Source organism: Photobacterium sp. SKA34 (genome assembly GCF_000153325.1).
Classification (GTDB): Bacteria; Pseudomonadota; Gammaproteobacteria; order Enterobacterales; family Vibrionaceae; genus Photobacterium.
In genome coordinates, this window is the sequence record NZ_CH724141.1 from 1,270,179 (window position 1) to 1,360,066 (window position 89,888).

Sequence of the window (89,888 nt, forward strand, 5' to 3'; positions counted from 1 at the left end):
CATCAGAATCTGTTGATCCAAGTGATATGAATAATATCATTGATGAATTAACGGGAATATTAATCACGAATATGAAAGACAATAAGGTGATCAGATAGATATTTTAAAATATAACTAAGCCCTGCAATATGCGGGGCTTTTTATTGCTTGCGAATAGATAAAAATAAAGAGTATGAATAAATATCATACAGGTAAAAGCAAAGATACCTCATTAAAAAGTAAGCCAAACATTTGTTTGTTATACAAATTGACACGAGTCAATTACTGATATCCGAAAGTTTATTACTATCACCTCAAGATTTTGATGATAAACGTTTATAAATTAATGACTGCGTATTCATGCCTCAACATGCGCAATAATTAGTACCTTATCTCAATATAAATATTATTCACTTCAATTAGGTCGTAGTAATGGTCTCACAGCCTCATAATGTAGAAAAATATCAAGCCGTTATCGGTTTGGCTGGTCATGTTGATCACGGTAAAACCGCTTTAATTGAAGCACTCACAGGTATCGTCACTGCGCGTCCACATGAACAACAATTAGGTATGACACAAGATTTGGGGTTTGCCTATTTTAAAGACGATAACAATAATACCATTGGTGTTGTGGATGTCCCGGGACACGAGCGTTATCTCCGTAATATGGTGTCAGGTGTATGGCACCTTAACGTGCTATTGCTGGTTATAGCGGCAGATGAAGGGTGGATGCCGATGACCACCTCACATTTACAAGTTGCACATGCGATGGGAATAGAAGACATCGTCGTGTGCATTAACAAGCGCGATAAAGTCACGGTAGATCAACTCAGTGTGGTAGAAGATCAAGCGCTAGATAATGTGATGGAGATGACAGGCTTATTACCTGAGATTATCAGCGTATCAGCGTTAAAACATGACAACATTCCTGCGTTACGTGACCTATTGATTGAGGCTGTTAAAGCAAATATTGATCGTAAAGTATTGTCGGATGTTGCAGATGATCAGGTCGTAGCCCCAATAATGTATATCGATCGCTCTTTTGTCGTCAATGGCATGGGCACCGTACTCACAGGGACATTGGCACAGGGGACGCTGAGTCTTGGTGATAAAGTTCGCTGCTTTCCAAGTAACATCATAGGGACTGTTCGTTCTCTGCAAGCTTATCATCAACAATATCAACACTTGTCTGCGACCTGTCGTGTTGCTGTGAATGTTAAAGGGTTCAGCCGTAAAGAGGTAGGGCGAGGGCACTTATTAACATCTTCGACAATAACCCCACCATTACATAGTCAGTGCATCGTTCGTATCAATAAGACGGCAGACAAACTCAAGCAACGTAAACAACGCCATGTTGAAGTCGCAATGGGGACTTGGCATGGCTCGGCATTGCTCAGTTATATCCCTAATACCCAATTAGCACGACTAACCTTTGAAAAGTCCATCCCAATGATTTTTGGGCAACGATTAGCAATGATCCAAAAAGGTGGCTGTGGGCTACAACACGGTGCAGAAATTGTGTGGTCAACACCGGTCATGGGTTATCCAAAACGCCGTTTATACCAAGCATTAGATAATTTACCTGCACTTTTAAAGCCTGAATCACAACGTGAGATGTTACTCGCTCTTCAGGGTTACTTTGAAACGACCGAAGTAGATTTTGAATCGGCACAAGGTCAAACTTATTTAGCGCCTTATTGTTTTGATGATAGCTGGTTAGCTGACAGTTTTATGCAAATACAGACTTTACTGTCTGCAGGGATCTCAATGGCATCTGCCGAAATAGCATCACGTCTACGTATAAATGAAGCTGTGATTGAGATCTTAATGCAGCAATTAAAGCTGCAAGAAAAAGTGCATGTTAGTTATGGTAAATGGTGCTTAGGACAAGGTGAAAACGAAGACGAATTACCTCCAGCGGCACAAGAGATCCTGCAACAAATACGCGGGTTTGGTAAAGCAGGGCTAGAACTGAATAAAGTGACGGTTGCGGGGGGGAAAAGTGGCTTAGACAACTCAGCCATCAAAAATATATTACCGCTTTGGATGATACCATTTATTTCGACATGGGCTTATATCTTGATTTAGTTAAAGCCGTGATTGCAGAGCATCAGCCCCAAGATCGTATATCGATGGGGGATATTAAAGATCGCACAGAATTAAGTCGAAAATACTCAATCCCATTAGCGAATAGAATGGAAAAAGATGGCTGGGTACGTCGTGATGGTGATGAGCGTATTATCTTAAAAGTATGGTCTTAGTGAATATAATTGCCATTTATATGGTTGATTGAAATATAAATAACGCTATATGGAATAGTAATTACTTTAAAAGTATTTATTTGATCCGGTGCAAATTTTTGTAATCTATATTTTCCCTACAGTACTTTGCTAACTAAGCTCTCAATCGCGTGAATGACTGAAATCGTTCACGCGGTTTTTTCGTTTATATATTTGGGAGTTTGTTTAGTCATGGATTTAACAAAGAAATTTGCGTTCACTGCATTAGCTTTATTGGTATCAGGACAAGTTGTTGCTGCCGATTACAGTAAAGTAAGTGAAATACCGTTTAAAGATGATAATTTTAAGCAATGTGTATTGGCACAAAAAATTGAAGATCCTGCAGCGATCACCAAACTAGTCTGTCGACAATTAGCTATAAATAATATTGATGAGTTAGCAAGTTTCCCTGCATTAAAAGAGATATGGATATCAGGTCCTGAATTAAAGCATGTTGACTTAACCCATAACCCAGCCTTAGAAAGTGTATTTATCACTAAATCAAAGATAGACAATATTGATGTTAGCCAGAATCCACAATTAAAAGAGTTGGAGGTTAGCTTTAATCAATTATCACAGATTGATTTGACTCATAACCCTAAGCTTACAGATTTAGCGGTTGTGGCAAATAAATTGACCACATTAGATCTATCTAAAAACCCCCAGCTCAAATACCTATGGGCAGATCGAAACCAATTCACGACCGTTGATTTTAGCCATAATCCGAATTTAGCGCAGGCGGGATTGGCTGAAAACCAACTGACAACCGTTAACGTAAGCAAGAGTGGTAAATTAAAAAGCTTATCATTAATGTATAACAAAGTGGTTGCGTTAGATGTTACTCATAACGTGCAGTTAGAAAAACTAAGACTGACGGATAATAAATTAACGTCAGTTGATGTAAGTAAAAACCCTAAATTACGCTCGCTATGGTTAACGGATAATCCATTAACGAAACTTGATATTAGGGCTAATCCAAAGCTGGACGATTATGAAGCCGATGACAGCGTAACAGTTATTAAATAAGCTGTATCACTTACGAAAACCGCAATTTATAAAGAGATTGCGGTTTATTAAACTCGTATTAGCTAGCCATAACTATTAACATAATGCGCATTATTGTTAATTGATTAAAGAAGTTGTGATTATGTCTTTACCACCGTGTCCAAACTGTCAATCTGAATATGTGTATCAAGATCAAGCGAACCTAGTGTGTCCTGAGTGTGCCTATGAATGGAACCCTGCAGAAGTTGCAGAGGAAGAAACCATTATAATGAAAGATGTTAATGGCACATTATTGCAAGAGGGCGATAAGGTCACGCTAATTAAAGATCTGAAAGTCAAAGGCAGTTCAATGGTGCTAAAAATTGGAACGAAAGCGGTTATTAAACGTATTGTTGAAGGCAAAGATCACCAACTAGACTGTAAACTTGATGGCGCTGGTGACATGATGGTAACTGCAAAATTTGTCAAAAAAGCGTAATACATCATTACGCAATTTTCTGTAATAGTTTGATTGTTCTCCGTCTTGGCGCTTATTTTTCATAGAGCGCCATATACCGTTCAACACCCAATGCTGCCGCTTCTGTCGCCCCCGCTAAATAACCCGGAAACTCCGTAGCCCATTCACTGCCAATACCTGTTAAGTGTTGCGCCCAAGTGCTATTAATTGGTGAGCGAGGCGGTGTTAAGCTATGGCTTAATTCTTGGCTATCCAGCGTTGTGGCAGTAAATGTATCTTGCGCCCAATCTTTTATCATATGAGCTTTAGGCTGCGCTGCTTGCTCGCCAAATAAACGTACCAGTTGTTGTTGGCAATAAGCCTTAATCTGCTCTTCCCCGATATCTTTACGTTGCTTAGCTTGAATACCAACAAACCCGAATAAAGCGGCATGTTTTGGCTCTGTGCTTAGCGACGCATCATGAATTTCAACCATAGGACCAACCATACTGCGTACACTACCTGATAGCTGTTGCTCTCGCCAAAATGGACGTTCATAAACAGCAATATATTTCGCGTGAGGTGCCATCCAAGTCGGTGTATGTTGCCATTGCTGTATAAGTGTTTCTGGTAACGAAGGCGAGAATTCAATGAGCTTAATCGCTAACCGTGGTGGCAGCGCGAGTAAGACATGATCACTTGTTGCCATTTGCTGAGTGTTATTTTGACTATCGTGGTAGTGGATAATAACCTTGTTTTCCTGCCGCTCAAGTTTCGTCACCTGTTTCGAACAATGAATATCAGTGTTAGTGAGTTTTTTGCTTATCGTTTTAATTAAGCCGCCCATACCTTGAGTGAGACGCATAGAAGTAGGCTCTGTGACAAAGCCTGAAATTTCATTGGGTGTTTCAGATAACGAACGCTCGATAAGCATGTTACCTGTATCGTATTGAGCAAAACTGCCTAATTGAAAATTATTAATAAGCTGAGCAAACTCAGGTTGAATATCAGGCCAAAACCATGCTGGCCCCAGATCAAAACTGGCTTCAGTGTTGTGTGGTGTGAAAGATTGGATCCTACCCCCAAAACTATCACGGGCTTCTAATAACAGATAATCTGTGATCCCTTGTTGCTCAAGTAAATACGCGGCATAAAGGCCACTTAAACCGCCTCCAATAATGGCTATTTTTTTATCCATCATAATGTAGCCTCATTTTCTACATTGGCAAATTCACCTTGTTTGATAAACACCTTAGCACCTTGTTTTTCCGCAGTAACAGTCGCTGCTGAATCTTTAGGTAAGCGTAGCCAACTTCCTTGTGGGTAAGTGATCCCGTCATGTTTTACAGATCCTGTGACCACTAAAATCTCCGTGGCATCGAGCGACAAATCACACACAACATTGAGCGCAGGGACTTTCTGTAAACTGACCGATTCATATGGGTTGCAAAATAACGGGCATGTTTCACGACCCTCAATCACTTTCCAATTAGCGGGATCGTTGGTATCTACACGTAGTGTTTCTTTTTCGGTTTCGTGCATTTGCCATAATTTGACAAAAATCGTGGTGCCTTGGTGGCTAAAAGGCGCGTGTGAAGAGGCGGGAGGATTACGTAAATACCAGCCAGTAGGATAATCGCCCGTACTGTCTGAAAACGTTCCCGATAGCACTAAAATTTCTTCCCCTCCAGGATGAGCATGATTAGGAAATGAAGAATGAGGAGCATAACGAACAACAGTGGTCGCACGTGCTTTTTCATCGCCAATACGATCCAGCATCATACGTTCAACGCCCGTTTGTGTTGATGGCACCCAATAATAACGATCACCACGAATAGTGACAGGGCGAGTAAAGTCAGTATTAATTTGCATGATGACCTCTTAGATTTAAACAAAGGGCGACAGTAAGATAGTTAAATAATGAATAGCTATCGCCCTAAAAAGTGAGCTTCAAAAAGAAGGAGATTAATTACGTCCCGCCATCACACCGCCATCGATATCCCAAATAGCGCCTGTTACCCACTCGGCTTTATTAGACAGTAAGAAAGTAATGGTATTGGCAATATCTTCCGGCGTACCTACACGGCCAATAGGATGGAAATCATTAAAGCCTTGCAGTGCATCATGCACTTCAGCCTTAGGAATAAAGCCTTCATAAATCGGTGTTTGTACAACCGCGGGTGACACCGCATTAACACGAATATTGCTTGCGGCTAACTCCATCGCTAAATGTTGAGTGAGTGCATGTAATCCTGCTTTTGCCATTGAATAAGCCGATGATGGTGTTGCAGCAATGGCTTGTTTACCCCACATTGAGCCGATATTGACAATCGCGCCTTTTAAGCCATTCGCAATCATATTGGCTGCCACTTTTTGGGTAATAAAGAAAAAGGCACGATTAAGCTGCATATACTTATCGTAGTCGTTACTGTCATGCTCAAGAAACGGTTTTGGAAAAAACACACCTGCGGCATTGACCAGTAGATCGATGTCTTGGTGCTTTTCAGTAATCGTGTCGATAAGCGTATTAACGCCAGCTTCACTGGTGAGATCAGCCGTTAGTGCTTCAACAGCGCCTAACGTGGCTAATGCTTGCTGCGCGTTTTCAGCTTTATCAGCACGATGGCCCACAATCACAGCACTTCCGCCTTGCTCTAACACCTGACGAGCGGTTTCATAACCCATGCCGCTTGTACCGCCGATCACTAATAGTTTTTTACCTGCAAATAGATCACTCATGGCTTTACTCTCTCTGTTTGGTGTTTTTTAACTATGACTATCAACAAAAGAAAAACTTTCATGCTAGGCTTGGGTTGATAGCTAATGTTGATATTTTTGTTGTTATTAGCTGTTTCGACAAATGAGATAATCTGTTAACCCGATAAAGAAAAACTTTACCGATATGAAATTACCGATACATTTGAATGCGTTAAAAGCCTTTGAAGCCAGTGCTCGTCACCAAAGTTTTTCTGCAGCAGCAGAAGAGCTCAACGTTACGCCGGCGGCGGTGGGGCAATTAGTTAGAACATTGGAAGAATGGTTAGAAACGCCGTTATTTCACCGCGCTAACAGTGGCAAAATTCGACTACTGCCAACTGAAATCGCCGAACGTGCCTTGCCAGAAATTCGTGCTGGGTTTGATAAACTCTCCCAAGGGTTAGAGCTACTTCAGCAAAGCCCTACGTGCGGCATATTAACTGTGACCGTTAGCCCAGCGTTTGCTGCTAAATGGTTATTACCAAGGCTTGATCGCTTTCAAGCGCTATGTCCAGAAACCGATGTGCGGTTAGACACCAATTTAAAACCGATAGATTTTGTTATTCAGCGTGTCGATATTGGTGTGCGTTATGGCACAGGAAATTGGCAAGGGCTGGTGGCAGAGAAATTAATGGAAGAAGAAGTGTTTCCCGTTTGTTCGCCACAGTTATTAGCACAAGCAGATAGCTTAATAAAACCAGAACAATTATTAGCACAAACACTCATTCATGATCTGTCTATGGATGAGCACTCAGGCTTTCCAACGTGGTCGGCATGGTTAGATAAAGCAGGCATTAATCAGCACCAATCATCACATAATATTCAAATCAATAATGCTGCGGCAGTATTACAAACAGCCATTGATGGTGGTGGTATTGCATTAGCGCGAAGTGTAATGGTGAAAGATGATTTATCAGCAGGGCGATTAGTGCGATTATTTCCAGAGATCCAATTTGATTCCCCACTCGCTTATTTTGTGGTGTATAAGCCAGATTCAATTGATATAGCTAAAGTACAAGTGTTTCGTGATTGGTTGCATCAAGAAGTGAAAGATGAATTTCACAAGAAATAACATCGAATAAAGGGTTTCAAACGTACTAGAACTGTGTTTATTAAATAAGAACAAGTGATGCACCAAAAATCTAATTTACCCGCTAAGGTGTGTGTGGTTTGCCAACGGCCATTTACTTGGCGCAAGAAGTGGCAACAATGTTGGGATGAAGTGAAGTATTGCTCTGAACGTTGTAGGCGCTCACGCCGACACATGGACTCATCAAGAAAGAAAGTAGGCTGACGCATAACAAAAAATGCGTCAGCCATTGTCGTTTTTGCGGTGTTATTTAGGCTTTAAAAATCTTCAGCGACTTCAAACACCATACGCTCGTTAGTTGTTGGATGGTTGAATGCCAAGTATTGAGCATGTAGGCATAAACGATCGCCTTTTTGCCCATATAAATCATCACCGACAATGGGCATGTTCATCCCTTTAACATGGGCGGAATGGACACGAAGCTGGTGTGTACGACCTGTTTTAGGGTAGTAATAGACCTTGGTTCTGCCATTTTTACGTTCAAGCACTTCCCATGTGGTTTGTGCAGGCTTGCCGTATTGGTAACACACGATTTGACGAGGGCGATCGTCTAAATCCACCCGGATTGGAAAATCAATTAGCCCGCTATCACTTTCACTGTTACCTTCTAATAGAGCAACGTAACGTTTTTCGACTGTGCGCTCAATAAACTGTTTTTGCAGTGCTTTGTGAGCATCTTTGGTTAAGGCAATTACCATTAAGCCTGATGTAGACATATCTAAACGATGGACAATCAACGGACTATCGCTATCTGGGAACATGGTTTGCATTCGGCTATATACTGAATCGGTAATGGCTTTACCGGGCACAGATAAGAACTCCGCAGGTTTATTAATAATCACCATCGCATCGTCTTGATAAACAATACTTAGCTCTTTGCCTTCGGCTGGGTTTTGCTCTAGCGGATTCTCGTCTATCTCAATACCAGACAACATATGGGCTAAAATAGGCTCACATTTATTTTTTGATGCTTCATAAAAATAAGCATGTTTTAGCATTTGTGGCGCGGGGGACTTACCCCACCAGAAATTTGCCATTGCTAACGATTTTAATTGGTGGTTAAACGCATACTGAAGCAGTTTGACGATAGTGCAGTCTCCCGCACCTCGTAATGACTCATCAAACAACTGATTGAGATCTTTATATTCCCCAAATTGGTTCACAAAGCGGTATTGGCTATGAATACTTTGTTCTAACTGTGCTGCTAATTTAGTTTGCTTGGCTTTCAGCTCTGAAAGCGCAGTGGTATCAGCTTCAAGCTGTTCGCTCAGTGATTGCAGCGTTTGTTGCCACTGTTGGCGCAAGGCTTTTTGCTGATGTTTATCGTAAGCGCTTTCACGGGCTAGGCGATGAAACACTTCAGTTTTAACGTTTTCATCATCACTTTGCTCGGCAGCTTTGCGTTGTAATTTACGATGCTTGCGCTGCTCAATCATCTGTAAACGAAAGGCTTCAGATTCGTGTTCTGCTTGCGTTTTCGCTTGGGTATATTGCTGTTGCAGCGCAATGAACTGAGGCGAAGACACAATAGATTCAATGTCAGATTCTAGTGATTTAAGCGCGTGTTCATTCGCCTGGATCTCAGGATTGGTGTTAAGCGCATCAAATACAGGTGGCACAAAATGGGGTAAGTGTATTTGCCCTGCGATAGTGCCTGAAAATGCTGATAGATAACCGATGTCACCTTGATCGTTTTGTACCACTAACACACCGAACATGTTACCAATGGCGTGGTTATCACTGTCTTCATTTAAGCCATCTAAACCAAAATCGTGTTGCCATTCGGTTTGTGTTTCTAGGTGTTGTTGCAACTCTTGTGCAGCTAACACGCTCAGTGGATGTGGCTTATAACAAAAAGGATAAGTAAAACGTTCAGGTAAGGCGATAGCCTCAATCGATGAGCGAAATGGAGTAAAAAGGGAATCGTACATGGCTTAATCTATCGCAAAATGGGGCGAGGATTTTACCACTCTATGGGATAGAGTACGAGTAATTGGATTTTATAGGTTTAACAGGCATATTTACCGTTCATATCCGCGCTTTTGATGATCATGAGATAACGCTTTTAGTAAAACTATAACCTCGCTCAGCAATATTAGCCTCTTTGGTTTCTTTCAGTAACGATAAGGAATTTAACGCATGGCTTTCGCTATCATTTAGGTACTGCGCCACTTCTTATTCCTGTACGTAATAAAATAGTTATTGGAATGTTGCCTTTAATACAAACTGCAACAACCTAGTAATGTTGGGTTCTTATTTTCCATTATTTATTTATAGTTTTAACTTGATGTTAACATCTGCATTTGCTGACGAGTTATTATCAATGACAGAATGGTGCGAATATTTATGACTTCATGGCTTAGGGTACGAGTAATTGCATTTAGCCACAGAGTTATCAGGCATAGTAGATAGTATTTATTATTAAGATGTATTTATGAATGATAGAAGATTAGCGTTAAAAAAATTATCAGCATTGGTTGCGATGTCTGTGTTATCAGGCAATAGCGTTGCTCGTAGTTTAGGCGGCAATGACGAGTTAAATAGTGATACAGGTTACACTATTAACTACCCTGACTTTTCAAGTTCAGATGTGATTGAAATCTTTAAAAATTCCCTTGGCTTTGCATTGAATTTTATTCCCGAGGTTGGCGGTGTTGTGTCATTTGTCGTACGTTTATTGTGGCCGTCACCGAAACAAGATGTTTGGGGGCAAATAAAAGACAAAGTAGAAGAGTTAATTGATAAAAAATTAGACGATGAGGCTTTTGCGAGAGTAAGTACAATCGTATCAGGCATGAATCTCTCTCTAAAAAAATATTTAACTCTTGTCGACGGTGCTTCTCCGATGAGATAACTGCCCTTATTATTACGATTAATGATGATTTCATAAGAGAAGGCCCTGAGTTTCAACAAAAAGGCCATGAATATATTTTATTTCCATTATTTAGTGTTTTCGCTTCATTACATATGACTTTTTTAAGGGATGTTTTACTGAATCACAAAGACAATTTATCTACACATATGTATGACTCGTTAAAATCAGAAATGAAAGAATATAAAAAGCAATATTCTGATTACTTAACACAGACGGTTAAAAACCAAAGAGAGATATTGGAAAAAAATAGTCCTCCTGTGGGGCAACATCGTACTGATACTTACAATCACTTTTTTGCGTCTAACGCCATCGCTGTAAAATATTGCGATGACTTTATTGAAATGTTTAAGCAAATAGATGTTGATGTAAATCCAAGTCCATTTGTATTGGACTCAAGTAAATTTAATGATATTTACTCTCCAGCTTACGGCACTGCGGATGATTGGGATCAAGAGTGTAAAAATGTTGCCCATGGTGGAATAGGGGTGATAGGAGGAGTATATAGACAGCCAACGCTATCTTTCACTTCACTGTATCTTGATTACTTCGATGGGCGTCCAGTAAACTTAAATGTTTATTATCCTGATGGTAAGGGACCTATTAATAATGATGGTCAGAGATTAAATGAAACAGATGTTATTGCTTATCCAGCATCAGGGGTCGAAACAAAAAATGTCACGATAGAGAGTATTGAAGGTGAAGAATTTCCAATATCCTATGCAAAGATAAAGTCTCAGAGTCTACCGTCACATTTAACGCTGTATGATATTAATGATAAAGATTATGAGTTATGGGATAGTTATGAGGCTCAATTCCAACATGAACATAAAGTCGCATTTTTTCCTCGTCGACTTTCAACGATGACAGCTTGGACTCATAGTAGATATTTTCATAAGGCTATAGGTTGTTTGATTTTGGGCTTTACTTGGGTACCACCTAAAAATAAGAATGAAGAGTTTCTTCAGCAACATTACATATCATCCATTGAAGAGCCAGATCTTGACGTGTTAAGTGAAATTCATCAATTAGATGCTTACTCGGTAAACGCCCCATGAACCCACGGGGCGATATTTGTTAGTGTTTGAGGTTCCAAGGTAGGAGTGCATCGATATCGGGCTCAGCTTTCGCGAGCTCTTTCATGCACTTGACCATGTAGTCGTAGAGGATAAGGCCGTTGGCTTTCGCAGTCTCGACGATGCTGTAAAGCATCGCACTCGCATCAGCACCATTTGGCGTGTTCGAGAACAACCAGTTCTTTCTGCCAATGACCAGCGGTTTAATTGCGCGTTCAGCGCGGTTATTGTCTATCGATAAGTGACCGTCATCGATATAGCGGATCACCTTCGGCCATTGGCCGAGCGTGTATTTTATCGCTTTACCCAGCGGGCTAGACGCTATCACTTGTTGAGATGTCATCCACTCGTACAACTCGTCCAGTATCGGTTTGCTATGCAGTTGACGTTCTGCTTTTCGTGTTTCGACAGTCGCACCTTTTAAGCGCGATTCTATCCCATAGAGCTTCTGGATTTTGGCCAGCGCTTTATCTGCTTTGCCTGACTTACCTTTACCTTGAAGCTTCTTAGCCTCCATGAACTTTCGCCGTGCATGTGCCATGCAGCCAACATTGGTGACGTGATAAAGACCATCATAGGCACCATAGCCATCGGTTTGTAGATAACCACTGTAATCCCCCAAGAAGGCAACAGGGCATGCCCTCGCGCGACTGTTTTGATAGTCGTACAAGGCAATATTCTTCACATTGGGGAGTGCGGCTTCTGGCGAGTCTGCGCCCGAGCAGTAGAGCCACATGTAACACTGTTTTTCTTCCTTGAGAACATTGAGTGGCGTTTCATCCGCCTGGACCACCACTTGTTGAAGTAGGTGCTCTTTTAGAGCGGCATAGAGTGGTTTGAACTTCTCACTAACTTGGATAACCCATCTGGCCATAGTGGTTCGTGATAGCTCGATTCCCGACTGGGTAAACAGCGACTCTTGGCGGTAAAGTGGCATCGCGTACTGGTATTTGCCAAGAATGATGTTGGCAAGCAAGCTTTCTGTGGCAAAGCTCTTCGGGATAATGCTTTGCGGTGCTGGCTTTTGAACGATGTGATTGCTGTCTTCAGTTTGCTCGCACTGGCGGCAAGCATATTTAGGGCGAACATATTCCAGCACTTTGAGTACGGCTGGCGAAAACTCCAGCTTTTCACTGCTGTCTTCACCGATTTTATGCAGGTCATGATTGCAGCATGCACACTGCTTTTCATGGTCGTCTAAATCAAGTTCGATAACTTCACGAGGTAAGGTCTTTGGAAGAGGCTTACGCTTACCGCGTTTCTTCGTTGTGGTTGTGGTGGTCGTCGTAACCTCAACCTCTTCTTCCTTAGCGGCTTCACATTCCGCTTCGTTGAAGAGGTCACCTTGAGATTCATCGTAGGGCTTTAACGCCTCCGAGCGTTTTGCGAACTGGCGGTCGAAAGCCAGTTTGAGTTGCTCAAGCAGAGATTGACGCTCTTGTTTCCACTGAGATTCGCTGTGTTTTTGCAACGCCAACAACTCTTTCACCATCGCTTGTAGCTCGGCAACATCTTGGCTTTCTGGGTTGATATTTGGCGTCTTTTTCATGGCATTTATTATACTAAAGTCATGCCGTTAACGCTTGGTGGATATAGCTTTATTATCGATTAAGTCATTGTAAAATCGTTTATTTGAACGGGTTTATGGCTGATAATCGTGAAGCCAGAAAGCAGTCTATCAAGCTCGCATTGAGTCAGGGTAAACACGTCATTTTTCTCTTTTGACGGCCATTTATACTTGGCTTTTTCAAGGCGTTTATACCAAAGTGCAAAGCCTGTTTTATCCCAGTACAACACTTTGATTTTGTCGCGCTGTTTATTGGTAAACAGGAATAGTGCGCCGCTTCCCAAGGGTAAATCGGTGTCACTTTCGATAATCGCCGCGAGGCCATTGATGGACTTTCTAAAATCGACACTCTCACGATACAGATAAATATCTGGTGCACTTAGCATATGTTTCATGACAAGGCTCCAATGAGTTCTGCCAGGTAGGCAGCGGGCGTGCCTTGAGGAATACTCAGCTCAACGTCGTTGACAAAAAGTGTCATATTCGCGGTAGGTATTTGCGTCATATGGTAACGTGTTGTCTGCTCTACAACGTTTGCTTTGACGAAGCCGTTAGTCTGTGGTGTTTGAAGGTGTGTTAACTGTTGGCGTTTGGCATGAAACGTGGAAAGACTTAATCCGTGATGTTCACAAAAAGCACGTTGAGTGAGTTGGCTGGATTCATAGCACTCAAACAAAGTCTGCCATTCTTGATTGGTACGTCGTGTTGCCATTTTAAATCTCCTTTGGATTGGAGATTTGATCTTATTCTTCGAGTAAAGTGATTAGAATGCGGTGTTTATGGCACGCTTACCTTACTCGTGTATAACATCTCAACATGAGGCTACTCGTGATGAATTTTGGGCCTATGCCACAGATGGGAACGATGATGATAGAGGTGATAGGAGCGGTGGCTCTATTGATGCATTGCCGTTAGTTGGGCTTGCAGGAGCAGCGCTTTTAAAAGAAGCGATGAAGAAATAATGTTGTGTTTTAATTAGTTTTTAGTGTTGTTTTCTTCACTAAATAATTACCTGCAAAGCATTTTATTTGGAGAGTCATCCTTATGACTCTCTTAATATTACTAATGAAAAGAATACAAATACTGCTATCTATAAATGAATAAAGTAAAAAGGAGCCTGGCAGTATTTACGCTTTAAGGTTCTCTAATCTTGCGTTTTAATCTGCTGTTCTTCTTTTTCTTTATTTTTTAACTTTCTGTCTTGGTCGAAGTGCCACTTGATCGCAAAATATCCAGCAACCCCTAACGCAATGACTTTAATCGCCATAGCGACATAAGGGAAAAAGTCTGTCCAGTGATTCATCGTAAATCTCCATTCCAATCGATATCAAATTAATAACAAGCAATTTGTTATCAGTCATACTCATGCTATCTACCATCGATAAATTAACATCAAAAAATCGCATGCAAAGTATCAAAATATGTCCAGTAGCACATAGGATATAGCGCACAGATATAAAAAAGGAATGCATTTGATTGATATAAAAATCCCCTCTAGTCACATATTTGGAATGAGGGGCTTTCATATGTCGTACTCTGGATTAACTCGAAAGACACTGTCCCATAATGATAAATGAACAGCTGATTGCAATAGTCCAAGAAATGGAACGCAAAATACCGTGATTTGTGAGATACAGGATGTGGTAGATAACTCTAAAGCCAATATGGAGAAGAGCTAAGAACTGAATATTTTCATTTGTGGTGCTTGTTGCTATCGCTAACAGAACAGCCATGGCAAAAATGATAAGTGATTCAAAAGCATTTTGATGTGCTGCTAAGGCTCGTGCACCGAAGCCATCTAATTTCGCCTGTTGTTCTCGGGGATGGTTATTATCGTAGCCTCCAGCTTTATGCATTGCCACGGCTAGAGGTATTTTAGCTATATAAGGAAGTAATGCTGCGGCAATTAAACTATAAATTAAAATATCCAATGAATCGTCCCTATCTTTATCAACTCGCCATTTAATCTTATATTAGTAAATGTAATTGTTATTTACCGTGATCATCAGTCAATTAGGTATATGAGGCAGAATCTATTGCTAAATTAAGACTTTTCTTAGACGAGCTGAAATAAGTTTTTAGCTGTTTTTCAATCACAAATACTGTTCATCCATGACGATTTATTGATAGGGTATATGTCGAATTGGGATTTAAGAAAGCGAAGGAGTTAATGATGGCACAACAAAAAGCGATACTTGCTGGCGGTTGTTTCTGGGGGATGCAAGATCTTATTCGTCGTCAAGAAGGGGTTATCTCTACCCGTGTGGGCTATACGGGCGGTGATGTGGCAAATGCAACTTATCCTAATCATGGTTCTCATGCTGAAACGATTGAAATAACCTTTGATGATGACCAAACCAGTTTTGAAAATATTTTGGCGTATTTCTTTCAAATTCACGATCCAACAACAACTAATCGCCAAGGTAATGATATCGGTACTTCTTATCGCTCTGCGATTTTCTATACTTCAGAGGCGCAAAAAAACACGGCCCAAGATTTGATTAAGCGTATCAATGCTTCTGGAGTTTGGCCGGGCACAGTGGTAACAGAAGTTGTGCCAGCGAGTGATTTTTGGCAAGCAGAGTCAGAACACCAAGATTATTTACTTCATCGACCTAATGGTTATACCTGTCATTTTCCACGTCCTGATTGGGTATTACCTGAAGAGTGAACGTGAAGCTAAGTGATTTTTTGAGTATTAATATTACTTTTTTAGAATGAGACTTTTTTTATTTTTAGGCTTACATTCAGTGCCAGATATTTAAGAGAATTACTGAGGTGTATCATGAGCTTAAAAATCAAATGCGAACATATGGAACTAACTGATTCAATCAAAGCATTAGTATCTGACTATATTGAAAAGATGATGGTTATCGATCCTGAATTTAAACATCTTCATGTTGATATCATCAAAGAAGATACTGGCTATACTGTTGATTTAAAAATGGATACGGAAGTGTTCCATAAAGTTAGTGCTAAAGCGCATAACGTAAATTTAGAAGAATGTATTAAAGAAGCATTCTTCCATTTTGAAAAAGTGATTGAGAAGAAAGCAGCGCATCAATAATTTCATGCAATTGCATTTCTTGTCATCAAAATTAAAGGCTCGTAATGAGCCTTTTTTATTGTCTGCGTAATACGGCTATTGCTTTTGAAAGAATGCAATATCCAATCACATAATGATGAAATTAATATTATGTTCATCGTTAAAGCCCTTATACTGACTGAATAGTAAAGATTAAAATCATCTATCGCGTTAAATATTCAGATTCAAGTCATTGTTTAGCGAATAAGATAAGATTGTTATCTTTTTAGTAACGTATATTTTTGGAGTTATATGATGAAATCACTATTATTGATTACGCTATCTATTCTCGCTTTTCAGGCACATGCACAAGATAGGTATGTGTGTAAAAGTGATCATTCTGAGCATGTCATCGAAGTTGTTTATACTAATCCAAATAGTAAAGTACCGTGTGAAGTTCGCTATACTAAGCCTGATGGTACTGCTGTATTGTGGGATGCGAAACATGAGGTAGGTTACTGTGAAGCGAAAGCAAAAACCTTTGCTGAAAAACTAACCAGCTTAGGGATGTCATGCTCTGGCGTCGATGAAGCATCAAGCACTGCTGTTGCAACGGAACAGCCTTCAGAGGTACAAGCCCAACAAGATGCAGCGCCAGCACCTTTAGTTGATACTCCAACATCTTCAACACTAGAATCGACTAATACAGCGCCAGTTGTAGAATCACAAACTCATTCTGATTCACCAACAGCAACACAAATTCAGCAAGATGCGGCAGCACCCTTGGTTGATACTCCAGCCTCTTCAACACCTGCGTCTGCAACAGAAGCATCTACAACAGAAGCAGCAACGCCATCTCAAGCGGAATAGTTCGGTTACTAATGGTTGATGTAAATTAAATTGAGTGGGTACGAACTTTCTCGCTCATTTTATTTCAATGCGATAACGGATAACATTGTTAAACTATTTTAGAAATATATAACACTGTTTGATATTTATGAATTTTGAAGAAAAACCCTATCTACGAGAAATCGAATTAAAGCGTGAAAAAATTGATAGTTACAATCAATTTCCGTTTTGTATTCCAGCCATCAAAGAATTAGATGTCATTGAGTTTCACCCTGATGTTACCTTTTTTGTCGGTGAAAATGGTGCAGGAAAATCCACGTTAATTGAAGCGATTGCAGTAGCGATGGGGCTTAATGCTGAAGGGGGAAATAAGAATACCGGTTTTGCTACCGAGCAAACGCATTCTGAGTTAGATCGCTACATTAAAACCGTGAAAAGTTTTAAACGTCCTAAAGATTACTATTTTTTAAGGGCTGAGAGTTTTTATAATGTCGCATCTTATTTAGATCAGCTCATGCCGCCACCGCTGCAAGGTTATGGTGGGCAATCACTACACCATCAATCTCATGGTGAATCCTTTATGGCGACGATCTCTAATAAGTTACGCGGTAATGGTTTATATATTATGGATGAGCCAGAAGCCGCTCTTTCACCGGCTAGGCAAATGGCTGTGCTTTCAGAAATCCACCGCTTAGTTGAAGCGGGTTCGCAATTTGTTATTGCTACTCATTCGCCGATTTTATTGGCTTACCCAAGAGCTAAAATCTATCAGTTAAGTGATAGTGGCATTGATGAAACGGCTTATGAGGATACCGAGCATTATGAGATCACTCGAAATTTCCTTAATCGCCATCAGCAGATAATGAAAATATTAATGGAAGAAGAGTAATGGGGCTTACTATTGCTCAATGAACCGTTTTAGTAAGGTTATAAATAGTTAGTTAAATTGCTAGTATGCTTGTATTCAGATGCGTTTATTATAAGGGAGAAAATGAAAAAAGCATTGAGAGTTGTTTTATATATAGTTGTTATAACTGCATTGTTGTTTTCAATACTTATATTGTCTTTTTTTAATCATGTCTCTGCTGTTGTTAGTGATCATTATTTAACATACAACAGTGCAAAGGAAGATAATTTCTTCGAAAGAGGCTGGCTTCCTGATATCTTACCTGAGTCTACATTAATGATTATAGTAAACAATGACGTGAGTTCGAATACATCACATGGTGTTTTTTATATAAATAACAAAGATATGAATGAGTTTATCAATAGACTACAAATAACAGAGGACAAAAACAAGTATAAATATATCAGTGAATATAACAGTGTTTGGTATTTCAATATTAATGACAACGGAAAGGTAATATATTCATTGAATTAAATAGCTGACATATACCTTGTTATTATCTAACGAGTAAGGCCAGCTTTATATATTCTACGCTATTTAAACTTGCTTATTATTCAAGTTTATTTTGAATAAAGTTAATAAAACAGCGAGCCTTGGCGGATAGTAACCGTGTTTCGGTTATGGCATAAATCGGCATTGGAGAACTTTGCCAGTCCGGTAATATGCGTTGTAATGCTCCTTGTGCTAACTCATCAGTGATCATTTCTTGTGGAAGCAATCCCAATCCCTTATTGAGCTCTGTTAATTGCTTGATCATGCCAATACTATTTACGAACAGCTTATTGTTTACCTTAATATATGCCGATTTATCTTTGCTATTTTTATTTCAACGCTATTTTAGATAAGCATAAACAAACTGTTGGCTCTATTGATTTTCTGGTTAAAAATGGGTTTATTGATAAAGTTTTTGGTGTTGCATTAGGTGTATTATATCCGAATAACGCCGCGTATAGAGGTGACTCATGGGCAGGATGGGAGTCTTATATTACAGGTAATTGGAATAAGTCAGAGGTTGCACATACTTTATTTTCACCGGTATATAATTATCTATTTCCTGTCATTATTATATTACAGTGTTTACCTGCTATTTTGATGATAGTTGCTTTTCTAAGAGGTGAGCTTTTAACTGGAGTTAAGACGGTATTCACTAAACGCGCAGCGACTGCTTCATTATTTGTCACTATTGTATTGCTATTTAGTCAAACTATCTATGGCGCACCAGATGGTCAGTACCTATGGCAACTTTTAGGATTGGGTATGATAGTGATGATGTATATTCACTATCAAGCAACGAAAGCTAATCAGTTTATTAACATTCCTCATTAATTATATGGTTCTATTTATTATAAAAGCCAGCTCCATGTGTGAGCTGGCTTTTTCACAAACTGTAAAATTTAAAGGGTTCTGAAACCTTTTGTGTTAACTGATTTAATAAAACTGTTAATAATTGGTTTATTTATTTAAATGTTAATGGGTTTATGTGCTTTATGCATAGACTGGATGCGGATGTATCATTTTACTACAAATTACCACTGTAGTAATTTTATTCAATGTTAGTTAATTGCCTTAGTTCTTATTTTAAAAGTTACTTAAATTTAGCTGCTTATTTAGTGATTTTTAATATAAGTATTAATTATTATTGGAATATGAATCAGTGAATAAATTAACAGATGAAATTCAATTAGGCTTATCACCAGTAACATTCAAAAACCGCATTGTTATGGCACCGATGACCATTCAATCTGCTTTTTTTGATGGTGGTGTTACACAAGAAATGATCGACTATTATGCCGCTCGCTCTGGCGATGCTGGCGCAGTCATTGTTGAAAGTGCGTTTGTTGAAAATTATGGTAGAGCATTTCCTGGTGCATTGGGCATCAATACCGATAGTAAGATTGCTGGGCTTAAGAAGTTAGCATCAGCAATCAAAGAAAAAGGCTCAAAGGCTATTCTTCAGATCTATCATGCTGGCCGTATGGCAAATGGCGAATACAATGGTGGCCATCAACCTATTTCGGCAAGTCCTGTTGCTGCGCTGCGTGATAATGCAGAAACACCACTTGAGATGACGAAAGAGCAAATTGGCTTCATGATTGAAGCTTTTGCTAAAGCGGTGAATCGTGCAATTATTGCGGGCTTTGATGGTGTTGAGATCCATGGCGCGAATACATACATCCTTCAACAGTTTTTCTCTCCGCACTCGAACCGTCGAAATGATAAGTGGGGCGGTGATATTGAAAAGCGTACGACATTCCCTCTTGCGGTTTTAAATGAAGCGAAAAGAGTTGTCGCTGATCATCAACGCGATGATTTCATTATTGGTTACCGTTTCTCTCCTGAAGAAATTGAAGAGCCTGGTATTCGTTTCGAAGATACCATGTACTTGCTTGATAAACTGGCTGATAGTGGTCTTGATTATTTCCACTTTTCGATGGGCAACTATACTCGAAATTCGATCGTAAACCCTGAAGATAAAGAACTACTTATTCGTAAATACCATGCGCTTAAGTCTGAAAATGTTGCCAAAATCCCTGTAATAGGTGTTGGTGGTATCGCTCAGCGTGCTGATGCTGATCAAGCGTTAGCGCAAGGCTACGACATGGTGAGTGTGGGTAAAGGTTTTCTTGTTGAGCCAACATGGGCGACAAAAGCGATCAATAGTGATGAATGTGCTGAATTTGCTGATATTGAGCAACAGCATCAACTAAAGATCCCAACACCACTTTGGGAAATCATGGACTACATGATTGTTGATAGTAAGGCTGAGGCATTAAAGCACCAACGTATTAAAGAATTACAAAACGTTGAGATCACCTTTGAACCTGGTGAGTATACCGCTTATGGCTATGGTCATAATGGTAAACTACCTGTAACGGTGACGTTCTCTGACGACAAGATCCTCGATATTATCGTTGATTCTTCAAAAGAGTCAGACGGTATTGCTAACCCTGCGTTTGAGCGTATTCCACAACAGATTATGGAAGGCCAAACGCTAAATATTGATGTGATTTCTGGTGCGACAGTGAGTAGCCAAGCGGTTATTGACGGTGTATCTGATGCTGTTGATTTAGCGGGTGGTAACTCTGAAGCGCTTCGTTGTAAAGCACGTGAAGCGGTTGAATGGTCAACAGAAGTTATCGAAAAAACTGTCGATGTTGTTGTTGTCGGTGGCGGCGGTGCAGGTTTAAGTGCAGCGCTTACCGCTTTAGATAATGGTAAGTCTATTATTTTGCTAGAAAAATTCCCTGCTGTTGGTGGTAACACTGTACGTACTGGCGGTTGGGTGAATGCAGCAGAGCCTAAGTGGGTCAAAGATTTCACTGCGATTGCAGGTGAAGTGGATTACCTTAAAGCGATTGCCGAAACACCTGAGTCAGACATTGCAGAAGAGTATCTTGCCGATTTCCGCACACTGAAGGATCAATTAGCTAACTATTTCCTTGATACTGAAAGTGGGAAAAATTACCTGTTTGATTCAGTTGAACTGCACCTAATTCAGACATACCTAGGTGGTAAACGTACTAACCTTGATGGCGAACCAATCCAAGGTCAATACGATTTAGTACAGACGTTAACAAGTCGTGCAATGGAATCGATTGATTGGTTGACGGAAAAAGGTATCGACTTTAACCGTGGTATGGTAGATATCGCAGTTGGTGCGCTATGGCGTCGAGCGCACAAACCTAATCGTCCTAAAGGTGTTGAGTTTGTCGAAAAACTGCAAAAGCAAGTAATTGCCCAAGGTGGTCATATCATTACGGATGCGCGAGCTGAAGAATTGATTGTTGATGATGGGAAAGTGGTTGGCATTAAAGCAACGCATTCAGACGGTACAAAATATGTGTTGACCACTAATTGTGGTGTTGTACTGGCGTCTGGTGGCTTTGGCGCTAACACTAAAATGCTACAAAAATACAACAACTACTGGAACGAGATTGCCGACGATATTAAAACAACCAACTCACCTGCACTTATTGGTGATGGTATTGAAATCGGTGAAAAAGCCGGTGCTGATTTAGTGGGCATGGAGTATGTTCAGTTAATGCCGATTGGTGATCCTAAATCTGGTGCGTTATTAACGGGTCTTATTGTCCCACCTGAAAACTTTGTCTTTGTTAACAACCAAGGCAAGCGTTTTGTCGATGAATGTGAGAGTCGAGATGTGCTTTCTCGTTCTTTCTTCGACAATGGTGGTGTGGTTTACATGATTGCTGATGAAGCTATCCGTAAAACGGCGGCTAACACCACAGATGAAACCATTGAGCGTGAGATCGAAGAAGGTATTATTATTAAAGCGGATTCAATTGAAGAATTAGCCCAGAAAATTAATGTGTCGACTGAAGCGTTAACAGAAACGATAAGCCGTTATAACAGTTACGTTGATGAAGGGCGTGATCCTGAATTCCAAAAAGGTGCACTTGGCCTAAAAGTAGAAAAAGCACCGTTCTATGCAACACCACGTAAGCCATCGGTTCACCATACGATGGGTGGTTTGAAGATCAATACTAAAGCGTGTGTATTGGATAAAACGGGGACACCAATCTCTGGGCTATATGCAGCCGGTGAGGTGACAGGTGGTATTCATGCTGGTAACCGTTTAGGTGGTAATGCGTTGATAGATATTTTCACTTATGGCCGTATTGCGGGTGATAGCGTATCTAATCGCGTTTAATGAGATAAAAGGGAAGCCTAAAGCTTCCCTTTTTACTATTTAACAAGAGCAGACTTAATGGCAAGTTATAAAACGCGTTTCTCTATGATGGGAACCTTTATTGATCTTGTGGTTCATCATGAACGTGGTGAAGCGTTGATTAAAGAATGTTATCTGCAACTTCAAGAATTTACTCAACGTTTTACGGTTAATCAGGCGCAATCTGAACTGATGCGCGTCAATAATTACGCAGGCATTCGAGCTGTCCGTGTAAAGCCAGATCTTTATGCGCTGATTAAGAAATCAAAAGCGGTCAGTATTGATCCTCAAAATCCGTTTAATGTGGCGATTGGGCCACTAGTTAAAACATGGCATATCGGCTTTAAAGATGCCAAGTTACCCACCGATGCGGAGCTTGCGGAAAAATTACAGCTTGTCGAACCATCCAACATTATCTTAGATGATGACTATCAGTCGGTATACCTTTCTAAAACTGGTATGCAGATAGATTTAGGTGCTATCGCCAAGGGGTATTTTGCTGATCGGATCAAAGGTTTTCTTACCGCTAACGGGGTCGAGCACGGTTTCATAAATCTGGGTGGTAATGTTCTGACAATTGGTTATTCGCCTGAGAATGCTTCACAAACATGGAATGTCGGTATTCAAAACCCGCTGGTAGCTTCGCGTGGCGATATCTGTCGAGTTGTGCCTTTAAGAGATCATTCAATGGTAACGTCTGGCATTAATGAACGCTATTTTGAATACCATGGTCAGCGATACCATCACCTTCTTGATGGAAAAACGGGTAAGCCTATCTCAACCAATATCGCGAGTGTGACGATTATTTCAAAGCTCTCTGTAGACGGTGAAATATGGAGCACTGCTGGCTTTTTATCATCCATTGATGATGCGCTTGCTTATCTTAATCGTCAGGCAGGTATTGAGGCGGTATTGATCTCAAATCAAGGTGACGTTTTTGTCACTAATGGCCTAATTGACAACGGTACAGTTATTCAGATGCGCTAAATAGCAAGATTTGATTAGTAAAGAGAAATACAGCTCTATATTTTCCTGTTTTCACCACTTAAAACGACAAAAAATGTGTAAGTTACATTTCCTACATTGCTCCATGATGATAAGTTTCTCATACAGATAGATGACTGGCTGGTATTTGAGTTTGTCAGTGTTTGTACAAATGAAACGATATTATTCAATTGCCAATTATTCGGTATGGAGAAATGAACATGGCGTGCTCAACGATCAAAACAGCGGTTATTGGTTATGGCTTTTCTGCTCAAACCTTTCATATTCCATTTATTACAAGCCTAAAAGAGTTTGAGCTAACGGCGATAAGCACAAGTAAGCAAAAACAACTTCAAGAAGATTGGCCATTAATTCAACATTTTGATAGTGCAGAAGCACTGATAACTTCTTCCGATGCTGAATTAGTGATCATTACCGCGCCAAATGATGTTCATTTTCAGTTAGCTAAAGCAGCTCTTGAGAATGGTAAACATGTCATTATTGAAAAGCCATTTGTTACCAAGGTTGAAGATGGGGAAGTACTGATCGCATTAGCCAAAGAAAAGGGGCTAATGCTGAGTATTTACCACAATCGACGTTGGGATGGTGATTTTCTTACCGTGAAAAAAATGATTGATGAAAAACGGTTTGGAGAGTTAAAACATTTTGAATCTCACTTTGATCGCTTTCGCCCTGTGGTTCGCGAACGTTGGAAAGAGCAAGCGGCAGATGGTGGCGGTATATTGTTTGATTTAGGCTCACACCTACTGGATCAATCGATCACCTTGTTTGGATTACCAGACGCGATCACTGCAGATTGTAGAGTCACGCGTAAAGGCTCTAATAATGTTGATTACTTCCACTTGCTTTTACATTACTCAACTCACCTTGTTGTGCTTCATGGCGACATGATAAGTGCTGGCGAAAATAAGCGTTTTACCATTAAAGGTACTGGTGGCTGTTATGAAAAACTGGGTATTGATCCGCAAGAGCAATACTTAGTTTCTGGTGTTATGCCAGTGAATGAAGATTGGTCAGCAGAATCCCCCTCTCAGTATGGTAACTTTTATAATGAGCAAAGCTGTACGCCTATGCCAACAGTGAAGGGCTGTTATCAGGAATATTATCACCAAGTAGCTAAAGCCATTCGCCAAGGTGCGACATGTCCTGTTAAAGCAGAAGATGCGCTTTTAAATATTAAGTTAATAGAGTTGGCATTGGAAAGCAGCCGTTTAGGTAAGAAGTTATATATTAACAAATGAAAAATAACATCTAACTATCAATAAGATCGGGCGAACTAAAAATAGGTTTCTTTTTAGTTCGCTAATTTATAATTATTCTTATTCAAAATAAGGTTAATTTGGAGCAAGGTTTTATTTCATAAAATAAAATAGTCACTTTAATTTTCATTAAATATATCTGTCATTTAAAAGGATTAAAAGTTCTCTTGTTTTTAATTAAGAGAGCATAAAATGAGATACAAATTATTACTTCTTTCGATGAGCTGTATTATATCAAATAGTGCTAATGCTTTTGATATTTCCTTATTAAACAATACTACCCGTGCAGATCTTACTCCTTATATTGCAGGGGGACCTGATTCTTCAAATGGTTTTTTAAATGTAAATGAGACACGTCATTTTACAAACGAAACACTATTTATTCGAGATCGAGTCAAAGAAGGTGACAAGGTTTCTTTTAGTTTGTGGGATCCAGAAAACCAACAACAAATAAGATGTGGTAAAGTTCGTTTTAAAGGCCTCAAACAGTTTAGAGTCATTGATAACAATGGAACACTTATTTGTCAGCAAGCACAAAATACTGCATTTAAGGCTTTGTCTTGGAATTTATGGACTGGCCCTGGCGAGGGGACTCCAGAACTAAAAGATCATATTAAACGAGTTGTTGAAGATATTGCCGCTATTAATCCTGATGTTTTTCTATCAATAGAGACTTATGGTAAAGGTGCCGCTATTCAAGAAGCAATGGCAAAAGCAAATCATGTTCCAGTTGAAGATATTCATTACTATACAATTACTTGTAACAACCCCGCGGATCAATCATCTTGTCAAAGAGGTAAGGGAATAGACAATTTAGCCGTATTTTCTAAGTATGAAATTATCGATAGTTTTATTTATAACGGTAAAACGGTTGGAAATTTTAATGTTGGCGGCGTTAAAATTAATGTTGAAAATAAAAAAACGGGAATTAAACAACCTGTTTGGGTTATTGATACTTGGTTACATTACAAAGACGATATTGAAAAACCATTAGACGATTATTATCTCGCTAAACGCGACGGTACACCGCTACCAGAGTCTCCTGTAAAAACAGATGAAAATTACCGTTTACCTCAAGCTAAAGAAATTATTGAGGTTATTGAACCATTATTAAGTAATGCTGATGACACACCAATCATTTTAGGTGGTGATCATAATACGGTTTCTCATTTGGATTTTGCTAAAAAATGGAAAAAAGCGCATTACGGTGTGGTACTTCCTTTTAAGGTATCAAAAGTGTTTACAGATGCTGGATTTAAGGACTCATATCGAGAAATTCACCCTAATCCAATACTTTATCCTGGTTCATCTTGGTCTCCAATGAATCGTACTTCTGACGCTCCACAACGAATTGATTATATCTACTATAAAGGTGCTAAATTACAGGCAACTGATTCTGTAATGGTAGATAGTCCAAGAGCTGGATTTAGTCATTTAACTTCAGATCACGGTGCAATGCTGACTTCTTTCAATTTAAGTGCATTTCCAAAAAAGGATATCTAAGCCATGACAAAGCAAAATATTAAGCATGTCATCACTGCTGCTTTGTTTTCGGTTAGCACTTTTTCAATTCAAGCGCAAGAACTATCAGTTATGTCTTGGAATAGTTGGGTTGGCCCAACTCAAGATGGTTTCTCTAAAAAACATGCTAAACGTGTAGCGCATGATGTAGCGGCGATTAAACCAGATGTATATGTTTCCATTGAAACTTATGGTAAAGGTCATTTGTTACGTAAAGCCTTTGCTAAGGCGCATCATGTAAATACTGATGATATCTATTATTACACAATAAGTTGTCGCGATAATGATGGAAAACCAACCTTTCAAGGTATGTGTAAAGAAGGTATCCACGGTGATAATTTAGCGATTATGTCTATTTATCCTATAGTTGACGTAAAAGTTGTAAGAGATGCGATAGAATATCCTCATGTTAACGATTGGAACTTTGGTGCGGTTAAATTAGATGTGAATGGACAATTTGTGTGGGTTGTTGACACATGGCTTGATTCTGCAAACTCAAGTGAGTCGATATTAGATGATTTATATGAGGCAGCTCGTCATGATGGTTCTATTGATAATGAAAAAATAGTTCAGATTATTCAGCGTGATAAAGTACGTCTAAATCAAGCACGTGAGATTGTTGAGCAATGGATTCCTGAACTTATTGCAAATGCAGATCAAGAACCAGTTATTTTGGCGGGCGATCATAATACCAGCCCAAGGCTTGACTGGAGCCCTAAAAATAAAGATATGCACTTTGGAATAACAATACCTTATCAAGTTTCAAAGATCTTTACTAAAGCTGGTTTCAAAGATGCATTCAGAGAAATGCATCCGAATGTTTTAACTCATACTGGTAAATCTTGGTCACCACAAGGAGGGGATATCGCTCCTAATCGTATTGACTATATTTATTATAAAGGGAGTAAATTACAAGCTCTAGAGTCAGTTACTATTGATTCTATTGCAGCTGGAACTACAAATGATACAACATCTGATCACAGTGCAGTATTTGCTCGCTTTAAATTTGTTTAAAATAAATAGTTAAATAAAATAAAAGCCAAACTTAACTTTTTAAGTTTGGCTTAATTTGGGGGTTAATTAAATTAGATTGGTTTAATTACACCATTGTCATCTGTATTCCAGTCGAACATTGTATTATTTTTACCAACCATTCTACTTGAGCTTTCGAAAAAATGACTTTCGTCTGTATTGGTATTGTGGCTATAAATTAGTCCACGGTATTCATGTTCAAAAGCGTCAACGGTTTTAATTCCATCATCATTTGTGAAGGTGAAGGTGCCACATAAAAAAACAGAATTAGATTCAGTTTCTGAATCAGCCATTTCTTGAGTATTTGTTTCTGGTATTGTAATAAAATTGGTTTCTTCTTTTTTGTTAGCAATATTATTTTGATTGAGTTTAAAATTATTTGTGTTTTGATTAATTAAAGGTGCATGAAATTGTATGTCTTTAACAGTGCTTATCTGAATCTTATCACTTTGCTTTTGAACAGATAGAGTTCCCGATATATCTTCAATACTCAACCCTTCATTATGATTGCCACTGTCGATAACTGCACAAGTATTATCGGTTTCGCCAACTTTAAGATCCTTTGCACAATTAAGGGCACTCTCAGTAATAACTAAAAAAGTATCGTAGTTAACTTGTGCGTATTGTTTTTTAACATCAGATGTTAAATTACCAAGATCAAGTGGAGTAGCTTTGGTGTTACTACCGCCACCGCTATCACCACCTCCACCGCCACAACCCACTAATATTGTGGAAATGAGTACGAATAGGCATAACTTTTTCATATAAAGACCTTTTTAAAATGTGGGCAAATGTCATGTAAATAGGTATATTTGATGACCTCAGAAGATTATCAGCAAATAAATATTAATCGATTACTGATAATTGATTTATTTAATTTAATTATCATTGTTTTAGGTTGGGTGTATTTTATTGTTATATATTGTCATGATATATAAACAAGAATTTATATAACCCATAACAAAATATTATGTTTTATATTTCTAATTATTCTTGATAAGAAATAAATTAGTGGTTTTTTAAATGAGGTCGTGAAAATCCTTAATAAACTTAAAAAAATAAAGGTTATTGGTGATGGTTTTGTATCAAATTTATTTTTACGGAAGAATTAAATAATAAAGGCTTTTATTTTGGTGGATTATATACATAAATAGCCGACATTACGTCGACTTTTAGATACACTTTTCTCTTGTTGTTATATCTGGAAAGTAATTATAAAAAGCGAACAAAATGCTATATCCAGTAAGCTCGACTAGTTGTGACTCTGTCATCGAGATGCAGAGTCACATGTTTACTAGATCAGAAAATACGTTTTAGGACGGGAGGCTTGCAGATAAGGTAGCCAATTGCAAAGGAGCCGATCACTGAGGGGATCGCAATGACCACAAAGTTGATTAAGGGTGTTTGGGTCATAAAAGACTTATAAAAGTCTGCGGTTAAGTACATTGGGATATTCTGCACCACATAGGCAGAAAAAGCGGTATGGGTCAAGATAGAACTCCATTGTCCCTTAATATTGAATAGCATTTTGAAGTTATAGAGTAGAAACATCGACATCCCTATCACGGTAAATCCTCGGGTAAACATTTCATCATTAAAACCATAGCCGGAAGCTATCGGTCCGATGAATGCTTTAGCTACAATCCACATCAGGATCCCAGAAAAAGCGTGTTTAAGTTCTAATTTATCGAGCCACTGATACCTATAAGCTAAGATACCAAAGTAAAACATGCTGATATACATCGGGAAATATTTAAGAAGGTGAAAGCCCAAGAAATCATTACCTAGAGTTTCCATCAGGTATAAGCCAACGAAATTGACCGGAATTATCATAACGGCAAACAGCAAGATCTTCCAAAGCGCCGGAAAAGGTTTATCAGCGTCAACCTTCTGATTTCCAGTACTGACAACTTGGAACAATGCAAATACCGCGCTAAATACAATCAAGGTCCAGCAAAACCAGGTGACGCCTAAGTTAATATTTCCGGTAAGGAAAAAGCCTTTAATGTTTGATACAAAAGACTCAATCGATCCACTTGGCAAGATCAAAAATAAGGTGATTAGTGTTGGGATCCCGAGCCGCTTGAGCTTATCCAACATAAACGTCCTAGTTCCTTTACGCTCAAAAGAAGGGATCACGAAGTAGGCTGATATAAAGAAAAACAGCGACATAAAAAATGACTGGTTGATGCCCAGAAATGTGCTTAAAATCCCATATTGATATTGCATTGATTCTTTGACATGGGGCAAATTGTAACCAATAGGATCTAGGCCAGCCGTGGATGCACAATGGTGCAAAATCACTAATATCGTCAAAACCCACTTGATATTATCCAGATAGTCGTAGCGTTTCATTAGTGTTGAATTATTCATTGAGTATCCTATTTTTATACGTTTTTCTTATACAGATATAAAAAGAGTGAGCCACATAAATTAATGACAGAAAAATTCGATAATATAAGATTATTATTAGTAATTGAATATAAAATTTGATAAGTAACTTATTAATTTTGTTGCAACCATTTAGAAATGTCACACGGTTCTCCAAGTTAGAAATGTCACTTTTTCTAAGTGACAGAAATTTGTTATTTCGCTTGGTCATACATCACGGGATTTATTCGCGACTGTCTACGTTGTTCTTGTCGTCTTGGTGTATCTGAACGACTACGCTCTCTTAAACCTTCTGATTCCAATCGTTCTTGCTCTACCATCGCTAATCTCAAAACAGCGTCTAAACGCTTATTTTCAACTATCTCTCCCTGATTTATTCGCTCCAATTTATCAAAAATACTGTAACCTAATGATTGACCTAAATGCTTAATATCTATTTGACCGTCAGGGTAATCATGTATCATGATATTTCTACCCACAAGGTTTTCATTTTCTGAATTTTTTTCAAGTAAATACATGACTTTGTCATACTGTAGCGTTAGTGATTTAGTTACTTTTCGCGAAGTTTGCCAGGAGAAAATATCGTATAACTCTTTCGGGGTTTCGTAGATAGGTCTGTGCACATTCAATTGACGTTTAGCTGGTTTAGCAAAGCGCCTGTTATAGTTATCTATAAAACCTGATAACCACTCGTTTGCTTCTTCTATCCCATTAATCCCTGCTAGCCTCATCTCTTTAACTAGACGGTCTTGAAGCGTTAAATTAGCGCGTTCTACGCGCCCTTTAGCTTGTGGAGTATTGGCACAAATTAGCTCAATGTTTAATTCTTTTAGTGCGCGACCATATTGAGTCAGTTTATTGCGGTCTTCGTTGCTAGCATGGTTAACACGGAAAACACCGTGTTTATCCGTGTAGAGCGCGACAGGCTTACCATGCTGTTGTATATACTGCTTAGTCGCAGCCATATATGAAAACGTCGACTCAGAATCACAAAAATATAAATGCATGATGGCGCTTGTTGCGTCATCAATAAAAACAAGCAATGTACATTTATCGGCTCGGCCTTCGAACCAGTCGTGGGGGGAACCATCAAGCTGAATAAGTTCGCCTATACAATCTCTTCTCGCTCTCGGTTGATAAATCTTACGTCTTTTCTTAACCTTTGGTTTCCAAAGTTTTACCGAAACCATCCATTTTCTGATGGTTTCAGTAGAGAGTCTAATATCATGAATTTCAGCTAATTTTTCTGCGGCTAGCGTAGGACCAAAATCGAAGTAATGAGTCTGAATTAAATCAATAACTTGTTTTTTCAATGATGCATTGAATTGACGATTACTTGGCTTAGTTCGCTTTTTTGAAATTAAACCATTAGCCCCGAACTGTCGGTATTGATTAACCAATCTTTGAATATGCCTACGGCTTAAGTTCAGGATTTTAGAAGCATCAATTTGTCTAATACGCTTATCACAAACGTTTTGTATTGTTTCGAGTTTCTGAAGCTCTTTTGTGCTCATCGTGAGTAACATTCCAGCACCGTAGGCTGATTCTTCCATAGGAAGAATCATACACCTAATGTGACATTTCTAAGTTGGAGGAATGTGACATTTTAAAGTAGGGCTGACAAGTAACTTATTAATTTAAATGTATCTTGATTTAGGTTGTGCGTACATTATTGAACTTTATTGTAATGATATATAAACACAATTTTAGGTAATCCATAACCAAAAATTATGCTTTATATTTTTATATTTTTATCTTTTTTATTAATAAGAAACGCATTTTCTAATATTTAATTTCTTAAATAATCGATTTTTATAGCATTATATTCGTAATTGGATGATAAGGTAGATTGCTAAAAAGTAGGAATTCGTTTTAAGGTGAGGTTGTTATGCGTTTTTAATAAGCTTTAAAATAATATGGTTATTAGTGATGATATTTTTCAATCATACATAAATAGCCGACATTACATCGGCTTTTTCGTTTTATCGGTTACTGCAATTACTAATCATCAGCAATTTCATGGGTCCAGAATAAAATTCCTGTCGCAATTAAGCTTAAGATAATCGGGACAAGTAACGCATACCTAAAGGAGTAATCCATCACTTGCGTTCCTGCAATTGCGCCAAGAAAGATGGATAACCATAAGCTAAAGTGGCGAAAAAATGTGCTGCGATCGCCTTCACCCATAAATAGCATGGCAATAGAACGCCCAGTGTTAACTAAAAAACCTGTTACGTAAGTTAGCGCGGTTGATTTTTCAATGGTTAACCGCAGTGCGATATTTTGAATACCCATAGCAAAACTTAAGAAGAAATTAGTCACAATCGGCTTCGCTATAGGCTCAACAAACAATGTTGCAGATAACACTAATGTGACTAGCGCCATGATCATGCTGCGATAAAAAGGTTTGTTAGCAATCGCGATAGCTTCACCGACGGCAGCACCTACAACAAATAATATAATAACCCCAATGTAGTGCCACGCTTGTGGTGTATTACCTGATGTTAATAATATTCCCACATGGGTTGTGTTACCGCTCATAAAAGAGATAAATAGGCCATTTTTCAGATGAATAAAGCCAATGGCATCAACAATACCTGCAATAAAAAGGAGGTAGAAAGGCATTGTTGAATGAAGGTGTTTTTTCTTAATCATTTGTCATATTCATAAAGTTGGGTGGTAAATATCCATCGCATGAAACTCAATTATAAAACAGTTCCTTCTTGTTCGACGTTTTGTGTCGACACTACTGTCGAAATAAGGTGTCGACAGTAGTGTCGATGAGCGATCATCCTATGCTTATTTACTTTTGTTAGTGATAAAAAGTGAAGAGTAGGAGAGCGCGCTAAGTATAAGTGAATGATATTTAACTAATAAAACACAAGAATACTTTATTGGTATGATTATTGCTTTTTGTGATGTTTTTTGCAATTAACTGGAAAGATCATGAAAAGCTTTGTTGTTGCAGATCCCGACAAATGTATCGGTTGTGGTACCTGCATGGCAGCGTGCTCCGAAGAACATAAAAAAGTCGGGCTGCAAAGTCATCCTCGTCTTACCGTGGTTAAGCATGACAATGCTACAGCACCTGTGATGTGTCGTCACTGTGAAGATGCGCCTTGTGCGGAAGTATGTCCGGTCCAAGCTATTTCTAAACAAGCAGATCGTGTTGTTCTTAACGAGTCGCTTTGTGTTGGTTGTACATTATGTGCAGTTGCATGTCCGTTTGGTGCTATCGCTTTTGATGGTAGTCGACCAATCGCGATGGCAAACAGTTACGATACTTATATCCCTTCTACTCCTCGTTCTAGTAACCCATCAACATCAACTCCTAGCACTTTTGGTCAAGATATTTTGGCATGGGAGCCGGGTGTTAAAAGTATCGCAGTGAAATGTGATTTATGTGGCTTTCGTGAACAAGGACCTGCCTGTGCTGAGGTATGCCCAACAGATGCTATTGTCATTGTTCAGTCTGATGCAATGCAGGAAGCAGCAAAGATAAAACGCATGGTGGCAGCTTCTGATGTTTCTAAACTGAATTGGGAGCCTAAAGGGTCATGAGTTCACTCAACTATTTGTTTTTATCTGTTTTGTTGTATGTTATCGGGGCTTTTATCTCCTTAACACTACACAAGCAAGAACGTCTAGCAACAAAACTTTCCGGCATTCTATGTGCTATGGGCGGATTAACTGGGCTGGCATCATCCATTCCAACATTGTTGGATGGTCAGGTTATTTCTTATCAGATAGCAAGTCCATTTAGCTTTGCTGACTGTATTATTCGAATTGATGCATTATCTGCGTTTATGGTTTTTGTGATTTCGTTACTTGTTATCGCAAGCGCTATTTATTCACTCTCTTACATGAAGGAATACGAAGGAAAAGGTGCATGGGCAATGGGATTCTTTATGAATATCTTTATTGCCTCTATGGTTGCCCTCGTCGTTTCAGACAATGCATTTTATTTTATTGTCTTTTTTGAAATGATGTCGTTAGCATCTTATTTTTTGGTTATTTCAGAGCAAAACGATAAATCAATAAATGCCGGTTTACAGTATTTCTTAATTGCACACGCAGGTTCGGTGTTGATTATGATTGCTTTCTTTATCCTGTATAGCCAATGCGGCAGTTTAAACTTTCAGGATTTTAAATCAGCAAACTTATCTCAAACACAAGCATCAGTTGTTTTTCTATTAGCTTTTTTTGGTTTTGGAGCCAAGGCGGGCATGATCACTCTTCATGGGTGGCTACCACAAGCTCACCCTGCCGCACCTTCAAATGCATCTTCGTTAATGTCTGGTGTCATGGTGAAGATAGGTATTTTTGGGATAATCAAAGTCGGTATTGATTTTCTAGGGGCTGATACGGCTTGGTGGGGATACCTTGTTCTTGCCTTTGGCTGTGTATCATCTGTTCTTGGTGTGATGTATGCACTGGCTGAACATGACATTAAACGATTATTGGCTTATCACACCGTTGAAAATGTGGGCATTATTCTAATGGGTGTTGGTATTGGTATGGTTGGCATTGCAACGAACCATCCTGTTATCGCAACATTAGGTCTACTCGGTGGTTTATACCATTTATTAAATCACGCTATATTTAAAGGGTTATTGTTCTTAGGTGCAGGCTCCGTTATTTTCCGTGTTCATACTAAAGATATGGAAAAAATGGGAGGCTTGGCGAAAGTGATGCCTTATACCGCTATTGCTTTTCTTATCGGTACGATGGCTATTTCTGCGTTACCGCCTTTAAATGGCTTCGTTAGTGAATGGTTTATCTATCAGTCTCTTCTTTCCATGAGTAAAGAAGGCAATTTCTTAATGACAATTGCTGGGCCTATTGCCGTTGTAATGCTGGCATTAACGGGTGCATTAGCTTGCATGTGTTTTGTTAAAGTGTATGGAATTTGTTTTGGCGGTGCACCACGTAGTGAAAGTGCGGCAAAAGCAACAGAAGTACCTTGGCCAATGGTGGCTGCTACAGCAGGGCTTGCTGGAGTTTGTATTGCACTTGGCGTTGGCTCGCCATGGGTTGCACCTATTATCTCTCATGTTGCATCAAGCTTAACATCTGCAGAATCAGTGACGGTTACGCAAGGTATCGCGTTAATTCCTGATAACGCTTCACAAGCTATTCTTTCTACGCCTGTAATCGCATTAACATTAATTGGATTACTGATTGTACCTTTATTAATTCTTGCCATTTTCAAAGGTAAAAAGTTACAACGTCGCCATTCCGGCGATCCATGGGCATGTGGTTATGCTTATGAAGATCGAATGATGGTTTCTGCTGGTGGCTTCACTCAACCACTTCGTGAAATGTTTGCCCCGTTATACCGCATTCGTCAACAGCTAGATCCTAGTAGGCTAATGGTTTCAATCCTAAAAGGAACGACTTCTACTGCCGCCAATATTGAACCTTTCTTTGATAACAAAGTTGTTTTACCGATTGCACGAGGTGTACAGCGTGTAGGTAGAGTTGTTCAGTGGCTTCAGTATGGTGATTTCCGTACTTACTGTCTGTACATGGTTATCGCATTAGTGGTGCTGTTATTTATTCCCGTTGATTTAGGAGCGAAGTAATGCCTGTACTAGAGATGCCAAGTGCTAGCATGATTGCATTAGCTTTAACTCAAGCTTTGTTAATGGTGCTACTCGCGCCATTAGTAACCGGCTTTTCTCGAGTTATAAGAGCGAAAATGCATTCTCGCCAAGGCCCTGGCTTACTACAAGATTATCGCGATATCATCAAATTACTCCGTCGCCAAGAAGTTGCACCAGCAACTGCGGGCATTATATTTTTTATTATGCCCGTCGTACTAATGATCACAATGCTGTTGATTGGTATGGCTTTACCAACGGTAACGAATGAATCACCTTTTCCTATTGCAGGAGATGTGATTACCGATATTTATTTGTTCGCGATTTTTCGCTTCTTCTTTTCTTTATCTGGTTTAGATTCAGGCAGTATGTTTGCTGGTGTTGGCTCAAGTCGTGAATTAACGCTAGGGGTATTGGTTGAGCCTATTTTGATGCTTTCGATTTTTACAATGGCATTAATTGCAGGTACTTCGGATTTAGGTCTAATTAGCTCGCATATGGCAACACAGCCATGGGTTGCTCCAGGTGCAACGGTACTGGCAGGTATTGCTTGTGCATTTGTTGTTTTCATTGAAATGGGAAAACTTCCATTTGACTGTGCTGAAGCTGAGCAAGAGTTACAAGAAGGTCCTGTAACAGAGTATGCAGGTTCTGGTTTGGCGATGGTTAAATTAGGATTAGGGCTAAAACAACTGGTCGTTGCTCAATTATTTATCGCTATTTTTATTCCATTTGGTAAAGCGGCAGAGCTCACTTTTTCATCATTAACTATTGCAACTGTTATTTTGTTAGCGAAATTGTTTGTGCTCTTTTTGCTTGCAGGTCTGGTTGAAAACAGTGTGGCTCGTACGCGATTTATAAAAACGCATCACCTAACTTGGGTGGGGTTTGGAATTGCAGTTTTAGGCTTCATCTTTTATTTAACCGGATTATAGGGAGCAGAGAAAATCACTATGGAAATTATTGCTCTATTAACGATCCTCACACCATTTTTAGGTGCGATTCTTACTTTGCTGGTACCAAAAGAATCGGCTAAATGGATCTGTCAGATTTTTGCTGGATTAGCGTCACTGGGGGCGTTGTCACTTGCTATTGCTTTCTTTAATCAAGGTAGTGTTAGTACAACTTTTCCAATATTGCAGATATCGCATATTGAGTTATTTGGATTAACTATTGATAAAGTCAGTACGCTTATTACGTTTGCTGTTGTTGTACTTGGTCTTTTAGTTAGCATCTATTCATTAGGTTATATGAATGAAGGTAACCGAGAGCACCCGCATAATGGCGAACCTCGTTACTATGCTTTTTTATTGATCTTTATCGGTGCAATGGCAGGGCTTGTTTTATCCTCGACGATCCTTGGTCAGCTATTGTTCTTTGAGATTACTGGTGCTTGTTCATGGTCTTTAATTGGTTATTATCAAAAGCCGACATCACTAAAAGCAGCATTAAAGGCTTTATTAGTTACTCATGTTGCTTCTATTGGTTTATTTATTGCAGCTGCATTTTTATTTAAAGCGACGGGAACATTTTCAGTATCTGCTATTGCGGGTTTAGACGACTATACAAAAGTCATCGTAATGCTAGGCATTTTGTTTGCCGCTTGGGGTAAATCAGCTCAGCTGCCGTTACACGTTTGGTTGCCTGACGCGATGAATGCTCCAACGCCGGTTAGTGCATACCTGCACGCCGCTTCAATGGTAAAGGTTGGTGTTTATATCTTTGCTCGTGCGATTATGTCGGCGGGAGAAATCCCTGAAATTGTTGGTATTATTGGTGTCGTTGGTGCAACGATCACCTTGGTATATGGTTTCATTATGTACTTGCCACAAAAGGACATGAAGCGACTTCTTGCTTACTCAACAATTACCCAGCTATCTTATATTTTCCTTGCCTTATCTCTGGCTACATTCGGTTCAAAATTAGCATTTGAAGGCGGTATCACTTATATCTTCAATCACGTATTTGCGAAGAGTTTATTCTTCCTTGTTGCCGGTGCTCTGAGTTATACCTGTGGTACTCGTATGCTGCCAGCATTAAAAGGCATTATTAAAGCATCTCCGTTATTAGCGGTTGGTTTCTGTATTGCAGCCCTTGCTATTACAGGGGTTCCACCATTTAACGGTTTCTTTAGTAAGTTCCCACTGTTTGCCGCTGGTTTTGATCTTGCCAATACTCACCCATGGTTGTTGCCTATTATGGTGATTGCCCTGATTGAGTCTGTCGCAAGTTTTGGTTGGATCATGTACTGGTTCGGCAAAACTGTGGTTGGTGAGCCATCAGAAGCGGTTGCTTCTGCAACTCCTGTCCCTGCTTCAATGAAGCTGGTTCTGGTTATCTTGATTGTAATGTCATTTGCATCAAGCTTCATTGCATCTAGCTGGTTAAGCTAAGGAATTTTTATGAATGGTGAAATTGTCATTAATAATTTAGCAGGACTGCTGATTGTTACATCATTATTGGTAATTGCGGTAAATAAGCCGAAATTAGTTGCTCTGCTTTATTCATTACAGTCTTTGGTTTTAGTGCTTACTTTTGTCGCGATTGCGAATACATTTGATGCGCCTGAACTTTACCATTGGTCGATAACAGCTGTTATCACTAAGGTTATTCTACTCCCTGCTATTTTGTATTTTTCTTTTGGTAAAATGCGTGATCCTATAGCAGATAAGCCGGTTATTTCAGTGCCTTGGCAAATTGTTACTGGCGGTCTAATTATGTTGGTTAGCTTTTTAGCTATTGAACATGTGCAGTTACCGCTGTTAGCACAATTAAAACCTGCTCTTGCTGTTTCATTAGGGCATTTTTTCCTTGGTTTATTATGCATTGTTTCGCAACGAAATATCCTGAAGCAATTATTTGGTTATTGTTTAATGGAAAATGGCTCCTCTCTAACGTTGGCTTTGATGGCTAATAAAGCACCGGGTCTCGTTGAAATTGGTGTCACGATTGATGCACTGTTTGCGGTGATCTTTATGGTGATCTTAGTTCGTCAAATTTACAAAAAGTTACATACGCTTGATGTACAACAACTCACGTCGCTGAAGGGGTAATTTATGTCATCTACAGTTTTACTCTTGAGTGTAATAGCGGCTCCGCTTATCGCATCTATAATCAGTTTATTGTCGTACTTTGCTGGAAGTAGTGTACGTAAAGGCGCTATTTGTCTGCATGTTATTAGTACTATTATCGTATTAGTTGGTACGAGCACTTTAGCCTGGTCTGTCTTTACTCAAGGTCCACTATTGGCACTGGATAGTTGGTTTTACCTTGATGGATTATCTGGATTGTTTATTGCGGTATTAGGTGTTGTTGGATTTATTACCGGTCTTTATTCGTTGGGATACATTGGTCACGAATATAAAGAAGGTGAGATCGACGGTAAAAAAGTATCGCTATACTACGGCTTATTTAATTTGTTCTTAGCCACAATGCTTATCTCGGTTGCGTCTAATAATGTGATTATGATGTGGGTTGCGATTGAAGCAACAACCGTCAGCTCTGTATTTTTAGTTGGCTTGTACGGTAAGCGTTCTTCTTTAGAAGCGGCTTGGAAATATATTGTTATTTGTAGTGTCGGTGTTGCTTTCGGTCTATTTGGTTCGATTCTCGCTTATTCAAATGCTGCAGCCGTATTATCACCGATTGATCACCCTGTTTTATGGACGACGATAAAAGAGAATGCCACGTTACTTGATCCAACGTTGGTGCATCTTTCCTTTGTTTTCATCATTATTGGTTTTGGTACGAAAACAGGCTTGTTCCCTATGCATGCCTGGTTACCTGACGCTCACTCAGAAGCTCCGAGTCCTGTTAGTGCATTATTATCTGCAGGCCTTCTAAACTGTGCGCTGTTGGTTATTTTGCGTTACTACATCATTACGGTTAAAGCTATTGGTCCGCATTTCCCACAAATGCTGTTAATGACCTTTGGCTTTCTTTCTGTAGCTGTTGCTGCATTCTTCATCATTACTCAGCGAGATATCAAACGTTTATTAGCGTATTCAAGTGTCGAAAATATGGGATTGATAACACTTGCGATTGGCTTAGGTCCTATCGGTGTTATTGCTGGTTTATTACATGTGATTAATCACAGTTTGGGTAAGACATTAATGTTTTGTGGAGCCGGTAATATCCTGTTGAAATTTGGTTCAAGAAATATTGATGAAGTGAAAGGCATTATGCGTGTCGCACCGGTAACAGCCGTTTTAGTTGGTGTTGGTGCGCTAGCGCTTGGCGGTGTGCCTCCATTTAATCTATTCATTAGTGAGTTTATGGTAGTTACTGCAGGTATTAGCTCGGGTAATACCATGTTTACAATCATCTTGTTATTGATGTTAACCATTGTATTAGCCGGTTTGGCAAGAATGGTTGCTAGCTGTGTTCTTGGGCCTAAACCTGATCTTATTGAAAGAGGGGAATTAGGTTTCATGACAACAGCTCCACTTGTTTTGTTATTAATAGCCATGGTCATTATGGGGACTGCTATTCCTCAACCTGTACTTACTGGACTAGATCATGCGGCCTTGGTTGTATTAGACAGTCAAGATACAACCATAATTGATGCCTTACATCTTCCTTGGGAGTCGTCACCGTCTTCCCATACAACAACAGCTTCTGTAGCCCTTAAATAAAGAGAGATGAGTGTAATATGTTTGAACTCAATGATAATAATCAAAAAAAAGGCGCTAACTACGTTGCTGGTGTTCGTCACTTTTTCCCATCAGCCATTATTGATGAAGAGTGGCAAACGGATAATCAAGTAACAATTACGGTAAAAATGACCTCGCTAATCGAAGTGATGAAGTGGCTTTATTACGATCAAGGGGGCTGGTTAACAGTAACATTTGGTAATGACGAGCGTAGCCTAAATGGTCACTTTGCTGTCTACCACGCGCTTTCTATGGAAGGTGAAGTGAAAAGTTGGGTAACAGTAAAAGTATTAGTAGATGCTAATAGCCAAGAGTTTATATCTATCACTCCAACAATACCTGCAGCGGTTTGGGGCGAACGTGAAATTCGTGACATGTATGGCTTACGTCCTGTTGGTTTACCTGATGAGCGTCGATTAGTCTTACCTGATGATTGGCCTGAAGATCTCCATCCATTAAGAAAAGATGCGATGGATTATCGTCAGCGTCCTCAGCCAACGACTGAAACCGAAACTTACCAGTTTGATAACCAATTAGGTGATGATAGCAACCGCATAGTACCTGTTGGCCCATTACACATTACCTCTGATGAGCCTGGTCACTTCCGTTTATTCGTTGATGGTGAAGACATTGTTGATGCGGACTACCGCATGTTCTACGTTCACCGTGGTATGGAAAAACTGGCAGAAACACGTATGGGTTACCATGAGGTAGCGCAGTTAACTGACCGTGTTTGTGGTATCTGTGGCTTTACCCATAGTGTGGGTTATAGCAACACCATCGAAAATGCATTATCGGTTGATGTGCCATTCCGCGCCAAAATGATCCGTACTGTTTTACTTGAAGTTGAGCGTCTTCACAGCCACTTGTTAAACATTGGTCTCTCGAGCCACTTTGTCGGTTTTGATTCTGGTTTCATGCAGTTCTTTCGCGTACGTGAAAAAACGATGGAATTGGCGGAAATATTAACCGGTGCACGTAAAACTTACGGCATGAATTTGATTGGTGGTGTGCGTCGCGATTTCTTGAAAGAACAACGCCTTAAAGGTATTGCGTTAGTTAAAGAAGTACGCAAAACCTTTACTGAGTTAGTAGAAGTACTCCTCGCAACGCCCAATATTGAAAGCCGTATTGCTGGAGTTGGTATTTTGTCGAAGCAAGTTGCACGTGATTACAGTCCAGTTGGTCCTCTTATTCGTGCAAGTGGCTTTAATCGAGATGTTCGAACCGTTCATGGTCAGTCTTTAGAGTCTTATGGTGATGTTCCGATGGAATTACAAACCATGGATGGCGGTGATGTTCAGTCTCGTGTGATGGTTCGTATCCGTGAAGTATTCGACTCTTTAAACATTGTGGAATATGGTCTCGATCATTTACCACCAGGTGCTATTTTAACCGAAAGTTTTGACTACGTACCTAACAAGTTTGCTTTAGGCTTTACAGAAGCACCACGTGGGGAAAATGTTCACTGGAGCATGACGGGGGATAACCAAAAACTATTCCGCTGGCGTTGTCGTGCAGCGACGTATGCGAACTGGCCTACGTTACGTTACATGTTACGAGGTAACACTGTTGCTGACGCGCCGTTAATTATCGGTAGTTTGGATCCATGCTACTCATGTACTGACCGTGTCACCATTGTTGATACTAAGAAGAAGCGTAGCAAAACTATTCCATATAAAGCGATTGAGCAATACAGCATCGACCGTAAAAATTCACCGTTTAAGCTGTAGGAGGCGATGTGTTTAAATTATTAAAGACTGTCTTAAAAACCGGTGAAGTTACAACTAAATATCCATTCTCACCACTGGAAGTTAATGAAGATTTTCGAGGTAAGCCAGAGCTAGATGCGGATCAGTGTCTTTCTTGTGCTGCGTGTATGCGTGCTTGTCCCGCTAATGCATTGATAATGGAAACTGACGTAAAAGCAGGAACTCGCCGCTGGGAGCTCTCTCTTGCTAGGTGCATTTATTGCGGTCGTTGCGAGGAAGTATGTCCAACGCACGCTATAAAGTTATCGCAAAATTTTGAATTAGCAGTAACAAATAAAGCCGATTTATATGAAAGTGCGACATTCCAGTTAGAAAATTGTTGTGAGTGTGAACGTCCATTCGTTGCTCGTAAATTATTAGAGTATGTACTTGATACAATGGAGCAAAGCGGTTTAAGCCGTGATCAATTAGATTTACGTCGCCAACAACTAGAAACCTGCCCAGAATGTCGCCGTCGTAATAATATGCTGGATAGCGAGAATGTAAGTCATCTACGTTTCCTTGAGGAGTCAAAGTGAAAGGTATCAAACAACTAGTAGGCACTGCACATACTGAAACGGTACCTGTTGAATTACCGCCGAATAGCCAAAAGCTAAAAGATGCATTGATCAAAGAAATTCGCCGTTCAGCCTATGTATATCGTATTGACTGTGGCGGTTGCAATGCCTGTGAAATTGAAATCTTTGCAGCCACGACCCCCGTTTTTGATACCGAACGTTTCGGAATTAAGATTGTTGCTTCGCCACGTCATGCAGATATTTTGCTGTATACAGGGTCAGTAACACGTGCAATGCGAGCACCTGCCTTGCGAGCATATGAAGCTGCTCCAGACCCAAAGATTGTTATTTCTTATGGTGCATGTGGCTGTGATGGCGGTATATTCCATGACTTATATTGTGTATGGGGCGGTACTGACAAGATTGTACCTGTAGATGTATACATTCCAGGTTGTCCACCAACCCCCGCGGCAACGATTTACGGTTTTGCTGTAGCGTTAGGTTTGTTAGATCAAAAGTTGAAAACTAAAACACATACCCCTGATGAACAAAAAGCGAGCCTTAAACACACAGAAATCCCACTGGATATAAAGGTGATGATTGAGCGTCAAGCCCGCTTACTTGCAGGTTATGTTCAAGGCCAACGTATTGCAGATGAAGTGATGGATGTATTGGCAACCTGTAGTACTGATAACGTTGATAGCAAGATTGCGGATTACTTAGCGGAAAAAGACGATCCACGTTTAACAGAAATCGTAAATATTCTGCTGAGCAAAACTATGTCAGCATTAACGGGACAACCTGCGTGTGCGACAGAGCAAAAAGCGTGTTGCGGAGGAGATCATGCCTAATAGCAAGATTGCCGATTTACCTGAAGAATTAACGCAATCTCGCCACCTTGAGAAAAATGTATATTTCTACAGCTTAGGTCGTAAGTTTGTTGATGAAAGTTATGATGTTCCAGAAGAAGCCAAGCAAATTATGTACTATAGCTTGGCGATTGGTCACCATCTTGGTGTTGTGGATTGCTTAGATGCAGTATTGAAATGTTCAGGTCATGAGTACCTTGACTGGATCAGTGGATTAGACCAAAGCGGTGAAGCATTTCGTAAAATGAAAGGCTTTCTGGTGTTTGGTGAAATCACGATTTACCCAGAGCATTTAAACATGCTGGCACTGGCGTTTGATGGTATTGATAGCGCGATTCAAAGTGAGAAGTCAAAGCAGTTAACTCATGGATTTATTGAAGCCTTAGGGGATATTCATCGCGAACAAACCATGTATATGATGATCCGGGGAGGGCAGTAATCGTGCTAGAGGAAATTAATCTCTCTTCTGTCATGGGCGTAACGGTGTCGAATGACGATGTCGATCTGTCGGTCAGCAATATTGTATTGACTGTTGGTAACAACATGATGGCAGACGATGGTGCTGGTCCATTACTTGCTAAGATGATGAAAGAGAATCCTATAGCGGATTGGAGCGTGCTGGAAGGTGGCTCGATGCCTGAAGATTGTTTACATCTTATTCGTAAAGCGATGCCGAAACGGGTGCTGGTGGTTGATGCCGCAGATATTGGTGAAGAAGCAGGGGAAGTACGAATCATTGATCCTGAAACCATCGTTGATATGTATGTGGTGTCTACCCACAGTTTGCCGCTGAATTTCTTAATTGATGAATTGAAGACTTTTGTACCAGAAGTGATCTTTGTGGGTATTCAACCTGCGATTGTTGCTTTTTCATTCCCTTTAACGGAAATGGTACAACATGGTGTTGAGCAAATTTATCAACAATTATCAACTTGGCAAGGCTCGGGCGGATTCACCCACTGCTAGCATTAAACTGCGATGGTGACGATGCTTAATCGTTTACCTGTCGATAAAGTGTCGACGATATGTGACGAAGTATGTCGATGATGGTTATCGATACATATTGGACATGTTCATTGCTGTAAATAAAGCCTGATTACTATCAGGCTTTATTTTTTTGTCTTAAATATTAATAGGTTGAGTTTTTAATACTCAAGGTGTAAAAACTGGCATAGCTCATGCTTATCAGGTATTGCAATGCAGATAAGTATTGCGATGTATCGACATAAACAAGGGATACACCATGAACAGATTTGTTTTTGCAGATCCAAACTTGTGTATTGGATGCCGAACTTGTGAAATTGCTTGTGCGTTATCGCATCAAGATGAAAACACAATAGCAGGAATGGAAGTTTCGGATTTTTCACCACGTTTAACTGTTGTGAAGAATGCTCATGTAACTACACCTGTGATGTGTCGTCAATGTGACGATGCACCGTGTGCTCAGGTTTGCCCCAATAACGCTATCGTTTTAGAAGATGGCTTTGTAAAAGTGATTCAATCACGTTGTATAGGTTGTAAAACCTGCGTTATTGCATGCCCCTACGGTGCAATGAACGTTGTCACAGCGATGGTTGAAGAAACAAAGGGAGCGGCGTTATTCAAACGTCACGTTCCTCAAAGTCAGGCATTAAAATGTGATTTATGCAACCACCAAGAAACAGGACCAGCTTGTATACAAGTTTGTCCTACGGGTGCTATTCGAATCATAGAGCCTGAGATGCTATCTGAGACTAGCCAACAAAGACGAGAAGCGGCTGCAATGAGCGCTGTAATAGCGACCGGCTGTTAATGAAATCGTTTAATTTTTAGGTAGTGTGAAATTTAATATTAAAACATAAGGTTAATATGAAAAAATCAATTGTTGTTTGTCCCTACTGTGGTACTGGGTGCAAACTAAAATTGGTTGTCGAAAATAACAAAGTTATTGCAGCAGAGCCTGCAGATGGTCGCACAAATGAAGGCCAACTGTGTTTAAAAGGCTATTATGGCTGGGATTTTCTTAATGACACCAATTTATTAACACCGCGCTTGAAGCAACCCATGATTCGCCGAAGCCGTGAAGCGGCACTAGAAGCTGTTTCGTGGGAAGAAGCTATCGACTTTGCTAGTGAAAAGCTATTGGCGATAAAGAAAGAATATGGTCCCGATGCGATTCTGACAACTGGTTCAGCACGTGGCCCAGGTAATGAAGCAAACTATGTGATGCAGAAGTTCACACGTGCAGTGATAGGGACGAACAACGTCGATCACTGCGCTAGGGTGTGACACGCTCCATCAGTCTCCGGTCTGGAGACAACAGTAGGTAATGGTGCAATGAGTAACGCTATTACTGAAATTCAAAAATCTAAATGTTTACTCATATTCGGTTACAACGCGGCTGATTCTCATCCAGTTGTAGCAAGACACATTCTAAAGGCTCGTGCTAATGGCGCTAAGATCATTGTTTGTGATCCTCGCAAAATTGAATCTGCACGTGTTGCTGATCAGTGGTTAGGACTTAAAAATGGTTCTAACATGGCACTGGTTAATGCATTAGCTCATGTAATTATCGAAGAAAACTTATACGATAAGTCTTATGTAGAAAATTATACCGAAGGTTTTACGGAGTTTCGTAAAATTGTTTCTGGTTATGCTCCCGAGGACCTAGAGGGTATTACTGGTCTAAAAGCTGCTGATGTTCGTGCTGCTGCTCGAACTTATGCCAATGCATCTGAAGCTATGATTCTGTGGGGAATGGGTGTTACACAGTTTGGTCAGGCGACAGATGTGGTTCGGGGTTTGGCTGGTTTAGCACTGTTAACTGGTAACTTTGGTCGTGAAGGTGTGGGTTGTGGACCTGTTCGCGGACAAAATAATGTACAAGGTACCTGTGATATGGGTATGTTGCCGCATCAGTTTCCAGATTACCAGTCTGTTGAAGATCCAGAAATACGTGAAAAGTTTGAGAAAGCCTGGGGCGTAAAACTTTCTGGCACGCCAGGTTATCGTTTAACCGAAGTCGGCCATAAAGCTGATGAAGGTATTTGTAAGGCTTTTTATGTCTTCGGAGAAGATCCAGCTCAAACTGAAGCTGATTTAGCTGCAATGCGTGAAACTATGCGTAAATTGGATCTGGTTATTGTTCAAGATATCTTTATGACCCAAACTGCTGAATTTGCAGATATTATATTCCCAGCGACGAGTTGGGGAGAGCATGAAGGCGTTTACAGCAGTGCCGACCGTGGTTTTCAGCGTTTTTACAAAGCAGTTAAACCTACTGGTGATGTTAAGCCTGATTGGGAAATCTTCAGCCTATTAGCGACAAAATGGGTTATCCAATGTCGTATAATAATACTGAAGAAATTTGGGATGAACTTCGTCAATTATGTCCTGATTATGCTGGCGTTACTTACGAAAAGATGGAAGGTCTTAAAGATGTTCAATGGCCATGTCCGACAGAGGATCATCCAGGAACATCATTCCTATTCGAAGGCAATAAATTTACTACGCCATCAGGTAAAGGACAGTTAATTGCGGCAGAATGGCGTGCACCATTAGAACAAACGGATGCTGAGTACCCACTAGTGCTTTCTACCGTTCGTGAAGTGGGACATTACTCTTGTCGATCGATGACTGGTAACTGTAGTGCTCTGCAAACACTGGCAGATGAACCTGGTTACGTACAGATGCACCCTGATGATGCGCGTCAATTAGGCATTGATGATCAACAGTTGGTTTGGGTGTCTTCTCGCCGCGGTAAAGTTATTTCACGTGCAAATTACAATGATCGTGTAAATAAGGGCGTGGTATACATGACTTACCAATGGTGGATCGGTGCATGTAATGAGTTAACCATTGAGCATGTGGATCCAATTTCAAGCACACCTGAATTTAAATATTGTGCCGTTAAGGTAGAAAATATTGAAGATCAGTCATGGGCAGAAAATTACGTACAAACAGAATACACTAATTTGAAAGCACGTTTGAAGAACCATGTTGTTAATGCTTAATAACAAAAATTGAGTTTATTTTTTTATTTTACTATTCAAATAAACCATTAATGAAAATAAGGTTTCCAAGATGGAATGTTGTATATTTCAAATTTGGAAACCTTATATTTAATTGTTTTGCGGTATATTGCTACTAGTCATTAACATCGCTCAAATAATTAGCATTAATTTTGTTTTTTATCATAGTTTGCATTTATATTTATTGTTTATTGATTGATATCAATACTTGGTTATTGAAAACATTGAAAATTGTATAATAAATGCTTGAATTACTACTCTCTATTCGAGCGATATTATTATCAAGAGTTAATATTAACATGGAACTTTTTGAAAGTGATTTGATGACTTTTTCAAAAGCCTTATTATCAATCAATGATATTTCAGGCGTTATGGATTTTCTAAATAACGAAGATCTATTATTTATCAACGTTGAACGTGTGAATCTACTTTTAAAAAATGATCTTGATAGTCAACCAAACCTTTACTACCTTGATCAAGATAAACAATGTCAGCAATTTGATTACACAGGCTCAAGTATTGGGCTTCATGACGTTAGCATGCGTGACTATTACCATCAGATGGATGGTGAAACGCTATATCAAACTTTTCCTCAGCTAGAAAGTCATCCCGCGTATGACTCAGTTTTTAATTATTGCAAAATACCGCTATCTATTTGTAATCAACATTTAGGTGCTATTGAATATATTAACTTAACTATGCCTGATGATAGTGAGAGCGAGAAGCAATTCAAATTATTTAATAATATGATTTCAGCAATGATTGAGCATATTATAGATCACCAAACTGCATCAACGTTTACTAAAAAATTAACAACTGAAAAAAATAATTTTCAGGTGTTAGTTGATGTGACGAATACTGTTATATGTCAAAGTACAAAAAAAGAATTGATAGGCTCATTATTGCAATTTTTATTTCAGCATTTTGGTATGACTGATCTATCGATTATTCAATTACAGGATGGGCATTACAATCAACATTCTGCTTGTTTTATTAATAATGAAATTGATTATCAATGTCATTTTTTTACCAATGATAAATTAATTAAAAATGCAATTAAGAATAATCAACCAGTATTTTTAAATGCGATAGATATAAAAAAAATGCAGGCTGATCATAATTGCCCGTACTTTCCTAGTCGTGTTAAAACCGCTTGTGTTATGCCACTCGTATTTAGAGGCATTGCGGTGGGCTACATCAGTTTTATGAAGTCTATTGAAGCTGCTTATCAAAACACGGATCTTGAGTTATTTAAACAGATAGCTGCGCGTGTTGCTTTAGCAATGCATAGTATAAAAACACACCAAGCGAGTATTCCAAATCAACCTATCACTAAGTTTATAAACATAGATGAAGGGATGGGTGAACACGTTATTTTTGACGATATTATTAGTCAAAGTGAAGTGATGAATAAAGTCCTTGAACAAGTTGCTCTTGTTGCTAGTTGTGACAGTACAGTATTGATTTTAGGAGAGTCTGGGACAGGAAAGGAATTAATTGCTCGTGCTATCCATAAGTTAAGCCTGCGCAGCAAAACGAATATGGTGAAGATGAATTGTGCCGCCATTCCTGCTGGTTTATTTGAAAGTGAACTGTTTGGTCATGAACGTGGCGCATTTACTGGCGCTATTAGCCAGCGTGTTGGTCGTTTTGAGCAAGCGCATAAAGGTACGTTATTTTTAGATGAAATTGGTGATATGCCGTTAGATCTTCAGCCTAAATTATTACGTGCATTACAAGAAAATGAAATCGAACGTGTGGGTAAGAACGCATTGATAAGTGTTGATGTGCGAATTGTTGTTGCCACTAATGTTGATTTATTAAGGCGTGTAGAAGAAAAGAAATTTCGTAATGATCTTTATTATCGCTTGAATGTTTTTCCTATCCAAATTCCGCCATTACGTGAACGTGCTGAAGATATCCCGTTATTGGTTAAACATTTTACCCGTGAATTAGCAAAAAAAATGGGCAAAAAAATTACGGCAATTGCTGCCGAAGATTTAGCGGTTATGAGTGCATTTCCATGGCCGGGAAACGTTCGTGAATTGTGTAATTTTGTTGAACGCTCTGTGATTTTAACTCGTGGTAATTTGCTTAATGTCCCCGTTCATGAGTTAAAAACCTCGCCTCATTCTGTCAGTGTACCAACAGAGAATGTCCCCCCTGTTGAGCCTACTGGAGCTATCAATACGCCAGAACCAGCAATGAAAGGTGACGTAGTTAAACCCATTATAGATAAAGCTGACGTTATCAAAGCATTAAAGGCTTGTCATGGTGTGGTGGCTGGGCCGAATGGTGCGGCAAACCAATTAGGATTGAAACGAACAACTTTATTATCTCGAATGCAGAAAATGGGGATCAATAGCCAAGATTTTCGAGGTGGTATCTGATGCGTTTAATACCAGCCTACATTTTTATCTAATTATAGGAACACTATTTTGACCACTCTTGATGTGCAATCAACCGATGCCGTTAGTGATGCTTGTCAGCGTCCGATCATTCGCTATCGCAAAGGAGAAAGCGATTTTAAAGAGATGGATTTCATTATTGAAGAAACGCCTGTTGCTCTTGCGTTTAATGGTGTTGCGTACACAGTGATGATGTGTACGCCTCATGATTTAGAGCAGTTTGCGATTGGTTTTTCATTGTCTGAGGGAATTATCGATCATCACCGTGATATTCACGATATGGTGATTACACATCATGATAATGGGATAAATCTTGATATTACAGTTGCAAATCGTTGTGCTGAGCGTTTGAAGTTGAAACGTCGTTCATTAGCGGGTTTAACAGGCTGCGGTATTTGTGGTGAGGAAAAATTAGAAACCGTATGCCGAATGCTAATGCCTTTGCCGATAACAGTTGAGTTTGATTTAAGTCATTTAGAGCAAGCGTTACAGCAATTACTTGAACACCAAGCACTTAACCAACTGACTGGTGCTGCACATGCGGCAGCATATATCGACGGCAATGGTCAATTACTCGCAACATTTGAAGATGTTGGTCGCCATATCGCGCTGGATAAATTAATTGGCTATATCCATCAACAACGTTTATCTGGCGGCGCTGTGTTAGTCACAAGTCGCGCTAGTTTTGAAATGGTACAAAAGGCGGCCTCAGCAGGTGTTGAAGTGTTACTTGCCATATCTTCTGCAACAAAAATGGCCGTCGATTTAGCGGATCGTTTAAATATGACGTTATTAGGGCATTGTCGCCGTGGTCGAGCCGATGCTTATGCTCACCCAGAACGTGTTTTTGGCATGATTTGATCTTGTGATTTCATCGTACTTTACGCTCAGTCATAGCGTGAAGTGTTTTATAACTCTCCGGATCTCCGGTTACTTTAATTAAGAAGATAATAATATGAAAATGAAACATCTAATGTTGGGTTTGCTAACAACCTCTTTTTCTCCTCTTGCTTTAGCACACCCAGGTCACATTGGTCCTCATGCTTCTACATTCATGAGTGGTTTTGTCCACCCATTTACGGGCATGGATCACCTAAGTGTTATGGTGTGTGTGGGTCTATTAGCGGCTATGATGGGTGGTAAAGCGATTTCACGTTTACCTCTTGCTTTCATCTCAATCATGATTGTAGGTGCTGCTTTAGGTGTATCTGGTGTTGTGATCCCGGGTGTTGAACTAGGTATTGCTGTATCTGTAATTGCAATGGGCGGCATGTTATTAGCGGGTGGTCGTATATCTGCAAAAGTAGCAACAGGTGCGGTAATGGCATTTGCATTATTCCACGGTATGGCTCACGGTATGGAAATGCCTTTAGGTGCTACAACTGTTGAGTTCTTTATCGGCTTCGTACTAGCAACAGCAATTTTACATGCGTGTGGTGTTGTATTAGGTAAAGCTATCGCGGCTTCAGCTGCTAATCGTCGTGTTACTAATGTCCTAGGTGTCGTTATGGCGGCATTTGGTGGCATCTTAATGCTGTCTTAATTACAGGGCAGTAAGCGTGGCAGACAACATTGCACGACAATATATTCATATTACCGGCATTGTACAGGGGGTCGGGTTCCGCCCCTTTGTCTACCAACTAGCGACACAATATGCGCTAGTTGGTTCGGTGATCAATGATTCAGAAGGGGTGAAAATCGATGTGCAAGGCTCTCTTGAAATATTAGCTACTTTCACTTCGCAGTTAATCGACCAAGCGCCTCCTTTAAGTCGTATTGATGATGTGGCAATTCGCACTTTATCGCTATGGTCTGAATTGGAAAAGCCGAATACTTTTGGTATTGAGCAAAGTCAGTGCCGTGACAGCACAACGGTATCTATTTCACCTGATCAAGGGCTTTGTGATGCTTGTAAGCGGGATATTTCCAATCCAGACTCTCGATACTTCCAATATCCATTTACCAACTGTACCCATTGCGGTCCTCGTTACAGCATTATAAAAGCGCTACCTTATGATCGTGTAGCAACCAGTATGCAGGATTTTTCATTGTGTCCTGATTGTGCCGAGGCGTATCAAAATCCAGTAGATCGTCGTTATCATGCTCAGCCTATTAGCTGTGACTGCTGTGGTCCTTGGGTTACGCTTTATGATATACAACAGAGAGTCAAATCGAGTGCAGAATTACCGCTTGTTGCAACCAAACAAACAGCGATTGAGCAGCTTGCACAAAAGATAAAAGATGGTGAAATTGTTGCTATTAAAGGCATCGGTGGTTTTCATTTAATGTGTGATGCCACTAACGCACAAGCAGTAGCGAGTTTACGTAGGCTTAAACATCGTCAGTCAAAACCGTTAGCCATCATGGCGGCAAGTGATGATATTACCCATCAATTAGTTGAAGGTAGTGATGCTGAATGGGAAGCATTATACGCGCAAGCGAGACCTATTGTACTAATGAAAAAGCGCATAGATGTTGCTGCAGAAGAAGTGACACGAACAGATGGCGTGTTGGCTGAAAATGTTGCTCCGAATGTACCGTATCTAGGAATAATGCAGCCGTATACGCCATTGCATTATTTGTTGTTTGATAAATTAAAAGAAATAGATGCGACAAGTGCACTTGTGATGACCAGTGCGAACCTATCAGGGATGCCTATTGCCACTGAGTTAGCTCAAGTCTGTGCTCAATTTTCAGGGAAAATCAGCGGTGTTTTAGATCATAATCGTCCTATTGTGAGTGCGTGCGATGATAGCCTTGTACATTATGCTGGCGGAAAAATTCGTGTGCTGCGTATGGCAAGAGGCTATGCGCCAGTAAGCTATTTCGGTACAGGTAGTGAGCAAAGCACAGGTAATATCACCGTTGCCTTAGGTGCTGAGCAAAAATCAACGATAGGGTTAGCATTACCTCAGCAATGGCTCATATCTCCCTATATTGGTAATTTAGACGATCTTGATACCGAGTTGCGTTATCAAGAAACGGTTAACCATTTAACGGCACTTTATAATGTTAAGCCACAGCAGTTAGTGTGTGATAAACATCCTAACTATCATTCCTCTCAATTTGCTGAAAAATATCAAAGCAAAGCCAATTTAGCCGCGCCACTTTTAAAGGTGCAGCACCATCATGCCCATGTATTAGCTGTCATGGCTGAGCATAATATAACGGAGAGCGTTTTAGGTTTTACCTTTGATGGAACTGGGTGGGGGGACGATCACACCGTGTGGGGAGGAGAAGTTTTACTTTCTACACCACAAAGTTACCAGCGTGTCGGGCACTTGCGTCAATTTCGTTTAATAGGTGGCGAAAAAGCGATAAAAGAGCCTGCTCGTTTGTTATTTGCAATTTTATTGGAATTTTACTCTGTCGATGCGATTAAAGCGATGCAGTTATCAGCTTTTAAAGAGTGGAGTGACTCTTATTTCAATAACTTATACCGATTGTGGCAGACAGGTAGCCAATCGCCTTATACCTCATCGATGGGACGTTTGATTGATGCGTGGACAAGCTTGTTAGGTTTGGTTGATCGCGTTGATTATGAAGGTGAATGCGGATTGAAACTCGAACAAGCGGCAATGAAAGGTCGATGTCATCAACCTATTTCTTTTGCCGTTGATGCTAATGGTGTGATTGATTGGCAACCACTTTTTGAATATGCATTACCGCTTTTAAGTTTAGTTGCCGATGATAATCGCTCAGCATGGCGAAATTGTTTTGCGCACAGTTTTATTAGTGCCCTTGCTGATGTCATTGTCACCATCGGGAAAGCTTATAAGCCATTACCGATTGTTTTAGGCGGTGGGGTATTCCAAAACCGCGTATTAGTCGATGAAGTGTTTGAAAAAGCCAGCGCGCATAGTTTATCCATTTTTTGTGGTGAAGCACTTCCTGCTAATGATGCATCTATTGCAGCAGGTCAGTTGTGGTTTGCTATACATCAAAAATAAGAATGAAGAGATCTCGTCATGCATGAATTATCACTGAGTATGAATACGGTAGATACCGTGGTTGAACATGCCAAAAAACAAGGCTTTCATCGCGTAACTCGAGTGACATTATCGATTGGGACATTATCGTGCATAGAACCCCATGCATTGGAAACAGGATTTGAATTTGCAACACGAGGAACGATTGCTGAAGGCGCGAAGTTAAACATTGAGTCTGTACAAGCTCAAGTTTGGTGTATGGAGTGCCAGCGCTATATCGAAATTGATGAGCGTGGTGTCAGCTGCCCTCATTGCCATGGTTATCAGCTTAGAGTTGAAACTGGTGACGAATTAATGATTAAAAATATTGAGGTAGAGTAATGTGTAATGTATGCGGCTGCGGAGATAGCCATGTAGAAGGTGTCGATCACCATCATCATGGTTCTCATCACCACCACGATCATCATGAGCATAGTCATCACAATGACCATCACCATGGTCATGCAAATGTTCAGAAATCGAGTAATGAACAGCCTATTGTGATCCATCATCACTATAATCATCAAGGTGATGTTCATCATCATGTGCATTACACCTTACCTGCAACATCGCACCATGAACACAGTCATCAACACCCACAGCATGAACATGGATCGCACGAACATCACAATCACGTTCATGACAGCCATGACCATCATCAGCCAGAAACCTTAGATAAAGGTGATTTGCATTACGGTAAAGGTGAAGCTGAAGTGCATGTGGCTGGGGTTTCTCAACGTCAACTTCTGACGTTAGAAATGGATATTCTAGGTAATAACAACAAACTGGCTGAACATAACCGCGAGCATTTTGAAGCCAATAAACAGCTTGTGCTTAATCTTGTATCAAGCCCTGGCTCTGGTAAAACTACCTTACTTACTGAAACCTTAATGCAGCTAAAACAGCTGTATCCATGTGCGGTGATAGAAGGGGATCAGCAAACCTCTAACGATGCGGATCGTATTCGTGCTACACAAGTGCTGGCTATTCAAGTCAATACAGGAAAAGGCTGCCATTTAGATGCACAAATGGTGCACGATGCTTATCATCAATTAGCAATGAATGAGTCAGGTTTCTTGTTTATTGAAAATGTGGGGAACTTGGTGTGCCCAGCAAGTTTTGATTTAGGTGAAGCATGCAAAGTCGCGATTTTATCTGTTACTGAAGGGGAAGATAAGCCACTTAAATACCCTAATATGTTTGCTGCAGCTGATTTAATGCTGATCAATAAGGTCGATTTATTGCCGTATGTTGATATCAATATTGAAGATTGTATTGCTAATGCACGAAAAGTGAATCCAAATATTCAGGTCATAAAACTTTCAGCAAAAACTGGTGAAGGTATGGATGCGTGGTTAAATTGGTTAACAGAGCAATTAAAGCAATATCAGTAAGTTAAATTTATCTACGTAACGATGGTTATATAATAATCTCTATACAAAAGCCCTGTAAAACAGGGCTTTTTTGTATGACGAAGAAGAAGGTTGTGAAAAAGTACTTTGACTTACTTTTTATAAATAACAGAAATGATATCTTCAGGCTGCTGATGATTTAATTGTGCTATTTGTACAATTGACTGCTTAGGATCATTAATCGTAAAACCTGCTAATTTTAGTTTGTCTATTAAGTTATTAATGGGTTGATGAGTTAGCTTTGAAATCAACGTAATTGGAGCATTATCGATAGAATCAAACAATGCGATAGAGGCATTGTTTGACTGTGCCACTTCTTCATCACTTTGGATCATTGTCATACCCAGCAACAAAATAGCGGCCATCATTACAATGTTATTTTTACGTGATAAGTGCTTGATGATTGAATTCTTATATAAGAAAGCATGCCCGAGAACGGCAATGATCATTAAGATGCCAATCCACTCATGCATAAGAACAATATTTTTTGAATTAATATCAAAAAAAAGGAGAGAGCCAGAAGTTAGCACAATTAGTGCACAAATTAGTGTTAGTGGCGTCCAGTATTTTTTCATTTTTTCTACTTTTAGTGTTTATAAAGACAGAGCAAAAAGTAGCATTATTAAGCTTGCTCATTTTCGTTTGAGCGCCAACATCATCATTTTTTACGCCATTCTCATCCATTAAGATACTCTACGACATGTGTACTGGGTAAGGTGCAAGATTTGTTAGTCAGTTGATTTGATGTGGTTAAGCAAAAAGCATATTTCGTTAGATTGGCATTTTCCGGAATAGGGCATGACATTAAGTTTAATGATTTCGAGTTTTTTGGTAACAACTCATCGTTCTATCGGTGGTGTTAATTCTGATTAAATATCTAATTAATAGGATATAGCGTCGATAATTAATCTCAGCAACGTCAAATTTTCATGCCTATATGCTAAGTATTATTTTTACAGGGAATTAACTTAATGCTTTATGAGAGTGATCTTCTTCAAAAGAATGACTGTCGAGGTTAATTAACACTACCAATTTCTTTTTTTATCTATAAGATCCCGCGCAACTTCGCTAATGGCATTTCGTTGATATTCATATTTCGCCTGCAATTAGTGACACATTTTGATGCTATGAATAGTCTACGATGAAAACTAAAATCTTACTCCTTGCTCTACTGCTTTCTGGCTGTGATATGACAGCGACTCCTTTTACTCCACCTTCTAGCAACGATATTGAGCAATGCCAAATCTTGGTAACGAATAAAACGCAATATGCTGCTGAAACCATCATTGCTAATGATTTTGACAATCAGTCTGAAAGTAACCGAGGCTGGGTGTTTGTCGATCATATAAAACCGGCTCAACGTGGCGATATTAACTTTCGTTGTAATTTAGAGAATAATAAAGTGGAAGTATGGGCACCGGGTGCCGCAATGTGGAATGAATTGTAATACTTTATCGCTAGCGCTTTAAATTAAGTTTAGCTTTCTGCTTATATAGTAAAAAACGACAGTAAAAAAAACGGCGATACCCCAATATCGCCGTTTTTTATTAATCGTTATTTGCTGTTTTTAATCTGTAGTCAACACGTCCAAACTTTTTCTCTGCACTTGCTGTACGACCAATCATCGCCGTTATAATTAACATGAATAAAGACGGTAATAACCAACCTGCATGTGCGTTGTAAAGCGGTAATGTATCGCTGAAAAAGTCACCGAGCTCTTTTGGCATCTTACCTAAGATATTAATTGCATCAATAGTGCCGAAAAGTGTCGCTGTGATCAGAACCGCACTGTGTGTAAGGCGTGAAACGGTAAATGTTGATGCCGCCAAGGATGCTAATACTAATGCGATGGCAACCGGACAAAGTACAAGGATGGCTGGTAAGCTTACTTTCAGAATATCGTTTAAACCAAAGTTTGCGATAACCCCTGTTAACACAACAATGATTGTTGCTGTGAAACCAAATGAAGCTTTAAAGGTATCTTGATAATACTCAGCACACGCATTGGTTAAACCTACGGTAGTAGTTAAACATGCCATTAAGATAATAGAGGCTAATAACCATTGACCGTAATGACCAAATTCACCTGCAACGTAACGGGTTAAGATCACGCTACCATTATCGCCATGTTCAGCAATCGATGTTGATGTCGCACCAACGTAGCCCATTACAATGTAGCAAGACGCCATTAATGCAGCGTAAATTAATGCTACTTTAATAGAAGTAGATGCAATACCTTGTTGTGTTGTAATGCCCTTAGCCTTAATTGCGTGAATGATCACCCAGCCAAAACCGACAGCAGCTATGGCATCCATAGTCATGTAACCTTGGATTAAACCACTTGTAACAGCTCCGACTTGGTAATCACCAGATGGAGCAGCAGGTGTGCCTAGAGGGCTAAGAAATGCTGCTAAGCCTAAGCCACATAGTAAAATAATCAGTGCAGGCGTCATGATCTTACCAATGTAAGTCACAAGGTTTCCTGGTTTAAATGCTAGAAATAGAGTAACTGCAGAAAAAATGATAGAAAATGCAACTAAATGGTCATTAGCAAAAAATGGCTGAATACCCATTTCATAAGCAACAGTGACAGCGCGAGGCATACCAAATGCAGGGCCAATTGCTGTAAAGAGTAATACCCAAAAAGTTGTACCAAGCCAGTTAGGCAAGGCTTTAGTTAAATTGTTAGTATTACCAATTCTACCTAACACGATGATTGTGAATGCAGGTAAACCGACAGCAGTGATTAAAAAGCCGCTCATTGCGGAAGTTAGAGAGGTACCGGCATCCAATCCCATAGCTGGTGGGAAGATCAAGTTACCGGCCCCAAGAAAGAGGGCAAACGTTGTGAGACCGAGTACGAAGATGTCTTGTGTTTTCAAATGTAGTTCCTGCATTTTTAAAGTTATAGACAATCATCGCGATTAATGCGCAATGAGTTAAACGTCCATGATTATAATTGTATTCCGCAGGTTTGCTGAAAGAAGATATTTGACTTGATAGTATCCTCCGCCAGCTCGGCTGACGGAAGCTTGCCCGCCAGCCTAGCGAATAATCACTAGGATAATAGCGGTAATAATTCGTGTTGTATGTTTTATGCCAACAACAGAAGCCTCGATCCAACAATTAAATTGGGTCGATGCTAAGTTTTTTCGTGTTTTATGTTCGCGAATTGCTGAATACATAACTTAACAACTTCTGTTTTGTGATTGAATTAACGCTTTCAACATACAAAGAAAACGTAGAGTTGTAAATGATTTTTTTATGGTATGCGTTTTATTGCGATTAAATAGAATCAATTAGCTAATTAGAATCAAAATGATAGGTAAATATATGAGCATTTACCCAGAACTTTGTATTTTTATGCTTCGATATAAATAATGGAAGGCTGTGGTAACGCCGATATTGAAGCTATACCAGTGGTATAGCTTCAATTTTTTATGTTAGCAGGTAGCAACTGCGTTTCGATTACGTTGAATAATATGAATCACTTTACTGATAATAATGGTTAATAGTACAGGGAGTAGCCATGATGCATGTGCATGAAATAAAGGTAGCCATGTAGATAGATCTTGATGAATAGTGGAAGGGATCTTACCCAAAATGTTTAGCGCATCAATACTGCCAAATAACGTAGCGATAATGACTATCAGTGTTTGGCTCAGTGAGAATTTACGCTTTTCGTTACTAACAGTGTTTGGCATAAAAATAATGGCAATGATGAGTGAGATAGCGATAGGGCATAAAATCAAAATAGCAGGTAAGCTGACTTCAATAATCGTTTCTAATCCAACATTAGAGATAATGGCTGTTAAACTCATGATTACAGCGGCACTGATTTTAAACGGGATGTTATAGGTATTCTTGTAGTATTCGCCATTTGCATTGGTTAAACCAATGGTTGTGGTTAAACAAGCCATTAAAGTAATAGTCGCTAATAAAATTTGACCGAATGTACCAAACTCACCAGCAGCATAGCGCGTTAAAATTTCACCGCCATTGGTTGAGTTGGGAGCAATAGAAGATGAAGTCGCGCCTAAATAACCCATAGCTAAATAACACAAAGACATCAGTAATGCGTAGATACCAGCGATACGTAATGTGTAGTGAGAAATCGCTTTATTACAGCTAATACCCGTACTACGAATCGTTTGAATAATCACCCAACCAAATGCGACCGCAGCGATAGCATCTAATGTCATGTAACCTTGGATCATACCATTAACTGTTGGTGCTGCTTTATAAATAGTATTGGCATCCGTCGGAGAGCCTAATGGATTAACTAAAGCGGCAACCACTAATAAGGTTAGCATCACGATTAATGCTGGCGTCATTATTTTACCAATATAATTAACTAACTTACCGGGCTTCAGTGCCAAAATTAAGGTTAATAAGCAAAATAGAACTGAAAATAGCATTAACCCGTTACCTTGGTAGAAAGGTTTAATACCCATTTCATATGCGACAGTTACAGCTCGAGGTAAAACAAAAGCAGGTCCCAGAGTAGTTAATACTAAAAACCAGAAAGTACGATCCATCCAATGTGGTAATGAGGCAGTGAGTTTATCTGCAGATGAGAGTCGACCTAAAACGATCAGTGTTAATGCTGGTAAACCAACGGCGGTTAGTAGGAAGCCTACTATGGCTATTAACCAGTTTTCACCGGCTTGTTGTGCCATCATAGGTGGAAAAATAAGGTTTCCTGCCCCTAAAAATAAGGCAAAAGTCATAAATCCAATGGCGGCAAGTTCTCTTCTCTTCAAACGGCATACCTTCTAAATGAATGGTCAGTTTGGCTGGAAGATAAAAGGAGAGTTAACATATCCGCCAGCAATAGTAACTGACGAATAAGTTTAAACGTCAGCGTTTTTTGACGACGACGACAGAGACAAGCGCAAGAGTATTCATAACAAATACAGTAGAAGATACTGCTACATTGTTGTGATTAATTGAATACATAAGTTATGCGCTCGAATGAAATAATTGACCTAAAAATAATGCTATTTAAGATAATTGTAAAGCTATATTCGATAATTATTCGTATTTAATATTAGTGAACAATGTTTGTATCGCGAATATAAAATAAAATTTCGCGATACACATCTGTTACTAGGTTTAACTGGTTGTTTCTAAGCTAGTATTTTTTCAAGCTCAGCAAGTGTTGATACTTGATAGGTTGGCTTTATAGTATCAGGCAATACTTGCTTTTGATGATTAAACCAGCATGTATCTATTCCTGCATTGATACCACCTAAGATATCTGACTGTGGGTTATCGCCAACCATTAGTACGGAAGTAGGTGCTGGGTTACCCATTTTTTCAAGACTATAATCAAATATACGGCGATCGGGTTTAGCGACACCGACCTGCTCTGAAATAACAAGTAGATCAAAATAATTGGCTAGACCTGTTTTTTCTAAGCGAATTTTTTGCAATGCAGTAAAGCCATTAGTAATAATGCCTAATTTAACTCGACCATTAAGAGAATGAATCAGAGATGTTGTCCCCGGCAAAACTTCGCAAATGTCAGCCATCGCTTGCATGTAATCATCATTGAGCTGTTGTTCTGTTGTATTTAGTTTTTTTGCCCATACACGAAAACGTGTTTGCTGAAGTTCACTGGCTGAAATATCGCCATTTTGATATTGCACCCATAACGGACGGTTAATTAATTCATATTGTTTGAAGTCAGCTTCACTAAAGGCGATATTATAACGAGAAAACATAAGCTGTAGACCTTTAAAAGCGTCAAAATAGAACAGGGTTTCATCAGCATCAAAAAGAATCCAATCGTATTTCATATGTATCATCGCCTTATAACATCTATCTAAAAATCGTCGAATAACGCGCATATTACACTATAGTGAATGAATAAAAAGTGTGATTTTGGGTGAGAAAAAGTCAAAAGATCTTATGCTGTAAAAGTTAGTGTAATCATATGTGGTAGGTAAGTTTCTTGTTATTTTATAAATTTTCTGACAAAGAATTGAACATCGTTAGTCAATATCTGGCTACACTTACCAACTATAAGTATTTACGATTTTAAAAAGTATTGGAGCTCTTTATGGGTATTTTATCTTGGATTATTCTTGGTTTAATTGCTGGTGCATTGGCAAAGTTTTTAATGCCTGGTAAAGATGGCGGTGGTTGGATTGTAACAATGGCATTGGGTATTGGCGGTGCATTTGTTGGTGGTTTTGTGGGTAAATTTATTGGTTTAGGCCAAGCAACAGGTGTAAACATTGGCAGCATTATTACCGCTACCTTGGGTGCATTTATTATTTTGTTTATTTATAACCGTTTTATTCGTTAATCTAATGTAATATTACATTATAAAAGCGAGAAATTACCTACAGTGATATGACGGGTGATTTCTCGCTTTTTTATTTTAGCTACTTAATGCTAGATGCTGCTCCGCACCCCGTAACATCGCATGAATTAATTCATTTGCTTCAAATTTTGTCAGTGCTTCTTGAGCGCCAACTTGGTGTGCTTGAGACACACTTATTTCACTTGAAAGGGATGTGTGTAAAATAATATAGGTTGAGACGAGCGCATCGGTATTTTTGACATTGAATGCCAGTTCATATCCGTCTAGCCCTGGCATTTCGATATCACTAACCAAAATATGGAATGGGTCTTTTGCTTGCGCAGCTGTTTGCATCATATTAAAAGCATCTTGCCCATTTTTGGCAACAAAGTAGGGCACACTGATACTATCAAGTGCTTGAGTTAATTGCTTTCTAGCGACGGCAGAATCATCAACTAATAATATTTTTAACGGACGTAAAGTCTCACGTTCAATATCTGTTAATGTCGGCAATAACGTTGAAGGATCATCTGGAAAGATTTTAGAGAGAAGCAATTCAACATCTAATAGTTGAATCAACTTGTCTGCATCGCGCATAACACCAGTAACAAAAATATCACTACCTAAATGTTGGGGAGGTGCTTCAATATTTTGCCAGTTACACTCTGTGATTCTTTCAATCCCTCTGACCAAGAATCCGACTAACTTACGACGACAATCAGTAATGATAATAAAGCAACGTTGGCGCTCTTCATTGCTGATAGCGGGATAACCAATAGCTTTGGCCATATCAATAACAGGGACTGTGTCACCACGTAATGTAGTTGTACCAAGGACGGTTGGGTGAGATTTTGGGATAACACTTAAATTTGTATAAGGTACGATTTCACGGACTTTAAGCGTACCAATTGCAAAACTTTGTAGTGTGGACAGCTTAAAAAGTAACATCCCTTGTGATGCATTCGTTGCATTCTTTATCATACCGAATCCATTGCATAGATAATTTATATTAATTAGTGATTATAATAACACTATCGTAATTTATACTAAACGCTTATGAGTAAAATTTTACAATATAATATATTAGTAAATTAATGTGCCTTACAAAAAATTTAATATCAATTTTGATCTAAGTTGAAATAATGTGTAAAAGTACATTTGTTATATTTATTGAAAATATCGTAGATAACGATAACTATTATTAATAGGTATTGTTTTTTCTTTCAATCTTGGCTGCTTTTTTATCGCTTACTAATAAGTCAGCCTTATCTTTCTTATAACATATCTTTATTCTTTATTGGTGGCGATAGATCATGTTTTTCAAATACGAAGAGGATACTGCGCCAGAGCTTATCGTGCCGTCTCAACAGTCGACTGAGCCAAAGCGAATGTTACAATTTACGGTTACAGCAACAGGTGTAGAAAATAATACATTAACATTCAAAGCAATTAAAATGCACAGATTGCCACTGCAGAAAATAGAAGTTCGATTGTTAGGTTTATTGCGCCTAAAGACAACAGATATCACCACAAGAGTGACGAATATCGTGTCAGGTGGGCAAGCTGAAACGATAAAATCAGCTGTTAAAGGTAAAAATCCCCCCTTTAAATGACGAGCTCTGGGGTATAAATACCGTTTATTACGCAGTTGATGGTATCACGTTTAACAATGTAAATTATATTGCGCAATGGTACACGAAAGGTGAGCAGCCTGATTTATAACCTGTATGGTTTGTTGATAATAGTAATGATAGGACTGTAACTTCTCAATGGAAGTCCACAAGTGTTAATTATAGTGGCACAAGTTGATAATCCTGATCATAAAAATGCACCATGGAAATTAATTCAATAGTTTAATGGCTATTTACTAATTGTTTATTAAGTTAGATATTCATAATGACTTTTTCACGGCAAGTTTGTTATTCAACGTTATACTCACAATAGTATATCAACAAAGATCGGTTAAGGAGTGAACATGGACTTAGTGAATAAAAAAGGCGAAATCGCAGTCTTGGCAGATAATCTAACACTAAAAGAAATTGTTGATATGGGATTTTCCGTCGACTTATGCGATAGCGCTTATGATAAAAATGAACATTGGACAGTAGCATCTAAATCAGAATCACAAGAGTAATCGAAAAAATAAGAAAAGCTTCTTTATTAAGAGAAGCTTTTTTGTTCATGTTTATTTTTTATATTGGATATTAATACCAATTAAATGAAAAACATTTAAGTGATATTCTAAACACCGGGAAGATGTAATTTTTATCAGATAGGAGTAAGTTACTATTTTTACTAAATGGATATAAAGAGTATTTTAAGATGAATACTGCAGAACGAGAATTATTAGACAAAATCATTGAACTTGATGGTAAAGATTTAACTGCATTATGGGTTTACGAGTAGAGATTATTACTAAAGCACCGACTGAAGATTTAAAGCAAGGGGCATCAAGTTATCAAATCGAGCGTGAAGAGCATAGTTACCCACATCGAATTTTGATCGTCAAAGAATAAGTGATGGTGCAGTAGTATCCGATTAAAAAAGCTGTTATAGCTAATGCAATTTGATTTCTAATGGGTATTTATAAGACATGAAAAAGTGATGTCAACTCATGTTCTGTCATACAGTTTTATAACTTATGTTTACCATCATAATTTAGATACTGATGTGAGTGATCATTCATCGGTAAATGTTATTGAATGATGATTGTGGACATGTAAAAGGTGATGAATTAATTCAAAAGCTCTCTTTATTATTACGTTCAAAGGATTTGGTTATTCGTTATGGTGGTGATTTATCATTTAGTTATGGTGTTAAAAATTATTAAGGTGACATCGTTAAGACAATGAATATTATTGATGAAAAATGTATGAGAATAAGAAAGCAAAATTGTAAAATAATTTTACCTTGAGAAAATTAAATTAGTTGAGACGTTGTTCATCTTCGATTAATTTAAGATACATAATATATCTATTACAGGTTATGCGTAGTCAATCAGTCTTTCAGACCTTTTAAATTAAGTCACTGTGCATAGAGGATATTTTATGAAACGTTCTGTTCTAGCAGTTGCAGGTATTGCCGCTGTAGCGTGTATGAGTACTGCAGTATGGGCTGCTAATAATACCACAGAAACGATTAAGCTATATCAAGAGCCTAATGTATCAGCCAAGGTGGTTGAGACGATAAAAACAGATTTGCCTTTGATCACTATTTATAAAAATGAGGGGTAGTCAAAGGTGGGTGATCCAAGTAATGGTCAAACAGGTTGGATCCAAACGGTTGATTTAAAAAATGTAGATAGTGCATCAGCGAATGTACAACCAAATCAAACGACTAAAACGGTAAAAACAGATAATGGTGAAAAGACCGTTACTAAAGGGACTGTGCAGACTCCACAGGGCCCAATGAATTATGAGGTTGTTCAATTTCAATCCAAAGGTGATAGCGCCAAAGTAGATAAAGCATTCTTTAAACAGTTGCAACAGCAACAAATTGAAATGAATAATGTATTTGCAAACTCATGGAATAGTATGGGAGATATGCAAATGAATATGTCTAAATTAATGGCAAAACAGCAGCAGCAAATGATGGAAATGCAAAAGCAATTTCAGCAACTTGCGCAGCAAAAAAACGCATCCTCCAATAATAAAATTGAATTAAAGGATGCAGCACCAGCGCAGGTACAACATGCAGCGAAATAAGCTTGTTTTTAATTAAGCAAGAAAGCCCCCAATAGGTTTAACTCATAGAGCATAAAGATTATTGGAGGCTTTTTTATTGAAAGTAACAAACTGTTTATTAAAAGCTCAGGTTTCAGATTGGTTGAGGTGCTTAATTTGCTGAAATAATTCATCAGCTTCTGCTGTTAACCTAGAATAGGTTCTGATGTCGCCATTCCTTTGTGCATGCATGGCTTCTTCAAGTAGCATTGAGTGTCGTTTCTTTAATTTTTTGGCGGGATTGTTTTTAAACCAAGAAAACATATACATAACTCCATTAATTATAATTATATCGTATACGTAGTATGCGATATAAAAGATTAATTAAGCTAAAATTAAGAACTATTAATTATATTAACGCATTGAATAATAAACGTTATTATGTTCTATTGTTTTTTATGATCTCGATTGGAAATACTACTGTGTTAATTGATATTCACTGCCATTTAGAAGGTGTGCTAGCGGTTGATAGGGAACGGTTTTTTAAGCAAAGCGGCAAAATAGGTGCCGTGTCTATGACCGAGGCAAGCGCGTTAGAATTGATACACTTAAAACAACAATATTTAGATCAGATTTATCTATTTCTTGGTATTCACCCTGAGAAAGATGTCAGTGAACAAGAGATCCAAGCTGTTATTGATCTTATATACCAACATCGGCATTTATTATCTGGAATTGGCGAGGTCGGTATTCCGTTTTTTTATTTAGATGAGAAAACAGAACAAGAAAAACACCGTATTAAACAGCGAGGAAGTGAACGGTTAGCGCGTTTTGTTAAGATTGCAGCAGAGCTAAAACTACCTGTAAATTTGCATGTGGTAGAAGATGATATTCATTATGCGCTGCCTATTTTAAAGAACTACCAAATTAAAGGGGCGTTGTTCCATTGGTATGAAGGCAGTGACGAAAACCTCGCCTTACTTCATCAACAAGCGCATTTTATTTCAGTAAGTCCTTGGATCTTTGTCGACTCTCATTACTTAGAGTTCGCGAAGAAAATTCCGCTTGATATGCTGTTGGTGGAGTCAGATTCACCGTGTAAATACAATGGCGTGCAAGGAGAGCCAAATATGATCAATCAAGTGATTGATTTATTAGCAGAGCATCATCAATTATCACGGGATATAATGGCGGCACTAATCAATGAAAATACGAAACGCTTTCTGAAAATTTGAATTTGATGGTTTTCAGGTTGTTTTCGCGTGCGACTATCAAGCTGACATATGAAAAGTAAAGCCGCCTCTAATATATTAAATTGTGGAATATATTAAAGGCGGCTTTTATTGTGGTGTGTTTAGCAAAGTAGAGGATTGCGCTTGGTTGCTTTAAGTACCCCCAAGCTTGTACAACAACTGTTTTTCAATACGATTCGGTGATCGTCTAAAATAGGACAAATACTCGGTCATAACAGTGAGTTCTACCTTTTTATTAACCGTTAACGCATCAACACTTGCTAATAACAAATCAACAGACTCAAGCTCTGTTATTACGCATTGTTTCTTCTTATGAAGTTGATCATGGAGTTACTCTAAATTGATATCACACTTTGTTTATAACTTTGTCTTACAGCAAGTGCCACGTTAGTTATCGTTACTTTGCAAGAAAACCAACATGCGATAATTGTTTTTTTGCTGATTGCTCTGATGGTTCATTTGATGATGTCTGCTTTGCTTTTTCATCTAGAGGAAGTAAGCGAAAAATGGGTTGCCCATCTTCTTTTCTCACAAAAGCAACTTCACGATAAAGTAGCTTGTCATCACTTTTGACGGCATCTAATTCGTTGTCTTTAATCAGTGATAATGGGCCAATCATGGCTGTACAGTGATAAATTTTATGCTCGTAGTTATTAAATAGCTTACAAGGTTGATCGAGTGCGAAACTTTCACCTGGCTCTAAATGACGGCTGTTTTCTACTGCGCTGTTGATGTCCGAGATGCTAGCAAATACCGTTGTTGATAAGCTAAGTAACATAATACTCGTTAGCATTGCTAAGGGATGTTTTGATTTAAAAGTAGACATTATATTTTCCAAACAAAAAGCCAATACCTTATTCACTTCGACTAAAATATTGGCTTTACTAGTATGATGGCTCTTACGACTCGAGTGTACTATCCGTCAGGGGCAAATAAAAAGACAATTATTACAACGTTTTTTTTATTTACCACCTGGTGTTTGTTGTATCACCAAAAGTGAAGCCTAATTTTTGAGTCTACAGACCGTAAGAAGCTAGCAAGTTATGAAAATACATTGAGATATTTGCCCAGATTCGGGTGAGCCAGCCGCCTTGCTGAACGCTGTTGAGCGCCACAAGTGTCTCGGCTTTAATAACTTTGCCTTTATAAGTTACCGTCATTTCGCCTAATTTTTCCCCTTTATCAACCGGTGCTTTGATGTCATGGTCAAATTGGAGATTAGTTAGCAGATCTTTCTCATCAACACTTGAAGGAAGAACCAAGGTTAATGGCTTCTCAAGACCTAAAGAGACATTATCTTGTTGTCCTCCCCAAACGTGCTGTTCAGAAAGTTTGCTGTCTGCTGCATATAAGGTGTCTTGCTTAAAGAAGCGGAAGCCATAATTGAATAGTCCTTTACTTTGAGCTGCGACATCATTCAGTGATTGTGTGCCCAGAACAACCGCAACCAACTTCATCGGATTATCTGGCATCTTAGCTGAGCTTACCAGTGAGTATCCAGCGGCTTCTGTACTGCCTGTTTTCATACCCGTCGCATATTGATAGGTGAACAATAAGCGATTGAAATTTGGTTGGCGGATATGATTGTATTCAAAATACTTTTGACTGAAAAAATGAAAGTATTGAGGGTAGTCGTTCATGATGTGCTGTCCGAGCAGACCAAGATCATAAGCGGTAGAGAAATGTGCTGGTGCTGGCAGGCCCATCACAGTGGTGAAGTGGGTATTGTGCATGCCTAGCTTCACTGCAGTCGCGTTCATCATTGAAACGAATGATGATTGTGAGCCCGCAACATAATTTGCCAGTGTTACAGCGGCATCGTTCCCCGATTCAACAATCACACCCTGAATAAGATCTTTTACTGAAACATAAGAGCCGGGCTTCAAGAACATTCTTGAACCACCAGTGCGCCATGCGACTTCTGGTACGAGTACTTTTGAGTCTAATGAGATTACACCGTCGGCCAGTTTTTGCTCAACAATGTACATTAGCATTAACTTAGTGGTGCTAGCAGGAGCCATACGCATGTTGGCATTGTTGGAAGCAACAATCCGTCCAGTATTGGCATCGATTAAAATGAAAGCCCGCGCATTAAGATTTGGTGGGAATACTCCTTTCTGAGCCCACTTCTGCACCATAGTTTCAGGGATCCCATTCGCACCGCCGGCTTCTGCTGGTGCAGGAGGCACTTGCACATTTTCTGGGATATTTATTTTTACGTCGATAGCACCAAAGCTATTTAGTGGTGCTTTAGCTGTTTTGTATTGTGTTGCCGCATAGTAATCACTATCAGGCATGGTGTTCGCCGCATCGTTGCTAGGCGTGGCAAATACTGTACTGGAGGAAAATAATGCAGCGATTGCTACTGATAAGGAAAGCTGTTTGATAGTTGTCATAAGGGTTTAAATTTACAGTTATTCACTAAAAGCGCGATATAAAAAAGCGAATAGATAAGATACTGACTTTAGAGGGTAATTATTTCCCGCTAGGTCAATCCATCACTACCACGGCAATGGTGAGTGCTTTTCCGTTCTATTCAACTTTACGATGACTTTGGTCACAGAACGCATTATCCATAATGATGTCCTGAGCATTATGTGCCTTAGTGACCTGAATACTGTGATAGCTATAACCAAATCATGGTGCTTCAGTCCTGCTTTCTTAGCAGGCCATTCGATCCCCGTATTGGTTATAGCCCTTGTATCTAGTCTGCTTCTATCCTACCAGCAGAACCATTATGGAAACCTGAACGGTAATGATGTTTATGCAGCAGCAAATTCTGCAAGTAGCTCTTTTTGACGCTCACTTAGGTTCTGTGGTGTTTCAATTGCTAATTGGACAATTAAATCGCCAGTATTGCCTTTACGATCTGTGACTCCTTTGCCTTTTAGGCGGAATTTACGACCGTTTTGTGTCCCTTCAGGGATCTTAAGGCTAATCGCACCATTTAATGTATTTACTTCAATCTTGCCACCTAATGCAGCAGTCACAAAGTCGGTACTAGCTTTACAATGTAAATTATTTCCTTCGCGCGTGTATCGTGGGTGAGGGCGAATATTCATTTGAATAAACACATCACCTTGCGGACCACCGTTGATACCAGGGTGACCTTTGCCACTTAAGCGAATTCGACCGCCATCTTCAATGCCTGCAGGGATCTTGATATTCAGTTTTTTATTTACTTGGCTCGTGCCTTCAAACACTGGTAAAATCAAATAACACGAGATGCACCATTAATCGCATCTTCTAAAATCAAATTTCCATGGTGTATTGAAGACTCTTCGCCTTTTTGTGGACGAGTGGAAATGACGGCTACCAAAAGCCTCCACGACCACCGCGAGCATTTGAGAACATATCACCAAAATGCGCCACCGAAAATATCTTCAAAGTCACCATAGCTGCCACCTTGAAAGCCGCCGTGATGACCGCCACCCTGATGTCCACCGCCCATACCTGGGTTATCAAACGCAGCATGACCAAATTGATCGTAGGCTGTACGTTTTTCTTTGTCGGTTAAATTTCGTAAGCTACTTTTACTTCTTTAAATTTGTCAGCAGCAGTTGGATCATCCGGATTTTTGTCTGGGTGAAACTTCATTGCGAGCTTTTTGTACGCTTTTTTAATTTCTTTTTCTGATGCAGTTTTGGCGACACCAAGAACTTCATAAAAATCACGTTTTGACATTGGTAACACCTCTTATCTCAACTGAGATAACTATCTGGAACATTCTCCGCTAATCATACCCAAAAACGATAACTGATTTAAGCGTATTGAACGATTAAAGGCACAGATAGTTAGCCAAATTAGATTTACATTTTGCATGTTGTTATTGTAGAAAAGGGCGAGAGATTTTGATCTCTTCGCCCGTCTCTATTCGTTGCGATTGAATGCTATCATTGATAGCAAACTATCGAGACTAATTACTTAACTTCTTCAAACTCTGCGTACACAACATCGTCGCTTTTCGCTTCATTTTGCGTTTCTGCTTGATGCTGGTTGTTCGCTTGAGCCAGCTCCATCAGCTTTTTTGCTGCAGTCATCAATGCTTGAGTGTGTTGTTCAATGGCATTTTTATCATCGCCAGATTTCACATCTTCAAGTGAAGAGATAGCTACTTCAACGCCTTCTTTATCTGCTGCTGGTAAATTATCGCCGGCTTCAGTTAATTGTTTGCGTGTGCTATGGATCAATTGGTCTGCTTGGTTACGCGCTGTGACTAGTTGTTCAAATTGTATGTCAGCTTCTTTATTTGCTTCAGCTTCTTGAACCATTTTTTCAATCTCAGCCTCAGTTAAACCACCTGATGCTTGAATCGTGATCTTTTGCGCTTTACCTGTCGCCTTATCGGTTGCTGATACATTCAAAATACCATCAGCATCTAAATCAAAGGTAACCTCAATTTGTGGCATGCCACGAGGCGCAGCTTGAATACCTTCAAGATTGAACTGACCAAGCGATTTGTTATGCATCGCTTGTTTACGTTCACCTTGAAGAACATGGATCGTTACTGCATTTTGGTTATCTTCAGCGGTTGAGAACACTTGCTCTGCTTTCGTTGGGATCGTAGTGTTCTTGTTAATTAAACTTGTCATCACACCACCCATGGTTTCAATACCAAAAGAGAGAGGAGTAACATCGAGTAAAAGAACATCTTTTACATCACCCGCTAATATGCCACCTTGAATCGCAGCACCCATAGCAACTGCTTCATCAGGGTTAACATCTTTACGTGGTTCTTTACCAAAGAAGTCTGCAACTGTTTTTTGTACCAGTGGCATACGTGTTTGACCACCCACTAAAATAACGTCAGTGATATCATTGACATTCAAGTTAGCGTCTTTAAGTGCTGATTTTACAGGGTTCAATGTACCTTGTACTAGCTCATCAACTAGTGATTCCAATTTTGCACGCGTGATCTTAACATTCATGTGCTTAGGACCAGTTGCATCCGCTGTCACATAAGGTAGATTCACATCAGTTTGCTGTGCAGAAGAAAGCTCAATTTTCGCTTTTTCAGCCGATTCTTTTACACGTTGCATTGCAAGTGGATCATTGCGTAAATCAATACCTTGATCTTTCTTAAATTCATCAACAAGGTAGTTGATCATACGAGTATCGAAATCTTCACCACCAAGGTGTGTATCACCATTGGTTGCTAATACTTCAAAGGTTTGTTCGCCATCAACGTTATCAATTTCGATAATAGAAATATCAAAGGTACCACCACCTAGATCGTACACTGCGATTGTGCGATCGCCACCTTTTTTATCTAAACCATAAGCTAGGGCTGCTGCTGTTGGTTCATTGATAATACGTTTAACTTCAAGCCCAGCAATACGGCCAGCATCTTTAGTTGCCTGACGCTGTGCATCATTAAAGTAAGCAGGTACTGTAATTACAGCCGCTGTTACTTTTTCACCTAAGTATTCTTCTGCTGTTTTCTTCATTTTTTTCAGAACTTCAGCAGAAACTTGAGGTGCCGCCATTTTTTGACCTTTTGCTTCTACCCATGCATCGCCGTTGTCAGCTTTGACAATTTTGTATGGCATAACAGAAAGATCACGTTGAATTTCTTCGTCTTCAAAACGACGACCAATTAAACGTTTAATTGCAAATAACGTATTTTCAGGGTTGGTTACCGCCTGACGTTTTGCTGGTTGACCGACTAAGGTTTCACCATCTGTATATGCGATTACAGAAGCGGTAGTACGTTCGCCTTCTGCATTTTCAATAACACGTGGCATGTCACCGTCTAATACAGAAACACAAGAGTTAGTTGTACCTAAGTCAATACCGATAATTTTACTCATAAATCTTTTCCTCAATGTATTACATTGATTAGCTATTCTTATCTGAACTACGTTCGATTTTTTGTGGGTGATAAGAATTTTGTAGGCTGAAGCGCTTACTTCAAGCCAAATATCAATGCAATTTAAATATGCTTTCCCGATAGGGGATGAATATAGCGAACTATCAACCTGACGAATTTAGATCGAAAAAAGGTGATAGCTCTAAATATGTTATCTACTCAAGGCTAATTAATAGCGTTGAAATTATTCTTCAGTTGGCAGTGTTGCTGCTTTGCCGATAGCAATTTTACGTGGTTGCATTGCTTCTGGTACTTCACGCTCTAAATCGATATGAAGTAAACCATTCTCTAAGTTTGCACCAACAACTTTAACGTAATCTGCAAGTTGAAATTTACGTTCAAAGTTACGCTCAGCAATACCTTGATAGATAAAGTTCTTGTTTTCTTCAGGAGCCTTAGTTCCTGTTACAACAAGCATATTTTCATTTTGAGTAAGATCTAAGCGATCTTCAGAGAAACCTGCTACCGCCATTGTAATGCGGTAATTATTCTCGTCAGTTTGCTCGATATTGTACGGAGGGTATCCGGTTGCCTGTGCTTTGTTGCTGCTTGCTTCAACGAGGTTGAATAAGCGATCAAAACCAATAGCGTGGCGGTATAGGGGAGTGAAATCTACATTACGCATAGTAACTATCCTCAATAATAAGCAATAGTCTTAGTGTTGACAGAGGTTTTATAAAGTTGTCGTTTTACACTAAGCGGATCGATTAAGTGATCCGATAAAACAGAACTAATAAGGCATTCCCTAATCAGGCGAATCTTATTAGCATTTTGAACTCCATTTGGCAGTTCGTGTAATTAATATATGCTTCCGTAGTTGTTCGGTCAATACATTTTAATAAGTTTTTCTAATCTTTTTTCTGGTTGCTCTATAACTAATTGATTTTACATGTTAACCATAACTAAAAAGTTGAACTTCCATTTGAATATGTACGATTTACACGTTTTATGAACGTAAATGGTTTTAACTAAATAGTATTTCTAAATAAGAAATAAGGGCATGAAAGTGATTTTCAAGGGAAGTAACGAGTAAAGTGCAACCTTTTATTACTTGGGTTAACACTTATCATCGGTTGGTGTGTAAGAAACAAAGTAAAGCTAACAGGTCACATGATTAAACGATGGGATGTATAAATAATCAAAAATAAGAATGACATAGTGAACAAATTCACACTCTATTACGTATAAATCAGTTGTTAGTTTCTACTTTTGACCATTCATCTATGCTCTACAATAGAAACAAGATCTGATTATTGAAATGCGCTGATTAGGGATTAAAAGCATGCATGTAATGGTAAGACGATTACTACCTTTAGTTATTATCGCAATATTTATTGTGGCGTCAGTGTTGTTGATAAATACCAAAAAACGTCCAGAGCAGCAAAAAGTTACAGTGCAGCCTCCTGTTTTAGACGTTATTAAAATACAAAAACAAGATGTGCAACTCACAGTTGGTTCATATGGAATTGTTGAACCCAAGCAGAAAGCAGAAGTTGTCTCTGAAGTAGTGGGTACGGTCAAATACATTTCTCCTGATTTTGCTGTGGGGGAATTCGTTACAAAAGGAGAGTTATTAGCACGTTTAGATGATAGCGACTATCATGCCGATCTTGCTCAAGCTGAAGCGACATTGGCACAAGCGCAAGCTAAGCTAAAAGAAGAAATAGCGCGAGGCAAAGTTGCTAAAAAGACCTTACGTGATATTTCACCGAATAAAAAAACGTCTCTTGGTTTACGCGAGCCTCAACGTAAACAAGAAGAAGCCAATGTAAAGTTTGCACAAGCTGCTGTAGAGCGTGCCAAACGTAATCTGACTAAAACAGAAATACGTGCCCCTTTTGATAGTTTGGTGACATCTAAAGAAATCAACATCGGTAGCTATGTAACGATAGGTAAATTAATTGGCGAGTTGTATGGTACTCAAACGGCTGAAATTCGCTTACCTGTCACGCCGCAATCTATGGCTTATCTTGATTTACCTCGTCTTGAAACAACAAAGCTCACCTTAGAATCTCAATATAATGAAATAAAAGTTATTTATTGGGTGGCACAGCTAGTGCGTAATGAAGGTGTAATTGATAAAGATAATCGAATGATTTATCTCGTCGCAGAAGTTAACGATCCTTATAATCGTCATTCATCTTTAGGTAAAAATTCAGCCTCTTCCTCATTACCGATTTTGCAATTTGGTACATTTGTAACAACAAAGCTCCAAGGACGAAAAGTCAGTGATGTGATCAAGTTACCTCGCCACGTTGTTCGTTCTGAGCAAGTCATTGTGGTTGATGCTGATAATAGAACGGCAACTCGAAAAGTACATGTTGTGCGCTCAGATAAAGAAAATGCGTATATTACCGGTGGGTTAAAAGATGGAGAGTTAGTTTCCTTAATAAGCCCTGATAGCTTAGTTGATGGAACTGAAGTTACAACGGTGATGAGTAAAAGTTATTCTTCTGATATTTCACCACTGATGGCTGCCGATCAAAAAGTGGTAAACCCTGAAGTCGTGAATAAGGGAGAATAGCGATGAAAGCAAAAGGATTAATTGCTTGGTTTACCCATAATCATGTTGCTGCCAATTTACTCATGTTGCTTGTTATTTTAGGTGGTTTATTTTCTATTAGTTTAATTAATAAAGAAATATTCCCCGCTTTTGCTTTGAATCGAATTATGATCACGGCAAGCTACCCGGGCGCATCTCCTGAAGATATAGAGCAAAGCATTAACATTAAAATTGAGCAATCGCTCGATAATGTAAAAAACATAAAGCGCATTGAATCTGTCGCTTCTCAAGGGTTGGCTTCATTGACTTTAGAGCTTGATACGGGGGCCGATCTTGAGAAAGTGTTAGATGATGTCAAACAACAAATTGATGCAATCACGACGTTTCCAGTCAATATGGAAAAGCCGTTGATTAAGCGTGCAGAATTTACCAGTAATGTTATGTTCATTTCGCTTTATGGCAATCTCAATGAAAGGCAATTAAAAGAATATGCCAAACAAGTTCGAGACGATATTTTACTCGAAACCAGTGCTTCTGACGTTGTAGTTTCAGGAGTTAAAGATTATGAAATAGCGATAGGTGTCTCTGAAAATGCGCTAAGAAAGTATGGCTTAACCTTTGAGCAAGTCGCGAATGTTGTTCAACAGCGATCTATAGATTTACCCGGTGGCATTATTAAAGCCAAAGATGGTGATTTATTGGTTCGAACTAACGGTCAACTGTATAGCGGTGATGCGTTTTCATCGATTGTTTTACGCACACGCTCAGACGGTAGCCGATTATTATTATCAGATGTAGCCACTGTTTCAGACGGTTTTGTTGAAAATAGGGTTTTAAATCGTTTCAATCGCCAACGAGCCACAGTTATTCAAGTACGAAACTTAACGGATGAAGATGCGACTAAAATCTCACATCAAGTCAGTGAGTATATAGCCAAAAAGAAAGCTCAATTACCTTCGGGTGTTTATCTCGATACATGGGGAGATATGTCACATTATTTGGAAGGACGTTTGAATATGATGCTTTCCAATATGCTATATGGTGGCATATTAGTCTTTGTTATTCTTGCTCTTTTTCTTGATATACGCGTTGCGTTTTGGGTCATGTTAGGGATCCCATTTTGTTTTCTTGGTACGCTTTTGTTTATGCCGACGCCGTTTATTGCGGTATCAATTAATCTTATCTCGCTGTTTGGTTTTATTTTAGTACTAGGGATAGTTGTTGATGATGCAATAGTGGTGGGGGAAAGTGTTTATACCGAAGTAAAAGACAAAGGCCAGAGAATCGAAAATGTCATTAAAGGTGTGCAAAACGTTGCGATTCCAGCAACATTTGGCGTCTTAACGACGATGGCGGCGTTTATCCCGATGCTTATTTCGGATGCGCCCAGAACTGAATTTTTTAAAGCCATTGCTTGGGTTGTATTGCTTTGTTTAAGCTTTTCTTTGATTGAGTCAAAACTTATCCTTCCTGCTCATTTAGCGCGTATGCGTTTAACACCACCGAGTAAGACACCTAATTTGTTTTCACGGATAAAGTTGCGTTTTAACAGTGCAGTCGATCGGTTTATTAATCATAACTATCGTCGATTTATTACCGTATGTACGAGGCATCGCTATAGTGTCTTAGCGACCTTTTCTGGCATCTTAATGCTTGCTATCGCACTTGTGGTTAGCGGTCAGTTACGATGGGTCTTTTTCCCTAATCTTCCATCTGATTATATTCAAGTAAATGTAGATATGGACGTGTCTTCTTCTGATGAAAATAACGCACGTGTTGCGGCTCAAATAGAAGATGCATTGTATCAAGCTGATGCCAAAATATATCAAGAGCTGGGCGTGAATGTGGTGAAACACACTTTCATGAATATGGCGAATCGCCAAGATTTATTTATCTTAGCTGAACTTCATAAAACAGAAACGTTACCGATCAGTAGCTTTGAAATTTTAAAACAATGGAAAGCACAAATGCCGCCTTTGGTCGGAGTGAAAAATATCACCTATGATGCCTCTATTGATCGCAAGCAAAGTGATTTACAGTTTAGCTTAAAAGGCGAAAATTTAACGGAACTTGCTGCCGCATCGAAAGCAATGCAACAACTTTTATCTGAGTATGATGGCACATTGAATATTAAAGATGATCTCTCATCACCAATACCTGAAGTGAAATTACAATTAACGGCAGCAGGTGAAGCATTAGGCTTGTCATTATCAGCACTAGCTAACCAAGTTCGTCATGCTTTTTTTGGTTACGAAGCACAACGTGTTTTGCGCAACAATGAAGAAGTTAAAGTCATGGTGCGTTATCCACAACAAGAACGCAGCACGATTGGTTATTTGGAGAACATGAAGGTGAGGTTACCAAACGGCAAGTTTGTTCCTTTTACAGAGGTTGCTACGGCTAATATTGAATCTTCTTATACCAACATCAATCGGGTTGATCGTAAACGTTCTGTGATTGTGTCTGCTAATGTTGATAAAGCTCAAACAGCACCTTCTGATATCTATAATGATATTTTGACAAATAAACTCGACAAATTACAACAGCAGTACCCTGATATTAAGATAGCCTTGGATGGTCGAGCAAAAGATGAAAAAAATACCAAAGGTAGTTTAATTCGTGATTCTTTACTGGCACTGCTTACTATCTTCGCTCTGATGGCGATTCCGCTGCGATCTTATAGCCAGCCACTAATTATTATGTCAGTGATTCCATTTGGTATTATCGGTGCAATAGCTGGGCACTATTTAGCTGGGCTTACCCTAAATTTACTCAGTGTGTTTGGTATTTTGGCGTTAGCTGGGGTTGTGGTGAATGATTCGTTAGTTTTAGTTACCTTTATTAATCGAGCATTAAAGCAAGGCGTTGACTTACAACAAGCGGTTATTGATGCGGGGTGTGCACGATTTAGGGCAATTGTATTAACGTCATTAACGACCTTTTTTGGTTTAGCGCCTATTTTATTAGAAGATAGCTTACAAGCACAGATCGTGATCCCGATGGCAACATCATTAGCCTTTGGGATTTTATTTGCCACCGTTGTGACCTTATTATTAGTTCCATCACTGTATTTAATATTACAAGATGTTCAATCTATAATAAGACGCTTTTATCACTGGTGGTGGCAACCACGCACATCCGAATAATGATTACGGATGGACGTGATTATTAGCTGAGTAAAACATCGATGACAATTAGAATCCGATACCAACACCAGCAGAAACTCCCGTATCATGCTCTGAGTCGTCAGAAGCGGCGATAGTAATGATGCCTTGTTGTCCAACATCAAATTTACCGCCTAATGCAATTGCAGATTGGTTATCGTAATTTGCCGTACCTAGGCCGATGGTATAGTGATAGCCTTGACGGAAAGGGATTGCACTCATCGCCATTGCACTTGCAGTACCAGCATTGGCTTCGTTATGTACTTTGTTTATATCTTGGCTAAGTTCACCAAAACGTTGATCGGTATAGCTATTAGCTTTATTGAGTGTTGATACAGAACTTTGATCGGCATAATGGTCTGCACTCTTTACCGCATTATTGGCATCAATATCTGAATAATGGTTAGCCTGTTTAACTACAGCTGCAGTTTTATCATCGGTATATCCATTCGCTTGGTGCAAAGTGTTAGCCGCTGATGTATTGGTATAACTCTTTGCTTGATTTAATGTTGATGTCACTTGAGTATCAGTATAGTTATTTGCTTGTGAAATACCTTGATGTAGTTGACTTACGTTAACCGCATCTGTTTGTGCTATACCGGCTTGAATATGTTCTAAACGACGCTGGGTTTTATCGCTACCAAATGATACTTGGCCATCTGTAGAAACAGATTGATTGCCAATCGCAATAGAACCAGGTTTGCCTGATGCTGTCGCATAGTTACCAATTGTAATATCTTTTTCACCAGCTGCCGCTTTAGTCCCTAATGCCATTGAATAGTTACCGTCAGCATGGCTACTTGTACCCACAGCCATTGCATATGCACCTTTCGCAACACTACTCGTACCCATAGACGTCGTTGAATAACCTGTGGCTTTAGCACTAGAGCCAAAGGCAATAGAAGCATTGCCATCAGCATTGGCTGTAGAGCCAAATGCTTCAGTTTGAACGCCTGTTGCACTAGCACCAGAGCCAAATGAAGATGAACTATTACCGTTTGTTTGTGCATTAGAGCCAAAAGAGGCGGATTGATCACCTTGGCTTTTTGCTGCAATCCCCATAGCTATCGCAGCATTACCATTAGCACTGGATGAGTAACCTTCAGCAACACTCGATTCCCCTTTCGCTGATGATGCATAACCAATTGCAACAGAATTGTTACTGTGCGTAACAGAGGCACCTTGTCCTAAAATAACATTATTCGTACTTATTGTTGTATTAGACGAATTATCACTCAAATTATTACTTAAATTAAGAGGTTGAGCGAAAGTAGATAATGAGAAAAGTGATATTAATAAATAATATTTTTTATTTAATTGCATGGCATAATCCTAATATTTAATTTAGCGTATAGCATATACAAATTAATTAATAACGTTAGAGTTAGGAATAGAATTAAAGTTACCAAAAATGCATTTTATGCACAATTTTGGGTTTTTTATTCGTAAAAGGTGACTTTTTATTAATAAATAATGTCAGATCCGCCACTTTTTTGACTTTTTACGTATTTTTGAAATTGAGGAAAATATGAAGATTTTTCGAGGTAAAAAGAAATTAATTAATCCTGACTGTAAATCTATATTTAATTTTTAGATTATATTTAATCTTTAACCTTATTTCTTTTAACAGTTAAACAAACCGAATAATCATTAATGCCATTTTCTTGACATTTGATAACATCTTCCTTTAATTTTTTTAACTCTTGTTGATTGCGGACAGAATAAACCATCCCGTTTACGCAGGAAATAGTGATCATACCTTGCTGTGAAAATTGATAACCTTTTACCTCACTCCCGCACGGGTTAAAGTCAATACCTGCATTTACACTGACTTTTTTGGGTACAACCCTCACACTTTCAGTTACGCAACCAGCGAGTAAAAAAAAGCTTAAAATAATGATCTGGGTAGATATAAGTTTCATGAATATTCTCATTTTGTAAATCTTGATTATGTCGTGTTTCAAATTAGAATGCAGCAAGACTCAATAGAATACTACCGAACAGAATAATAAATGATTCTACCATCTGGCTATACCACTTATCTATAATACGAGTTATTTATATATTAATAAGCATTTAACTTGATTAAACAATAGAGTTGTTTATCATTTTTTACTAAGTTTATGAAAATATTTCGTTATAATAAATGTAATTAAAAATGACTTTGTTTAAATTTAAAGGAGGACAACTTAATGTTTAACGATGTACTGTGGTTTGTTCCCTTCATAATTTTGTTTCTTGTCTTTAATTTACTTGTTATAAAAAAACAAAAAAAGAAATCACATGGCAGTTTTTTTTCTTTTCTTAAAATTCGCTTGAACACTTATCAATCAATGCAAGATAGTGAGAGTGAAGAAGATGACAGTATTATTGAAGATGACATCATCGAAGAAAAACCGATTAAAAAACAAGGTATAAAAAAGCGTTGCCAACCTGATGCGACAGGGCCTGTTAAGAAAACAAGCAAGAAAAAAACACTACCAAGAAATAATACGCAGATAGACAGTGATCATTGGTTAAATAAAAAAGCGAAACGAGCGCCTACTAATAAATCATAGGTGCTTTTGTGTTTCTTAAAGTTATCGCTATAACGTTATACCGCCGCTATGGAAAAGGATAAAGGATTATGAAATCAAAGAATAAAGCACTCTGGGGAAGGGGGAGTTGGGTTGATGTCACTATAAGAGTGACGATGTTGATAACCTTTGCTTATGCGGTAAAAACACTTCATGAATTCGTGACAATTGATCGCTGTATCGATGCAGGGCATAGCTATAATTTCATTGAAAAACACTGTAACACTGTAGAATAAAACGCTTACCACTGCCTATTGGTGGGATATGGTTATAGTTTGGTATCCCACTTTTAACTTCTCTAAAATCACCTTTTCCTCTCGGAAGGTTAAAATACATCAAATAAACCCTTTTTCACTCTAGGTTCACTGTTGACATTAAAAGTGTATATACATATATTAAAAATCATATATATGAAAAATCGCATGTGAGTTTATGGAAACACTATCTCTCTTCAAATCAATGGCTGATGACACTCGCCTTAAAGTACTAATGCTCCTTAGTTTGAAAGGGGAACTTTGTGTGTGTGATTTACAACAAGCATTAGATACTAGCCAGCCTAAAGTGTCTCGTCATTTAGCAGAATTACGTCGTACTGGATTGTTGGTCGATGAGCGCCGAGCAAAATGGGTGTATTACCGACTGAATCCTGCAATAACACCTTGGATGAGCGAGATAATTTCAACATCGTCACAAAACAGTCATAAATATTTAGAAGACTGTTTATCTCGACTCGAATCAGATTGTTCTAGTTGCTAATTACATATCGATTAGTGACAGAGTTAAAGACTATTTATACATAGGCCACAACATGGAAATTAAAGACTTATCGTTACCAAATCTTGATGAAAACCAGTTCAATGTTACGAGATCAGAAGATTTAGTTGCGCCGAAATCAACCCATAAACCGCGTATTCTGTTGCTTTATGGATCATTACGTAAGCGTTCATTTAGTAAGTTAGTGATTGAAGAATCAGCGCGGTTATTAGTAAAAATGGGCGCAGAAGTCCGTATTTTTGATCCAGAAGGATTACCACTGCCAGATGCAGAAGATCCAACGCATCCAAAAGTAGCAGAGTTAAGAGATCTTGTTATCTGGTCAGAAGGACAAGTGTGGTGCTCACCAGAGAAACATGGCTCTATGACAGGGATCATGAAAGCGCAAATTGATTGGATCCCACTTTCAATGGGGGCTGTTCGTCCAACTCAAGGTAAAACATTAGCCGTAATGCAAGTGTGTGGCGGTTCACAGTCATTTAACGTGGTGAATCAACTTCGTGTATTGGGTCGTTGGATGCGTATGGTGACTATTCCTAACCAATCATCAGTAGCGAAAGCGTTTTTAGAGTTTGACGATAACGATCGTATGAAGCCATCAGGTTATTACAACCGCATCGTTGATGTAATGGAAGAGCTAGTGAAATTCACGCTATTAACGCGTGATAACAGTGATTTCTTAGTCGATCGTTATTCAGAACGTGTCGAAAGTGTAGAGCAATTAATGCAACGTGTAAACCAAAAAGAAGGGTAAGAAAATGGGACTTTTTGAACGTTACTTAACCGTTTGGGTAGGGGCTGCCATTATTGCCGGTATTATTCTTGGCAGTGCAATCCCGCAATTATTTAGTGTGGTGGCATCGCTAGAATACGCGCACGTTAATATCGTCATTGCGGTATTAATTTGGTTAATGATCTTCCCTATGATGATGCAGATTGATTTCTCATCGATCAAAGATGTCGGTAAAAAACCGAAAGGCCTAGTACTAACGCTGGTGATCAACTGGTTAGTAAAACCTTTTAGTATGGCGTTTCTTGGCTGGCTATTCTTCAAAGTTTTCTTCGCCTCTTGGGTTGAGCCAGAAACCGCTTCTCAATACATTGCAGGTATGATCTTATTAGGTGTTGCACCTTGTACCGCAATGGTATTTGTGTGGAGCCAAATGACCAAAGGGGATGCGAACTACACCTTGGTGCAAGTATCAGTAAACGATTTGATCATGATCTTTGCTTTCGCACCTATTGCTGCATTCTTGTTAGGTGTGACAGACATTACTGTGCCTTGGGATACTTTAGTATTATCAGTGGTGCTGTATGTCGTGATCCCATTAGTTGCCGGTGCCATTACTCGTAAAGTGCTAGATAAATCTAACGATCATTCTCGTTTAGATAACCTATTAGCTAAGTTAAAACCTTGGTCAATTATTGGTTTGTTATCAACAGTCGTTCTACTGTTTGGTTTCCAAGCTGAAACAATTATCGCTAACCCTGAAGCGATTGTATTAATTGCTATTCCACTATTGATTCAAACTTATGCGATTTTTGCCATTGCTTATTGGGCAGCAAAACGCATGAAGTTAGCCCATAACATTGCAGCACCTGCATGTATGATTGGTACCTCTAACTTCTTTGAATTAGCCGTTGCCGTTGCCATTTCACTGTTTGGTTTACACTCAGGTGCGGCACTTGCCACCGTGGTTGGCGTGCTGGTGGAAGTACCTGTTATGTTGTCTTTAGTATGGTTCGCTAACCGAACCCGCCATTGGTTTGATGAAAACGAAACTGCATCAAACACTATTTCAAAAGTACACGGAGAGTAAAAACATGGTTGTTATTCACCATAATCCAGAATGCGGTACCTCAAGAAATGTGCTGCAAATTATCCAAGATGCAGGCTATGAGCCAGTTGTGATTGAATACATTCAAGAAGGTTGGACAAAGCCTCAGCTTCAAGCGTTATTTGCAGCGGCAAATTTAACCCCACGTACCGCATTACGTACCAGTAAATCGCCAGCTAAAGAGCTCGGTTTATTAGATGAAAGCGTATCAGATGAAGTGATTCTAGAAGCCATGCTAGAGCACCCTGTATTGGTGAACCGCCCAATCGTATGTACGGCTAAAGGTGTAAAACTGTGTCGCCCTAGTGAAGAGGTATTAGATGTGCTTGAAAACTGGCCAAAAGGACCACTAATCAAGGAAGATGGTGAAGTTATTATCGACTCCAACGGAAACCGTCTACTGTAATTGCTTTTGCCACTACAACTTAAGTAAGTATAAATAGACATGTTTAAAGCTCTGATGAAAGTCAGAGCTTTTTTCGTTTAGATGATAAGACAAAGTTCAATTTATTAATTATCTTAATTTCATTAGGTATTGATATATATGGTTTTATTCGTTGTTGTATGTTTAATCCGACGGGTTAAAAACAGTTCTTACTTTTATAAAGAGCAATCAACCAATTAAAAGTGTTTTTTAGGCTAAGATATTGAAAATAAATGTTTTTATTTATTAGAGTGTTGAATATTTACTGTATTAATAAAGCGTAAAAGTAAGAACTCTTATTAATATACTGTTATGTGCTTTGGTGGAAATGAATATGGAAATCACAATTAGGCGTATTGAAACAGAAAGCACTGAGGATAAAGGTATATTCGAGACTTTGTTCAGAGAGTACCTATCTGGATTCTCAGTTGAACTAGATCTCTCAGTAATTGCTCAGCTATTTGCGTTGCCTTATTTCCACGGATTTATCAGTTTTGTCGACAATAAGCCTGCCGGTTTTGCTGTTTGCTTTGAATCGTTCTCAACTTATCGTGCGCAAAGAGATATGAATATTCATGATTTTATGTTGTCTGACTACTTTCGCGGTAAAGGTCTTGGCAAGGCGCAACTGAATGGTATCGAACAGTATTGTCGTGATAATGATTACTTCAAAATCACATTAGAGGTCGGTGATGATAATGTTAAAGCTAAATAGCTCTATAGCTCATTGGACTACGAAGATTACAGAGTAGTTTTGAAAGGGCAGCAACATTGGCAAAAGTACCTCAATTAGCACGCACATATCCGAAGTGTAGGACAAGCCTAAGCCACCTTATATAAGTAAGTATTGGAAATATCATGACGGGTCATGCGAAAAAGAAGTCGAGCGTTATCCTTGGTGTGAATCAATAAATTTAGCACGCGGATTGATAATGAAATCTTCTTTATTTCTGAAGCGTTAACTCCATGACGCTATTTCTGATTACAACCACATAGCAAACCATAATCACGTACTCGCTTAAATCCTTTCGGTAACAAAAAGTACAAATCTAGTATTTTTAGTATTCGATGACGAAAAGTTAACAATGAAGGAAATAGATTATGGTGAAATGAGTGTGGTTGGCTTAACGGTATTTGATTGACTGTTTAGATAACTAGCTTGTTGCTGGCTATTATTAAATAATGGCAATACGGGTATGAAATTAAATCAAAAACGAATGAATCGCATCTTACAGAATAAGGATATTGTTATACATGCCAATAAAAAAAGTGATAGGTGCAAGTGTTATTTTTATCACTATTCTGACAGGGTGTTCGTCACTGCCTAAACAAGCAGAACATCTTGATGCGCCACTAACACCGAAATTAACCAGTGATTTATCGTCATTAAACGATCGCCACAATCAATTTATAACGCCACAAACACCAAGCGCAGTTCTGGTGCAAAATACGGGCTGGGATGCATTGGCGCAACGTCTAGCTTTGGTTGAAGCTGCCGAACATACGATAGATATTCAATACTATATTTGGAATTCAGATATTTCTGGTCGTTATTTAGCGAGTCGTTTAGTCGCAGCCGCTGATCGTGGTGTTTATGTTCGTGTGTTGCTTGATGATATTAACCTGAACGATCGTGAAGCACTGCTAACAAAACTCGATGCGCACCCTAATATCGAGATCCGCATTTTTAACCCTATCCCAACCCGTAATGCTGGCAAATGGATAAGTTTTGTAGGAGACTTTTCACGTTTAAATCGTCGTATGCATAATAAATCTTTTACTGTTGATGGTGCTTTTACGGTTGTTGGTGGACGTAATATTGGTGATGAGTATTTTGATCTTTCCCATGAGCTGAATTTGCGTGATCGTGATGTATTAGCAAGTGGAAAAGTTGTCGCTGATGTTCAGCACAGCTTTTATGATTATTGGAATAGTGAATGGGCATATTCAGTTAATTTATTGAGAGATAAAGCTAAGCCACTACCACAGTTAATGCTTAACACTATTCCTGTACCTGAATATAAAAATTATCCGGCATTGCCTCAAAGCCAGAAGGCTGCCATGACATACTTATCAACGCTGTTAAAGAAGATGAGTGGAGTCAAAGCCACATATATTGCAGATAAGCCGATTCCTGATGATGTTGATAATACTGATAAGCCAAAAGCAACGGCGCAGTATTTATCTCAATTGGCGAAAAATACAAAAAATGACATCATCATTGAATCGGCATATTTAGTCTTTGATGATAAACAGCTAGCGGGTTTACAGCAGCTTACGCAAAAGGGAGTGGAGATCAAAGCGCTGACAAATTCAATGGCATCAAATGATCTTGTGACGAATCACTCTGGTTATGCAGGCCGTCGCCAAGACATGCTAGAAAGTGGTATGGATTTATATGAATTAAAGCCTGACGCTAAATTATGCAAGATTGTTATCCAAGATAACGACAAATGTGCACCGAATGCGGTATACGGTTTACACGCTAAATCAGCGGTATTTGATCATCAAATAGCGACGATTGGCTCATTTAACTTCAATTTACGTTCTACCTATCTAAATACTGAGTCGCTATTGGTGATTGAAAACCCTAAGATTGCCACCGAGCTGGCTACGACCTTAGAGGGCGCAATGCAAGACACTAACAGTTGGCATTTAAGTCTTGATGATGGCGATGTGTATTGGCATTCGGGTAACGAAACATGGGACAGTGAACCGAACACTAAGCAATGGGATCGTATGAAATCAGAATTATTACAGTTATTGCCTATAGAAAAGTATTTGTAAGCGCTAAAAATACAAATAGATTGAAAAGCCAGCTACTAGATTGGTTTTATTATTATTAGTTTGGGGAATTAATTTCGCTTTTAATTTAATTACAGAACAAATAGCAGTATTATTTAATACAAACAAAAGCGTTAATGATAATTATTTCTAATAATCCTGTAGGTGCTTTGTTATAATAAGATTAATTGTTAAAACCTTGTGTATCTTTATCTATCAAATGATACGATATATAAATACTGATATTAAGATGTGTTTCATCTGTAAGTGTTAGGTTTCTCCTAAGACTAGAATTTAGATAATTACAGGGTTTGTATGAAATTTAAAGATAGATTGTTTAATGGCTTAGATCGCTCAGTTCAACAAAACTGGTTATATCAAGAAAGCATTTTAAACGTTAATACAGAGTACATGTATAAAGTTGTAATTGCACAAGAATTAATGAAAGGCTTTTATCATCACTCAGGGGACGATTTCACTATTGAGTTAGATCAGAATAAAAAAAGAATCCCTTATGCTATCGTTCCAGAAGAAGTGACTTTAAATAAAAAGTTTAAGAAAAAAGCTAAGTTATGGAAAAAAGATAATAAAGTTGATGGAAGCGTTGATATCTTCCTTTCAAATGATAAATCAAAAGATACATTTTTTATTGATGTAAAAGATTTTGAGATGTCTAGCTCAGATCTTAAGAAGGCAATTAAACGCTTCGTTAGTATGTTTGAGTTTTATACAAAGGAAAATACGGTGCGTGAATGTGCGCTAGTGTTTCCTACTATACTAGATACAAGTGATTGGGTTATAAAGTACTTACGTAAAAGTAAACTACCCAATAACTTGGTCGTTGATTTTGAATCAAAAGAAGTCGCTATCAACGGTGAAAGTGATGAGTACGCAGAGCGTTACTATGCAAATGTGCTAATCATTAAACGTTTTTCTCCTACTAACATGGTTGTAAGTTGCGCTCAATACATGTAATTCCAAGCATGTATTAATTTGTGACAATAAAAGAAAAGCCAGCAGTTAATGTTGGCTTTTTCTTTTTATGAAACTGTTGCTCTTTTCTCTATTGTTTCACGGTTGGGTTCTAAGTTTATTTGTTACCCAATTTTGCATTTAAACTTATTTATAGGGTTAATGTAGCGTTGAGAATAAATTTGAAACGGGGAATTTGTATCTAATTCAGAATTAAGGTTTATCACTTTCCTCTTCTGCCATCTCGGGGGGAGGTAAATAGAATTAGGTGATCTCATAGACAAATAATAAGATGTATTTTGTACCTCAACGTATAGCCAACTAGTTTGTCCTAAATTAGGCGCTATCCCTTGTATTGAATACTTAATATGGAGATGACTATTTTGGGTAAACAATTTTCTGAATTATCAGATAAACATATAGAGTTTATCGAAAACCAAAAAATCTATTTTGTTGGTACTGCCGCTGAGAGCGGTAATGTGAATTTATCGCCCAAAGGGGGGGATTCCTTGAGAGTGATCAATTCAAAGCAAATAGCATGGTTAAACTTAACAGGCAGCGGTAATGAGTCTGCATCACATGTTATTAAGAACTCACGAATGACACTCATGTTCTGTGCATTTGAAGGAGCTCCGCTCATTTTTAGAGTATATGGGAAGGCAAAGGTCTTACACGCTAAAGATGAGGAATGGGGCCAGTTTGTGCAGCGATTTCCAGAAAGTGTCGCTTCTAGACAAATATTTATCTTAGATATTGATTTTGTTCAGTCGTCTTGTGGCAAGTCGGTTCCGTACTTTAGCTATGAGGGGGATCGTGATGACTTGGCGAATTGGTCAAAAAAACAAGGTGTCGAAGGAATAGAGCAATACTGGCTCAAAAAGAATCAAAACAGTATCGATGGCTTTGAAACTGAAATTGCGAAAAGATCTGGCTTAGACGTAGAGTAACGAAATAAACGTCTATTTCGTGCTTAATACTTCATCAAACCACTCACTATAATTTAATATTCACAGCCTGTTGCGCTAGTATTTTGCTAGAAAACGCTCATAATCTTGCAAAACAACATTTAAAGAAGAAATTATCTATGACTGACTTTCAATATTACTTTCAAAAACTGCCATGTTTTAACTGTAAAAAAAACACAGTAAGCATTGATCTTGGTTGGTTAACCGCAGCGATGAAAGAAGATGTTATTGCACAAGCGTCTGCGATTATTGCGCAAGATAACGTTGAGCCAGAAGTGTCGGTGAACGTAACTTGTACAAAAGATGAAGCTCGTGATTATCTACTGCTTAATTTCTACGGTTATTCTGAAGAAGAATTAGCGAACCAAGTTAAAGCTGAAGATGAACAAGAAGTAGCAGAAGAAATTGCTGAGCTTTTTGCTGATGGTAGTGATGTAGGTGTATTTGAACACGAAATCTTACTGCTAAGTTGCACTGATTGCAGTATTGATGATTAGTTTAATTTAGCATTGCAATTATAAGGTAATGCTTTTGAAAGCGTAGTACCAATGAAAAAGTCCGCAATTAATTTGTTACTAGTGCCTAGTAATAAAAGATTACGGACTTTTTGTTATGTTTTTAAGGTTTTTATTTGTCGACGTTTAATGCAATTGAATTTTCAGTTGCAAATGCGGTTGCCACGTTACCTCCCGCAAGAGCTACATCGGTCGTTGTTAGCAATACATTGGTTGTCCCTGCTTCTGCCACGGCAAAATCATAATTACCTTCATTCACATTAAGTACAGCAGAGTCTTTGAAATTTACATTTTTTAATACCGCAGTATCGGCTGAGAAGCCTATGCCTGTTGGGGCTGCATGAATATCCACTGTGCCAGCTATTGGGTTAGCGTGAACGACTCTTAGTTTTGCATATGACGCAATACTTCTTAAATCATCTTCAATAACAATAGGCTCTATAGACTGAGCGGTAAATTGTCCGACGGCAAAAATGGTTGTTTCAGAGCCAGCTAAAAAAGTGGTGCCAGGAGCTTTAATAGCTTCAGGTGTTGTTGCTCCAGAAGGAGTGACAGTTAAATCATAAGTGGTCGGTGCTAAATCAAGGCTTTTAATTGTTTCATAGCTGATCGAATCAAGTCCAGGCACAACATTACCACTGGCTCTTACATCGACATCACCTAAATCAGCGACGGCATGGCCAACGCGCACGGTCGAGTTTTCGCCAGTGTTTCTCAGTACATTAACGGTCGACCCGTCCGCAACGAGAAGATTTACAGGGGAAACTGCGCCACCGCTTACATTAGGTACTGCTGTGACCATTAAGTCGCTACCACCATCTAATGCGATGTTGCCACTGTCATATACCACATCGGCATCAGTGCTTTTGCCTGCTAACGTTATCCTTATTCGATAATCACCAGCTGGAAGTGTAACGGGTAGGTTCACATCATCTTCTTTAAAGGTAAGATCAGAAACTGCAATTGTATCTGTACTGATACTAGGATCGGTTGTTACGTGAATATCAACACCACCAACTTCTGGGTGTCCATGTAACACATCGATGCGAATAGATTGATCATCAGGGACTTCATTAGAACGAGAAAGGATCACCGGTTCTATATCACGCACATTATTTACAGCAAAGACGTCATATTGCATATCTGGTGCGAGGTTTATAGCGTTTCTTGTGATCACATCATCGGTAGCATCGTTTGCTAGAAGTCCACGTACAATCAGCTCATGACTACCTGCATCAACAGTGAGTAATGGACTACCTTGTTGATAATCAACATTAGATAAGCCACTTACCACATCACCCATCCTATTAAAATAGAAACCAAGCGGAGCTATCCGAACTTGCATGCG

At 38.9% G+C, this 89,888-nt stretch carries 87 protein-coding genes and 2 pseudogenes; 60 read left to right on the plus strand and 29 right to left on the minus strand.

Annotation, left to right across the window (positions count from 1 at the left end; translation table 11 throughout):
• Positions 1–411 precede the first annotated feature (411 nt).
• From SKA34_RS06900 to SKA34_RS06910, 4 genes are all read left to right on the plus strand, one after another.
• A complete protein-coding gene (locus tag SKA34_RS06900; RefSeq protein WP_006644776.1) occupies positions 412–2,067 on the plus strand; it encodes a GTP-binding protein in 1,656 nt (551 codons plus the stop codon).
• Positions 2,046–2,240, plus strand: a complete 195-nt coding sequence (locus SKA34_RS23890) for a SelB C-terminal domain-containing protein (RefSeq protein ID WP_006644777.1) — start codon at positions 2,046–2,048, stop codon at positions 2,238–2,240. The genes SKA34_RS06900 and SKA34_RS23890 overlap by 22 nt, the downstream gene beginning before the upstream one ends.
• Positions 2,241–2,450: 210 nt before the next feature.
• Positions 2,451–3,284, plus strand: coding sequence for a leucine-rich repeat domain-containing protein (locus SKA34_RS06905; protein WP_006644778.1), 834 nt, complete (start codon positions 2,451–2,453; stop codon positions 3,282–3,284).
• 121 nt (positions 3,285–3,405) lie between these two features.
• Positions 3,406–3,741, plus strand: a complete 336-nt coding sequence (locus SKA34_RS06910) for a zinc ribbon domain-containing protein YjdM (protein ID WP_006644779.1) — start codon at positions 3,406–3,408, stop codon at positions 3,739–3,741.
• 52 nt (positions 3,742–3,793) lie between these two features.
• Here the strand turns inward: SKA34_RS06910 and SKA34_RS06915 are convergent, their stop codons facing one another.
• The 3 genes from SKA34_RS06915 to SKA34_RS06925 form a co-directional block, all read right to left on the minus strand.
• Positions 3,794–4,900 carry an FAD-dependent oxidoreductase gene (locus tag SKA34_RS06915; protein WP_006644780.1) on the minus strand — a complete coding sequence of 369 codons (1,107 nt, stop codon included), beginning with the start codon at positions 4,898–4,900 and terminating at the stop codon, positions 3,794–3,796.
• Positions 4,897–5,571 (minus strand): cupin domain-containing protein, encoded by a 675-nt coding sequence (locus SKA34_RS06920; RefSeq protein ID WP_006644781.1) that lies wholly within the window; start codon positions 5,569–5,571, stop codon positions 4,897–4,899. Before SKA34_RS06920 ends, SKA34_RS06915 begins: the two co-directional genes overlap by 4 nt.
• Before the next feature lie 93 nt (positions 5,572–5,664).
• The gene (locus SKA34_RS06925) at positions 5,665–6,438 is read right to left on the minus strand and encodes an SDR family NAD(P)-dependent oxidoreductase (RefSeq protein ID WP_006644782.1); all 774 of its coding nucleotides are present in this window, start codon (positions 6,436–6,438) and stop codon (positions 5,665–5,667) included.
• Positions 6,439–6,601: 163 nt separating this feature from the next.
• Here SKA34_RS06925 and gcvA point away from each other — a divergent pair, with 163 nt between their 5' ends.
• The gene (gcvA, locus tag SKA34_RS06930; RefSeq protein WP_006644783.1) at positions 6,602–7,528 is read left to right on the plus strand and encodes a transcriptional regulator GcvA; all 927 of its coding nucleotides are present in this window, start codon (positions 6,602–6,604) and stop codon (positions 7,526–7,528) included.
• Positions 7,529–7,585: 57 nt separating this feature from the next.
• Positions 7,586–7,750 (plus strand): DUF2256 domain-containing protein, encoded by a 165-nt coding sequence (locus tag SKA34_RS22855; protein WP_006644784.1) that lies wholly within the window; start codon positions 7,586–7,588, stop codon positions 7,748–7,750.
• A 53-nt stretch (positions 7,751–7,803) separates the two neighbouring features.
• On the opposite strand, the gene SKA34_RS06935 is transcribed toward SKA34_RS22855, so the two are convergent.
• The gene (locus SKA34_RS06935; protein ID WP_006644785.1) at positions 7,804–9,477 is read right to left on the minus strand and encodes an RluA family pseudouridine synthase; all 1,674 of its coding nucleotides are present in this window, start codon (positions 9,475–9,477) and stop codon (positions 7,804–7,806) included.
• A 503-nt stretch (positions 9,478–9,980) separates the two neighbouring features.
• On the opposite strand from SKA34_RS06935, the gene SKA34_RS06940 reads away from it, so the two are divergent.
• Positions 9,981–10,400, plus strand: a complete 420-nt coding sequence (locus tag SKA34_RS06940) for an insecticidal delta-endotoxin Cry8Ea1 family protein (protein WP_006644787.1) — start codon at positions 9,981–9,983, stop codon at positions 10,398–10,400.
• Positions 10,401–10,591: 191 nt separating this feature from the next.
• Positions 10,592–11,476: a hypothetical protein gene (locus SKA34_RS06945; protein ID WP_157044457.1), complete on the plus strand. Its 885-nt coding sequence runs from the start codon at positions 10,592–10,594 to the stop codon at positions 11,474–11,476.
• A gap of 19 nt (positions 11,477–11,495) precedes the next feature.
• Here the strand turns inward: SKA34_RS06945 and SKA34_RS06950 are convergent, their stop codons facing one another.
• From SKA34_RS06950 to SKA34_RS06960, 3 genes are read right to left on the minus strand one after another with little or no spacing between them, the layout of a single operon-like run.
• Positions 11,496–13,043: an IS66 family transposase gene (locus tag SKA34_RS06950; protein WP_006644249.1), complete on the minus strand. Its 1,548-nt coding sequence runs from the start codon at positions 13,041–13,043 to the stop codon at positions 11,496–11,498.
• Positions 13,044–13,102: 59 nt separating this feature from the next.
• A complete protein-coding gene (gene tnpB, locus SKA34_RS06955; RefSeq protein ID WP_006643774.1) occupies positions 13,103–13,456 on the minus strand; it encodes an IS66 family insertion sequence element accessory protein TnpB in 354 nt (117 codons plus the stop codon).
• Complete coding sequence (locus tag SKA34_RS06960) at positions 13,453–13,773, minus strand: hypothetical protein (protein ID WP_004998436.1); 321 nt, start codon at positions 13,771–13,773, stop codon at positions 13,453–13,455. Before SKA34_RS06960 ends, tnpB begins: the two co-directional genes overlap by 4 nt.
• Positions 13,774–13,840: 67 nt before the next feature.
• On the opposite strand from SKA34_RS06960, the gene SKA34_RS06965 reads away from it, so the two are divergent.
• Entirely contained in the window at positions 13,841–14,023 is a 183-nt protein-coding gene (locus SKA34_RS06965; protein WP_006644789.1) for a hypothetical protein, read from the plus strand.
• A gap of 182 nt (positions 14,024–14,205) precedes the next feature.
• Here the strand turns inward: SKA34_RS06965 and SKA34_RS23310 are convergent, their stop codons facing one another.
• Both SKA34_RS23310 and SKA34_RS06970 read right to left on the minus strand, forming a co-directional pair.
• Complete coding sequence (locus SKA34_RS23310; protein ID WP_006644790.1) at positions 14,206–14,364, minus strand: hypothetical protein; 159 nt, start codon at positions 14,362–14,364, stop codon at positions 14,206–14,208.
• 238 nt (positions 14,365–14,602) lie between these two features.
• Positions 14,603–14,992: an MAPEG family protein gene (locus SKA34_RS06970; protein ID WP_006644791.1), complete on the minus strand. Its 390-nt coding sequence runs from the start codon at positions 14,990–14,992 to the stop codon at positions 14,603–14,605.
• 242 nt (positions 14,993–15,234) lie between these two features.
• On the opposite strand from SKA34_RS06970, the gene msrA reads away from it, so the two are divergent.
• The 5 genes from msrA to SKA34_RS06995 all read left to right on the plus strand — a co-directional run bounded on the left by msrA (position 15,235) and on the right by SKA34_RS06995 (position 18,316).
• Positions 15,235–15,732 carry a peptide-methionine (S)-S-oxide reductase MsrA gene (msrA, locus tag SKA34_RS06975; RefSeq protein ID WP_006644792.1) on the plus strand — a complete coding sequence of 166 codons (498 nt, stop codon included), beginning with the start codon at positions 15,235–15,237 and terminating at the stop codon, positions 15,730–15,732.
• A gap of 114 nt (positions 15,733–15,846) precedes the next feature.
• Complete coding sequence (locus SKA34_RS06980; RefSeq protein WP_006644793.1) at positions 15,847–16,128, plus strand: HPF/RaiA family ribosome-associated protein; 282 nt, start codon at positions 15,847–15,849, stop codon at positions 16,126–16,128.
• Between the two features lie 270 nt (positions 16,129–16,398).
• On the plus strand, positions 16,399–16,956 hold the full coding sequence (locus SKA34_RS06985; protein WP_232284239.1) for a hypothetical protein: 558 nt from the start codon (positions 16,399–16,401) through the stop codon (positions 16,954–16,956).
• Between the two features lie 127 nt (positions 16,957–17,083).
• Positions 17,084–17,824, plus strand: a complete 741-nt coding sequence (locus SKA34_RS06990) for an AAA family ATPase (protein WP_006644795.1) — start codon at positions 17,084–17,086, stop codon at positions 17,822–17,824.
• Positions 17,825–17,926: 102 nt separating this feature from the next.
• Positions 17,927–18,316 carry a hypothetical protein gene (locus SKA34_RS06995; protein WP_006644796.1) on the plus strand — a complete coding sequence of 130 codons (390 nt, stop codon included), beginning with the start codon at positions 17,927–17,929 and terminating at the stop codon, positions 18,314–18,316.
• A 76-nt stretch (positions 18,317–18,392) separates the two neighbouring features.
• Here the strand turns inward: SKA34_RS06995 and SKA34_RS07000 are convergent, their stop codons facing one another.
• Positions 18,393–18,599 carry a LysR substrate-binding domain-containing protein gene (locus SKA34_RS07000; protein ID WP_006644797.1) on the minus strand — a complete coding sequence of 69 codons (207 nt, stop codon included), beginning with the start codon at positions 18,597–18,599 and terminating at the stop codon, positions 18,393–18,395.
• A gap of 41 nt (positions 18,600–18,640) precedes the next feature.
• Between SKA34_RS07000 and SKA34_RS07005 the strand changes: the two genes are divergently transcribed.
• The 6 genes from SKA34_RS07005 (at position 18,641) to SKA34_RS07030 (ending at position 27,331) form a co-directional block, all read left to right on the plus strand.
• On the plus strand, positions 18,641–19,168 hold the full coding sequence (locus SKA34_RS07005) for a hypothetical protein (RefSeq protein WP_006644798.1): 528 nt from the start codon (positions 18,641–18,643) through the stop codon (positions 19,166–19,168).
• Positions 19,169–19,496: 328 nt separating this feature from the next.
• Entirely contained in the window at positions 19,497–22,514 is a 3,018-nt protein-coding gene (locus SKA34_RS07010; protein WP_006644799.1) for a flavocytochrome c, read from the plus strand.
• Between the two features lie 57 nt (positions 22,515–22,571).
• On the plus strand, positions 22,572–23,519 hold the full coding sequence (locus SKA34_RS07015) for an FAD:protein FMN transferase (RefSeq protein WP_006644800.1): 948 nt from the start codon (positions 22,572–22,574) through the stop codon (positions 23,517–23,519).
• Positions 23,520–23,737: 218 nt separating this feature from the next.
• Entirely contained in the window at positions 23,738–24,778 is a 1,041-nt protein-coding gene (locus SKA34_RS07020; RefSeq protein ID WP_006644801.1) for an oxidoreductase, read from the plus strand.
• A gap of 210 nt (positions 24,779–24,988) precedes the next feature.
• Positions 24,989–26,299 carry an endonuclease/exonuclease/phosphatase family protein gene (locus SKA34_RS07025; protein ID WP_006644802.1) on the plus strand — a complete coding sequence of 437 codons (1,311 nt, stop codon included), beginning with the start codon at positions 24,989–24,991 and terminating at the stop codon, positions 26,297–26,299.
• A gap of 3 nt (positions 26,300–26,302) precedes the next feature.
• Entirely contained in the window at positions 26,303–27,331 is a 1,029-nt protein-coding gene (locus SKA34_RS07030) for an endonuclease/exonuclease/phosphatase family protein (protein WP_006644803.1), read from the plus strand.
• A gap of 71 nt (positions 27,332–27,402) precedes the next feature.
• Here SKA34_RS07030 and SKA34_RS07035 read toward each other — a convergent pair whose 3' ends face one another.
• The 4 genes from SKA34_RS07035 to SKA34_RS07050 form a co-directional block, all read right to left on the minus strand.
• Positions 27,403–28,113 carry a hypothetical protein gene (locus SKA34_RS07035; protein WP_006644804.1) on the minus strand — a complete coding sequence of 237 codons (711 nt, stop codon included), beginning with the start codon at positions 28,111–28,113 and terminating at the stop codon, positions 27,403–27,405.
• 535 nt (positions 28,114–28,648) lie between these two features.
• Positions 28,649–29,722 carry an acyltransferase gene (locus SKA34_RS07040; protein ID WP_006644805.1) on the minus strand — a complete coding sequence of 358 codons (1,074 nt, stop codon included), beginning with the start codon at positions 29,720–29,722 and terminating at the stop codon, positions 28,649–28,651.
• A 212-nt stretch (positions 29,723–29,934) separates the two neighbouring features.
• A complete protein-coding gene (locus tag SKA34_RS07045; protein WP_083784328.1) occupies positions 29,935–31,254 on the minus strand; it encodes an ISNCY family transposase in 1,320 nt (439 codons plus the stop codon).
• A 487-nt stretch (positions 31,255–31,741) separates the two neighbouring features.
• Positions 31,742–32,395: a YoaK family protein gene (locus tag SKA34_RS07050; protein ID WP_006644806.1), complete on the minus strand. Its 654-nt coding sequence runs from the start codon at positions 32,393–32,395 to the stop codon at positions 31,742–31,744.
• A 291-nt stretch (positions 32,396–32,686) separates the two neighbouring features.
• Here SKA34_RS07050 and SKA34_RS07055 point away from each other — a divergent pair, with 291 nt between their 5' ends.
• The 19 genes and pseudogenes from SKA34_RS07055 to hypB all read left to right on the plus strand — a co-directional run bounded on the left by SKA34_RS07055 (position 32,687) and on the right by hypB (position 54,913).
• The gene (locus tag SKA34_RS07055; protein ID WP_006644807.1) at positions 32,687–33,301 is read left to right on the plus strand and encodes a 4Fe-4S dicluster domain-containing protein; all 615 of its coding nucleotides are present in this window, start codon (positions 32,687–32,689) and stop codon (positions 33,299–33,301) included.
• On the plus strand, positions 33,298–35,325 hold the full coding sequence (gene hyfB, locus SKA34_RS07060) for a hydrogenase 4 subunit B (protein ID WP_006644808.1): 2,028 nt from the start codon (positions 33,298–33,300) through the stop codon (positions 35,323–35,325). The genes SKA34_RS07055 and hyfB overlap by 4 nt, the downstream gene beginning before the upstream one ends.
• A complete protein-coding gene (locus SKA34_RS07065; RefSeq protein WP_006644809.1) occupies positions 35,325–36,278 on the plus strand; it encodes a respiratory chain complex I subunit 1 family protein in 954 nt (317 codons plus the stop codon). Before hyfB ends, SKA34_RS07065 begins: the two co-directional genes overlap by 1 nt.
• A gap of 18 nt (positions 36,279–36,296) precedes the next feature.
• Complete coding sequence (locus SKA34_RS07070; protein ID WP_006644810.1) at positions 36,297–37,736, plus strand: hydrogenase 4 subunit D; 1,440 nt, start codon at positions 36,297–36,299, stop codon at positions 37,734–37,736.
• A gap of 9 nt (positions 37,737–37,745) precedes the next feature.
• A complete protein-coding gene (gene hyfE / locus SKA34_RS07075) occupies positions 37,746–38,396 on the plus strand; it encodes a hydrogenase 4 membrane subunit (RefSeq protein ID WP_006644811.1) in 651 nt (216 codons plus the stop codon).
• 3 nt (positions 38,397–38,399) lie between these two features.
• Positions 38,400–39,977 carry a hydrogenase 4 subunit F gene (locus SKA34_RS07080; RefSeq protein ID WP_006644812.1) on the plus strand — a complete coding sequence of 526 codons (1,578 nt, stop codon included), beginning with the start codon at positions 38,400–38,402 and terminating at the stop codon, positions 39,975–39,977.
• Between the two features lie 17 nt (positions 39,978–39,994).
• Positions 39,995–41,728, plus strand: a complete 1,734-nt coding sequence (locus tag SKA34_RS07085) for an NADH-quinone oxidoreductase subunit C (protein ID WP_006644813.1) — start codon at positions 39,995–39,997, stop codon at positions 41,726–41,728.
• A gap of 8 nt (positions 41,729–41,736) precedes the next feature.
• Positions 41,737–42,285, plus strand: coding sequence for a formate hydrogenlyase complex iron-sulfur subunit (locus tag SKA34_RS07090; protein ID WP_006644814.1), 549 nt, complete (start codon positions 41,737–41,739; stop codon positions 42,283–42,285).
• Entirely contained in the window at positions 42,282–43,115 is an 834-nt protein-coding gene (locus SKA34_RS07095; protein WP_006644815.1) for an NADH-quinone oxidoreductase subunit B family protein, read from the plus strand. The genes SKA34_RS07090 and SKA34_RS07095 overlap by 4 nt, the downstream gene beginning before the upstream one ends.
• The gene (locus tag SKA34_RS07100) at positions 43,108–43,572 is read left to right on the plus strand and encodes a formate hydrogenlyase maturation HycH family protein (protein ID WP_006644816.1); all 465 of its coding nucleotides are present in this window, start codon (positions 43,108–43,110) and stop codon (positions 43,570–43,572) included. Before SKA34_RS07095 ends, SKA34_RS07100 begins: the two co-directional genes overlap by 8 nt.
• Before the next feature lie 32 nt (positions 43,573–43,604).
• Positions 43,605–44,099 (plus strand): hydrogenase maturation peptidase HycI, encoded by a 495-nt coding sequence (gene hycI, locus SKA34_RS07105; protein WP_006644817.1) that lies wholly within the window; start codon positions 43,605–43,607, stop codon positions 44,097–44,099.
• 277 nt (positions 44,100–44,376) lie between these two features.
• The gene (locus tag SKA34_RS07110) at positions 44,377–44,925 is read left to right on the plus strand and encodes a 4Fe-4S dicluster domain-containing protein (RefSeq protein ID WP_006644818.1); all 549 of its coding nucleotides are present in this window, start codon (positions 44,377–44,379) and stop codon (positions 44,923–44,925) included.
• Positions 44,926–44,981: 56 nt separating this feature from the next.
• Positions 44,982–47,125, plus strand: a pseudogene (fdhF, locus tag SKA34_RS07120) (formate dehydrogenase subunit alpha).
• 260 nt (positions 47,126–47,385) lie between these two features.
• Complete coding sequence (locus SKA34_RS07125) at positions 47,386–49,533, plus strand: sigma 54-interacting transcriptional regulator (RefSeq protein WP_006644822.1); 2,148 nt, start codon at positions 47,386–47,388, stop codon at positions 49,531–49,533.
• 48 nt (positions 49,534–49,581) lie between these two features.
• Positions 49,582–50,412: a formate dehydrogenase accessory sulfurtransferase FdhD gene (gene fdhD / locus SKA34_RS07130; RefSeq protein WP_006644823.1), complete on the plus strand. Its 831-nt coding sequence runs from the start codon at positions 49,582–49,584 to the stop codon at positions 50,410–50,412.
• A 94-nt stretch (positions 50,413–50,506) separates the two neighbouring features.
• Positions 50,507–51,094 carry a HupE/UreJ family protein gene (locus tag SKA34_RS07135; protein ID WP_006644824.1) on the plus strand — a complete coding sequence of 196 codons (588 nt, stop codon included), beginning with the start codon at positions 50,507–50,509 and terminating at the stop codon, positions 51,092–51,094.
• 16 nt (positions 51,095–51,110) lie between these two features.
• Positions 51,111–53,501, plus strand: coding sequence for a carbamoyltransferase HypF (gene hypF / locus SKA34_RS07140; RefSeq protein ID WP_006644825.1), 2,391 nt, complete (start codon positions 51,111–51,113; stop codon positions 53,499–53,501).
• 18 nt (positions 53,502–53,519) lie between these two features.
• Positions 53,520–53,861, plus strand: coding sequence for a hydrogenase maturation nickel metallochaperone HypA (gene hypA, locus SKA34_RS07145; protein ID WP_006644826.1), 342 nt, complete (start codon positions 53,520–53,522; stop codon positions 53,859–53,861).
• On the plus strand, positions 53,861–54,913 hold the full coding sequence (gene hypB / locus SKA34_RS07150) for a hydrogenase nickel incorporation protein HypB (protein ID WP_006644827.1): 1,053 nt from the start codon (positions 53,861–53,863) through the stop codon (positions 54,911–54,913). Before hypA ends, hypB begins: the two co-directional genes overlap by 1 nt.
• A 110-nt stretch (positions 54,914–55,023) precedes the next feature.
• On the opposite strand, the gene SKA34_RS07155 is transcribed toward hypB, so the two are convergent.
• On the minus strand, positions 55,024–55,506 hold the full coding sequence (locus SKA34_RS07155) for a hypothetical protein (RefSeq protein WP_006644828.1): 483 nt from the start codon (positions 55,504–55,506) through the stop codon (positions 55,024–55,026).
• Between the two features lie 566 nt (positions 55,507–56,072).
• On the opposite strand from SKA34_RS07155, the gene SKA34_RS07160 reads away from it, so the two are divergent.
• Complete coding sequence (locus SKA34_RS07160; RefSeq protein ID WP_006644829.1) at positions 56,073–56,378, plus strand: hypothetical protein; 306 nt, start codon at positions 56,073–56,075, stop codon at positions 56,376–56,378.
• Between the two features lie 100 nt (positions 56,379–56,478).
• On the opposite strand, the gene brnQ (SKA34_RS07165) is transcribed toward SKA34_RS07160, so the two are convergent.
• The 3 genes from brnQ (SKA34_RS07165) to yjjG form a co-directional block, all read right to left on the minus strand.
• A complete protein-coding gene (gene brnQ / locus SKA34_RS07165; RefSeq protein WP_006644830.1) occupies positions 56,479–57,813 on the minus strand; it encodes a branched-chain amino acid transport system II carrier protein in 1,335 nt (444 codons plus the stop codon).
• A 561-nt stretch (positions 57,814–58,374) separates the two neighbouring features.
• Positions 58,375–59,694 carry a branched-chain amino acid transport system II carrier protein gene (gene brnQ, locus SKA34_RS07170; protein ID WP_083784357.1) on the minus strand — a complete coding sequence of 440 codons (1,320 nt, stop codon included), beginning with the start codon at positions 59,692–59,694 and terminating at the stop codon, positions 58,375–58,377.
• Between the two features lie 366 nt (positions 59,695–60,060).
• Positions 60,061–60,732, minus strand: a complete 672-nt coding sequence (gene yjjG, locus SKA34_RS07175) for a pyrimidine 5'-nucleotidase (RefSeq protein ID WP_006644832.1) — start codon at positions 60,730–60,732, stop codon at positions 60,061–60,063.
• 263 nt (positions 60,733–60,995) lie between these two features.
• Between yjjG and SKA34_RS07180 the strand changes: the two genes are divergently transcribed.
• Positions 60,996–61,244: a GlsB/YeaQ/YmgE family stress response membrane protein gene (locus SKA34_RS07180; RefSeq protein WP_006644833.1), complete on the plus strand. Its 249-nt coding sequence runs from the start codon at positions 60,996–60,998 to the stop codon at positions 61,242–61,244.
• A gap of 75 nt (positions 61,245–61,319) precedes the next feature.
• On the opposite strand, the gene SKA34_RS07185 is transcribed toward SKA34_RS07180, so the two are convergent.
• Positions 61,320–62,222 carry a chemotaxis protein gene (locus tag SKA34_RS07185; protein ID WP_006644834.1) on the minus strand — a complete coding sequence of 301 codons (903 nt, stop codon included), beginning with the start codon at positions 62,220–62,222 and terminating at the stop codon, positions 61,320–61,322.
• 332 nt (positions 62,223–62,554) lie between these two features.
• On the opposite strand from SKA34_RS07185, the gene SKA34_RS07190 reads away from it, so the two are divergent.
• From SKA34_RS07190 to SKA34_RS07195, 5 genes are all read left to right on the plus strand, one after another.
• The gene (locus SKA34_RS07190) at positions 62,555–62,854 is read left to right on the plus strand and encodes a hypothetical protein (RefSeq protein ID WP_006644835.1); all 300 of its coding nucleotides are present in this window, start codon (positions 62,555–62,557) and stop codon (positions 62,852–62,854) included.
• A gap of 362 nt (positions 62,855–63,216) precedes the next feature.
• On the plus strand, positions 63,217–63,375 hold the full coding sequence (locus tag SKA34_RS23315; RefSeq protein ID WP_006644836.1) for a hypothetical protein: 159 nt from the start codon (positions 63,217–63,219) through the stop codon (positions 63,373–63,375).
• A gap of 256 nt (positions 63,376–63,631) precedes the next feature.
• A complete protein-coding gene (locus SKA34_RS23795) occupies positions 63,632–63,757 on the plus strand; it encodes a hypothetical protein (protein WP_006644838.1) in 126 nt (41 codons plus the stop codon).
• A gap of 531 nt (positions 63,758–64,288) precedes the next feature.
• The gene (locus SKA34_RS23540) at positions 64,289–64,474 is read left to right on the plus strand and encodes a hypothetical protein (RefSeq protein WP_006644840.1); all 186 of its coding nucleotides are present in this window, start codon (positions 64,289–64,291) and stop codon (positions 64,472–64,474) included.
• A 6-nt stretch (positions 64,475–64,480) separates the two neighbouring features.
• Positions 64,481–64,945, plus strand: coding sequence for a hypothetical protein (locus SKA34_RS07195; RefSeq protein WP_006644841.1), 465 nt, complete (start codon positions 64,481–64,483; stop codon positions 64,943–64,945).
• 105 nt (positions 64,946–65,050) lie between these two features.
• Here the strand turns inward: SKA34_RS07195 and SKA34_RS23160 are convergent, their stop codons facing one another.
• On the minus strand, positions 65,051–65,227 hold the full coding sequence (locus tag SKA34_RS23160; protein ID WP_006644842.1) for a DUF6435 family protein: 177 nt from the start codon (positions 65,225–65,227) through the stop codon (positions 65,051–65,053).
• 134 nt (positions 65,228–65,361) lie between these two features.
• Here SKA34_RS23160 and SKA34_RS07200 point away from each other — a divergent pair, with 134 nt between their 5' ends.
• A complete protein-coding gene (locus tag SKA34_RS07200) occupies positions 65,362–66,138 on the plus strand; it encodes a TatD family hydrolase (RefSeq protein WP_232284240.1) in 777 nt (258 codons plus the stop codon).
• A 415-nt stretch (positions 66,139–66,553) separates the two neighbouring features.
• Here SKA34_RS07200 and SKA34_RS07205 read toward each other — a convergent pair whose 3' ends face one another.
• The 6 genes from SKA34_RS07205 to SKA34_RS07225 form a co-directional block, all read right to left on the minus strand.
• A complete protein-coding gene (locus SKA34_RS07205) occupies positions 66,554–66,982 on the minus strand; it encodes a hypothetical protein (protein ID WP_006644844.1) in 429 nt (142 codons plus the stop codon).
• Between the two features lie 190 nt (positions 66,983–67,172).
• Positions 67,173–68,552 (minus strand): D-alanyl-D-alanine carboxypeptidase family protein, encoded by a 1,380-nt coding sequence (locus SKA34_RS07210; RefSeq protein WP_006644845.1) that lies wholly within the window; start codon positions 68,550–68,552, stop codon positions 67,173–67,175.
• Positions 68,553–68,918: 366 nt separating this feature from the next.
• On the minus strand, positions 68,919–69,359 hold the full coding sequence (locus SKA34_RS23545) for a DnaJ C-terminal domain-containing protein (protein WP_232284241.1): 441 nt from the start codon (positions 69,357–69,359) through the stop codon (positions 68,919–68,921).
• 310 nt (positions 69,360–69,669) lie between these two features.
• Positions 69,670–69,840, minus strand: coding sequence for a DnaJ domain-containing protein (locus tag SKA34_RS23895; protein WP_006644848.1), 171 nt, complete (start codon positions 69,838–69,840; stop codon positions 69,670–69,672).
• A 236-nt stretch (positions 69,841–70,076) separates the two neighbouring features.
• Complete coding sequence (dnaK, locus tag SKA34_RS07220; protein ID WP_006644849.1) at positions 70,077–71,966, minus strand: molecular chaperone DnaK; 1,890 nt, start codon at positions 71,964–71,966, stop codon at positions 70,077–70,079.
• A gap of 243 nt (positions 71,967–72,209) precedes the next feature.
• The gene (locus SKA34_RS07225; RefSeq protein WP_006644850.1) at positions 72,210–72,650 is read right to left on the minus strand and encodes an Hsp20 family protein; all 441 of its coding nucleotides are present in this window, start codon (positions 72,648–72,650) and stop codon (positions 72,210–72,212) included.
• 657 nt (positions 72,651–73,307) lie between these two features.
• On the opposite strand from SKA34_RS07225, the gene SKA34_RS07230 reads away from it, so the two are divergent.
• Complete coding sequence (locus SKA34_RS07230) at positions 73,308–74,549, plus strand: efflux RND transporter periplasmic adaptor subunit (RefSeq protein WP_006644851.1); 1,242 nt, start codon at positions 73,308–73,310, stop codon at positions 74,547–74,549.
• A 2-nt stretch (positions 74,550–74,551) separates the two neighbouring features.
• Positions 74,552–77,674 (plus strand): efflux RND transporter permease subunit, encoded by a 3,123-nt coding sequence (locus SKA34_RS07235; protein ID WP_006644852.1) that lies wholly within the window; start codon positions 74,552–74,554, stop codon positions 77,672–77,674.
• 48 nt (positions 77,675–77,722) lie between these two features.
• Here SKA34_RS07235 and SKA34_RS07240 read toward each other — a convergent pair whose 3' ends face one another.
• Positions 77,723–79,015, minus strand: a complete 1,293-nt coding sequence (locus tag SKA34_RS07240; protein ID WP_006644853.1) for a YadA-like family protein — start codon at positions 79,013–79,015, stop codon at positions 77,723–77,725.
• A 278-nt stretch (positions 79,016–79,293) separates the two neighbouring features.
• The gene (locus SKA34_RS07245) at positions 79,294–79,614 is read right to left on the minus strand and encodes a hypothetical protein (protein WP_006644854.1); all 321 of its coding nucleotides are present in this window, start codon (positions 79,612–79,614) and stop codon (positions 79,294–79,296) included.
• A gap of 270 nt (positions 79,615–79,884) precedes the next feature.
• Here SKA34_RS07245 and SKA34_RS07250 point away from each other — a divergent pair, with 270 nt between their 5' ends.
• From SKA34_RS07250 to SKA34_RS07300, 11 genes and pseudogenes are all read left to right on the plus strand, one after another.
• Positions 79,885–80,250, plus strand: coding sequence for a hypothetical protein (locus tag SKA34_RS07250; RefSeq protein ID WP_006644855.1), 366 nt, complete (start codon positions 79,885–79,887; stop codon positions 80,248–80,250).
• A gap of 68 nt (positions 80,251–80,318) precedes the next feature.
• Positions 80,319–80,504 (plus strand): hypothetical protein, encoded by a 186-nt coding sequence (locus tag SKA34_RS07255; protein WP_006644856.1) that lies wholly within the window; start codon positions 80,319–80,321, stop codon positions 80,502–80,504.
• Between the two features lie 196 nt (positions 80,505–80,700).
• A complete protein-coding gene (locus SKA34_RS07260) occupies positions 80,701–81,024 on the plus strand; it encodes a metalloregulator ArsR/SmtB family transcription factor (RefSeq protein ID WP_083784359.1) in 324 nt (107 codons plus the stop codon).
• A gap of 52 nt (positions 81,025–81,076) precedes the next feature.
• Complete coding sequence (arsH, locus tag SKA34_RS07265) at positions 81,077–81,796, plus strand: arsenical resistance protein ArsH (RefSeq protein WP_006644858.1); 720 nt, start codon at positions 81,077–81,079, stop codon at positions 81,794–81,796.
• 4 nt (positions 81,797–81,800) lie between these two features.
• On the plus strand, positions 81,801–82,862 hold the full coding sequence (gene arsB / locus SKA34_RS07270) for an ACR3 family arsenite efflux transporter (RefSeq protein ID WP_006644859.1): 1,062 nt from the start codon (positions 81,801–81,803) through the stop codon (positions 82,860–82,862).
• A 4-nt stretch (positions 82,863–82,866) separates the two neighbouring features.
• Complete coding sequence (gene arsC / locus SKA34_RS07275) at positions 82,867–83,286, plus strand: arsenate reductase (glutaredoxin) (RefSeq protein WP_006644860.1); 420 nt, start codon at positions 82,867–82,869, stop codon at positions 83,284–83,286.
• 352 nt (positions 83,287–83,638) lie between these two features.
• A pseudogene (locus SKA34_RS07280) lies at positions 83,639–84,097 on the plus strand (N-acetyltransferase family protein).
• Positions 84,098–84,558: 461 nt separating this feature from the next.
• Positions 84,559–86,091, plus strand: a complete 1,533-nt coding sequence (locus tag SKA34_RS07285) for a phospholipase D family protein (protein WP_006644862.1) — start codon at positions 84,559–84,561, stop codon at positions 86,089–86,091.
• A 312-nt stretch (positions 86,092–86,403) separates the two neighbouring features.
• Complete coding sequence (locus SKA34_RS07290; protein ID WP_006644863.1) at positions 86,404–87,063, plus strand: hypothetical protein; 660 nt, start codon at positions 86,404–86,406, stop codon at positions 87,061–87,063.
• Between the two features lie 380 nt (positions 87,064–87,443).
• Positions 87,444–88,007, plus strand: coding sequence for a pyridoxamine 5'-phosphate oxidase family protein (locus tag SKA34_RS07295; RefSeq protein ID WP_369750661.1), 564 nt, complete (start codon positions 87,444–87,446; stop codon positions 88,005–88,007).
• A 137-nt stretch (positions 88,008–88,144) separates the two neighbouring features.
• On the plus strand, positions 88,145–88,522 hold the full coding sequence (locus SKA34_RS07300; protein ID WP_006644865.1) for a hypothetical protein: 378 nt from the start codon (positions 88,145–88,147) through the stop codon (positions 88,520–88,522).
• 130 nt (positions 88,523–88,652) lie between these two features.
• On the opposite strand, the gene SKA34_RS07305 is transcribed toward SKA34_RS07300, so the two are convergent.
• A partial coding sequence (locus SKA34_RS07305) for a DUF4397 domain-containing protein (protein WP_069358464.1) occupies positions 88,653–89,888 on the minus strand: 1,236 nt, incomplete at its 5' end.

Excerpts from the sequence above, each read along its gene's own strand:
- SKA34_RS07180 (WP_006644833.1), top strand. The coding sequence starts at position 60,996 with ATGGGTATTTTATCTTGGATTATTCTTGGTTTAATTGCTGGTGCATTG.
- hyfE (WP_006644811.1), top strand. The coding sequence starts at position 37,746 with ATGAATGGTGAAATTGTCATTAATAATTTAGCAGGACTGCTGATTGTT.
- SKA34_RS06980 (WP_006644793.1), top strand. The coding sequence starts at position 15,847 with ATGAGCTTAAAAATCAAATGCGAACATATGGAACTAACTGATTCAATC.
- SKA34_RS07030 (WP_006644803.1), top strand. The coding sequence starts at position 26,303 with ATGACAAAGCAAAATATTAAGCATGTCATCACTGCTGCTTTGTTTTCG.
- SKA34_RS07065 (WP_006644809.1), top strand. The coding sequence starts at position 35,325 with ATGCCTGTACTAGAGATGCCAAGTGCTAGCATGATTGCATTAGCTTTA.
- SKA34_RS06965 (WP_006644789.1), top strand. The coding sequence starts at position 13,841 with ATGGCACGCTTACCTTACTCGTGTATAACATCTCAACATGAGGCTACT.
- SKA34_RS07240 (WP_006644853.1), bottom strand. The coding sequence starts at position 79,015 with ATGCAATTAAATAAAAAATATTATTTATTAATATCACTTTTCTCATTA.
- SKA34_RS23795 (WP_006644838.1), top strand. The coding sequence starts at position 63,632 with ATGGGTTTACGAGTAGAGATTATTACTAAAGCACCGACTGAAGATTTA.
- SKA34_RS06910 (WP_006644779.1), top strand. The coding sequence starts at position 3,406 with ATGTCTTTACCACCGTGTCCAAACTGTCAATCTGAATATGTGTATCAA.
- SKA34_RS06925 (WP_006644782.1), bottom strand. The coding sequence starts at position 6,438 with ATGAGTGATCTATTTGCAGGTAAAAAACTATTAGTGATCGGCGGTACA.
- SKA34_RS07035 (WP_006644804.1), bottom strand. The coding sequence starts at position 28,113 with ATGAAAAAGTTATGCCTATTCGTACTCATTTCCACAATATTAGTGGGT.
- SKA34_RS07125 (WP_006644822.1), top strand. The coding sequence starts at position 47,386 with ATGCTTGAATTACTACTCTCTATTCGAGCGATATTATTATCAAGAGTT.
- hypB (WP_006644827.1), top strand. The coding sequence starts at position 53,861 with ATGTGTAATGTATGCGGCTGCGGAGATAGCCATGTAGAAGGTGTCGAT.
- SKA34_RS07160 (WP_006644829.1), top strand. The coding sequence starts at position 56,073 with ATGAAAACTAAAATCTTACTCCTTGCTCTACTGCTTTCTGGCTGTGAT.
- SKA34_RS07300 (WP_006644865.1), top strand. The coding sequence starts at position 88,145 with ATGACTGACTTTCAATATTACTTTCAAAAACTGCCATGTTTTAACTGT.
- SKA34_RS06935 (WP_006644785.1), bottom strand. The coding sequence starts at position 9,477 with ATGTACGATTCCCTTTTTACTCCATTTCGCTCATCGATTGAGGCTATC.
- SKA34_RS07290 (WP_006644863.1), top strand. The coding sequence starts at position 86,404 with ATGAAATTTAAAGATAGATTGTTTAATGGCTTAGATCGCTCAGTTCAA.
- SKA34_RS23540 (WP_006644840.1), top strand. The coding sequence starts at position 64,289 with ATGAAACGTTCTGTTCTAGCAGTTGCAGGTATTGCCGCTGTAGCGTGT.
- SKA34_RS07260 (WP_083784359.1), top strand. The coding sequence starts at position 80,701 with ATGGAAACACTATCTCTCTTCAAATCAATGGCTGATGACACTCGCCTT.
- SKA34_RS07020 (WP_006644801.1), top strand. The coding sequence starts at position 23,738 with ATGGCGTGCTCAACGATCAAAACAGCGGTTATTGGTTATGGCTTTTCT.
- SKA34_RS07110 (WP_006644818.1), top strand. The coding sequence starts at position 44,377 with ATGAACAGATTTGTTTTTGCAGATCCAAACTTGTGTATTGGATGCCGA.
- tnpB (WP_006643774.1), bottom strand. The coding sequence starts at position 13,456 with ATGAAACATATGCTAAGTGCACCAGATATTTATCTGTATCGTGAGAGT.
- SKA34_RS07080 (WP_006644812.1), top strand. The coding sequence starts at position 38,400 with ATGTCATCTACAGTTTTACTCTTGAGTGTAATAGCGGCTCCGCTTATC.
- gcvA (WP_006644783.1), top strand. The coding sequence starts at position 6,602 with ATGAAATTACCGATACATTTGAATGCGTTAAAAGCCTTTGAAGCCAGT.
- SKA34_RS06995 (WP_006644796.1), top strand. The coding sequence starts at position 17,927 with ATGAAAAAAGCATTGAGAGTTGTTTTATATATAGTTGTTATAACTGCA.
- SKA34_RS06905 (WP_006644778.1), top strand. The coding sequence starts at position 2,451 with ATGGATTTAACAAAGAAATTTGCGTTCACTGCATTAGCTTTATTGGTA.
- SKA34_RS07025 (WP_006644802.1), top strand. The coding sequence starts at position 24,989 with ATGAGATACAAATTATTACTTCTTTCGATGAGCTGTATTATATCAAAT.
- SKA34_RS07210 (WP_006644845.1), bottom strand. The coding sequence starts at position 68,552 with ATGACAACTATCAAACAGCTTTCCTTATCAGTAGCAATCGCTGCATTA.
- SKA34_RS07070 (WP_006644810.1), top strand. The coding sequence starts at position 36,297 with ATGGAAATTATTGCTCTATTAACGATCCTCACACCATTTTTAGGTGCG.
- SKA34_RS23890 (WP_006644777.1), top strand. The coding sequence starts at position 2,046 with ATGGGCTTATATCTTGATTTAGTTAAAGCCGTGATTGCAGAGCATCAG.
- SKA34_RS07205 (WP_006644844.1), bottom strand. The coding sequence starts at position 66,982 with ATGTCTACTTTTAAATCAAAACATCCCTTAGCAATGCTAACGAGTATT.
- SKA34_RS07135 (WP_006644824.1), top strand. The coding sequence starts at position 50,507 with ATGAAAATGAAACATCTAATGTTGGGTTTGCTAACAACCTCTTTTTCT.
- dnaK (WP_006644849.1), bottom strand. The coding sequence starts at position 71,966 with ATGAGTAAAATTATCGGTATTGACTTAGGTACAACTAACTCTTGTGTT.
- hyfB (WP_006644808.1), top strand. The coding sequence starts at position 33,298 with ATGAGTTCACTCAACTATTTGTTTTTATCTGTTTTGTTGTATGTTATC.
- SKA34_RS07015 (WP_006644800.1), top strand. The coding sequence starts at position 22,572 with ATGGCAAGTTATAAAACGCGTTTCTCTATGATGGGAACCTTTATTGAT.
- SKA34_RS06945 (WP_157044457.1), top strand. The coding sequence starts at position 10,592 with ATGAAAGAATATAAAAAGCAATATTCTGATTACTTAACACAGACGGTT.
- SKA34_RS07085 (WP_006644813.1), top strand. The coding sequence starts at position 39,995 with ATGTTTGAACTCAATGATAATAATCAAAAAAAAGGCGCTAACTACGTT.
- SKA34_RS07255 (WP_006644856.1), top strand. The coding sequence starts at position 80,319 with ATGAAATCAAAGAATAAAGCACTCTGGGGAAGGGGGAGTTGGGTTGAT.
- SKA34_RS06950 (WP_006644249.1), bottom strand. The coding sequence starts at position 13,043 with ATGAAAAAGACGCCAAATATCAACCCAGAAAGCCAAGATGTTGCCGAG.
- arsB (WP_006644859.1), top strand. The coding sequence starts at position 81,801 with ATGGGACTTTTTGAACGTTACTTAACCGTTTGGGTAGGGGCTGCCATT.
- arsC (WP_006644860.1), top strand. The coding sequence starts at position 82,867 with ATGGTTGTTATTCACCATAATCCAGAATGCGGTACCTCAAGAAATGTG.
- SKA34_RS07050 (WP_006644806.1), bottom strand. The coding sequence starts at position 32,395 with ATGATTAAGAAAAAACACCTTCATTCAACAATGCCTTTCTACCTCCTT.
- SKA34_RS06990 (WP_006644795.1), top strand. The coding sequence starts at position 17,084 with ATGAATTTTGAAGAAAAACCCTATCTACGAGAAATCGAATTAAAGCGT.
- SKA34_RS07230 (WP_006644851.1), top strand. The coding sequence starts at position 73,308 with ATGCATGTAATGGTAAGACGATTACTACCTTTAGTTATTATCGCAATA.
- SKA34_RS07005 (WP_006644798.1), top strand. The coding sequence starts at position 18,641 with ATGCCGATTTATCTTTGCTATTTTTATTTCAACGCTATTTTAGATAAG.
- SKA34_RS23315 (WP_006644836.1), top strand. The coding sequence starts at position 63,217 with ATGGACTTAGTGAATAAAAAAGGCGAAATCGCAGTCTTGGCAGATAAT.
- SKA34_RS07285 (WP_006644862.1), top strand. The coding sequence starts at position 84,559 with ATGCCAATAAAAAAAGTGATAGGTGCAAGTGTTATTTTTATCACTATT.
- hycI (WP_006644817.1), top strand. The coding sequence starts at position 43,605 with ATGGGCGTAACGGTGTCGAATGACGATGTCGATCTGTCGGTCAGCAAT.
- SKA34_RS07040 (WP_006644805.1), bottom strand. The coding sequence starts at position 29,722 with ATGAATAATTCAACACTAATGAAACGCTACGACTATCTGGATAATATC.
- SKA34_RS07235 (WP_006644852.1), top strand. The coding sequence starts at position 74,552 with ATGAAAGCAAAAGGATTAATTGCTTGGTTTACCCATAATCATGTTGCT.
- hypA (WP_006644826.1), top strand. The coding sequence starts at position 53,520 with ATGCATGAATTATCACTGAGTATGAATACGGTAGATACCGTGGTTGAA.
- SKA34_RS06915 (WP_006644780.1), bottom strand. The coding sequence starts at position 4,900 with ATGATGGATAAAAAAATAGCCATTATTGGAGGCGGTTTAAGTGGCCTT.
- yjjG (WP_006644832.1), bottom strand. The coding sequence starts at position 60,732 with ATGAAATACGATTGGATTCTTTTTGATGCTGATGAAACCCTGTTCTAT.
- SKA34_RS07245 (WP_006644854.1), bottom strand. The coding sequence starts at position 79,614 with ATGAAACTTATATCTACCCAGATCATTATTTTAAGCTTTTTTTTACTC.
- SKA34_RS07100 (WP_006644816.1), top strand. The coding sequence starts at position 43,108 with ATGCCTAATAGCAAGATTGCCGATTTACCTGAAGAATTAACGCAATCT.
- SKA34_RS07045 (WP_083784328.1), bottom strand. The coding sequence starts at position 31,254 with ATGAGCACAAAAGAGCTTCAGAAACTCGAAACAATACAAAACGTTTGT.
- SKA34_RS06900 (WP_006644776.1), top strand. The coding sequence starts at position 412 with ATGGTCTCACAGCCTCATAATGTAGAAAAATATCAAGCCGTTATCGGT.
- SKA34_RS23310 (WP_006644790.1), bottom strand. The coding sequence starts at position 14,364 with ATGAATCACTGGACAGACTTTTTCCCTTATGTCGCTATGGCGATTAAA.
- SKA34_RS06920 (WP_006644781.1), bottom strand. The coding sequence starts at position 5,571 with ATGCAAATTAATACTGACTTTACTCGCCCTGTCACTATTCGTGGTGAT.
- SKA34_RS07055 (WP_006644807.1), top strand. The coding sequence starts at position 32,687 with ATGAAAAGCTTTGTTGTTGCAGATCCCGACAAATGTATCGGTTGTGGT.
- SKA34_RS22855 (WP_006644784.1), top strand. The coding sequence starts at position 7,586 with ATGCACCAAAAATCTAATTTACCCGCTAAGGTGTGTGTGGTTTGCCAA.
- SKA34_RS07185 (WP_006644834.1), bottom strand. The coding sequence starts at position 62,222 with ATGATAAAGAATGCAACGAATGCATCACAAGGGATGTTACTTTTTAAG.
- SKA34_RS07250 (WP_006644855.1), top strand. The coding sequence starts at position 79,885 with ATGTTTAACGATGTACTGTGGTTTGTTCCCTTCATAATTTTGTTTCTT.
- msrA (WP_006644792.1), top strand. The coding sequence starts at position 15,235 with ATGGCACAACAAAAAGCGATACTTGCTGGCGGTTGTTTCTGGGGGATG.
- SKA34_RS23160 (WP_006644842.1), bottom strand. The coding sequence starts at position 65,227 with ATGTTTTCTTGGTTTAAAAACAATCCCGCCAAAAAATTAAAGAAACGA.
- SKA34_RS07200 (WP_232284240.1), top strand. The coding sequence starts at position 65,362 with ATGATCTCGATTGGAAATACTACTGTGTTAATTGATATTCACTGCCAT.
- SKA34_RS07155 (WP_006644828.1), bottom strand. The coding sequence starts at position 55,506 with ATGAAAAAATACTGGACGCCACTAACACTAATTTGTGCACTAATTGTG.
- SKA34_RS23895 (WP_006644848.1), bottom strand. The coding sequence starts at position 69,840 with ATGTCAAAACGTGATTTTTATGAAGTTCTTGGTGTCGCCAAAACTGCA.
- SKA34_RS06985 (WP_232284239.1), top strand. The coding sequence starts at position 16,399 with ATGATGAAATCACTATTATTGATTACGCTATCTATTCTCGCTTTTCAG.
- SKA34_RS06960 (WP_004998436.1), bottom strand. The coding sequence starts at position 13,773 with ATGGCAACACGACGTACCAATCAAGAATGGCAGACTTTGTTTGAGTGC.
- SKA34_RS07000 (WP_006644797.1), bottom strand. The coding sequence starts at position 18,599 with ATGATCAAGCAATTAACAGAGCTCAATAAGGGATTGGGATTGCTTCCA.
- arsH (WP_006644858.1), top strand. The coding sequence starts at position 81,077 with ATGGAAATTAAAGACTTATCGTTACCAAATCTTGATGAAAACCAGTTC.
- SKA34_RS07225 (WP_006644850.1), bottom strand. The coding sequence starts at position 72,650 with ATGCGTAATGTAGATTTCACTCCCCTATACCGCCACGCTATTGGTTTT.
- SKA34_RS06940 (WP_006644787.1), top strand. The coding sequence starts at position 9,981 with ATGAATGATAGAAGATTAGCGTTAAAAAAATTATCAGCATTGGTTGCG.
- SKA34_RS07190 (WP_006644835.1), top strand. The coding sequence starts at position 62,555 with ATGTTTTTCAAATACGAAGAGGATACTGCGCCAGAGCTTATCGTGCCG.